The organism is Sphaerisporangium album (genome assembly GCF_003323745.1).
GTDB classification, from domain to species: Bacteria; Actinomycetota; Actinomycetes; order Streptosporangiales; family Streptosporangiaceae; genus Sphaerisporangium; species Sphaerisporangium album.
Genome location: NZ_QOIL01000017.1, coordinates 113,017 through 228,359 on the forward strand (window position 1 = coordinate 113,017; position 115,343 = coordinate 228,359).

Below are 115,343 nucleotides of genomic sequence, written 5' to 3' on the forward strand. Positions count from 1 at the left end.
CTGGCACACCACGCCCGTGACGGTCAGCCTCACGGCCACCGACGAGGGCTCCGGGGTCGACAGGACGGAGTACAAGCTGGACGACGCCGAGTGGGCCGCCTACACCCAGCCCTTCAAGGTCGAGGGCGACGGCGCCCACAAGGTGTCCTACCGCTCGAAGGACAAGGCGGGCAACCAGGAGGAGGCCAAGGACGTCACGCTGAAGCTGGACGCCACCAAGCCCGTGCTGACCGTCGGCGGGCTGAACGCCGACGGGAACTACGGCGACAGCGCCCAGATCACCGTCACCGCCGAGGGCAAGGACACGGGGTCGGGCATCGACACCGTGACCGCCACCGTCGACGGCAGGGAACTGCGGCTCGGCAAGGCTCTCGATCTGACGTCCGTCACGCTCGGCTCGCACGTCGTCAAGGTGACCGCCAAGGACAGGGCCGGCAACACGACCGAGCAGGCCCGGACCCTGACGGTGACCACGTCGTTCGCCGATCTGACGACCCTGCTGGACAGGTTCGCGGTGGAGGGCTCGCTCGGGAGCGGGCTTCGCAACTTCCTGAGGTCGGCGAGCACGAGCGACCAGAAGGGCCACACCGACCAGGCGCTCCATCACCTGGGCAAGTTCAGGGACCGAGCCACCGGCGTGGCCGATCAAGCGGCCCGAAGGGTGCTGGTCCGCGACGCGGACGCCCTGATCGTCCACCTGGGCGGCCAGGCGTCCCCCGAGGGGATCGCCGCCAACGGCGGACGGCTCCTCCCGGACATGGCCAGGTGACCTGCCCGACCTAGCGGGCCGGCGGGCCCGTCACCCGGTCGTCCGGCCGGGCGACGGGCCCGCCGGCGTGATGGCCTGGGCGGCGTTGATCAGGCCGATGTGGCTGAGAGCCTGCGGGAAGTTGCCGATCGGCTCTCCGGTGGCCGAGTCGACCTCCTCGGCGAGCAGGCCGACGTCGTTGGCGTACGAGACGGCGGTCTCGAACACCCGTCTGGCCGCGGGGTGTTCGCCGGTGACGGCCAGGGCGTGCGCGAGCCAGAAGGTGCACAGCAGGAACGTGCCCTCCTGTCCCGCGAGCCCGTCGGCGGCGTGATAGCGGTGTACCAGACCACGCGGGTCGACCAGGCGGGTGCCGATGGCGCGCACGGTGGAGCGCACGCGTGGATCGTCGGGGGCGAGGAATCCGACCAGCGGCATCACCAGCAGCGCGGCGTCCAGGCTCGTGCCACCGAACGTCTGCGTGAAGGCACCGATCCGCTGGTTCCACGCCTGGCTCAGGATCGCGGCGCGGATCTGTTCCCGGACGCGCGTCCACTCGCCGACACGCCCGCTCGCCCTCAGCAGGGGGGCGAGCGCGATGGCCCGGTCCAGCCCGACCCAGCACATCAGTTTGGAATGCGTGAAGTGCCGGCTGGGCCCGCGGACCTCCCAGATGCCCTGGTCCGGCTCCCGCCAGCGACGGGCGGCGGCCTCGGCCACCCCGACCAGCATCGCGCGGGTGAACGGGTCGAACGCGCAGTAGGTCTGGTGGGCGGCGTCGAGCAACTCCCCGTAGACGTCGAGCTGGGCCTGGCGCCAGGCGTCGTTGCCGACCCGCACCGGAGAGCTGCCCCGCCAGCCGCGCAGGTGCGGCAGACGTCGTTCGCTCAGGTCGCGTTCGCCGCCGACGCCGTAGATGATCTGCAGATGGGCGCCGCGATCGAGCTGGGTGGCCGAGGCACGGGCCAGGAAGCCGAAGAAGGCGGTCTCCTCGATCTCGCAGGCGGCGGTGGACAGGGCCTGCAGCGTGAAGCTGGCGTCCCGGATCCAGGTGTAGCGGTAGTCCCAGTTGCGTTCCCCGCCGATGCTCTCGGGCAGGGATGTGGTGACCGCGGCGACGATGGCCCCGGTGGGGGCGTAGGTCATCGCCTTCAGCACTCGGCCGCTGTGCTCGACCAGGTGCCGCCAGGGGCCTTCGTGGTTCACGTGCAGCCGCGACCAGGAGCGCCAGCCCCGGACGGTGTCCTTGACCCTGCGACGCACCTCGCGGGAGGTACGGCACGGCGGATCCGGGTCCCACGCCCAGCCGGCCTGCATGGCGAAGCCGAGGCTCCGCCCCGCGCGCAAGGTGAAGGTGGCGTCCGCGACCGAGCCGCTCACCCGCAACTCCACCGGGCTGGACAGGGTCAGCACGGTCGCGCCGCCGCGCGCGATCAGACCGCCCCCGACCGGCTGCATCAGTGGGTGAACTAGACCGAACTCGGGACGCGGCGCGTAGGCCATGTCCACGGGCACACTGCCCTCGACGCAGGTCACCTGCCGCAGCACCATCCCGGCGGAGGACGCTCCCAGATCGTGCCCACGCTCCCCGGCACCCAGGGCGAGCGCGTCCGTCAGGACCAGGGTGCCCTCACGGGTACGGAAGGTGGTCTCCAGCACCAGAGTGCCGGGGACGTAGCGGCGGGTGACCTCGGCTGGGCCGGCCGGGCCGATCGTCCAGTGGCCGGCATCGTCGTCGAGCAGCCGGGCGAAGATCGCGGGGCTGTCGAAGCGAGGCAGGCACAGCCATTCCACCGAGCCGTCGCGGCTCACCAGGGCCGCCGACCGGCAGTCCGACAACATCGCGTAGTCGCCGAGCGGCCGGCTGCTCACCGGTGCGCCTTGCCGGTCCGGCGGCCGCCGGCGGCGCGCCGCACGGCGTAGACGAGCGCGGACCCGGCGAAGAGCACCAGGGTCACGAGCAGCCACCGGCCGAGGAACGGGGCGGTGCTCAGGGCCGTCGCCTCCCGGTAGTTGTGCTCGGACGCGCGCAGGACGAGGGGGAACCAGATGAGCAGCAGCAGCCCCGACAGCCCCGCCGGTACCCGCAGGTAGTTGACCGACGGCCCCCGTCGCCGATCCGCCACCGGTGGAAGGCGCTGCAGGGCGCGGTCCCCCGCGGAGTAGAGAGGAAGTACGACGAAGTCGTGCAGGATCACGGCTCCGAGGAACCACAACAGGAATCCCAGCAGGATGCCGGCGGCGATGACGCGGGTGAGGGCGTAGGCGGCCACCAGGAAGCAGGCGAGCAACGCGAACAGGTGCCACAGGCCGGCGCCATAGCGTTCTCGCGCCCGCCTGCGCGCCTCGCCGATCCGGCCTCTCATGGCGGGGCCCGGAAGTCGAGCTCGCGCACCCACTTGGTGTTGTGCACGCCGGGGGCGTTGGGCACCATGATCCGGGCGGGGAACCCGTGGTCCAGCGACAGGTCGGCGCCGTTGACCCGCAGCGCCAGCAGGGAGCGGGGATCGGTCGTCTGACCCGCGCTCAGCGACACGTGGCTGAACACGCCGCCCCGCTGCAGCGAGCGGACGTAGACGCCCGCGCCGCCGTCCGCCCCGCTCAAACGTGCCAGATCGGTCAGCCGGACGCCGGTCCACGTCTGTTCGGTCGACCATCCCTCCACGCAGGCGATCGGCAACCGGTAGGTGTACAGCGGCATGGCCAGCAGCTGCTCACGCGACAGCCGCACCTGACGGGCGCCCCGCACCGTCAGCCGCCATTCGGGGCCGGTCTCGGCCGCGACGACGCCCACGCTCGCCGCCGTCTTGTTCACCTGGAAGTCGTTCGGCCCGGGGCCGTAGTACCGCCCGTGCGGGGCGAGCAGCGCGGTACGCCGCCACGGGCCGTCCATCGTCTGCCCGGCCGACAGGCCGAGCACGGTCAGGGAGCCGGCGCCGACGAAGGCCAGCAGGCCCCGGCGTGAGATGGTCGGCGGCGCGGGAGCGGCGGCGACCAGGCCGTCGGGGTCGGGCGGTTCCGGGCGCGTGTCGCGCAGGGACGTGCGCAACTCCCGGCGGAAGCTACGGGATCGCAGGGATGTGACCAGCCGGGGCAGCTTGATCGCGACGTGCACCGCCAGCGCGGCCAGGAAGATCCACGCGCCGTACAGATGCGCCGGGTAGAACGAGAAGGGGAAGACGTAGAAGAGCTGGATGTTGAGGATGCCGGTGACGAACTCGAAGACGGCGCCGCCGACCAGGAGCAGCAGGCTGGCCCGTTCGAGCGTCTGCGCCGGGCTGCCGGTCGGCGGCCAGGCGAACAGCTTGGGGATCACCGACCACAGCTTGGCCAGCAGGACCGGCACCAGCGTCAGGCCCAGAATGACGTGCACACCCTGGGTGACCCGGTAGAGCCAGACCGGGCTGGTCGGCCAGTCGAACAGATAGAACCCGAACAGCCCTTTTTCCGGCGTGATGTCGTTGCCCGGCAGCCGGGGATCATAGGCGGCGTACGAGATCAGGCCCGTGATCGCCACCAGCGGAAGCCCGGCCAGCAGCACCAGCCCGAACACCGAAGTCAGCCACGGCCCACGCAACGGACTACGCCAGAACTCCGGCCGGAACGGGCCCGGCGGACGTTCCTGCCCCCGCAGGTACGCCCACAGCCGCGCGCCCGCCCCGCGTCCAGCAGGTTCACCTGGATGGCGGTGAGGCCCGTCTGACGCAGACGACATGATCCCTCCGAAGCCGGCGCAGGACCGCCGGCCGCTGGCCTATCCGCCTGTTCTCACCGCGAACACCGTTGGCCAAAGTCGAAGCCGGTTCCTTTTTCCGTCATGCTCTGTCCCCGAGGGAATGGCTTTCCCCAAGGGGGAGCCCTCCCATCGGTTCGACCCACGCTTCCGGTCCGCGCTGGAGGCGGGCCGCGCGCCGAGGGAGTTCGAGGACGGCCGGCAACGACGCGAAGGCATCACGCCGGGTGACGGGCCGTGTCGGCGACGCGAGAGGCATGGTCCCTGGTCACCAGGGAGAGGCGACCAGCCCCTGCAACAGCAGGCCGGTGACCACCTGCGCGGCGAGCAGGCGACGCCCCGGCGCGTACGCCGCCGCCACGCCGATCCACACCGCGAAGGGCACCCAGATGCGCTCCACCTCTCCCCGCGTCACCCCGCTGACGTCCAACGCCAGCACCGCCACCAGGGCCGCCGCCACGACGGCGGCGGCGCCGTGGCGGCGTGCCAGGTTCATCACGGCGACCGCCCCCCTGGCCCTGGGGATGCGGCCACGAGGATTCCGGCCGGCCGCGGCGACGGCCGGGCATCGGCTGAGGTGGCGTCCCGCGTGGACGAGGCCCGCCGTGGTGGCCGGGCCGGTGATCAGTGCGAGGACGGCCAGGTTCGCCACCAGGAAGTACAGGTAGGGCCGGGCCGCGCCCGGGTCGGCCGCCCACTCCGCGTGGGTGGCCGCAACCCCGGCGAGCCACGAGAAGCCCGCAGCCGTGAACACGCCCGTCACGGCCGCCGCCCCTGCCAGGGCCGCGAGCACCGCCGGCCGCGGCGGCCGGACCAGCACGGCGACGGTCACGGGGATCAGCAGATAAGGGACCAGCCCGTAGCTCAGATACGGCAGAGCGCCGAGTAGCACCCCCGCCCCGGCCGCGAACCACGTCCTGGCCGTGGTGCTCCGGCCGAGCACCAGGAGCGCGACGCCCCACGCGCCGGCACCGGCGAAGAAGGCGTCCATCGTGGTGGCGATCCAGACCGAGGCCGGGGTGAGGGCGAGGTACGGCAGCGCCCGCCGGGCCGCCTCCTCCCCCGCCAGGCGGCGTACGGTCAGCCCGATCGCCACCGTGGCCGAACAGCCGGCGAGGATCACCAGGATCGCCGCCCACAGCGGCCCGCCCAGACCCACGGCGGCCAGCGCCCAGACCACGAGCACAGGTAGTGGCGGATGCCCCCGCACATGCGTCGGATACTCCGGCAGCCGCTGGGTGAAGGACGCCAGCCAGCCGAGCGGGTCGTCGCCCACCGCGGGCAGCACCGCCAGATACTCCTGGCGGTGCGTGAACGGCGCGGCAAGCCCGTCGGCCGACATCGCCAGCACGATCGTCCAGGCCAGCGCGAAACCGTAGGCGACGAGCGACGCACGCCCGAACCCGCCCCGCCTGACCAACTGCGGCAGGACCCGCACGGCGACGGCCGCGAGAACCGCCGCCGGGATCAGCGTGATCGTCAACACCCGGAAATGGGCGTGGAGCGGCGGCAGATGGTCGATCCGCAGCACGCCCAGCCCGTGCAGCACCGCGCCTAGCGCGACGCAGACGGCGATCAGCGCCCCCCACCAGGCGAGCGCCGCCCGCGTCCAGCGGCCGTCCGCGGCATCGGCCGGGCGGGCCCGCCGGGTGCCGACCGTCCGCCGGCTCGATCCCTCCACTCGGCAACAGTAGGTCTGAACTGGGCTTATTTTGAAGCCGGCGTCACCACTCCGTAAGAACCTCCGGGCGTTCCCTGCCCTAGCGTCGGAGCATGGAGATCGACGTGGTCCTGCCGTGCCTGGACGAGGAGGCCGCCCTTCCCTGGGTGCTGGGACGCATGCCGTCCGGCTATCGGCCCATCGTCGTGGACAACGGGTCGACGGACGACTCGGTGAAGGTCGCCGCCCGGCTCGGGGCGCGGGTGCTCGTGGAACCGCGACGCGGCTTCGGCGCCGCCTGCCATGCCGGGTTGCTGGTCGCGACCTCCGACATCGTCGTCTTCATGGACGCCGACGCCTCCCTTGACCCGCGACAGCTGCCGCGCGTGGTCGAGCCGGTGCGAGCCGGAGACGGCGACCTGGTGCTCGGCCGGCGGATCGCCCGGTCGATGCGCGCCTGGCCGCCCCACGCGCGTGCCGCGAACGCCCTGCTGGCCCACCGGCTGCGCCGGCGCACCGGAGCCGTGGTGCACGACCTCGGCCCCATGCGCGCCGCGCGCCGCGCCGGGCTCATCGCCCTGGGGATGCGTGACCGCAGGTTCGGGTATCCGTTGGAGATGGTGCTGCGCGCCGCCGCGGCAGGTTGGCGGATCTCCGAGGCCGAGGTGGACTACCTGCCGCGCGCGGGCCGCTCCAAGGTCACCGGCACGGTACGCGGCACCGTTCGCGCGATCGGCGACATGCGGCGGGTCATGCGGGAAACGGTGTGACGCGGATCCTGGTCATCGCCAAGGAACCGGTACCCGGCCAGGTCAAGACCCGGCTCTGCCCGCCCTGCACCGAGGTGCAGGCCGCCCGGCTCGCCGCCGCCGCCCTGGAGGACACCTTGCGCACCGTGGCGGCGACCCGCGTACCGCACCCGGTCCTCGCCTTACAAGGGCTGCCGGGCCCCTGGCTGCCACCCGGTTTCACGGTGATCCCGCAACGCGGACGGGGCCTGGACGAGCGGCTCGCGGCGGCCTTCACCGACGCTCACCGCCTGCACGCGGCGCCAATCGTCCTCATCGGCATGGACACCCCTCAGCTCACCCCGCCCCTGCTCGAAGCCGCCGCCGACGCGCTGACCGGGCATGACGCGGTCTACGGCCCCGCCACCGACGGCGGCTTCTGGCTCCTCGGCCTGCGCCGCCCCAACCCCGCGCTGCTTCTCGGAGTGCCCATGTCGCAGGCGGGCACCGGAACGGCCCAGATCCGGCGCCTGCGCCAGGCCGGGCTGAGCACGGCCCTCCTGCCCGAACTGCGTGACGTCGACACCTTCGCCGACGCCTGCCAGGTCGCGGCACAGGCACCCGGCACCCGGTTCGCCGCGACGTTGAAGGCCGTCCGCTCGGGCTGAACGGCTCGGTGCGCAGGCGCCGGACGTCGTCCTCGAAGAAGCCCTCGCGGCATGCGGTCCCGGCTGCGCAGGACCCGCGGGATCGTCCTGTGCTCATGTGTGTTCGTCATGACGACCATGGAAGTGAGACCGGGCGGGACTTCACATGGCCATGACGCGCGGCTCTGTGTCCGATCGTCTACGGGACCATCCGACGGTCACGCCGGGGCGGTTTCCTCGAAGATGTCCAGCTGCCCCTTGGGCGGGGACGGGATCGCCAGGGTGATGTTGCGGTAGCGGACGGCGGCCGGGAGGACGACGACGCCGCCGGGCACCGGGCGTGTCAGGCGCAGGTCGGCGAGCAGGACGAGCGCGGCGTCGAGCAGGCCGTACGGGTCCTGCTGCCAGGCTCCGGTGAACGACGCCGCGCCGAACTTCTCGTACAGGTCCTGGATCAGTTCCTCCAGCCGGTGCCGTTCCAGGAACGCCAGCGGCTCGGGGCGGCGCGGCGGGTCGGGAACGCGTTCGGGGGCCGACCACGCGAGGTCGCGGACGACCCCGGCCTCGGGGAGCGCGGCGTCGATCCGGGCGAGCAGGTCCGCCTGCGCCTCGGACTCGACCGGCGGCTCGACCCACGCCAGGGCGTCCTCCTCCAGGAGGTCGGCGATCCTGGCCAGCAGGAGGCCGGCCGCCCGGTTGACCACCCCGCCCCTGCCGGGGAACGCCTTGTCGGTGAAGCGGCCGCCCGGGTCGGCGAGAAGGACGCCCTCAGCCCGGCGTTCCACGACTAGGCCCGTGAGTCTGGCCAGGTTGTCGGTGACGTCGTCGCGGCGCAGCACGGCGGCGGCCTCGGCGTCCAGGTCGGCGTAGTAGACCACCGGGCGTTCCAGCAGCAGCCTGCGCACCCGGGCCTCGGGCGAGCCGCCGAGGCCGTCGAGCAGGCCCGCGGCGCTGGTCAGGTGCTGCACGGGACGCGGCGGCCTGAACAGGGCCGCGCACACGTCGTGGTCGACGTCGTAGAGGGCGTCGCCGCCCTCGTCGCGGGCCCACGCCTCGGCCGAGCCGTCCGACAGCGTCAGCGCGCCGCGCTCGACCAGCCAGCCCACGACGTCCACCACGGCGCCCTTGTGGCCGGGGACCAGCGGGTCGAAGCCGAGGCCGTCGATGGAGTTGGCGACCGGCGCGAACAGGCGGACCAGGTCGGCCAGGCTGACCTCGACGCGCGACCTCTGGAAGGACCCGAGGATCAGGCAGAGGTAGGCCAGCCGCCTGCGGTCGAACGGCTTGCCCGCCCTGCTGGTGAAGATCTTGCCACGTGAGGGGTCCAGGACGTCCAGGCGGCGGATCAGCCGCACCTGGCGGGTCGTGGCGATGAGCGTGTACCCGAACAGGTCGCGCAGGTCGCGGGTGAGCTGGTCGGCCCAGGGCAGCACCCGCTCCAGCATCCCCGGCCGAGGGTGGACGGCCGTGATGAGGTCGCTGGTGAGCACCAGCCGTACGGCGTCCTGGTAGGAGCCGAGGTCGCCGGCGGCGACGTCCGCGGCCGCGCGCGGCTCAGGCATCGACACCCCCCGCGCGCGTGACCAGGCGCAGGGAGAAGCCGGGCAGGTGCAGGACGCCGTGCGGCGTGCGGACGGCGCTGCCCTTCGGGTCCGGGACCAGCCGCATGACCACGGTGCCCTCGGTGCCCGCCCCGGACCTCAGCCGACCGGAGACGACCGTCCTGGCCTCCAGCGCACGGGTCAGCAGGGCGAGCAGCACCCGGGTCTCGGCCTCGTCCAGCACCCTGTCGTGGGCGCCGCCGTTCGCGAGGCTGTCGGCGGCGGCGCGCTCGGCCGCCCGGGCCGCGACCTGCCGCCGCCGCAGGTCCGCCCGCATCCGGGTGTCGGCCCGGACGGGCTGGGGCAGCCCCGGGCCCGCCTGGCGTCCGGTGCGGAACTGGGTGAGCGCGACCTCGATGCCGGGGGCCTCCCACCACGTGGCGCGCGACGAGATCTGCTCGGCGTCGTCGTGCGCGCCGCCCAGGTGCCGGGCCGAGCCCACGTTGAACGCCGCGGCCATCAGCGCGTGGGCGGCGGCCTCGTCCGGGGTGTTGAACGTCCATTCGGCCAGGTGCCGCAGCTCGGAGACGCGGTTCACGCCGCCGCGCCTGGCCTCGGTGAGCTGCCGCAGCAGGGCGATCACGCCGGAGACCGCCGAGCGGGTGGCCCGGCGCAGGTCGGCGGCGCCGGACTCGGCGTCGGGCGCCGCCGTGAACCACGCGCGCAGCGTCCGCCAGCGGCGGCGCCAGTCCTCGACGCGCTCGGCGCCGCCCAGGAACGGACGGTCGTCCGCGGTGGCCGCCCGGGTCAGCAGCGTGGCGACGCCGGTCGCCTCGACGTCCCGCACGGCCCGGTCGAGGCGGGGCAGGTAGCGGTCGAGCTCGGCCATGAAGTCGCTCATGTGGGTGAGCAGGGCGTTCTTGTAGCGCAGGAACAACTCGGGCGAGGCCTCCGTGGAGGTGACGATCTCGCCGAGGGTCACGTGGAAGTGGGCGGACCGGCGCACCATGTCCTCCATGACCTGGTCCAGCCGGGAGAGGCGCCGATAGACCTGCTCCTCGTCGCCGGCGCGGTTGGCCGAGGCGAGCGACCGCAGGTCGTCCAGGATGTCGGAGAACACCAGCCGGGACAGGTTCGCGTCCTGGACGCGCGCGGCGAGCACGTCCTCGACGGCGAGGAACGCCCGGTAGCCGAGCTCGCTGAACTGGTAGACGGACTGCCGGTTGCGGTAGCGCGCCAGGGACCCCGCCCGCGAGGCGTCCTCCAGCCGGTGGATGATGCGGTCGGCAGCCAGCGAGTCCAGCCGGTCGCGCAGCGAGGCGCCGGGGTCGGGGACGTCGTCGTGGAGCAGCGCCAGCTCGGCGAGGGCCGCCGCCACGTCGTCGGTGTCGACCCGGACCCGGTGGACGGCCCTCAGCCGGTCCATCGCCCGGAGCGCCCACAGGTAGACGACGTAGTCGTCGCGCTGCGTGAAGTTGAACAGCCGGAACCTGTCGCCGACCGCGAGCGCGTCCAGGTCCAGCGCGCGCCGTGCCCGCTCCGTCCGCCCTACCGGCCCTGTCGGCCGTGTCCACCGGCCGTTCGTCGCATCCCCCATGACAGTGGCAAGTATCCCGCAGACGGGGGCCGCGTCCGACCCCGTGCCCGCTTGTGCGCGTGGCGGACGGCCGCGGCAGGGGAGTCGTGCCGCGGCCGTCGCGAACGTCACGTCATGCGCGCGGGCTCACGGGGTCGGGGTCGGGCTTGGGGTCTCACTGCCCGTGGGGGTCGGCGCGGGGGTCGTGGGGACGTCGGTCGGCGTGCCGGTCGGCGTCCCGGTGGGCAGGTCGGTGGGCGGCGGGGTGACCGTGGGGGTCACCGTGGGCGGCACGGTCGGCGTGGCCGTCGGGGTCGGGACGGGCGGGATGGACGGCGTGGGGCACGGCTTGGGCGTGCGCCACTTGGCGGACCCGCCCGGGCGCCACTTCCACTGCTTGGTGTACCACCAGTCCTTGCCGCGCCAGAGGTTGCGGATGGGCCGCGTCAGGTCGTAGACGTACGCGGCGGTGGCCTGCTCGGTGCCGCTCGCGGAGCTCACCGAGACCCAGTCCCCCTGCTGGATCTCGCCGTTGCCCCGGCTGCCGGCGAACGTCCTGGTGGTGTCGTCGATGGCGTAGACCTTCTCGAAGCCGTCCTGGCTGCGAACGGTGATCGAGTCCTCGGCCACGACGGTGGCCTCGCCGGTCTGGGTGAACACGGTGACGAAGACGCAGGCGTCCTTCGTGGCGACGACGAACTCACCGTGCGGCGTGCCGAGGAACGCCCACGGGCCCAGAGGCGGCACCTGCGGGGGCGTGGTGGGCGACGGCGTCGGAACGGGCGGCGCGGTGGGAAGATCTGTCGGGTCGCCCGTGGGGCTCGTGGTCGGTGATCCTGTGGGGCTCGCCGTGTCGGTGGGCGTGGGGGTACCCGGGTCGGTGGCCGTCGGCGTGGCGGGCGGGGGTTCCGGCGTGCCCGCGGAGGCCGCGGCCACGCCCATGCCTCCCGACGCCACGAGGATGGTGGCGGTGGCGAAGATCACCGGCCGCGGAACACGCCAGTGCGGCCCGCCCTGTGCGTTCGACCGTACTTCGTCGGGCTTACCAGGGTTTGTTGGCATCACTACGTCCCTTATCAAAGCTAGTGCTGATCGCTCCTCCCCCATCCACCGTCCGGTATGAGTGGAGCGTCCCTGCGTACCCCTCGATCGCGCACATCGCATCTCCTCCCTTTTCACCCCGAACCGAGGGGACCGCGGGAGCCTGCCCGCTTCATCCGCACCCATGCGGGCACATCCGGCGGCCGGTCCCGGAATCGGCGTCCTTGCCCAGGTAAACCCGTATCCGCCACTTCGAAATAAATTTGTGACCAACCCGCACCGGCCTCCACACCCGGGCCGGGCGCCGCCGGCGTCAACGCCCGCTGTCAGTTACACGCTCGCAAGGTCCCCGTAACGCCGCCAGGCGATCAAGCACGATCTCATTCAGGTCGTTAGAGGACGAACCTCACTATTCACGTGCATCACTCGCGTACGGAATATCTGGGGCATTGCACCTGAAGGGAAAGAAATGCGCTTGCATGCGCAGGCCTGGCGGCGGGGACTCGTCGGAGCCGTCACGGCCGCCGCGATCTCCGCGACCTTCCTGGCGGGACCGGCCTACGCCGACCCCCCGGCATCCCGAAGCGGCGACGGGGAATGGACCGTCCAGAAGGAGGACTCCGGCTTCCGGATCACACTGCGCCTGGACCGGCCACTACCCGTCCGCGACGCCGTCCCGGAGCTCGCCGTCGACGGCAGATCGCTCGGCCCGGCCGAGGAGTCGCCGGACGGGCGGACGCTGACGATCGTCACCTCCGACCCCGGCGCCGCGGCCGCGTCGTCCGTCGACGTGGCCTGGAACGGAGAGGTCCCCACACCGGCCGCGAACCTCAGGAGCGCCGGCCCCGACGCGGCCGGCCCCTCCCCCGAGGCGGCCCGCAAGAAGCCCCCGCACCTCCCCGTCGACCCCGCGGCGCCCGGCCCGTACACGGTCGCGCCGGACGAGTACGACCTCGGGGACACCGGCATCGCGCCGGCGAGCCTGAGCGGCAAGCCGGTCGAGCTCCGCGCCGCCGTCTACCTGCCGGTGGGCGCCAAAGGCCCGCGCCCGCTCGTCGTGTTCCTGCACGGCCGCCACTCCGCGTGCTACAACCCGGTCACCCGGACGACGTCCAACAGCGCCTGGCCCTGCCCCGCCGGGCAGCAGCCCATCGCCAGCTACCGGGGCTACGACGGCCCCGCGAACGTGCTGGCGAGCCATGGCTACGTCGTCGTGTCGATCAGCGCCAACGGCGTCAACGCCGCCGACAACCCCTTCAGCGACGACCGCGGCGCCAAGGCACGCGGAGAGCTCGTCATGAAGCACCTCGACCTGCTCGCCGCGGCCGACCGGGGCGAGGGCGACCCGAAGATGGTGCGGCTCTTCCACAAGCGCCTCGACATGGACGACATCGGCCTGATGGGACACTCCCGGGGCGGCGAGGGCGTCGTCAAGGCGGCGCTGCTCAACGCCGGGCGACACCGGCCGTACGGGGTCAAGGCGGTGCTGCCGCTCGCGCCCACGGACTTCGCCCGCGCGACCCTGCCCGACGTCCCGATGGCCGTGATCCTGCCCTACTGCGACGGGGACGTGAGCAACCAGCAGGGACAGCACTTCTACGACGACTCCCTGTACGCCAACGCCGACGACGCGGCGTTCCGCTCTTCGCTGCTGGTCATGGGCACCGACCACAACTTCTTCAACACCGAGTGGACGCCGGGCGTGGCCACCGCCCCGGCCTCCGACGACTGGTCCAACAACAACGACCCGGTGTGCGGGAACAAGGCGCCGACCCGCCTGAGCGCCGCCGAGCAGTACGCGGTCGGCACCTCCTACATAGCCGGCTTCTTCCGTCTCGTGCAGGGCGGCGAGAAGTCGCTGCTGCCGCTCTTCGACGGCAGCGGCGGCACCACGCCGTCCGCCGGACGCGCCGTCGTCCACGCCGTCGCCCAGGCGCCCGCGCGCGAGCGGCTCGACGTGGCCCCCTTCACGTCGGCGTCGCCGTCCGTCCGGGTCTCCGGCGCGGCCACCGCGGCGGTGTGCGCCGGCATGCTGGACCGCTCGCCGCAGAGCGGGTTGCCGTCCTGCGCGACCGCGCTCACCACGTCGCAGGCCCCGTCCTGGACGCCCGCGACCTACGCCGGCAACGTCGCCGCGACGCCGGTCCTGCGGTTCTCCTGGACCGACACCACCGGCCGGGTGACCGTCCCGGTCCCGAGGTGGGACCAGAACGTCGCCAAGTACGACGCGCTGACCTTCCGCGCGGCGCTGGACGAGAAGGCGACCGGCGACGCCGATCTGACGGTCGGCGTCGTCGACGACAGGGGCAGGACCGCGACGGTCGCGGTCTCGGAGCTGAGCACGGCGCTCACGAAGCTCCCGGGCACCACCTCGCCGCTGCCCAAGACGTGGCTGCGGACCGTCCGCGTCCCGCTCTCGTCCCTGCACGGGGTCGACCTGCGCGACGTCCGCGAGGTCCGCCTCACGGGGGTGAGCCCCACCGGCGCCGTCTACCTCGGCGACCTGGCGTTCTCGTCGGTCGAGGTGGGCGGCACCCGGCTGGACCGGCTGCCGCAGGTCTCGGTGCAGGGCGTCACCGTCCCCGAGGGCGACGGCCCGGGAGCCGCCACGATGACGCTGACGCTCTCGGAGAGGAGCCACGAGCCGGTGACGGTCAACGTCCAGTCGATCACCAACGGTGCCACCCCGGTGATCACGCAACTGGCGCAGCGGATCGTGGTCCCGGCGCGGGCGACGTCCGTCACCTTCCAGGTGCCGCTGGCGGGCAACACGACGCCGGCGACCGCCGCCCAGTCCTATCAGGTGGTCGCCTCGGTGCCGACGAACGCGGTCATCGGCGAGGGCTTCACCCGCCTCGTCGTCACCGACGACGACGCGCTCTGAGAAGACCGCCCACGGCGCGGGCCCGGCGGGTCGGACGGACCTGCCGGGCCCGCGCCGTGGGCGGCCGAAAACTCCGGTCCCAGGCGGCCTCCGGCACGACCCTTCAGGCTATCGTGAGTGGTTTGCGGACGATCGTCGGCAAAGCGAAATATATGATTGTTCGGACAATGTTCATGTACGCGTGGCGCGGAGCGTCACGGCGGCCCAGATGTGCGTCCGAGGTTCCCGATCTTCGAGGGGGAACGCGCAGGTCACGGTGACCCGGGGGTCGCGTCGTTGACGCTTGGAGTGAGTTTTTGCTGCCGAACGCCGGGGCTGTGCCGCCGGATGCCGTCCATCTGCCCGATGACGCCGTCTTCCTGTCCGAGAACGCCGTGTTCCTGTCCGGTGGGGAGACGCCGCCCGCTCGTACGCTCGTGGAGATCCTGGAGGAGACGACCCGGGCGCACCCGGGCGCACCGGCCCTGGACGACGGTCGCGTGGTGCTCTCCTACGCCGGGCTCCGCGACGAGGCCGGCGCCCTGGCCGGGCGGTTGCGCGCCGCCGGGGCGGGTCCGGGCGAGCGGGTGGGCGTACGCGTCCCATCGGGAACCGCCGACCTGTACGTCGCGATCCTCGCGGTGCTCACCGCGGGCGCCGCGTACGTGCCGGTCGACGCCGACGACCCGGACGAGCGTGCCGAGCTGGTCTTCGGCGAGGCGGGTGTCCGATTGGTGGTCGGCGAGGGCCGCGCGCTGACGTTCCGCGGCGAGACGGAGCCCGAGGCCGCGAGCACGCGGACGCCCGGGACCGGGGACGCCGGCCCGGTCGTGCCCGGGGACGCGGGCTCGTCGGCGGCCCGAGGCGGGCGGGCGCCGCGGCCCGGGGACGACGCGTGGGTCATCTTCACGTCCGGGTCCACGGGGAAGCCCAAGGGGGTCGCGGTCAGCCATCGCAGCGCCGCAGCGTTCGTGGACGCCGAGGCCCGGCTGTTCCTCCAGGAGGCTCCGATCGGGACCGGGGACCGGGTGCTCGCGGGGCTTTCCGTCGCGTTCGACGCCTCCTGCGAGGAGATGTGGCTGGCGTGGCGGTACGGCGCGTGCCTGGTCCCTGCGCCGCGCGCGCTGGTGCGCGCGGGCATGGACCTCGGCCCCTGGCTGGTCGAACGCGGCGTCACGATCGTCTCGACCGTCCCGACGCTGGCCGCGTTGTGGCCGGTGGAGACCCTGGACGAGGTCCGGCTGCTCATCTTCGGCGGCGAGGCGTGCCCGCCCGAGCTGGCCGAGCGCCTCAGCGTCCCCGGGCGCGAGGTCTGGAACACCTACGGCCCGACCGAGGCCACCGTCGTCGCCTGCGCCGCGCCGCTGGGCGGGCCGGGCCCGGTGCGCATCGGCCTGCCGCTGCACGGCTGGGACCTCGCGGTGGTGGGCCCGGACGGCGAACCCGTCGCCTCCGGCGGGACGGGCGAGCTGGTCATCGGCGGCGTCGGCCTGGCGCGCTACCTCGACCCGGTCAAGGACGCCGAGAAGTACGCGCCGCTGCCGTCCCTCGGCTGGGAGCGGGCCTACCGCAGCGGCGACCTGGTCGTGGCGGACCCCGAGGGCCTGATCTTCGTCGGACGCGCCGACGACCAGGTCAAGCTGGGCGGGCGGCGCGTCGAGCTGGGAGAGATCGACGCGGCGCTGAGCGCCCTGCCCGGCGTGGTGGGCGCGGCGGCCGCCGTCCGCACCACGGGGGGCGGCCACCAGCTGCTGGTGGGGTACGTCGTGCCGGGCGACCCGGGCGCGTTCGACGCGGCGGCGGCCCGCGAGCGGCTGGCGGGCGCGCTGCCCGCGGCGCTCGTGCCGCGCCTGGCCGTCGTGGACGACCTGCCCACGCGGACCTCGGGGAAGATCGACAGGGCCGCGCTGCCCTGGCCGCTCGCGGCCCTGGACGCGGACGCGTCCGCCGAGCCGTCCGGGGAGCTGAGCGAGACCGAGCGGTGGCTCGCCGAGCGCTGGCACGAGGTCCTCGGGGATCGGGTCACCGGACCGGGGGCCGACTTCTTCACCGCCGGGGGCACCAGCCTGGCCGCGGCCCGCCTGGTCTCCGCGCTGCGCACGCGCCACGCGTCCATCGCGGTCGCCGACCTGTACGACCATCCGACGCTGCGGGGCCTGGCCGCCCGGCTGGAGGAGCTGGAGGCGCGGGCGGGTTCCCGGCGACAGGACGTGGACGACGGCCGCAGGGTGGCGCCGATGCCGCGCCGCGCGTCGCTGACCCAGACGGCCCTGACGCTGCCGCTGCTGACCGTCCGCGCGATGCCGTGGGTGATCGGCGCGGCGGTGGCGGGCAACCTGCTCGGCCTCTCCTGGACGCCGGTCGTCTCCTGGTGGTGGGTGCTCGCCGGGGTCCTGCTGTTCATGACGCCGTTCGGACGCCTCGGCCTGGCGGCGGCGATGGCCAGGCTGCTGCTGCGCGGCCTGCGGCCGGGCGACTACCCGCGCGGCGGGGCCGTCCACCTGCGCATCTGGTTCACCGACAAGCTCACCGAGATGCTCGGCGTCGCGGGCATCTCCTCCGCGCCGTGGATCACCCACTACGCACGGGCGCTCGGCGCGCAGGTCGGCCAGGACGCCGACCTGCACACGCTGCCCCCCGTCACGGGCATGCTGCGCCTCGGCAGGGGCGCCTCGATCGAGCCCGAGGTCGACCTGACCGGCCACTGGCTGGACGGTGACGTGCTGCACGTCGGCGAGATCCGGGTCGGGGCCAGGGCCGGTGTCGGCGCCCGCTCGACGCTGCTGCCGGGGACCAGGATCGGCAAGAACGCCCAGGTCGCCCCCGGTTCGTCGGTGAGCGGGCCCGTCCCGGCCGGCGAGCGCTGGGCGGGCGCGCCCGCGACGCGTCAGGGCAAGGCCGCCCCGCGCGCCGCGCGCCCGCCGCGCCTGCGCCGCTGGAGCGCGATCTACGGCGTCTCGGCGTCGCTGCTCGGCCTGGTGCCCCTGGTCGCGGCGATCCCGGGGCTGGCCGTGCTCGGCGCGGCCGTCCAGGACTCCCCCGCCCTGGGCGCGGCGATCGTGCCGGCCCTGCTGGCCGTGCCGGTCGCGACCGTCGTGTCGATGGCCGCGATGGCGCTGCTCCTGCTGGTGCTCGTCCGGCTGCTCGGCGTCGGCCTGCGCGCGGGCGACCACCCCGTGCACAGCCGCCCGGCCTGGCAGGCGTGGGCGACCGAGCGGCTGATGGCGATGGCGCGGGTGTGGCTGTTCCCGCTGTACGCCAGCCTGTTCACGCCGCTGTGGCTGCGGGCGCTCGGCATGAAGGTGGGACGCCAGACCGAGATTTCGACGGTGCTGGCGCTGCCCAAGATGACCACGGTCGGCGACGGCGCGTTCCTCGCCGACGACACGATGATCGCGCCGTACGAGCTGGCGGGCGGGTGGATGCGCGTCGACCACGTGCGCATCGGCAAGCGGGCGTTCGTCGGCAACTCGGGCATGACCGCGCCGGGGCGCAAGGTGCCCAAGGACGGGCTGGTCGGGGTGCTGTCGGCCGCGCCGAAGAAGGCCAAGGCGGGCTCGTCCTACCTGGGGATGCCCCCGGTGAAGCTGCGCAGGACCGCCCAGCGGGCCGACACGACCCGCACCTACGACCCGCCGCTGCGGCTGCGGGTGGCCCGCGCGCTGGTGGAGCTGTGCCGGGCGGTCCCGGCGATGGCGACGGCCGGGCTCGGCGTGCCGGTCCTCGCGGCGCTGATGTGGCTGGCGGGGACGGCCGGGTTCGCGGTCGCCGCCCTGCTCGGCGGGGTCGTGCTGGCGGGGGCCGGGGTCGTGGCGGGCGGCGTCGCGGTCGGGGCCAAGTGGGCGCTGCTGGGCCGGATCAGCGCGGGCGACCGGCCGCTGTGGAGCTCGTTCGTGTGGCGCAACGAGCTGGCGGACAACTTCGTCGAGGTGCTGGCCGCGCCGTGGTTCGCGACGCCGTGGCTCGGCACCGCGCCGTTCAACGCGTGGCTGCGCGCGCTCGGCGCCCGGATCGGCAGGGGCGTGTGGTGCGAGACGTACTGGCTGCCCGAGATCGACCTGGTCAGCCTGGGCGACGGGACCTCGGTGAACCGGGGCTGCGTGCTTCAGACCCACCTGTTCCACGACCGCGTGATGAGCATCGATACAGTCGAGCTGGCGGAGGGCTCGACGCTGGGCCCGCACGGGGTGGTGCTGCCCGCGGCCACGGTCGGGAGCAACACCACGATCGGCCCCGCGTCCCTGGTGATGCGCGGCGAGTCGCTGCCCGCGCGGACCCGCTGGTACGGCAACCCGGTCGCGGCCTGGCATGGCGCCGCGTGACCGGCATCGAGGGGAGGACAGTGGCAGCGGCCACCCGCTACTTCCCCGAGCGCGGCGATCCGGGCTACCACGTCAGGCACTACGACCTGGCGCTGGAGCACCGCCTCGGGCCGAACCGGCTGAGCGGCACCGCCCGGCTGACCGCGGTCGCGGCCGAGCCGCTGGACCGGGTGGAGCTCGACCTCGGCCCGTTCCAGGTCGGCCAGGTGCTGGTCGACGGCGAGCGCGCCCGGTTCGCCCACCGTGACGAGAAGCTGCGCGTCACGCCGCCGCGCTGGCTGCCGGAGGGCAGGACGTTCACCGTCGAGGTCCGGTACGCGGGCAACCCCCGGCCCGTGCCCAGCCACTGGGGCGGCCTCGGCTGGGACCAGCTCGACGACGGGGTGATCGTCGCGAGCCAGCCGATCGGCGCGTCGTCGTGGTTCCCGTGCAACGACCGGCCCTGCGACAAGGCGAGCTACGACATCGCGGTGACGACGGCCTCGCCGTACACGGTCGTGTGCAACGGCACGCCGGTCTCGACGCGGCGCGGCGGCTCGCGGACGACCTGGGTGTACCGGCAGGAGGAGCCGACGGCCGCCTACCTGGCGAGCGTGCAGATCGGCCGCTACCAGCTCGCGGCCCTGCCCGGCGAGGTGCCGCAGCGCCTGGCCGCGCCCGCCGCGCTGCACTCCCGGGCACGGCACGACCTCGGACGCCAGGAGCAGATGATGCGGGTCTTCCGCGAGCTGTTCGGACCGTTCCCGTTCGCGTCCTACACCGTGGTCGTCACCGAGGACGAGCTGGAGATCCCCGTCGAGGCCCAGGCCATGTCGATCTTCGGGGCCAACCACATGGACGGGCGGCGCGGCAGCGAGCGGCTGGTCGCGCACGAGCTGGCCCACCAGTGGTTCGGCAACAGCCTGACGCTGCGTCACTGGCGCGACATCTGGCTGCACGAGGGCTTCGCGACGTACGCGGAGTGGCTGTGGTCGGAGGCCTCGGGCGGCGAGCCCGCCGAGGCGCACGCGCGGCGCTGGCACGCCCGGCTGGCCGACCGCCCCGGCGGCTTCGTCCTCGCCGACCCCGGGGCGAGGCGGCTGTTCGACGACCGCGTCTACAAGCGCGGCGCGCTCACCCTGCACGCGCTGCGCCGGGTGCTCGGCGGCCCGGCGTTCACCTCGCTGCTGCGCGTCTGGACCGACGCCTACCGCCACGGCGTCGTCACCACCGGCATGTTCACCGAGCTGGCCGGGCACTACACCCCCGAGCCCCTGGACGCGTTCTTCGAGTCCTGGCTCTACACCGAGACGCTGCCCCCGCTCTGAGTCGCGCCGGCGGGCACGAGCCCGCCGGGGGCCCGCGGCGTCAGCGGCCCTCCGGGTCCCCGGCCGGCCGGACCTCCACATAGGAGACGGCGGGCATCGGGAGGTCGAAGACGGCCGTCAGCGTGCCGTCCACGGCCGGGGTCGTCGTGGGCGGGTGCAGTTCCTCCAGGACGTCGCGGCCGCGCAGCTCGGCCCACTGGTCCGGCGACGGCCAGTCGCCGCCGCCCATGGACTCCCACACGTGCCGGATGTCGGACCGTCCCCGCTCGATCCGGTGGTGGGTGACGACGTACGGCCCGTCCGCCAGGCCCTCCAGGGTCAGGGTGACCCGGCGGCGGAGGATCGCGGCGCCGTCCGCCTGGGCCTGGTGGAGGGTGCCGTTCCACACCAGCACCCCGGCCCGGCCGTCGTCGTGGCGGGCGGCCCACGCCTCCACTCCGGCGACGTCGCCCGCGAGGTCGGATCGCAGCTCGTGCTCGCCCAGCCGCTCGGCGAGCGACAGCGCGTGGTAGCGGGGTTTGCGCAGGTTGCCGACCGTGAGCAGGCCGAAGCCGCCGTGGAACAGGCGCGGCGGCCGTCCGAGCTCCTCGAAGTGGTCGGAGGCGACCCAGTGGGACAGCGCCTCGATCCGCCCCGCCGCCGACCTCATGCCGTGCAGAAGGAACGCTGCGCCGAAGGGGCCGTCGCCGACGCCGTGGAAGTGGGTCGGCGTCGGCCCCCACTCGGTCCACCAGATCGGCGTGCCCGCCCTGCCGTGCCGGGCCAGCACGGGCCGCCAGTCCAGCGGCGCGTTGCCGTAGGTGTGGGTGGAGACGAAGTCCAGGGCCGCGCCCGACGCCGTGGTGTGGACGATCAGCTCCTCGACCCAGCCGTTGGCGGCGCTGCCCGGCCCGCCGACCCGCAGGCCGGGGTGCACGCTCTTGACCGCCGCCGCCGTCACGTCGTACAGCCGCAGGTACTCCTGCGGGGTGCCGCTCCAGAACACCTCCAGGTTGGCCTCGTTCCACACCTCGAAGGACCACTCCTCCACCAGCTCCTCCAGCCCGTACCGCTCGGCCAGGTGCTCGGTCAGCGCGCGGACCAGCGCGGCCCAGCGGTCGTAGTCCTTCGGGGGCGAGATGATCGCCTGGTAGCCGAACACGGTCTTGGACGGGTCGGCGGCCAGGTCGCGGGGCATGTAGCCCAGCTCGACGACCGGGCGCAGGCCGATGTCCCTCAGCGTGTCGTACACCCGGTCCACGCCGGTGAAGTCGTGCACGGGCACGCCGTCCACCTCGCGGTAGACCCCGAGGTCGTCGCCGAGGATCGCGTGCGCGCGCACCGCGCGGACGCCGAGCTCGTCGTGGACGGCGCGCAGCGCCTCGGTCAGCTCGGGGCCGATGGGACGCCCGCCGGTCTCGTCCTGGCTGAGCAGGTGGGACAGGTGCTCGGACCCGATCATCGGCCGCCAGGGGCGGGGCAGCGGGCGGGTGACCCGGCCGGTGTCCACCCGGACGGTCACGGCGCGGTCGCCGTCCTGGTGGGCGGCCGCCGCCACGGGCGCGCAGAACTCGCCCACCGTCTCCATCGTGCCGAGGGCGGCGACGACGTAGTGGACGGTCCGCCCGGGTGTGACATCGGTGTCGACGTACCGGGTGGCCGGGACGGCGGGCACGTCCACGTCCGGCTGCTTGGTGGTGACGAACGGCCCCTCGGCGCTCGCCGCCCGGTGGACCAGGTAGCCGATGGCCCCGTCCACGGGCTCCCACTCCAGCGTGACGTGCCCGGCGCCGGCGCTCGCGCGCAGCCCGGACGGCGCGGCGGGGGCGACTCCCGCGGGGACGCCCGTCTCGCCCGAGGTGCGATAGATGCGTTCCCGCCAGTCCCTGAGCGCGGACTCCGTCATAAGTGATCTTCTCCCCGATCGGTGTGGTGTCTCGTCGTGGCGCCGCCGCCGCGGGCGGGCACGGCCCGCGGCGGCGGCGGATCAGCGGGGGCGGCGGCCTCAGCGCAGCCGCGCGTCCCATTCCTCCAGGCCGAGCACGGGCTTCAGCAGCCGCTCCGCCCCGCCGGGCACGTAGTAGCGGCGCAGGGCGTCCCTGGCGAGGGCGTTGCCGAGGGCGCCCATCACCATCCCCTGGTCCAGGGCCAGGTACTCCTTGGCGACCTTGCCGCTGCGCACGGCGACGGCGTCGTAGAAGCCGCCCGGCCCGTAGGCGTCGAAGCCGGCGCGCAGCCTGGCCAGGTTGTCCAGCGCCTTGTCGCCCGCGTAGCGCAGGGCCAGGAAGGACGCGTGCGGCGTCACCACCCCGTCGCCGTAGGCGGCCGGCTCGGGCTTGGCGGGCCGGCAGTCGCCGAAGCCGGGGTCGACGGAGGTGCGCTCCTGGTCGGAGGTGTAGCCGTCGGTGTCCATGCCGAGGCCGTCCACGCCGTACTCGCGGTAGCCGCCGGCCGGGTTGTCGGACGGCGAGAAGCCCCAGTAGCCGTACTTCGCCTCGTTCAGGCCGTGCTCGATCTGCGCGGCGACGTGGACGGGGTGGTTACGGCCCCAGCTCCTGGCCGCCCACGTCTCCTCGGGGACGACCAGGTCCGCCATCAGCGCCTCGAACATGCTGCCGCCCCAGGTCGGCACGAACCGCATGCCGCGGTAGCCGTAGGTGCCCTCGAAGACGTCGACGCCCTGGTAGGTCTTCCAGCTCCCCTGCGGCTTCTGGTCGGCCCAGCCCCAGTCACAGGTGTCGGGGAAGGTGCGCCACAGGCCGAAGTAGTGCTCGGCCGGCACCTGGCCGAGGGCGATCGCGACATAGGTGACCATGCGGGTCTCCGACATCGCGCCGTAGCGGTGGCAGGTGGAGTACACGGTCGTGCCGGTGTGGGCGTAGTCGCTCTCCTGCGAGCAGCCTTCGGGCTTCTCCGTCCAGTACCCGCCGGTCATCAGGCCGGTCCCCACGTCGGCGCGGCCGGCCGGGTCGTAGAAGGCGGTGAAGTCCATGCGCGAGAGCAGGGCCCGCGCGGTCCTGGCCTGCTCGGGGACGGCGTTGGCGGTCATGGTCAGCGCGGTGGCGAGCCAGGCGTTGTCGACGCTGGACACGAACGGGCGCACCGGGTCGCCGGTGTCGGGCCAGGTGCGGACGATCCGCAGGGTCGCCGGGTCGTACCAGTTGTAGTACAGGCCGGTCGCGGTGTCGTGCTCCAGACGGCCGAGCGCCGCGAGCACCTTGGCGACGCGCGCGGTGGCCTCGCGGTGGCCGACCAGGCCGATGTCCCGGGCGGCGAGGGTGCTCCATATATAGGTGGCCAGGTTGGTCGGGGAGGTCACCTTGGCCCGGACCTTCAGGTCGCCGGACACCTTGTCCGACGGCAGCCCGGTGCCGGGGTCGACCATGGCGGTCATGGAGCGCCAGGTGTCGGCGGCGTAGCGCCGCAGCACCGCGGTACGGGCGGCCGGGGTGAGCGGGCCGGGCACGGCGGCGGACGGCGAGGAGTCCGGGCCCGGGGGCGCGGCGGCTCCGGCGGCCGGGATCCCGGCCGTCAGGCCGAGTACGAGCGTGCAGGCGGCGATGGTCTTGCGCATGGACACCTCGGGTTGCTCGGATGCGGGGAGTGCGATCGGACAGTCCGGGCGCTCACGAGAGCTCGGGCGGCCGGAACGGTTCGGGCGCGGCGGGGCGGGTCACTTGAGGCCGGCCGTCGCCACGCCCTGGACGAAGTAGCGCTGGAGGAAGACGAACAGCAGCAGAACGGGGGTGATGACGACGATGACCCCGGCCAGCAGCAGCCCGTAGTGGACGGTCTCCCTGCCCGACAGGCTCGCCAGCGCGACCGGCAGGGTGTACATCTCCTTGCGCTGGGCCACCACGGCGGGCCAGACGAAGGCGTTCCACGAGCCCATGAACGTGATCAGGCCGAGCGTGGCCAGCACCGGCTTGCACAGCGGCAGCACGATGCGGAAGAAGATGCGGAACTCCCCCGAGCCGTCCACCCGCGCCGCGTGCACCAGCTCGTCGGGGATGTCCGCCATGAACTGGCGCATCAGGAACACCCCGAGGGGGGTCACCAGACCGGGAAGGACGATGCCCGCGTAGGTGTCGGCCAGGCCCAGGCTCGCGACCGTGACGAACTGCGGGATCAGCAGCACGATCGCCGGCACCATCATCTGCAGCAGGACCAGCCCGAACACGGCCCGGCCCGCGGCGAAGGGCAGCTTGGTGAGGGCGTAGGCGACCATCGAGCAGAACAGCAGGTTGGACGCCACCACGATCACGGCGACGACGGCGCTGTTGAGCGTGACGGTGACGACGTCCATCCGCTCGAACAGGGCGGCGTAGTTGCCGGTGATCCAGCGCAGCGGCAGGAACGTCGGCGGCTCCTGGCGGATCTCGGCGTCGCTCTTGAACGAGCCGAGCAGCGTCCACACGAAGGGCCCGGCCACGAAGACCAGCCCGATCGCCAGCGCCGCGTACAGCCCCGCGGCGCGCAACCTCCCGGCGTTCCTCACGGTCGCGCTCCTCTCGTCTCGCCGTGTGCGTTTCGTGGTGGCCATGTCGTTCCCGGTCAGGTGCGGGGCCGCAGCCAGCGGAACTGGGCGGCCGAGAACGCGGCGATGACGGTGAACAGGATGGTCGCCGCCGCCGCTCCGTAGCCGTAGTCCCCCGAGCCGAACTTGTTGTAGATCGCCAGCGAGGCCGACAGCGTGGAGTTCAGCGGGCCGCCCTTGGTCATCACCAGCGGCTCCTCCAGGAACTGGGTGAACCCGGCCGCGCTGTAGACGCCGCAGAACAGCAGGGCGGGCCGCAGCATCGGCACCGTGATGCTCCGGAACCGCGCCCACGCGCCCGCGCCGTCCACGTCCGCCGCCTCGTACAGCTCCCGGGGCACGCTCTGCAACGCGGCCAGGAACACCACCATGTCGAAGCCGAAGTTGCGCCACGCGGTCATCACGACCAGCGACCCGAGCGCGGTGCGCTCGTCCAGCAGCCAGGCCGGGCCGTCGACGCCCACCGCCCTGAGCAGGTCGTTGACCAGCCCGGCCTGCGGGTCGAGCAGCAGCCGCCAGGCCACCGCGATGCCGATGATGCTGGTGACGTACGGCAGGTAATAGCCGAGGCGGAAGAACGTGCGCAGCCGGGTGATGCCCGAGTTGAGCAGCATCGCCGCCAGCAGTCCGAGCGCGATCGTCAGCGGCGTGGTCGCGACGACGAAGAACAGCGTGTTGGCCGCGGCGCGGCGCATGACCTCGTCCTGGAACAGGCGCTGGAAGTTGTCCAGGCCGACGAAGTTCACCGCGAACGGGTTACGCGCGTCGGTGCTGCGCATGTCGGTGAACCCCATGACGAGCCCGGCCAGCAGCGGCAGCGCGTACATCAGCCCGAACACCAGCAGGAACGGCGCCGAGAACAGCCACGCCGTGCCCGCCCGGCGCGGCGGGTTGAGCCGCTGCCCCGCCGGGGCGCGGCCGGCCCGGACGGGGGCGCGCGTGCCCTCCGCCGTGCTCCTTCCTGTGCCCTCGGCCGTGCCCGCGGCGGCCGGGCCAGAGGCGAGGCCGGACATCACAGGCCGGTGCCGACCGCGTCGGCCTGCGCCTGGATGGACTTCGCCGCCTCCTCGGGCGTCGACTTACCGAGCGCGACCTTCTCGACCTCCTGGTCGATCACCTTGGCGATCTGGTCCCAGGTCGGGACGGGCGGCGGCGTCCTGGCGTCCTTGAGCTGCTCGCCGAAGACGGCGACCCGCTTGTCGGCCGTCAGCTCGGGCCGCTGCCACGCCGCCTGGACGCTCGGCAGGTCCCTGACGGTGGTGTACCAGCTCGCCTGGGTCTCCGGGTCGCTGAGCCACTGGACGAACTTCCAGGCGGCGTCCCGGTTCCTGGAGTCCTTGAACACCACCAGGTCGCTGCCGCCGACGAAGCTGGTGCCGCCCGCGCTGCCCTTGGGGTAGGGGGCGACGTCGAACTTGCCGGCGAAGCCGGGGCCGCCGTCCTTCTCCATGCCGGCGATCATCCACGGGCCGGAGAAGTACGCGGCGACGTCGCCCTTGAAGAAGCTCGCGGGGAAGGACGCCGGGTCCACCTTGTTGGAGGCCAGCCCCTCCTCGAAGTACGACCGCTGCCAGGCCAGGGCCTTGACCGTCTCGGGGGTGTCGAACGTCCACTTGCCGTCGGGGCCGGTGATGGAGCCGCCCTGCTGCCAGATGAGGGGCAGGATCTCCTGCCAGGAGCCGGTCGTGTAGTTGAGGTTCATGCCCTGGGCGGCGCCGGCCTTCTTCAGGCCCTTCACGAAGCTCTTGGTCTCGTCCCAGGTGGCGGGCGGGGTGAGGCCCGCCTTGGCGGCGATGTCCTTGCGGTAGTACAGGACGCGGGTCTCGACGTACCAGGGGACGCCGTAGGCGGTGCCGTCGACCATCACGGTGTCCCAGGCGCTGGGGAAGAACGCGGCCTTGTCGATGAGGTTGCCCGGGGTCGGGTCCACCGCGCCGGTCTTGGCCAGCTCGCCCATCCAGGTCGAGCCGATCATGCTGACGTCCGGGGTGGAGCGGCCGGCGATCGAGGCGGTGATCTTGTCATGCGCGACGTCCCAGCCGACGGGCGTGACCGTGACCTTGATGCCCGGGTTGGCCGCCTCGAACTTCTTGACGAAGGAGGCGAGCGCCTCGCCCTCCGATCCCATGGCCCAGACCGCGAGGGTTCCGGTCGCCTTGGCGGAGGTGTCGACGTCCTTGGGCTTCTCGGCGGCACCGTCCGAGGCGCGGCCGCAGGCGGTGAGAAGGAGCAGGCCCGCGGTGAGCAGGGCGAGCGAACCGGTGGTGTACGTCTTCAACTCAGCGACCTCCTGGAGGGTGGTGCCCGCAGCTACTGCGGATGATCAGCTCGGTCTGGAGGACGCGGTGGCCGTCCTCCGGCCCCGCCCCGGCGATCAGCGCGTCCAGGGCGCGGGCGGCGCGGGCGCCGAGCTCCCGCATCGGCTGGCGCACGGTGGTGAGCGCGGGCCGGGCGTGGCGGGCGGCCATGATGTCGTCCCAGCCGGTGACGGCCACGTCGTCCGGCACCGACAGGCCGAGCTGCTCGGCCGCCAGGATCGCGCCGAGGGCGACCTCGTCGTCGGAGCAGATGACCGCCTCCGGCCCGCCCGGGGCTCCGAGCAGCCGGAGCGCGGCCTCGTGGCCGCTCTCCACGGTGTACTCGGCCGTCAGGACGGGGGTGACGGCGTCGCCGAGGACCTCGCGCACGCCCTGCCACCGCAGGTCGACGTCGTCGCCCGTGGCGTACGGGGCGCCGAGGAAGGCGAAGCGCCGGTAGCCGTGCCCGAGCAGGTGGGTGGCCAGGGCCTTCGCCGAGGCGGCGTTCTCGCTGCGCAGGGTGACGGCCCCCGGCCTTTCCGCGTGGGAGATGAGCACCAGCGGCAACCCCGAGGCGGCCAGCTCGTCGATCACGTCGTCCGGCACGGTGCTGCCGAAGACCACCAGCCCGTCCACGCGCCCGGCGAGCTCGCGCACCAGGTCGCGGATCGCGTCGCGTCCCTTGGTCGAGAGGATGATCACCGAGCGGCCGAGTTCGGAGGCGACCTCCTCGTACCCGATGAGCACCTCGGTGAAGTACGGCCCGGAGAGGTTGGGGAAGACGATGCCGTTGGCCGCGTGCCTGCCCTCGGCGAGGCTCACCCCGGCCCGGCTCGGCATGAACCGCAGCTCCTCGACGGCCCGCAGGACCTTCTCCCGGGTCGGCCCCGCGACGGGACCGGTGCCGCGCAGGGCCCGCGACACCGTGGCGATCGACACCCCGGCGCGCCGCGCGACCTCGTAGATGGTCACGCCTCCGGCTCCGGAGACCTCCCGGCCGTCCATGATCCTCCTGGATGTAAGCGCTTCCACTCACGAAGAGCGACGACCGCCCTCGGATGGAAGCGCTTACAGTGCCCACGAGTATGCAACCGTGTGACGGCGATGTAAAGAGATCCGCACTTTCCGGCCCAGCGGACGGGGAGCGCGGCAGTGGCCCCGTCCGATCGCCCCGGCCCTGACGCGCCGAGGCGGCCGGGCCGGCGCAGGCAGACGCGGGCGAGGACGGGTGCCCCGGGGGCAGGGGTCAGCGGGTGCGGGTAAGGGACTCGCCGTTGGAGGCGACGAGGGCGAAGTCCTGGCGGGCACGAAGAGCGCGGTGACGGGCACCCTGCCCAGCACCCTGCCCAGCACTGTGCCCAGCACTGTGCCCGGCCACGAGGACGGCACCAAGAGCCACGCTTCCTTGCACGCTCCGGAGACGCCGACCGGCACCAAGAGCTGGATCTCGTCCTGACCGGCTCACGACCCGGGTACTGAATCGCCCTCCGCGTCCGCGTGGTTCGCGTGAACGGCCGCATATTTTCGGCCCTCACGCTCGCCCGTCGTCCGGTCCTTCATTTCGTCCCTCAGGAGACTTCTCGGCGACCACAGGAATGCGATGAAAGATCATATCGAATTCACTGTGCAAGAGGGACGGCGTCCGTTTTATCAGGTTTGTCAATGTCGTGTCGGGTCAGGGGGGATTCATGAGTGAAAACCTTCAACCTGTTCCCGATGACTGGAGTCGGGCGCTCGCCATTGTGGCGCATCCCGACGACATGGAGTTCGGCTGCGCCGGAGCGGTGGCGGCGTGGACCGCGGGCGGCAAGAGCGTCGGCTATCTCCTGCTCACCCGCGGTGAGGCGGGCATCGACGGGATGGCCCCGGCGGAGGCCGTCAAGGTCCGCGAGGAGGAGCAGCGGGCCAGCGCGGAGATCTGCGGCGTCGGCTCGGTGGAGTTCCTCGACTACGCCGACGGCGCCATCGAGCACTCGCCGCGGCTGCGGCGTGACCTCGCGGCGGCGATCCGGCGGCATCGGCCCGAACTGCTGATCACGTTCACCCACCACGACTTCACCTACACCGGCAAGTGGAACTCGCCGGACCACCGCAACACCGGCCGGGCCGCGCTGGACGCGGTCCTGGACGCGGGGAACCGCTGGATCTTCCCCGACCTCCAGGACAAGCCGTGGAACGGCGTGAAGTACGCCGCGATCGCGGGGTCCACCCGGCCGACGCACGCGGTCGACGTCGGCGGATCCCTGGACGTCGCGGTGGCCTCGGTCGAGGCGCACTCGGCCTACCTGGCGGGGCTCGGGCTGCCGCCCGGCGCGGCGCGCGGGCCGCTGGAGGCGTTCGTCACCAGCACGGGCGAGCGGTTCGGCGGCCGGCCGGCGGTCCCGTTCGAGCTGATCCGCTTCTGAGCCGCCGCGAGATCGGCTCTGGAGAACGGCTCGACATGCCGGCACCCCCGTCACGACCCCGCCCGACGAACCCGACGAGACCCGATGAAAAGAGCGCCCCGGAGGTCATCCTCCGGGGCGCTCCGTCGCTCGGCGCCTCAACTCTCGATCCCTTCGACGTCGACGTACTCCGCCAGCCGCTTCTCGTTCACGAGCAGGAAGGGCTCGGACACAGGGAGGACCAGGCCGGCGTCGCGGAACCGCTTGAGGAAGTAGCCCACACGGGACCGGGTCGTCCCGACCATGCCGGACAGCTCCTCCTGGGTGATGCGCTCCTCTATGGCCAGGAGATTGTTCGCGCGCCGCTTGCCCAGCTTCCTGGACAGGCGGAGCAGGACGGCGGCCAGGCGCTGCTCGCTGTCCATCGTCACCATCGTGGTGATGACCTGCTGCTGCTCGGAGAGGCGCCGGGCCAGGTGGTCGATGAAACCGTTGAGCAACCGGGTGTCGGCCATGGCGGCCCGGAAGCCCGTCGCCGGGATCCTCCTGATCCAGGAGGTGCGCATCACGGTCGCGGTCTCCGTGCGCTCGGGGCCGAGCAGGGAGGTCTCACCGAAGATGTCGCCGGCCGTGAAGATCGATAAAAGACACTCCTTGCCGCAGCGGGTGTAGGTCTGCGTCTTGACCTGCCCGCTCTCGATGAGATAGATGTTCGCGTCCCGCTCGCCGCAGTTGTAGATGTGCGTTCTTTTCGGAAATCTGATCGAAGAGGCGCTGAGCGAATCGCGCGCGATGAAAGCCTGGAGCTCGTCCTTGAACTGCGCAACCTCTACTGAAGTCATGCTGGTACCTTCGACCTGGGTTTCCTTTTTGCCAGAGGAACCCATACCCGCCCATCACAGAGAAAACGGGAATAGTCAAAGAAAACTGGAGCAGTCGCTCCGGACGGTCAGGGCAGCGAGTCGATAAAGTCTCCCACCAGGCACATCAAATCCGCGTCGCCCTTGAAGAGCGAAATATGATCTCCGTGCTGCCGGACGTGGAGTGTCGCGTCGGGCAACGTCCGCGCCACGACCTTCGACCCGTCGGGGTGCGCCGTCCGGTCGTCGGTGCTCGTGACGACCAGCACGGGCAGCCGCAGCTCCTCCAGCCACGGCGTCACGTCCGTCTCCATGATGGTGCCGTTGAGCCGGCAGTACCGGAACAGGAGCCCGGCCGTGGCGTACGGGTAGACCACCAGGTGCGCCAGGTCCGGCGGAACGGCCGAGAGCATGGTCTGGCACAGGACGGGATGGATCGCGGCGGCGCGGTCGGGCCCCTCGGCGCCCATCTTCATGAGCGCCGCCAGGTTCTGCTGGTGCGAGGTCTTCTCCGCCGCCGCGACCCCGGCGAAGTCCCCGTGCCAGAGGCTGAGGGACCCCACCCGGGCCGCGGAGCCGCCGGCCGCGTCCCGGTGCGCCGCCGCCAGCCCGATGACCGCGCCGCCGCACAGGCACATCAGGTGCGCCCGTCCCACCCCGAAGTGGTCCATCACGGCGAGCAGGTCACCGGCCTGCGCCTCGACCTCCGCCGGAGGCATCGCCGCGTCCTCGGCCGCGCCGAACAGTCCACGGCTCTCCCACGTGAGCACGTGGTGGTCGCGGGCGAGGAACCGCATCCACCGCTCGGCCAGCCGGGCGGGCATCCCGCACGGAGAGATGATCACGACGGCCGGGGCTCCGCGCGTGCCGGCCGAGTACGCGACCAGCGGGGGGCCGCCGTCGCGGGCCGCGACCTCCTCGCGGACGCAGAGCCCGTCGAAGCCGTGCGCGGTGACGCTGCCGGCCGTCCGGTCGATCTCCTCGGCCGGCAGGTGCGGGTCGAGGTCGTGGCTCCTGAGGGCGAGGTGCTCGCTCAGCACCCGTTCGAAGACCCCCAGCTCGTCACCGTCGTCGGTGAGGCGGAACTCCGGTGCGCCCAGCCGTACGGCCATCCGGTTGAGAAGGGAGGAGATCTCCACCGGACCGGCCACGCGCACCGGATGTTCGAGGACGTCGGCGAGCGGCTGCGCCGACAGCACCGCCTCCGCCAGGCGTCTGAGCCCGGTCGTGCCGGTCGCGCCGGTCATGTCGGTCGTCACAGGGCATCACCGCGTCACGAAGGGATGCCCGGTCGTCGTGGCCGTGGCCATCCGGTTGTGGGGGTTGTCGTTGTGGCCGGCGACCAGGACCGAGCCGTAGCGCTCCAGGCTGACGCGGCCGCCGTACTCCTCGATCTCGTCGGTGCCGGGGTAGACCCGCACCTTGGTCGGCACGTAGCGGGCGGCGAAGCCGAGGCGCATCTCGTCGGTCAGCCCGGCGTGCGGCTTGGAGGCGTGCATGAGCGTGGACCAGAACAGGATGGCCTCGCCGGGGCGCATCACCATCGAGACGGCCTTGGACTCGTCGGGCTTCCAGTCCGGGTCGATCTGCAGCTCGCGGTAGTCGTAGCCGAAGAACCCCCGGCGGACGCCGCCCTTCTCCTGGTTGTTGATCTTGTTCGGGTCGTAGTGCATCCGCTTGGTCTCGTCGTAGAACATCGTCTGGTGCGTGCCCGGGATGAACTGCAGGCAGCCGGTCTCCTCGTTGGCCTCGGTGAACGCGGTCCAGACGGTGATGGTGCCGCCGAACTCCTCGGCCTCGGGCCAGACGATCTGCGGCTGGCCGGAGGCGTTGGCGAAGGTGTCCGCCTGGTGCCAGTCGGTGCCCTCGTCGCCGGGGTACTTGGGGAAGAACTCGGTGCGCCAGCACAGCACGTCGGGGCCGAGCACGCTGCTCACCCGGTCCACGATCGGCGGACGGCTGATGTGGTCGGCGAGGAAAGGCGAGTCCAGGTGCCGGTCGTAGTTGGAGATGTTGGTGTTGCCGGAGGCCGCGGCCTCGTCCTGGTACACGGCGTGGCTGCGGTCCAGCAGCCGCAGCCGCTCGCGCCGCCACATCGCCCGCATCTCGTCGATCTCGTACACCTTGAACGGGCCGAAGTAGCCGCGGGCGTGGAAGCCTTCGAGCTCCTCGGGGGTCATGGCGAATGCGCCCTGCGTGCGGGTGTCCTGCATGATCATCCTTTCTACGCGTTGAGTCCTCGCCCGACGCAGGAGGCCAGGCATTCCACCGAGGCCTCCTCCTCCAGCTCGCGGCCGGTGAGCGCCAGCCCGTAGTACTGGTTCACCTGGGCGATGATGCGGGTCAGTGCCAGTGACGTCGCCCCGAGGTCGAACAGGTCCGCCTTGGGCGGGACGACGTCGCGTTCGAGCACGTCCGCGGCGATGGCCTGCACGACCCGGAGGGGCGGCACGCCGTTGTCGGAATCGGTGGCGGGCCGCTTCGCCTGGTCGACGAGGGCGCCGCGGTCCGCCTTTCCCTGTGGTGTCATGGGTATCTCCGGCACGATGTGGTAGGTGGATGGGCGCGCGTGGGCGGGGAGCTCCCCGGCGGCCCGCGCGGCGAGCCGGGGGATCAGATCGGCCTCCGGCCCGGCGTCCCCGGCGGGCACGACGAACGCCAGCAGGCGGACGTCGCCCTCGCCGTAGTCGCGGGGCGCGACCACGGCGTCGCCCACGGCCGGGTCGCCGAGCAGGCACATCTCGATCTCGCGGGGCTCGACGCGGAAGCCGCGCACCTTGATCTGGTCGTCGGCGCGCCCGATGTAGGCGTACTCGCCGCCGGGCAGGCGCACGGCCAGGTCCCCCGTGCGGTACAGGCGCGTGCCGTCGCCGCGGACGGCGAAGCGCTCGGCGGTGAGCCGGGGACGGCCGAGATAGCCGCGGGCCAGGCCGGCCCCGGAGACGTACAGCTCGGCGGCGACGCCGCCCGGGACGGGACGGCCTTCGGCGTCGAGCAGGTGGAGGCCGAGGTCGGGGATCGGCACGCCGATCGGGCTCCGCTCGGGGCGGCCGAGGTCGTCCTGGAGGATCCGCCGGTAGGTGACGTGGACGGTGGTCTCGGTGATGCCGTACATGTTGACCAGCTCGGGCTTCTCGTCCCCGTAGCGGGCGATCCAGGGCCGCAGCGTCTCGACGTCCAGCCGCTCGCCGCCGAAGACGACGCGGCGCAGCCGGAACGGCGACGGCCCGGGCCTTCGCGCGTCGGCCGCGACCAGGTGGCGGAACGCCGAGGGGGTCTGGCTGAGGACGGTGACGCCCTCAGCGAGCAGCAGCTCGCGGAACTCCTCCGGGGACCGGGCGACCGGCGCGGGCACGACGACCAGCCGGCCGCCGTGCAGCAGGGCGCTCCAGATCTCCCAGACCGAGAAGTCGAAGCTCACCGAGTGGAACAGCGTGACGACGTCGTCCTCGTCGAAGCGGAACCACGGCCGGGTGCGCGTGAAGAGCCGCACGGCGTTGCGGTGCTCGACCAGGACCCCCTTGGGCGAACCGGTCGAGCCCGAGGTGTAGATGACGTACGCGAGGTCGCGGTCGGTGGCCTGCTCGGGAGGGCTCGCGACCTCCTCCCCCGGCGCCGGGTCGTCCCGGTCGATCCACAGGATCCCGGCCGGGCGGCCGTCCAGCGCCTCCGACACCCGGGACACGGCCACGACCGTCGTGACGCCGCTGTCCTTGAGCAGGTGGTCGATGCGTTTGGCCGGGTAGGCGGGATCGATGGGGACGTAGGCTCCCCCGGCCTTCAGGATGCCCAGCAGCCCGACGATCATCTCGACGCCCCGGTCCGCGCACAGCCCCACGAGGACGTCCGGGCCCACTCCCATCGCGCGCAGCCGCAGCGCGAGCCGGTTCGCGCGGTCGTCGAGCTCCCCGTAGGAGACGTCCTCGGCGGGGGCGGAGACGGCGATCCGGCCGGGCGCGGCCCTGGCCCGCTCGGCGAAGATCTGGTGCAGGCATTGTCCGGTCATGTCGCGTACATCCCCCAGTGGTGCGGGGTGAGGGCGACGTCGGCCATGCTGCCGGGGACGAACATGCGCGCCCAGGTGCCGCCGCCGCGCTCGGGGGCGATCCGCTCCTGGAAGTACAGCTCGCGCACGCGCTCGTCCTTCACGTGCAGCGACAGCACCTTGTAGTACGTGGAGAGCGACTTCAGGTGGATGAGCCAGTGGATGCGGTCGGCGGCGCCGAACGCCTCCTCGTAGACGAAGACGGTGGCCTCGCCGGGCAGGTTCTCGTTGATGGACTCGGCGGCCTCGCGGGCGAACGTGCGGCCCTCGGACCTGAAGTCGTAGTCGAGCTGGGCGGTGCGGTGCAGCAGCAGGCCGCAGGTGCCCGAGTGCAGGATCTGCCCGGCGGGCAGCGCCACCTGCTCGCGGGCGCCGGGCAGCCCGGTGATCGGGCCCTCCTGGGTGTACTGCGCGGTGCCGCGCTCCCGCTCGCCGTCGACCTTCGTGCCGTACATGCCCCAGAACTGCGGCATCAGGACGGTCTCGTGCATGCTCCCGTCCACGAAGACCCGGTCCCAGCCGCCGCCGTCCCCGGCCTGCGGCTTCGCGACGGCGCCCCGGTACTCCTCGTCGGAGGTGCCCATGTGGACCATCGCCTCGTAGGCGTCCAGGGAGCTGAGGTGGATGAGCCAGTGCAGCCTGTCCTTGGTGCCGAACGTCTCCTCGTAGACGTACGCGCTGGCGACGCCCACCTGCTTGGCGGTGACGAACTCGGCCATCATGCGGGCGAACTTGCGTCCCTCGGCGTGGAAGCCGTTCCTCACCTGCGCGGTGCGTTCGACGATCACTCCGGCGTTCGCCGAATTGAGCAGATCCGCCGCGGCCACCGAGGTCTGCTGCTCGGCGGGCGGAATTACCGGACTGGGGTTTGTCATCACGGGACTCCGTCTCTTCTCGGCTTGCCGGTCACGCTAGTCAGGGTCCGGACCGCCGCCTGCTCAATACTGAGCAGGCCCCTCACAGCGGGATGTTGGTGTGGCGCCCGCGCGCGGGCAGGGCGTCCAGCAGCGCGCCGGCGATCCTGCGGCGCGTCTCCCCCGGCTCGATCACGGCGTCGACGACGCCGATCTCGACGGCCCTGGCCACGCCGCCCACCTCGCGCTCGTGCTCGGAGATGAGCCGCCGGCGCAGCTCCTCGCGCTGCTCGGCGGGGCCCGAGCTCAGCTTCCTGCGGTGCAGGATGTCCACCGCGGCGGCGGCGCCCATGACGGCGACCTCGGCGGACGGCCAGGCGAAGACCGCCGAGGCGCCGAGCGCGCGGGAGTTCATGGCGACGTACGCGCCGCCGTAGGACTTGCGGGTCACCAGCGTCACCCGGGGCACCACGGCCTCGGCGAACGCGTGCAGCAGCTTGGCCCCGCGCCGGACCACGCCGTCCCATTCCTGCCGGACCCCGGGCAGGTAGCCGGGCACGTCCACGACGACCACCAGCGGGATGCCCAGCGAGTCGCACATGCGGACGAAGCGCGCGGCCTTCTCGGCGCTGGCCGCGTCGAGGCAGCCGCCCTTGCGCAGCGGGTTGTTGGCGAGCACGCCGACGGTCCGGGTGGCCAGGCGGGCCAGCGTCGTGACCATGTTGGGCGCCCACTTGGGGTGCAGCTCCACGCCGGGGCCGTCGGTCAGGCCCGTGACCAGCGGCTTGACGTCGTACGCGCGGCTGGCGCGGCTCGGCAGCAGCCCGCCCAGGTCCACCACCCCGTCCACGCCCTCGACACGGCCCATCTCGATCGCGCCGGGGCTGCCGAGCAGCGCGGTGATCCGGCGCGTCTCGGTGATCGCCTCGGCGTCGTCGGTGGTGACGACGTGCGCGACGCCGCTGCGCCGGCTGTGCGGCTCGGGGCCGCCCAGGCCGGCCATGTCGACGTCCTCGCCGGTCACCTTGCGGACCACGTCCGGGCCGGTGACGAAGATGCGCCCGCCCTCGCTCATCACCACGATGTCGGTGAGCGCGGGCCCGTAGGCGGCGCCCCCGGCGGCCGGGCCGAGCACCAGCGAGATCTGCGGCACCAGGCCGGACGCGCGCACCATGGCGGCGAACACCTGCCCGACCCCGTGCAGCGCGGCGACGCCGTCCCCGAGCCGCGCGCCGCCGGAGTGCCAGATGCCGACGACCGGGATCCTCTCCTTGACGGCGAGGTCGATGGTGTCGACGATGCGCGCGCACCCCTCCGGCCCCATCGCGCCGCCCATCCGCGCGGGGTCGGTGGCGAAGGCGACGGACGGGCACCCGTCGATGAGGCCCCGCGCGCCCGCGACGCCCGAATCGTCGTCGCCGGGCAGCGGGGCGGCGGTGCCGGGGTCGAACAGCGCGCGCAGCCGGGCGCGCGGATCACGGTCGTCCATTGCAGGTCACCAGGTCACGGGCAGCTCGTGCACGCCGTACACGAACATGTCGGAGCGGAACGGCACCTGGTCCACGGGCACGGCGAGCCGCAGCCCGGGGATGCGCCCGAACAGCGTGGACCAGGCGATTTCGAGCTGGACGCGGGCGAGGATCTGTCCCATGCACTGGTGGATCCCGTAGCCGAACGAGAAGTGGTCGTGCCGCGCGCGGTCGAAGTCGAGGGCGTCGGGGCAGGCGAAGACGGCCTCGTCGCGGTTGGCGGAGGCGACCACGACCACGACCCCCTCGCCGGCCCTGATCACCTGCCCGCCCACCTCGACGTCCTCGGTGGCGGCGCGGCGCAGGCCGTAGTCGATGACCGTCTGGTGGCGGATGATCTCCTCGACGGCGGCGGGCAGCCTGGCGGGGTCGGCGCGCAGCTCGGCGAGCCGGTCGGGGTTCTCCAGCAGCGCGGCGGTCCCGGCGCCGATCTGGTTGGCGATGGTCTCGTACCCGGCCACCATGAGCAGCGTGGCGATGCCGACGACCTCGTCCCTGCTCACCCCCGCCTCCTCGCGGCGGGCGCCGAGGCGGCTCAGCACGTCGTCGGCCGGTTCGGCCTCCTTCACGGCCACGAGCTTGTCCAGGTAGGCCTTGAGGTCGTTGCGCACCTGGATGCGGCGTGCGGGATCGACGCCCTGGTCGCCGATGACCTTGGTCGTCTCGTGGAAGTAGTCGCGGTCCTCGTACGGCACACCGAGCAGCTCGGTGATCACCATCGAGGGCAGCGGCAGGGCCAGGGCCTGGACCAGGTCGACGGGCGGGGTGCGCGCGGCCATGTCGCCGACCAGGGTGTCCGCGATGCGCTGGATCGCCGGGCGCAGCGCCTCCACGTGCCGCCGGTTGAGCTCGGGCAGCAGCAGGCGGCGCAGCCGGGTGTGGTCGGGCGGGTCCATGCGGATGAAGGTGCCGGGGCCCGGGGGCGACGAGGTGAGGCGCGCCGGGAACCCGGGAGTGGAGAAGTCGGAGCTGAAGCGCGGGTCGCCGAGGATCGCCCGCGCGTCGGCGTACCGGGTGACCAGCCACACCTCGCTGTCGTCGAAGTCCAGCCTCACGCGGGCCATGGGACGCTCGGCGCGCAGCAGCCGGTACTCCGGCGGCGGGTCGAGCGGGCACGTCCTCGGGATCGGATAGGTGTCGGGAAGCCTCGCGGCGTCGAGGTCGGCAGCGTCCATGCCCCCAGCTTCGGCCGCGGCGCGCGAGGGGTCTGCTCAACACTGAGCACGGACGCGCGGAGGCACGGATGCGGGAACACGCCGATGTGGCGGGACGGCCGCCGGTCGTCCCGCCACATCACCCCGGATCAGGCCGTGACCCTCTCGATCAGACCGTGACTCCGGGCCTTCTCCCGATCCGCGGGGTTCTTCTCCGGAGTCGGGTACTTCTCTGGACGGGCCCGCGGATCAGGCCGTGACCGTCTTGCCCTTCGCGCCGCCCCGCCCGCCGGACGCCTTCCTGGCCATGGACATGTCGCGCAGCGGGACCTCCTTGAGGAAGAAGGTGGCCACCAGGCCGATGCCGACCGCGATGGCGGACGTCAGGAACAGGTCGTGCAGTGCGTCGGCGAGCTGCGCGGGCGGGACCCCTCCGCCGCCGAGGACGCCGGCCTGCCCCGCGACGCCGATCTGGCCGGACAGGATCGAGCCGAGGACGGCCAGCGCGACCGGCCCGGCGAACATCCGCCAGAACTGGATCTGGCTGGTGCCCGCGCCCATCTGGCTCATCGGGATGGCGCTCTGCACGACGGCCGTGGCCATCGGGAACGCGATGCCGATGCCCATGCCGATCAGCACCATGGCGACGATGGGGACCACCTGGCCGGTGTGCGGGCCGACCGAGGAGAGCATCAGCAGCCCCGCCATGATGGCGGCCATGGCGAACACGGCCAGCAGCCGGTAGCGCGGCAGCGCCGTCATCACCTTGCCGGCCACGGGGCCGAAGAGCATCAGGCCGAGGGTCATCGGGATGAGCAGCGTGCCGGAGTGCGTCGCGGACACGCCGAGGACGCCCTGGTAGAGCAGCGGCACGTAGAACGTCGTGCCCATCATGGCGAAGGCGGAGAAGAACGCCACCACGACCATGACCGCGAACTGGTTCGTGCGGAACAGCGGGAACGGGACGAGCGGGTTGCTCGCCCGGCGCGTCTCGACCAGGAAGAACACCACGAGCAGCAGCGCGCCGCCGACGAGCAGGCCCAGCACCTCGGGCGAGGTCCAGGCGTGCCCGTCGCCGGTGAGGGTGAGGCCGATCAGGATCGGCACCACGCCGAGCACCAGCGTGAGGACGCCGCCGAAGTCGATGTCGCGCCAGCTCGCGCCCGTCCGGACGAACGGCACGCCGACGGCCACCGCGAGGATGGCGAGCAGGCCGAGCGGGACGTTGACGTAGAACACCCACCGCCAGCTCCAGGCGTCGGTGATGAACCCGCCGAGCGGCGGCCCGATCACCATGCTCAGCCCGGCGACGCCGAAGAACAGGCCCTGCATCTGGGTGCGGCGCTCGGGGGTGTAGATGTCGGCGAGCAGCGTGAAGATGTTCGCCATCAGGATGCCGCCGAACAGGCCGGCCAGGCCGCGGAAGCCGACGAGCTGCGGCATCGTCTGGGCGATGCCGCAGAGCCAGGAGGCGATCACGAAGCCGCCGAGGCCCACGAGCAGGACCGGCTTGCGGCCGAACATGTCGCCGAGCTTCCCGGCGATCGGCACCACGACGGCGGCGGCGACCGCGTACGAGACCCCGACCCAGGCGTACAGGCCGAGGCCCTGCAGGTCGTCGGCGATGCGCGGCATGGCGGCGCCGACGACCGACACGTCGATCGACGCGAGGGCGAGCGCCAGGATCGCGCCGATCGTCGCGATCAGCTGGACACGCGAGGACACCTCCTGCGGCCCCGGGCGTCCCCCCGTACTCATATCGGACTGGCTCACCGGCCATCGCCTCCTCAAGGATTCCCAGCCCGTTCACCTGCGAGCTGCCTCATTCCTGCGGGCTTGCGCCTTTCACATGCCTTCCCAGCAAACGCCTCGGCGGCGGCGCGGTCTGCTCAACAGTGAGCATCCGCCAGGGGCGCGCGATTCTTAGCCTTGGCGGCATGACGACCCTGCCTGAACTGGTCTCCGGACCGGTCACCGCCCGGGACGACGACCTCGTGGCGCTCACCGTCGACGGCGGCCGCTCGCTGCGGGCCGGCCTGTGGGCACGCGCCTCGCGGGCCGCCGCCGGCCGCCTGCCGGGAAGCCGGATCGCGCTGCTCTACGACGACGCCGACTGGACGGGCTACGCCGTCGCGAGCCTCGCCGTGCACATGGCGGGCGGCACGGTCGTCGGCCTGTCCCCGCGCCTGCCGGGCGAGGAGCTGCGGGCGCGGCTGGAGCGGTGCCACGTCGAGGGCCTGCTGCACGGCCACGCCGTCGTCCCGCCCGCCTTCGCCGGGTGGACCGCCACCCTGGACACTCTGGACGCTCTCGACATGGCCCGAGCGCAGGCCGCGAAGCCCCGGCCGGGCGACCTCGCCGAGATCATCTACACCTCGGGCACCACCGGCGTCCCCAAGCCGGTGGCCGTGACCCACGCCAACCTCACCTTCGGCCACGAGGGACGCGGGCGGCTGTTCACCGGCGTGGACGGCGTCCTGGCGGCCGTGCCCATCGGCACCAACGCCGGGCACAGCGCGATGATGACGGCGATGACCGCGCCCACGACCGTGCACGTGCTGAGCCGCCAGGACCCCGAGACGGTCGCGCGCATGATCGAGAAGCTGCGGGTGTCGATGGCGATCGTCGCCCCCTCGGCGGCGACGTACATGGTGGCCCACGGCCTGCACGAGCGCCACGACCTCACCGCGCTGAAGGTGCTGATGCTCGGCTCTGCCCCGGTGCCGATGGCCACCGTGAGCCGGCTGGCCGAGGCGCTGCCCGGGACGAGGATGCTGCTCGGCTACGGCTCCACCGAGTCGGCGCCCGCCTTCGTGAGCCGCCCCGTCGGCCCGTCCGAACCGCTGGAGGAGCACCTCGGCCGCCCGAGCGGCGGCACCGACCTGGTCATCGCCGGGCCGGACGGCGAGGCGCTGCCGCCCGGCGAGCTGGGCGAGATCCGCATGCGCTCCGACGCGCCCCTGCGGTCCTACTACGGCGACCCGGAGGCGACCGCGCGCGTCTTCCATGACGGCTGGACGTGCATGGGCGACCTCGGCCACCTGGACAAGGAGGGCCGCCTGCACTTCTTCGACCGCGCGTCCGACGTCCTCACCGGCGCGGACGGCGGGCCGGTCTCCTCCACGCGGGTGGAGCACGCGCTGCACTGGCACCCGGAGGTGGTGGAGGCGGCGGCCTTCGCCGGCCCGGACGGCGTGACCGCGGCCGTGGTCCTGCGCTCCCCCGTCCCCGTCGGGGAGCTGGAGCGCGTGGCCGCCGCCCGCCTCGACCCGCGCGAGCGGCCGGCCAGGATCGTCACGACCGGCTCGCTGCCGCGCGGGCCGATCGGCAAGACCCTCAAGCGGGAGCTGCGCCGGACGGCCACCGGCTGAACCGGGCCGGACCGCCATGACTTCTCGCCGGTCAGTCCGAGCCGGTCAGTCCGAGCCGGTCATTTCGAGGAGCTTGGTGACGGTGCGCCAGTTGCGCGCCGTCGCCGTGACCCCGAGCAGCTTCTCCCAGAACAGGTAGGACAGCTTGGTGTTGCGCACCCCGTCCGGGCACCAGACGTAGATCTCGCGCCCGGAGTGCTCGAACACGTCCGGCGCGAAGTCCTGCGGGTCCAGGTCCTTGATCGGCTTGGCCGGGGGCTTGTCCGACAGGAACGTGACCAGGTACAGCGAGGGGTCGGACGCCACGTCGCCCAGCGGGTCGGCCTTGACCATGGCGGCGAGCTCGCCGTGACCACGCACCAGCACGGGCACCTTGACGCCCAGCTCCTTGGCCAGTCCCGCCTCGATGCGCTCGGCCGCCTTGGCGGGCGTCCTGTCGGTGGTGTAGACGACGTTGCCGCTCTGCAGATGGGTCTTGACGTCCTCGAAGCCGAGGCTTTCCATCAGCTCGCGCAACGCGGCCATCCCCACCTTGTTGCGGCCGCCGACGTTGATGCCGCGCAGCAGCGCCACTTGCCGGGTCATGCGCCTCCCCCTCTCCGGACCGGGGCGCCCGCCGTGGCCGCGTGACGGGCCCGGCCGCCGCGGCGGAACTCCTGGATCCGCTCGACGAGATAGGACGCGTCATCCTTTACCCACCAGACCAGGGCCGAACCGTAGGAGTACTGGCACTGCATGCCGAGGACGTACAGGCCCGGCGCGGAGGTGACGCCCCGCTCCTGCACGGGCGTGCCGTCCTCGTCGTGCACGGGCACGCGCACCCACGAGTAGTCGTAGCGGAAGCCGGTGGCCCAGACGACGGCGTCAGGCTGGAAGGCGCGGCCGTCCTCGAAGCGCAGGGTGTCGCCCTCGCAGTCCACCGTGCGGCCGACCAGCTCGACCCCGTACCTGCGCGAGATCTTCTTCAGGCTCGGCCCGACGAGGATGGTCTTCTTGTGCAGGCGGTCGCGCTCGCCGACGAGCGGCTTGGAGATGAGCCCGAACTTGTCGCCCCACCAGTGCAGGCCCTTGCCGAGGAACTTGCGGCCGAAGGCGGGCAGGTGGGAGCCCTGGGACAGCAGCACGCGGTGCGTGCGGGTCAGCTCGGGGGCGATCTGGGCGCCGGAGTTGGCGGCGCCCACCACCACGACGGTCTGGCCGGGGATCTGCGACGGGTTGCGGTACTCGCCGGTGTGGACCTGGTAGACGTCGCCGTTCAGCTTGCGCGCCATCTCCGGGACGCGGGGCAGCCGGTAGGCCCCGGTCGCGATGATGACCTGGTCGGCCTCGTAGACGCCCTTGGAGGTCTCCAGGCGGTAGCCGCCGTCGGTCCGCTCCAGCGAGGTGACCTTGGTGTCGAGCCGGACGGGAAGGTCGAACTCCCGGGCGTAGGAGCGGATGTAGTCGGCCATCTCGTCCTTGCCGGGAAAGTGGTTCTTCCTGCCGGGGAACCGCAGGCCGGGGAGCGCGCAGTACTGGGCGATGGTGAACAGCTCCAGCGAGTCCCAGCGCCGCCGCCAGTCCTCGCCGAGGCGGGGCTCCTCGTCGAGGACGAGGAACGGGATTCCGGCCTTCTTCAGGAAGTAGCCGGCGACGAGTCCGCTCTGCCCGCCTCCGACCACTATCACCTCTGTGCGCTCAGCCATGGTCTAGGACCCCTCTCGTACGTTCGTGGGCCCATCGTCGCCCGCTGACGTCGAGGGATCTGCTCAACTCTGAGCAAACCCCCTCGGGCCTCGGCGGACATGCCGGTACGCGGAGCCGGAAGCCCCGCGTACCTGGAGGAAGCCGGTCGGCCCAGGGGCCGACGGGTCGGCTAGATGGTGTAGTCGAGCGTGAGGTCGACGCCGCCGTCACTCGTCGAGACGAAGCCGCCCTCGCCCTTGATGCCCTGGAGCTCCTCGGTGCCCGACTCCGGGACGACGGTCCAGTCCGCCTTGGCCTGACCGTTCGCGAAGGTACCGTGGACCTCCAGCACGAACGACCCCTTGCGGCCCTTGACGCTGCCGACGACCTGCTGCAGGCCGACGAAGGTGGCGTAGGTCTCGGAGGGGTAGGCCATCAGGTACTCGGCCTTGCCCTCGCCCTCGATGTCCCCACTGAAGGTGTTGGTGACGTGCGCCGCGGTGAGCTTGGCCTGGCCCTTCTTCTCGGAGTACGGCTTCTCGTCCCAGCCGGTGATCTGATAGGTGCCCTTGCTCTTGGTCGTCATTGCCTCTCCTTCCGTTGTCGCAGCCCTACCCGAGGCTTCATGGGGCATGCGGCGGCCGCCTGAGCACGATGCTCGTGTTGAAGCCGCCGAAGCCGAAGCCGTTGGACAGGGCCCAGGTGATGTCCGCGGGCTCCGCGGCTCCGTGGACGAAGCGGCAGCCGTCGTCGATCGGCCGCCGCAGGTTCAGGTTGGGGTGGACGAACCCGTGCCGGATCTGGATCACCGTGGCGACCGCCTCGACCACGCCCGCCGCGCACATGCAGTGCCCGACCAGGCCCTTGGTGGCGTTCACCCACGGCCTGCCGAAGGCCGGGCCGAGGACGCGCCCGAGGGCCCGCACCTCGACCTCGTCCCCCAGCGGCGTGGCGGTGGCGTGGGCGTTGACGTAGTCGATCTCGCCAGGCCGCACGCCGGCCATGGCCATGGCGCCCGCCATCACCTTGGCCTCGCCGTCCTCGTGCGGGTCGGGCAGGCTGTTGCCGTCCAGCTTGAGGTCGTACCCGGCAAGCTCGGCGAGGACGTCCGCGCCCCTCGCCCGCGCGGACTCCTCCCCCTCCAGCACGACGCACGCCGACCCCTGGCCGGGGACGAATCCCTCGTGCCGCACGTCGAACGGGCGGCACCGGGCCAGCTCCGGCTCCGCGTCGCCCGCGCCGGCCACCGCGCCGAGCGTCGCCAGGCCGCGCTTCTCCATCGGCGACAGGTCGGTCGTCGCGCCGACGACCAGGCACACGTCCACCGCGCCCGACTCCACGAGCCGGCTGCCGTTGACGATGCCCACGTTGCCGCTGGCCGAGGCGCCCCCCACGGTGTACCCCTCGCCCTTGACGCCGAGCACCTGGCTCAGCGTGGCGACCCGGTCGGTGTCCATGAAGTGCAGCGCGAACCGGGCCGGCAGGTACTCGGGGTTGTTCTCGTACTTCGGATACAGGTCCTGGACGTAGCCGGAGCTCAGGTTGTGCCCGGCGACGACCAGGCCCAGCCGGTCGGCGGGCGGGGCGCACCGGTGCAGCCCGGCGTCCCCGAACGCCTGCATGGCCGCGACCAGGTCCATCTTCAGCGGCTCCGGCGAGCGGCGAGCGGCGCGCAGCGCGCTCTGCCGGAGTTCCTCCGGCAGCGAGGTCCGCGCGGCGACCGCGTCCTCGAAGCGGAAGTCCTTGACGAGCGCCGCGAGGCGGGGGCCGCCGTCGCCGATGTCGGGCACCGGGCCGATCCCGCACCTCCCCTCGCGCAGCGCCCGAGCGAAGGACGGCACGGTCGCGGCGACGGAGCAGACCACGCCCATGCCCGTGATCACGACCTTCACGCCTGCCTCTTCAGCAGGTCCACCAGGGACGCGATGTCGTGCACGTCGCGGAACTCGGCGATCGGGACGACCAGGCCGAGGTCCTCCATGGTCATCGTGACCACGTCGGCCCGGTCGACGCTGTTGGCGCCGAGGTCGGTCAGCGTGCCGGTCATGGTGACCCGGTCCGGTTCGAGGTCGGGGAGCACCTCCAGCACGTTGCGCTTGACGGTCTCGAATATGACGTCCTCATTCATATGACAACCATTCGTAGGTCCGGTGGTAGTCCTTGGTTCCGGTGTTGACCAGGAGGTCCCGGTCGATCCGCGCCCGGTCGAGGATGCCCTCGTACGCCTCGACGTCGATCCGCCTGTCCTGGTCGGGGACCAGGCAGCGCAGGTTCGCGGGCAGCAGCCCGGCGTACTCCTCGAACGTCAGCGCGCAGCGGCCCGCCAGGTGGTCGGGAATGCGCATCGCGGCGAGCTCCTCGGCCGACCGCCGGTCGACCAGGCCGCTGAAGAACTCCGAGGAGCAGCCGGAGCCGTAGGAGTACAGCCCGACCCTGGCGCGGTCGTCCGGCTGCGGGCCGCCCGCGTCGCCGAGGTGGTCGATCAGGCTGCACAGCGCCAGGTACACCGACCCCGAGCACAGATTGCCCACCGCGCTCGGGTAGGCCAGCGAGGGCAGCACCCGCCGGGTGAAGTCCTCCTCCGCCTCGGCGGGCGCGGTGCCGGTGAACTCGCGCATCAGCTTGCGGTGCGCCGCCTTCACCATGCCCGCGAACGGCGTGTGCATGGCCAGGTAGTCGAAGGTGGTGGCGAAGTCGGCGCCCTCGACCCTGCTCCGGTAGTCCTCGAAGCAGTTGGTCAGGCAGTCGAGGTAGGCGAACAGCGAGCGGTCGGAGTCGGCGATGTCGAAGGACGGCGAGGGACGGGCCGAGTCCAGCGTCTCGTAGCTGTGGTTGCCGAACGCGCCGAGGTCGACGTCGAGCACCCGGGGGTCCTCGCCGACCAGGACCGCGGCGGCGCCCGCACCGGTGGCGGGTTCGGCGTACTGCGCGCGCTCGTCCACCAGTGCCACGTCCGTCGCGATCACCAGCGCCTTGGCCCCCGGCGAGACGCCCGACGCCACGTACGCCACCGCCATCTGGACGGCGGCCGTCGCCGCGTAGCAGGCCTGCTTCACCTCGACCACGCGGCAGCTGCGGGGCAGGCCGAGGTATTCGTGCACGTAGGAGGCGACGGACTTGCTGTAGTCCAGGCCCGACTCGGTCGAGGTGATCAGGATCTCGACGCGGTCCCGCTCGGCCGGGTCGAGCCGGTCGACGATGGGGACGGCCGCGTTCACCGCGTTGGTGACCGGGTCCTCGAACGGCAGGCCGACCGACCGGTTGCGCATCATCAGGTTGCCCATGCGGTCCAGGTCCAGCCCCCGGCCCTCGAACAGGGACCTCACCGGGATCTGGGCCAGCCCGCAGTACACGTTGAGTGCCTCGATGCCGGCGCTCATGACACACGCTCCGCCAGCACGTCGACCAGCGCGTCCACGTTCGGGACGTCGCGGACGTCGGACAACGGCGCCCGCAGGCCGAGCCGGTCGAGCACGCCGAGCAGGATCTCGACGCGGTCGACCGAGTCGGCGCCGAGCTCCCTCAGATGCAGTTCTCCGGATATCCGCGCCGAGGGAAGGATCTCGGCGATCTGCTGGTGCACCACCAGCCTGACGTCTTCACGCACCGTCATGGGCACCTCCTGTCGAGAGCACGTGCAGGGTGCTGACCGCGACCGTCCGGCCGGTGTCCCGGTCCCGGACCACCAGGTTCACGATCTCGTCGCCGGGGTCGCCCGCCTTCTGCCACGAGTCCACCGAGATCCGCAGCACGGAGTCCGCGTCGGCGTTGCCCAGGTAGCACAGCCGCTGGTCGAGCACGACCCGGTCGAGGAACGCGGCGGTGCCCCGGCCGAGCCGCCGCCAGTAGCGCAGCAGCGCCCAGTCGATGATCGAGAAGTAGCTGGCGAAGTAGAGCAGGCCGACGCCGTTCAGGTCCCGCGACGCGTCGATCGGGTAGTCGAGGGTGAACCCGGGACGCGGCACGCGGTCGGCGGGCAGGCCGTCCAGGAAGGTCAGGCGGTTCCTTGCGTGGTCGTAGACCCGGCGCGGCGAGTACGCGTCCGGGAGCCGGGGCAGATGGTCGTGCCGGAAGCCGACCGGCGACGACTTGACCAGGTCCCTGTTGCTGCCGGGGCGGCTCCTGCTGATCCACCGGTTGTAGTTCTCGACGTAGATGCAGCGCGGGTCGTCGTAGGCGTAGAAGCGGTCGGGGTCGACGGGCGCGTCCGGCCCGCCCTCCGGGCGCACCTCGTGCAGGGTCAGGATCGACTCGCTGCCGAAGTCGAACAGCCGGGACGCCACCCGCAGCCGGTCACCGAAGGTGAGCCCGTGGACGTGCATCTGGCGGCTCCCGCGGATGTGGAAGTAGTAGAAGGACAGATAGGTCGGCGAGCCGTCGGCGTTGGTGGCGTCGAAGGCGTTGGTGCCGCACAGGTCGCTGACGGTCTCCCACGTCCAGTCGCCGAGCCGGCCGACGAACAGCGAGTTGTGCCCGCACATGCCGGGCTTCACCAGCACCGACCGGGCGGCCGTGCTCCCGTCGCTCGTCTCGGTCCTGTCGTGCGTGGTCACGCTCATGAGACCCGTCCAAGGAAGTCGGCGACGATGGAGTTGACCGCGCCGGGGCTGGTCAGCCCCGGGAAGTGCCCGGCGTCGGCGATCTCGGCGTACTCCGCGTCCGGGATCGCGCCGTGCAGCAGGTGTGCGGTCTTGCCCGGGATGACGGTGTCGTGCGCGCCCTGGACGATCAGGGTGGGCGCGGCGATCTCGGGCAGCCTGGCGAGCAGGTCGGGACGGTCGGCGAACACGTCCAGGTAGCGCAGGCCGATCTGCGGGTCCATGCTCTCGGACCGCAGGAGCGTGGTCACCAGCGCCTCGCGCTCGTCGCGCAGGCGCTCCGAGCCGCTGCGCTCGATCACGTGGTCGAAGTCCTCCGCCGCGACGACCTCCAGGCGGTTGATCTCGCCGACCCGGTTGCCGATGCGGTGCGAGCCGGCGATCAGGATCAGCGACGCCGTGTCCTTCGGATACCGCAGCGCGAACGACAGCGCGGTGAGCGCGCCGAACGACCAGCCGGCCACGTGCACCGGGAACTCCGCGCCCAGCTCACGGAGCACGTCGTGGCACAGGCGGGCGATGCCGTCCAAGGTGATGTCGGCCGCGGCCGTGGTGCGCCCGACGCCCGGGTGGTGGACGCTCACCAGCCGGTACCGGTCCGCGAGCGCGGCGAACTGCTCCGCGTAGACGCCCGCGCCGATGTTGAAGGGGTGCATGAGCAGCAGCACCGGGCCGGAGCCGGCCGTGAAGACCTCGACGTCCCCGTCCGGGGTGCGCACGAGGCGCTCGGCCACCTCGGGGTTGCGCTCGCGCAGCACCGCGAGGTTCTCGTTCCTGGGCCTGTGCCCCTCGCGGAGCGCCTCCCGCACGTCCTCGGGCACGGTCTCGGCCGGACGGTACTCGGCCTGGGCCGCCGCCGCCCCGCGCAGCTCCCGGTCCGCGACGAGCCTCGGCACGTCCGCAGCCGCGCGCCCGGCCCTGTGCCCAGCCTTGTGCCCGGCCTTGTGCCCGGTCGCCTCCTCACCGGTCACCTCTTGGTACGCCGCCGCCAGGCGAGCCGCCACGTCCTTGGCCTCCGCCACGCCGAACCCGACCGGCACCGCGAGCCGGACGCAGCCCTCGCGGCCGAGGTGCGGTCCGCCCCGGACACCCGTCTCCCGATAGATCCAGGCCAGGCACGACATGAGCGGGTGGTCGTGATCGGCGAGCATCGGCATGCGGCCGACGTCCAGGAGCACGCAGTGGCCGCCGACCGGCGCGACCACCGGCACCCCGGCGTCCGCCAGCCCCCGCCACAGGGTCGCGACGGCCTCCATCCGCATGCGGACCTGCGCCGACACGGCCGCCGTGTCGTCCAGTGCCGCCGCGATCACCTTGCGGTCGTGAAGGCCCGCCGTCCGGCCCAGCGTCGCGATCCGCTCACGCACCGTCGCGGCGACGGCGGCGTCCCGGGTCGCCAGCAGACCGCCGGACGTCACCCCGAAGTCCTTGGACAGGCTGACGGTGGCATGGTCGGCGATCTGGAAGATGTCCTTGACGACGTCCCACTCCGGGCGGCCGTTCTCGTCGGCGACGAACACCGCGTTCTCCACGATCCGCGCCCCGTCGACCACCAGCGGCGCACCGTACCCGGCGGCGACCCGCTTCACCTCGCGCAGGTTCGCCGGGGCGATCGGATACCCTCCGGCGGCGTTGTCGCTGACCTCGACGCAGACGAAGGACACGTCCTTCCGTCCGTCCAGGGCCGTGCGCAGCGCCTCGACGTCGATCTCGCCGGACTCCTCCGTGCCGGGGATCCGGACCGGCTCGAAGCCCGCGTCGGCCAGGCTCAGGTACCAGGTGGGGAACAGCCCGTTGTGCAGCACCGTCCCGCGCCTGCCCGGCCACGCCCCGCACAGCAGCGCCTCCGCCGCACGCCCCGAACCGGTCGGCACGACCAGGGAGAACGGCAGCCAGCCGATCCCGGGCAGCTCGGTGACGTCCGGTGTGGCGGCGGCGCGGTCGGCCAGCTCGCGCGCCCGCCGCCGGATGTAGGGGGAGTCCAGCTCGGCCCAGGAGTCGGTGATCAGGTCGATCTCGACCTGATCGGCGGGGATCCGGACGGGGTTGTACCCATGCGCCGCGAGCACCGCCGCCCGCGCCGCCTGCTCGCCCGTGGTCGAGGCCGCCGGGGACGGAGCCGGGGTCGAAGCCGAAGGGGCGGTGTCGGCGTTGGCATTGGGGTTGATGTCGGCTTTGGTATCGGCGTCGGCGTACGGGTCCGCGCCGGTTCTGGTGCCCGCGCCGGCGTTCGTGTCGACGTGCGGGTCGGCGATCATGAGGATGACGTCGGCGACGGACGTCCGGTCGGGGCCCGCCGACCGGCACAGGTAGATGGGGACGTTCACCGGGCGGAACTTGTTCTTGAACTGGAAGTTGCCCTCGCCGAAGATGCCCACCGAGCGCAGCTCCTCCATCGCCTCCATGACGTCGCCCGCCGCGTTCGGGGCGTCCTCCTCCAACTGGACACCGAAGCTCGCGCCGAAGCTGAACATCGTGACGCCCTCGGCCACGAGGGTCTCGATGATCCGCGTGATCGCGTACTCCAGGCCGCCGAGCGGCATCGTCTTCGGATAGAACTCGGCGTCGAGGAGGTAGGCGTTCTCCGACGGGATCTTGGTGATGATGACGGCGTTCGTGAGCACCTCGTCCCGGTAGGTCAGGAACACCCGATGCCGCCGCGTGTCCAGCGCCCCGCCCTCGATCTCCCGCCGGACGACCGAGACGTACGGATTCACCATCTGCTTGCCGCCGCCCCACTGGTCGACCAGCTCCGCCATCTGGCGGTCCACCTCGGGGTCCTCGCCCGGACGGTGCTCGACCGTACGGCACTCCGCGTTCTTGGAGAACCGTCGCACCATGTACCGCAGCCGCTCCATCCGGCCGCCCTTGAGCGTGAACGCCTTCAGGTCGTCGAGACGCTGCACGGCTCCGAACGGGGTCGCGGTGTACGGCCGCCCGCCGACCTCCCCGACCGGGATCATCGACAGGAAGTTGGGCTTGAGCCCGTTGCGCTCGGCGTAGGCGGCGTACTCCTCGATCAGCTCGGGGAAGTACTCCTCGGAGCCCACGTAACTCCAGGCCAGCAGGTTGCCGTCCTTCTCGGAGAAGTTCAGGTACCCCTTCCGCGCGGACCCGAGGAACGCCAGCGGGGCGATGTCCCGGCCGGCCAGACCGCCCTCCTTGGCGTGCTCCCGCTCGATCCCCGCGACCAGGTCGCGAAGCTCGGGCCACTCGGGCAGCCGCCTCTTCTCGACGACCGACACCCCACCGTCCGCGTACGGGACCGCCCCGGCGTCTCGGGCGCCCTGGGAATGCACGGCCTCGCGCATGTCCCCGGCACCGCGGGGCTCCAGCGGGGTTCGAGCGTCGGCACCGCGACCGTCCCGGCCGCCGCGACCGTTGCGGGCGTCCGCCACGTCCACGGTGGTCGCCGGTGCTTCGGACGGCTCCTGGAGCGCGGCCTCGCCATGCTCGGCGGCGAGATGGGCGGCCAGGTCGTCCACCGTGGGGTGGTCGAACAACAGGGTCTTGCGCAGCGCCCCCACCTGCTTCTCCAGGGCGCTCACCACGCGCAGCATCTCGAACGAGGTCAGCCCGTTGTCGGCGAAACTCCTCTGCGCGTCAAGCTCCCTCCCCACGACCCTGCTCACCAGGTGGGCGAGCCGGTCCTTCGCGGAGCCGGCCGAGGGGCCGGAGAGGCGGCGCGGGATGTCGAGTGGTCGACCGGAGGATCCGCCATCGGCCCCGTCCAAGCCGCGCTTCCCGTCGCGCCACCCTCGCACCGGCCGCTCGTCTATCACGACCTCGGCGGCCGGGACTTCCGCGATGGGGTCAGCCGTGGCCGGGTCCGCCAAGGCTCTTTCCGTCGTGGCCGGGTCCGCCGTGGCCGGGTCCGTCGTGGCTGGTTGCGTCGTGGCCGTTTCCGGCGCATCCGTTTCCGGCGAAGCCGTATCCGTTGGCGTGTGTCCGGCGATCGCGGTCTCGACGGCGGTGCTCAGCCGTTCGACGGTGTCGTACTCGTAGAGCTCCGAGGCCTGCAAGTCGAGGGAGAACGCGGCGTTTATGCCCTTGACCAGCTCCATCCTGAAGATCGAGTCAAGGCCGAGCTCCGCGAACGGCGTGTCCACCGCCACCTGCGCCGGATCGGTGCCCAGGATCCCGGAAAGCCGCTCGCGCAGCATCCGCTCGACTCCCGCCACCGAAGAGACACCATCCGAACCCGGCGCGAAAGCACCGCTCGGACGGACACCGGAGACACCACTCCCAGAAGGCCGGGAGACACCACTCCGAGGTGACTGCGAGACCCCGCTCCCTGGCCGGGAGACCCCACTCCGAGGTGGCTGGGAGACGCCGTTCTGGGGTGACTCGGGGATCCCGATCGGAGGTCGCGGGGAGGTACTGCCGGGGGTCGGTCGAGAGTCCCTGGCCTGAGGTGGCTCGGGGCCCCTGACCGGCGCGGTGGTCGGATTACGGGTCGCGGACATCCGCAGCCGCGACGGCCGTTGCGCACCGCCTCCCCGCTTCGCACTGCCCCCATGCTCGGCACCGCTTCCCTGCTCGGACGCGCGCTCCGCCACCGAGCCGGCGCGGGCCGGACGTAGCCGCGCCTTCGCCCCACGGGTCCGCATCGGCTCGGGCACCGCGTCCGCCGCAGCACCGGGGCGAACCGCGCGGGAACGCGCGGCGGGCCGCTCATCGGTCCGGGCCTGGGACGGGACCTTGAACCAGTGCTCGACCCGCTCGAACGGGAAGCTCGGCAGCGCCAGCCTGCGAGGCCGGGGCTCGGGCCAGAGGTCCCGCCACGGAACGTCGGCACCCGCCGTCCACGCACGAGCAAGATCCGCAGCATGGGCACCTTCCCACCCCGCGCGGGCCGGCTCCGTGGCCCCGGTGTCGGCGCGCCCACGCGCCTTCTTGCGGACGGTGCCCCGGTGGACGTCAGGGGCGTCCGCACCTCCGGTGAGCGCGCGGACGGCCGACTCCAGGTCGTCGGCGGGCACGGCCAGGCGTTCGGCCATCGACTCCCGCCCCACCTGCAACGTGTAGGCCACCCGCGCCAGGTCGATGTCCGGATGCTCCTCCAGGAAGCGGGCGAGCCGGCCCGCGTACTCCTCAAGAGCCTCCGACGTGCGCGCCGACAGCACGAGCAGCCGAGGACCGCCGCCCGCGCGCGAGCCCGGGTTCAGGCCGGTGCCAGAGTCGGCACCGGTACCCGAGTCGGTGCCGGGACGGGTGCCCGATGCGACGTCTCGTACAGGCTCGTACGCTTCGAGGACGACATGGGCGTTCGTCCCGCCGAAGCCGAACGAGCTCACCCCCGCGCGCCTGACCGGAACCCCGGCGGCGTCCGGCACGCCGTCCCACGGCCTGAGCCGGTCGTTGACGAAGAAGGGGGTGCCGTCCAGACGCAGGTACGGGTTGGGACGGTCGAAGTGGATGGTCGGCGGCAGCTCGCCGTGCCGCATGCACAGCAGCACCTTGAGCAGCCCGGCGATGCCCGCCGCCGCCTCCAGGTGGCCGACGTTGGTCTTCACCGAGGCCACGGCCACGTGGGGCAGCTCGGGCGCCGACCGGTCCCACTCGGCGTACAACCGCTCGAAGGCCTTCTTCATCCCCTCGATCTCGATGGGGTCGCCCAGCCGCGTCCCCGTGCCGTGGGCCTCGATGTAGCTCACCGTGCCCGGATCGACCCCCGCCTTCCGGTACGCGTCGGCGAGGACGCGTGCCTGCGCCTCGGGATTGGGCGCGGTGAGCGAAGTGCCCTTGCCACCGTGGTTGACGGCGCTGCCCCTGATCACGCCGAGGATCTGGTCGCCGCCGGCCAGCGCCGCGGCCAGCGGCTTGAGCAGCACCGCCCCGCAGCCCTCGCCCCGCGCGTACCCGTCCGCCCGCTCGTCGAAGGTCTTGCAGGCGCCGTCCTCGCTGAGCATGCCGGACTCGGCGAACGCGACATAGAGACCTGGGCTCAGGGTGAGGTTGACGCCTCCGGCGATCGCGGTGTCGCACTCCCCGGACTCGATCGCCCGGACCGCCCGGTGCAGCGCCACCAGCGAGCTCGAACACGCGGTGTCGATCGCCTCGCTCGGTCCCCGCAGGTCGAGGACGTGCGAGACGCGGTTGGCCAGGATGCAGCTCGCCACGCCGCTCGCGGTGTGCGCCTCCACGGGGACGCCGTGCTCCCTGAGCAGGTCGTCGTAGTCGCACGCGGACACGCCCGCGAACAGGCCGGTCGACGTCCCGGCGAGGTCGGAGGGCCGGTACCCGGCGTCCTCGATGGCCCGCCAGACGGTTTGCAGGAACAGGCGCTGCTGCGGGTCCATCGTCGCGGCCTCTTTGGGCGAGATCCCGAACAGCGCGGCGTCGAAGGAGCGCACGTCGTCCAGGAATCCGGCGCGGACCTCGGCGGTCGCGGGGTCCGCGCGCAGTTCGGCCCGGTCCTCGGGCACCGGGCGGACGAGATCGTCGCCGTCCGCGAGGTGCCGCCAGAACTCTTCCAGGTCCCGCGAGCCGGGCAGCATGCCCGCCATACCGATGACCGCGATCCCGGCCGGGCGGACCGGCCCCGGCTCGGTGGTGTTGTCCGTATACGCGGGCTCGGGCTCGCGGATGTGGGTGCGGTGGGCGGCCTCGACCTCAGCTGGATGGCTTCGTACCAGGTGGTCCGCGAAGGCGGTCAGGTTCGAGGATTCGAACAGGATGGTCGGAAGCAGGTCTATGCCGTACATCCCGTTCACCTTGTCGACCAGCTCCGCCATCGAGATGGAGTCGAAGCCGCTGTCCTGGAGGTCGGCGTCGAGGTCCACGTCGTCCTCGTCCACCAGCAGGAACCCGGCGGCCACCCCGCGCAGGTCGGCCCGGACCCTCTCGTCGAGGTCGACGGGACCGGCGACGGCTTCCCTGCCCGACAGAGGATGGGCGGTCGTGTCGGCGAGCATGCCGACGGTCGGAGCAGTGGTCGTCTCGGTGATCGGGTCGGTGGTCGGAGCAGTGGTCGTCTCGGTGAACCTGCCGACGGTCGTGTCAGTGGACCTGTCGGAGTCGGTGGCGGGGGATCTGCCGTTGGCCGAGCCGGCGACCCTCTGAGTGGTGGTACCTCTGGTCGTGTCCGTGGGCGGGTTGGTCATGTTCCTCTCCGTCCTGTCCTTGGTGCCTTCGACCACGACCAGGCAGGCCTCCGATCCGGCCAGCCCGCGCGCGAACGCGGTGAGCCCGGCCTCCGTCCCCATCGGGACGCTGCCCCAGCGGCGTTCGAACATTCGGCGGGTGACGTCGTCCACCGTCATGCCGCCCTCTTCCCACAGCGGCCAGCAGACGGAGAGCGTCCTGCCCCGCCCGCGCGCCTCCCTCAGCTCGGCGTAGCCGTTGAGGAACGCGTTGGCGTAGGTGTAGTCGACCTGTCCCAGGTTGCCGGTCTCGGCGGCGACCGAGGAGAACAGCGCCAGGAAGTCCAGCGGCTCGTCGCGCAGGGCCTCGTCCAGCAGCACCGTGCCCAGCACCTTGGGCCCGAGGACGGCTTCGGCGTCCGCGCGTTCCTTGCGCACGGCCCGCGCGTCGCGGTGCACGCCGGCCGCGTGGATGACGCCGTTGATCGCGCCGAACCGCCCGTGCGTCTCCTCGACCAGGCGGCGGAGCCCGGCCGCCGACCGGACGTCGGCCTGGACGTACACGGCGGGCAGCGCGTCGATCCTCGCCCGCGTGGCGGCGTCCAGTGTCGAGCGGCCGGTCAGGACCAGGTTCACGGGGCCGTGGGCGGCCAGGAACTCGGCGAAAGCCAGGCCGATCGCACCGGCTCCCCCGGTGATCAGGTACGTGCCGCCGCGCCGCAGCCGCAGCTCGGCCGGGGCGGGGCGGAACGCTTCCAGGGTCTTACGCCACCGGATCCCGTCGCGGTAGCGCAGCTCGGTGACCCGATTCTCGGGGGTGGCCTCACAGTCGGGCACACCAAGCTCGTCCACGACCCGAGCGGCCACCTCCACCGGGTCCACGGTGCCCTGGTAGTCCACGGTGCCCTGGTAGTCCACGGTGCTCGGGTAGTCCACGGTGCTCGGGTAGTCCACGGTGCCCTCGATGTCGGCTGGGCCGCCGCTGCCGCCTACGTGGGCCCCATCCACGGCATCCGCAGTCTTCGTGGCGGGCGTCGCGGTGGGCTTGCCCTGCATGACAACCGCTTCCACCGCGTCAGCCGCACTTGCCTCGTCCGCCGCGACCACCGCGTCCGAGGCCATCACTGTGTCCGAGGCCATCACCGCGTCCGAGGCGACCGCCGCGTCCACCGATGGCACCGCGTCGGCGAGCGCCACGTTCGCGCCGCTGAAGCGGCTGTGCTCCAACGCGAGTGTCCGGAGGACGGCGGCGAGCGCGGTGTGGTGGGGCCGGGACCGGCCGTCGTCCTCGACGTGGGCGACGACAGTTCGCAGCGGCTCTTTCGAGGCCTCCAGGATGGCGGTCGCCATCCAGAGAAGGGGGTAGAAGCTCCGGTCCAGCCCCGCCGTGAGGCCGGCGACGTCCGGGCCGGGGAACGTGTCGGTCAGGACCTGCACGAGTGCTTCGGGAAGCGCGTCGCGTCGCGCCAGTTCCTCGATCAGCCGCTTGGCGTCGCCGGCGTCGGCGAGGTCGAGGACGTAGACGTCGTCGCCGCGCCTCTCGAACGCCCTTCCTGGGGTCGCGAGCACGCAGCGCGTCCCCTCCGCGCCCAGCCTCCGGACCAGTTCCGCGCCGACTCGGTCGTCCTCGCCGAGGATCAGGGCCGTACGCGGCGCCGCACGCCCGTCGCGGCCCCCGTCGCGGTCCCCGAGAGGCGACCGCTCCCAGACGGGCCGAAGGTAGGTGCACCGGACATCGGCATCCTCATCCAGGACGACCGTCACGGCCTCCGAGACCCGCCTCCCTGGCCTGACGGCCGTCGACTCGGCGGCCGTGGAGGGAGCCGCCGTGGAGGGAGCACTCGTGGACGGTGCGGTTGCGGATGGAGCCGTTGCAGATCGAGCGGTTGCGGACTGAATGCTTACGGACGGACCGGTTGCGGGCTCGGCGGGAGGTGGCTCGGGGAGCCAGTAGCGGCGTCGGTCGAAGGGGTATTCCGGCATGGTGACCCGTCGCGGCCTGGGCTGGGGCCACAGCGCTCGCCAGTCGACGGGTACGCCCGCCACCCACAGTCGCCCGAGCTTGGCGAGCTGCCGCCTCTCGGCCAACGCTTCCACGAAGGCCGCTCCGGCGCCGTCGTCGAGCAGGTCGAGGCCGCCGGAGTCCGCTCCGGCCGTGCCCGCCACGACGCCGTCCGCCCGCCCGGTGTCGGAGAAGGCGCGCAGGCTGTGCGCCAGTTCTGAGATGCCGGTCGCGCGTGCCGCGAGTCGTTCGGGCAGCTCCGCCCGTCCCACCTGGCTCGTGTAGGCCAGCGCGCGCAGCGACAGCTCGTCCTGGTCCGGTTTCGCCGCCAGGTCCGCGAGCCGTCCGGCCAGAAGCCGGAGCTGGTCGCGCGTACGGGCCGAGAGCAGGACGAGCTGCTCCTCTCCGGTCGCGTCCTGCACCGCGGATCCGTCCACGGGGGAGGCCGCCGTGCCCCCCTGGGACGCGGCTACGCCGCGCCCTCCGGAAGCGGCCGCAAAGTCCGGCTCGGTGTCGAGCGGCATGTACTCCTCCACAACGATGTGCACGTTCGCGCCGCCCGCGCCGAAGGAGCTCACGCCGGCCCGGCGCGGGAAGGCGCGCGGGACCCCGTCGACCTCGACCACCGGCCGGGGCCAGTCGGCCGGCTCGGTCACCGGGTGGAGCGGGGACCCCGCGAAGTCGATCTTCGGGTTGGGCGTCACGAGGTTGGCGCAGGGAGCGATCCGGCCGTGCCGCATCTGTAGCAGGACCTTGGTCAGCCCGGCGATGCCCGCCGCCCCTTCGAGGTGGCCGATGTTCGCCTTGACCGACCCCACCGCGCACTGGTCGGGGACGTCCCCGGTCGCGCGGAACGCCTTGGTCAGGCTGGCGATCTCGATCGGGTCGCCGAGCGCGGTACCCGTCCCGTGCGCCTCGATGTAGGAGATGGTCCGCGGGTCCACACCGGACCGCCGGACCGCCTCCGCGACCAGGTCGGCCTGCGCGTTCGGGTTCGGCACCGTGTACCCCGAGGTCCTGCCGCCCGCGTTGGCGAAGGCTCCCTTGACGACGCCGTAGATCCGATCGCCGTCGGCCTCGGCCTCCGCCAGCGGCTTGAGCAGGACGGCGCCGACGCCTTCCCCGGGGACGAACCCGTCGGCGGACGCGTCGAACACCTTGCAGGCGTCGCCCGCCGAGAGCATGTTCATCGAGCAGAGCGCGACGTGGTGGGCCGGGTGCAGGATGAGGTTCACCCCGCCCGCGATCGCCAGCGCGCACTCGCCGCGGCGCAGGCTCTCGCAGGCGAGCTGGATCGCGGTCAGCGAGGACGAGCAGGCCGAGTCGACGGCGAAGCTCGGCCCGCGCAGGTCCAGCACGTAGGACACCCGGTTGGCGATCGACCAGTACGCCGAGTGCGCGCCGGCGAACCTGCCCTCGGGCCAGCCCTCGGCCGCGGCCATGCGTCCGTACGAGCCGTACATCGTGCCGACGAAGACGCCCGTGCTCGGCTCTCTGGTGTGCTCGCCCAGGTAGCCGGCGTCCTCCAGCAGCGTCCACGCCGTCTCCAGGAAGAGCCGTTCCTGGGGGTCGATGGCCTCCGCGTCCCTTGGCAGGATGCCGAAGAACGCCGGGTCGAAGAGGTCGACGCCCTCGATGAAGCCGCCCCACCGGCTGTAGGTGCGGTTCTTGCGTCCCCGCTTGGGGTCGAAGAGGCCGTCGAGAGCGAAGCGGTCCTCGGGCACCTCGGTCACGCAGTTCGTCCCCTGGGCCAGGTTGCGCCAGAAGGCGTCGAGGTCGGGCGAGCGCGGATAGCAGCCGGTGACGCCGACGATCGCGATGTCGAGCGAGGCCGGCTCACGCTGTTCCCTCCGGCGCCCTTCCTGACGCTGCCCTTCCTGACGCTGCCCTTCCTCGCGGTTTCCTGCGGCCTGGGGCGCTGTGGGTTGGGATGTGGCCGGGCGGACCTCGTCCCCGGCCGTCTCGGCGTGACGGCCCGTACCGCGCCCGGCGGAACCCTTCCCGTCCCCTGCCGGATCTTCATCGGCGGCCCCGAAGAACGCGCGAAGCCGCTCGCCGTGCTCGTCCACCAGGTACTCGGCCAGTTCGTCGATCGTCAGGTTCTCGAAGAGCAAGGTGGCGGGCAGGGCGCCCAGGTCCTGCTCGAACCGCTGGACGATGTTCTGGCTGACCAGCGAGTCGATCCCGAAGTTGTCGAAGGTCAGGCGCTCGCCGAATTCGGCCGTGGGGTACTTGAGCACCTCGGCGAACACCCGCTTGATGTAGGCGCGCACGGGCGTGCGGAGAGAGCCGGACGAGGGGGCCGCCTGCCGCGCGGCCACGAGGACGCACTGGTCGATGTCCTGAACGGGCGTGCCGGGAATGCCGATCGTGCGGGCCGGGGTGAGACCGGCGGCCCGCAGCGCGTCCTGCCACTGGAGGGCTCCGAGCAGCGGGGAGTGCGGCAGCCTCCGCCCGCCGTCGGCGAACCTCCACCAGCCCGTGGTCAGACCGAAGGTCAGGGTGAGGAAGTCCGCCGCGCGGGTGACCTCGTTGACCAGCAGCACGCCGCCGGGACGCAGCAGCCGTGCCGCGTTGCGCAGGGTCCGCCGAATGTCGGCGGTCGCGTGCAGGACGTTCGTGGCCAGGACGACGTCGTACGCCTCCGCCTGGAGTCCTTGCTCGGCGGGGTCACGCTCGACGTCGAACATGGCGTAGGAGACGAAGGGGTGGCGCTCGCCGAACGCCTGCTCGCCGTGGCGCAGGAAGGCGGGGGAAATATCGGTATAAGTGAACTCCACCGGCACACCCGTCTCCGCGAGCGCGGGCAGGGTGAAGCCCGTGGCGGCTCCCGTACCGGCGCCTACCTCCAGCAGCCGTACGGTACGGCCGTCCTCGTCATGCGCGCGCCGCGCGGCCTGGGCCGCCTCGGCAGCCAGGAGGCGGTTGAAGTGGTCCGAGGCGGACTGGCCCCGGTACACCTGTTCCACCAGGCCCACCTGACCCCCGGGGAACAGCACCTCCATCGGGTCGCGGGCCCCGGAGAGCACGTCGGCGAGCGCGTCCACGCAGGTCGCGAGCAACCGGACATGGGGCTCCATGTCGGGGAAGCGCGCCGTCACGCCGTCCGGCGACGGCCCTGTCCCGGCGTCGTCGCCCAGGACGGTCAGGACGCCGCCGTCGGCACCGCCGCCGCCGTCCAGCCGTATGAGGCCCGAGGCGTCGAGTATGTGCAGCGCCGCGTCGAAGAGCCGCCCCCGCTCGTCACTGACCCGTAGCCCACGTCGCAACCCGGCCACCGACGCCCGTTCGCCCCGAGCGGGAAGGACGTGGCGAAGCGCCCGGAAGAGCAGGGCACGCGCCAGCTCGTCCACCGCGGCGAACGCCGCACGCGCCCGCTGCAACTCCTCGGCGCGGACGGCATGCCCGGCCTTGGGATCCCCTGGCCGCACGCCCATGCGCGCGAGCCCGGAGGAGGTGCCCTTGACGACGACCGCCTGGCGCGGTCCTTCCCGGAGGATCCTCGACAGCGACTCCACGCCCTCACGGGGCTCGATCGAGCCGATGCCGAGCGCGGCGAACCTGTCGGCGTACCCGCCTCGGGCGACCGCGCCGACGCTGCCCCAGAATCCCCAGTTGACCACGCTCACCGGACGGCCCTCCCGGGCCAGGCGCAGGGCGTAGGAATCCTCGAACGTGCTGGCGGCCGCGTAGTTGGCCTGCCCGCCCGCGTCGACGAACGAGGCGGCCGACGAGAAGTAGGCGAGGAAGTCCAGGGGCTGGTCTCGCAGCGCCTCGGCCAAGGCCGCCGTGCCTCTGACCTTCGGGGCGAGCACGGCCGAGAACGCGGCTTCGTCCATGTCCGCGAGGGTCATGTCGCGCAGGACGAGGGCGGCGTGGAACGCCCCGTTCAGGGGGCCGAACCGCTCGACCGCGGCGGCGACCGCCTTCCGGATCGCCTCGGGGTCGGCCACGTCGGCCCGCAGGTGGACGGCCTGCCCGCCGAGGGATTCGAGCTCGTCGATCCGCCGCCCGACCTCCGCCGTGGTCGGCCCCCGCCCGACCAGCGCCAGCCGCGCGCCGACCGTCCGCGCAAGGTACCGCGCGAGCACCTGACCGATGCCCCCGGTCCCGCCGACGATGAGGTAAACCCCGCCATCCCTGAACGGACCCGTACCGAGATCCGTGACCGGGCGGGGGTCGGGAACACCGGTCCTGGACGGTCCCGTGTCCGAAGCGGTAGCCCGGCGCGATTCCCCGGCATCAGCCCCGAACGCGTCCGACGCCGACGCGGCAGCCGGGCGTGGTTCCAGGACGCGGACCAGCCGGCGCTCACGCAGAGCCACCAACGGCTCTGCGCAGTCCTCCGCCCGCAGGCGCCGGGCGAGGTCCTCGGGCTTCGGCGGCGCTGCGCCAACGTCCACGCAACCGACGGTCCAGCGGAGGTACTCCGCGCCGATCGTCCTGGTCAGGCCGATCAGCCCGGCGGCGTGCGGGATGACGGGCTCGTCGTCTTCCACCGGCAGAGCGCCGGCGACCACGACCTTCATCGTCAGCGCGCGCCGACCGTACCCGGCACCGATCAGCCGCTTGACCAGCCGGAACACCGCGAGGGCGCAGGGGTCGTCCTCGGGCGCCGCTTCGGGGTCCCCTGTCCTCGCCAGCACGTACACCGTGTCGAAGGGGGCACCTGTGGTCAGATCCGGAAGGTTCTCCCCCAGCGGTGCGATCCGGCCGTCACCGTGCAGGCCGAGCAGCGCCCGCGCGACCGGCTCGTCGGCGGAGCTGTGGAGGACGAGCACCCGTCCGCCATCCGATGACCGGCGGACACCGTCCCCCGACGGGACGGCGACGACCGTCCGCCCATCACCGGGCGACGGTGGGAGGCCGTCATCCGACAGGGCGGTGGTGACCCTCCCTGGGGGCTTGGCGTCGCGCCAGGCAGGGACGAAGATCATCTGCTGGTGCCGCCTGGCGCGCAGCGTGACGCCGGTGAACGTGACGCAGACCCGTCCCCTCTCGTCGGCCAGCCGGACCGAATACCTGTCCCGGCCGTCACGGCGGGCATGCACGCGGGCGGGGCCGGTCAGCGGCCGGAACACATCGACGGATTCGACGGCGAACGGGATCGCGGGCGCCGAGGGGTCCTCGGGCCGCAGGGCGGCGATCACCTGAAGCGCGCCGTCCAGCAGGCCCGGCTGGAGCGAGCCCGCCGTCCCCCAGACGCGCGGAACCTCGGCAAGGACGGCCAGCGCCTCATCCGCCTGGCACTCCCCCAGCAGACCGGTCTGTGCCTCCCGAACCTGGCCAGCCTGGCGCTCCTCATCCCGACCGGCCTGGCACTCCCCCACCGGACCGGGCTGCGCCTCCCGCACCCGGTCGCCGTGGAGCTCGGGCAGCCGGCCGACGCGGAGTTCCCGCACCACCCGGAAGGCGGGGCCGTAGTGAAGTCCCGCCCGGTCGAAGGCCGCGTAGAGCTCGTCGCCCGACCGCCGCTCGGGGCAGCGCGCGGTGATGGCCGCCAGGTCCATCACCTCGGGCTCCCGGCCTTCGGCGCCACCCGACAGGGTTCCTTGCGCGTACGGGACGGACGTCCCCTGGTCGTCGGCCGCGCCGAGCGTGAACCGCGTCCCGCCGTCGACCTCGGCTACCGAGACCGTTATGGAGCGGGGGGCCGCCACCTCGAAGGGCCGCAGCCAGCGGACCCCGGAGATGTGCAGAGGCAGCGGCAGGTCACAACGCTGCACCGCCATCACGAGAGAGGCGACACCGGGCAGAACCGGCGTGTCCCCGATCCGATGATCGGCCACCATCCAGTCCTCGGGCTCGACCCGCTCCATCGACACGGATTCGGCACCGCGCCGGTCGGCGGCCGCCGGCTGACCGGCGGTCAGCCGCCCCGTCCCCGGGTTCTGGACCCAGTACCGGTCACGGACGAACGGATAGGTCGGCAACGGGACCCGCCGTCCAGGACGATCCCGGTACAGACCGGCCCAGTCGACGTCCTCGCCCGACACATACCGCCGGGCAAGCCCGTCAGCGGGCGAACCGGCGGGCGCGATAGTGTCCGCGCCGCCCTCCGCGCCGCCCTCCGCGCCGCCCTCCGCGCCGCCCTCCGCGCCGCCCTCCGCGCCGCCCTCCGCGCCGCCGTACGCGCTGGTGTCCGCGTCACCGTGCGCGCGGCCGAACGCGCCACCGGACGAGGCCGACATTTCATCGGTCCGACGTGCGCGTGCACCGTCGGACGAGGCCGACACCTCTTCGGCAGCACGGCCGGACACGTCTCCGAAGCTGCGGTGGGACTGAGCGGCCACGCCTTCGGAGACGTGGTCGGGCGAGGTGGCGGCCGACCGGAGCCGGACCTCCAGCTCGGCGAGGTCGCGGGCGGGGACCGCCACCCGGACGGGCAGGTGGGCACGGCCGACCGCGAGCGTGTACGCGACGTCCCGGACGTCGAGTTCCGGATGCGCGGCCAGGTGGCTCGCCAGATCGGTCAGCAGCCGGGACAGCGCCCGCTCATCGCGCCCGGACACCGGCACCACGACCTCGATACCACCCGGCGAACCCGACGCCACCCCAGAACCCGCGGAACCCGCAGACGCCGCGACTGCCGACAGGACCGAGGGACTTGGCAACTCCTGGCCGCCCGGCACCGGCACCTCGCCGCCACCCTCCCGAACCGACCCCACCCCAGAACCCCCGCGCGCCCCGAGACCCGACACGACCGACGGGGTTCGGAACGTCCGGTCGTCCGGTCCGGTGACGGAGGTCGTCGCGTCGTCCGGGAGCTCTGATACGACCACGTGGCAGTTGGTGCCGCTGAAACCGAAGCTGCTGATCGCGGCCGTCCTGCGTCCCGAGGGACCGGGGCGCCAGTCGGAGAGCTCCGTGACGACCCTCAGCGAGGTCTTCGCGAAGTCGATCTTCGGGTTGGCGGTCGTGAAGTTGGGCGACGGCGGCAACTGCCGGTGTTCGAGCGCGAGCAGGACCTTCAGCAGCCCGCCGATCCCGGCCGCCGTCGTCGTGTGACCGATGTTGGCCTTCAGCGAGCCCAGCCCCTGGAAGCGCCCCTCGTCCCGTTCCCCGCCGAAGACCTGGGCCAGCGCCTTGGCCTCGATGGGGTCGCCGAGGGACGTGCCGGTGCCGTGCGCCTCCACGTAGTCGATGTCCCCGGCCGTGACACCCGCCCGCCGGTGCACGGCGGTCAGCAGTTCCGCCTGGGACGCGGCGCTCGGCGCGGTGATGCCGTTCGTCGCGCCGTCCCCGTTGGTGCCGCTCCCACGGATGACGGCGCGCACGTGGTCGCCGTCGGCCAGAGCGCGGTCCAGTCGCTTGAGCACGACCACGCCGACACCCTCGCCCAGCACGATGCCGTCGGCGGACGCGTCGAACGGCGCGCATGTACCAGTCGGCGAGAGCATCCCGGCCCTGCTGCACCAGACGTGCATCTGGGCGGTCGTCATGACGGCCACGCCCCCCGCCAGCGCCGCCTCGCACTCGCCGCGCCGGATGCTCTCGCAGGCCAGGTGCACGGCGACCAGCGAGGACGAACAGGCCGTGTCCACCGCCAGGGTGGGGCCGCCGAAGTTCAGCAGGTAGGCGATCCTCGCCGGAAGCACCGAGGAGGTGTTGCCGAGGAAGGCGTGCCCGCTGTCCACGTCTCCGGCCGCCGCGAGCAGCCGCGCGTAGTCGCCCGCCGCGCAGCCCACGAAGGCGCCCCACGGCCGCCGCTCGCCCGTCCTGCCGGCGTATCCCGCGTCCTCCAGCGCGTGCCAGGCCTCTTCGAGGAACAGGCGCTGCTGCGGGTCCATGGCCTCGGCTTCGAGCGGGGAGATGGTGAAGAACCCCGCGTCGAACGCGTCCACGTCGGAGAGCATCGCCGCCCACTTGCTGTACGTCTTGCCGGGCGCCGTCCGGTTCGGGTCGTACACGGCGGAGACGTCGAACCGATCTCTCGGAACCTCGCGGACGCTGCATCGGCCCGCGGCGAGGTTCTCCCAGAACGTCCCGAGATCCGGCGCATCCGGGAAGCGCCCGGCCATCCCGATGACGGCCACGTCCATCTGCTCGGCACCGCCGCCGGCCACTCCGGTCGCGGACCTGTCGCCCGACGCGCTCGGCATCCCTGTGTCCGGTGGTTCGGGGTCCTGCCGCCGCTCCTCGGGGACGTCCGAGGGCACCGGCGCCGCGTCCGTCTGGGCGGCACGGCCGGCCCCGGCCGCTAGGCACGATGCCGCGGGAGCGGCCGATGAAGTGCCGACCGGTCGCAGCTGGATGCGGAAGGATCCGGATTCATCCGACATAGCCCCTTCGGGCGCCACCGCCGCCGGGGACTGGGCTCGCGGTGCCCCGAGCCGGACCTGCCCGTTCCCATTGGCCGGCACGGTACCGACACCCGACGTCCAGGAACCTGCGGGCGCGGACTCTGCGCTCCCGGCGTCTGTGCTCCCGGGGTCTGAGATCCAAGGCTCTGGACCGCCGGTCACATCCGGGCTGCCGGTGCGCTGCCGCGGCACGGTCGTCTTCGGCGCGGCCTCGGGACGGTGCTCAGGGCTGTGCTCGGGGCGGGGCTCGGGGCGGGGCTCGGGGCGGGGCTCGGGGCGGGGCTCGGGGCTGTGCTCGGGGCTGTGCTCGGGGCTGTGCTCGGGGCTGTGCTCGGGGCTGTGCTCGGGGCTGTGCTCGGGAGCGTTTGCCGGGGGGACGTCTATGGGAGTGTCCTGGTCGGCGGCCGTGGTCAGGACGTGGTCCACCAGTTGCGGGATCGTCGGGTGGTCGTAGACGGCCACCGAGTCAAGATCGAGATCGAAGCGGCGGTTCAGGTCGCGCACGATCTCCACCGTGCCGATCGAGTCCAGCCCCATCGCGCTGAAGCTCTGCGTCTCGTCGATCTCGTCCGGCTCCAGGTAGAGATGCGCGGTGAGCGTCGCCATCACGACCTGCCGCACGTCCGCCGCGTCCAGACGGGACACGGAGCCCGATACGGGGTCCGAAGCGCGAACGGCATCCGAGGCCGGAGGCCGTACGGGAACCCGCGCGAGATCCGAGGCGGGGACGGAGGTGGCCGCGGCCGAGGGCGTTCGGGTGGCGCCGATCGAGGCGGAGGTGGCCGGGGCAGAGCCGGTGAAGGCGGAGGTGGCAGGACGCGAGGTGACCGGGGCAGATCCAGTGAAGGCCGAGGCGGCCGGAACGGAAGTGGCCGGAGCAGCGACGGTCGAGAGAGAGGCGGTGGAGAGAGAAGCGGTCGAGGCGGAGGTCGTGTGGCCGCGGAAGGTCTGCACCTTGGTGAAGTGGTCCTGGACACGGGATGCCGACTCCTGGCCGAGCACGCGTTCGTGCATGGCCACCTCACTGGCGATGACGTCCGTGAGCCTGCCCAGGACGCGTCCGGCCAGCTCCTGCTTCAGTGCGCGCAGCGCGGGCAGCGGGAGATCCGCGATCGAGCGGGCATGCCGGAGGGCGACCTTGAGCACGTCCCGCTGGGGCAGGACGGTGACGTTGACCCCGCGCCGCTCCAGCTCCTCACCGCTCACAGAGCGGCCGGTGAACAGCATCTCGTGCGCCAGGGACCGGCCGAACCGCTCCTCAAGCACGTAGGTCGCACCCATCCCCGGGGTGAATCCGAACTTCATGAAGTTCGCGCTGTAGACGCCCTCGCGGGCCATCAGGACGACGTCCGCGTACAGGCCGTACGCCAGGCCACCGCCCGACGCGTGCCCCTGGATGGCGGCGATCACGGGACGGTCGCACTTCAGCATGCCTTCGTAGAGGAACGGCACGTCGGTGAAGCGGCCCTCGCCCTCGGAGAGGGTCCGCAGGGCGTCAGGGGTGCCTCCCATGCTGAAGACCTTGTCGGCGCCGGTGACGACGACCACCTTCACGTCTTCGCGCGCGGAGATCTGCGCGAAGGCGTCGCGCAGACCACTCACCAGCTCGTCGGTGAACATGTTCGGCCCGGCGTCCATGGTCACCACCGCGACGCCCTCCCGGACGCCGAACCGCAGAGCCTCCCCGTCGGGCCGCCGCGAGTGAGGCGCAGGCTCGCCGTCCGGGGACGACGTCTCCGCCCCGGCGGAGCGCCGAGGCCCGGCCGCCACGACGTCCAGGGACGATGCCTCCGGTCCGGCGGAGCGCCGCGGCCCGGGCTCGACGTTCGGGGACGGCGCCTCGGTCCCGGCGGAGCGCCATCCGCCGACCCAGCAGCGCTCTTCCTGGAAGGGGTACGTGGGCGCCGGCACCCGGTGCGGCTCGTCGCCTGCCCGGCGCGGGTGGCAGTCCTGCCAGGGGACGTGACCGCCCGAGGTCCAGTGCTCGGCGAGTTCCCGCAGCCGGTCCGCCCGGAACAGCCGGACGCACGCGTCGGCGTCGAGGCCGTCGCCGGACGCGTCGGCGTCGGCCGTGCCGGAGTAGCCGTCCGCACCCAGGTCGTCGCCCCGCGCGAACGCGGCGAGCCCGGCCCGCAGTGCGGCCAGGTCCGTGACGACCAGCGCGAGTCGCACGGGGAGGGCGGTCCTGCCGACCTGCGAGGTGTAGGCGAGGTCGGCGAGCGAGACGTCGGCGGCGTTCGTACGTGCCGCCCCCGGCCGTCCGGCCGTAGGCCCGGGGACGTCGGCAGCACGATCAGGACGCCCGGCCGCAGAGCCGGGGAAGTCGGCCGCGCGATCGGGACGCGCGGCAGTGGATGCGGACGCGGACTCCGGCGCGGCGGAGGTGGACTCCAGCGCGGCGAGGTCATCCACCGTGCTGTCGAGCGTCAGGGCGGGGCCGCCGTTCAGCTGGAGCAGTGCGGCGGCGTCCAACCCGAGGTCGCCCAGCGGCTCGCGGGTGTCGACCTGGTCCGCCGGAATGCCCAGCAGCGCGGCGACCCGCTCGGCGGCGCGTGGGTGGGCATCCGGACCCCGGACGTCCTCCAGGAACGAGACGTACGCCTGCGCGTACTCGCGCAGGGCGTGCCGGCTGCGGGCCGAGAGCAGGAAGAGGCACGGTCCGTCGCCCGATGAGGCGGCGGGCTCCCCCGAGAGGACGTGCTCCTCAACCAGGATGTGCGCGTTCGCGCCTCCGGCGCCGAAGGCGCTGACGCCCGCGCGCCGGGGCGTCCCACCGGCGGGGCGGGGCCAGGGGGCGAGTTCGCGCTGGACGTGGAACGGCGTGTCCGCGAAGTCGATGCGCGGGTTCGGCTCGTCGGCGTGCAGGGACGGCACGAGCCGCCGGTGCCTCATCTGCAGCAGCACCTTGGTCAGCCCGGCGATGCCCGCCGCCCCTTCCAGGTGCCCGATGTTGGACTTGACCGAGCCGATCGCGACGCTCCCACCGCCGGACGTGGTGAGCGCCTTGCGCAGGCCCTCGACCTCGATGGGGTCGCCGAGGGACGTGCCGGTGCCGTGGGCCTCGACGTACCCGATGGTGGACGGATCCCAGCCCGACCGCCGTACGGCCGTGCCGATGAGCGCGGCCTGGGACGAGGGGCTGGGCACGGTGGCGCCGCTGGTCCTGCCGGTGTGGTTCACCGCGGACGCGCGGATCACGCCGTAGATGTGGTCGCCGTCCCTCCTGGCCCGGCAGAGCGGCTTGAGAAGGACGGCCCCGACCCCCTCCCCCGGCACGTACCCGCCGGCGTCCTTGCCGAAGGCGCGGCACCGGCCGTCGGCGGACAGGAACCGGCCCTGCGCGAGCTGCAGGTACTTCTGCGGGTGCACGGTGACGTTGACCCCTCCGGCCAGGGCGAGGGTGCACTCGCCGCGCCGCAGGCTCTCGGCGGCCATGTGCGTGGCGGTGAGCGACGAGGAGCAGGAGGTGTCCAGGGCCAGGCTGGGGCCGTCGAAGTCGAACGTGTAGGAGACCCGGTTCGGGATCGCCGCGTGCATGGCCGGCGGCGCGACGCCGCCCTCGCCGCCCTCGACCATCTGGTAGTGGTTCCACATGACCCCGGCGAACACGCCGACGCTCTCGCCGGCCAGGGCGTCGGGCGGGTACCCGGCGTCCTCCAGCGTGTGCCAGCAGGTCTGGAGGAAGAGCCGCTCCTGCGGGTCCATCCGCTCGGCGTCGCGCCGGGAGATCCCGAAGAACGCCCGGTCGAAGCGGTCCACCCCGTCGAGGAAGCCGCCCCACCTGCCGTATGTCCTGCCCTCGCGGCCCGGTTCGGGGTCGTAGTAGGCGTCGTGGTCCCATCGCCCGGCGGGGACCTCAGTGACGCAGTCGCGGCCGGCGACCAGATTGCGCCAGAAGGCGGCGAGGTCGGGCGCCTGCGGGTAGCGTCCGGCGAGGCCGATGATCGCGATCGCGTCGTCACCGGGCTCCGGGCGCTCGTCCGGCTCGCCGTGACGCGCGCCCGCGCGGCCCGGGTCGGAGAGCGGACGGTCGATCGCGTTGGCCGGTCCGGGTGCGGGGAGCACACCGTCGAGGCGGTCCTCGTCCCCGTGCAGGACGACGAAGCCGGTCCCGGAGGCGGCCAGGCCGCGCGTCAGCACGCCCAACCCGTCGGCGGTGGGCAGAGGCGTCATACCCGTGTCGCGCCGTGACCTCTCCAGCGCGTCCGCGCCGATGCGCATGCCGCCTTCGGCCCAGTACGGCCAGCCGATGGCCAGCGTCACGCCCGGACGATCATGGCGCCGCGCCCGCCGCCGCGCGAAACCCTCCAGATAGGCGTTGGCGTACGCGTAGGCGGCCTGCCCGGGGTTGGCCCGGGACGCGGCGAGGGAGGAGAAGACGAGGAAGAAGTCGAGGTCGTCGTCCTTGGTGGCGGCGTCGAGGTTCGCCACTCCGAGCGCCTTGGGCGCCACCACGGCCTCGACGTCGGCGGCCTCCTTCCGGAAGTACAGCCCGTCGCGCTGCACCCCCGCGCAGTGGATCACGCCGTCGATCCGGCCGTACCGCTCGCGTACGGAGGCCAGCGCGCGTTCGACCTCGCCGGCGCGGGCCAGGTCGGCCCGGATGCCCGCGGTCCTGCTGACCACGACCGCGCGGGCACGGTAGTCGTCCTCGAGATGCCGGGCGACGAGCCGGCCGATGCCACCGGAGCCGCCGGCGATCACGTAGACGCCGTCCTCCTTGATCGGGACGGTTCCGTGGCCGAGGTCCTGCCGGACCCAGCGCCGCACCAGGCGTGCTCCTTCCCGGTAGCGGACCTCCGGTTCGGCGGACGCGTCCCGCACGGCGCGCGCCAGGCTTCGGGCGTCCGGCATGGTGTCCAGGCCCACGCTGCGACATCGCACCAGCGGGGTCTCGGCCGAGATGGTCCGGGCGAGCGCGCCGACCGCGTCGTGCGCGGGCTCCGGCTCGACGTCACGCGAGCCGTGGACGAACGTGAGCGTCACGGGCCTGCGCGGCTTCCGGCCGACGATCGCACAGGCCAGCGACCACATCGTCAGGCAGGTGTCCACTCCGTCGTCGCCGAGGGTCCCGAGCACCGCGAAGTGCCGGGGCAGGTCGCCCGTGCGGGACAGGTCGGCGAGCAGCGTCTCGGCCTGGCCGCGGCTGCGCGGATCGAGCCGGTACGCCCGCTCGCCGGTCTTCTCGAACTCCGGGCCGGGCTCGACCCGGACGAGCCCGCCGCCGTACTCCGCCACGTCCCCCAGGGCGCCCGCAGGGGCGATCAGGACCAGCTCCCCAAGTTCGCCGAGTCCCCCGAGCTCGCCAGGCTCCCCAAGTTCGCGGCGTCCCCCAAGTTCGCCCCGTCCCTCAAGCTCCCCAAGCTCGCCGAGTCCCCCAAGTTCGCCCGGTCCCCCAAGTTCGCCGGGCTTCCCCGGTTCCCTGAGGTCTCCGAGGTCCCCGCGGCCGGCCTCGGCCTCCTCCTGCCGCACCCAGACGTCGCGGTAGCACAGGGTCCGCGTACTCGCGGCGGCGGCGTCCGGCCCGGGCGCCTCACCGGACGCCCCCGCGGGGCCGTCTTCGCTTCTCGCGTCCCGGCTCTCGTGCGGTTCCAGCGCCTTGTCCAGGCCCTCGTACGTGGCCGAAAGGTGGGCGGCGAGGCTGTCGATATCGCTGTACTCGAACAGCAGCGTCGGGTAGAGCCCCTGCCCGACCAGGCTTTCCAGTTCCTCGCCGAGCCGGACGAGCGTGACCGAGTCCAGGCCGAGCTCGTAGAAGCCCACTCCGGTGGGCACCTCGCCGGGACGCCGTCCGAGCTGGCCGGCGACCATGGCCCGTAGCCGCCCGACGAGCCCCTTGGAGGCCGCACGGCCCCCGTCCGCGCGCGCGGACAGGGTCTCGGACGTATCAGTCCTCGCCGCCCCAAGCTCGGACATTTGGGACCCCGACGTGCCGGACCCGGACGTCCCAGAGGTGGGCGCGTTGATGTCGAGGAGCTTCTCCATCAGACCGGGGTGCCTGATGCGCTTGCAGGACAGGCCCGTGAACCCGGCGACGAAGCGGCCGCCCTCGTCGTAGAGGCCGTAGTCGTTGGTGATGACGTCGCCGGAAGGGGCGAGCGTCTCAGGGCGCGGGGCGTACACGTGGAAGGCGTCGCCGAGACGCTCGGGCGCGCGGAACTCGCGGACGTAGACAGGGATGAACGGCTCCTCGCCCGAGGCGCGGGTCTGTCCCAGGCCCGCGATGGTGGAGGCGTCCAGCGCGGCCGGATGCAGGTGGAAGCGCTCGTGCCCCGGCTCGGGGGCGGTGAGCCGCAGCTCGGCGAGCAGGTGGCCGCGGCCGTGGTAGAGCCGCCCGGCGCACTTCATGGCGTCGCCGTGCCGGATGTCCTCGGCCCGGGCGCGGGCGTACAGGTCCTCCATCTCGCCGCGCCTCTCCGCGCCGTCCTTCAGCGCGGACACCTCGATCGGCCCGGGCGGCTCCCGATCGGTGAAGGCCAGCGTGCCGGAGAGGTTGCGCCGCCAGGCGGACAGCGGCGTCCCGTCCCTCACCCAGCGGCTCTCGGCCAGCAGCGCGTGCTCGCCGTCGCGCGCCTCGCCGACGACGACGCGCAGCTCACGGTCGGCGTGCTCGCCGGTCGCGACGGCCTCGGTGAAGAGCACCTCGCGGAGGATCGCCCGGCGGTGGTCCCATCCCGCCGCCGCCAGCGTGCGGTACACGAGGTCGAAGAAGACCACGCCGGGCATGACGGACACTCCGTGCACGCGGTGGTCACGCATGATGAACTCGGAGTGCTTGAGCAGGGTGTGACTCTCGATCGCCGCCATATGTTCAGGCACCCCTTTTCGCGCGGTCGCCGTTCATCGTGAGTTCCAGGTCGAGGATCGAGAGAGGTACGCTCGGCCGCCCCGTCCGCTCGGCCGGCGTTCGCGCCTTCCGCGCCGCTTCGGGCTTGTCGTACCAGAGCCGCCTGCGGTCGAAGACGGGCGCCGGCCGGGGCTCACGCGGAGGCGGCGCCCCGTCGCGCATCCGCGGTTCCAGTTCGCTCAGGACGAGGTGGGCGTTGGTGCCGCCCAAGCCGAACGAGCTGACCCCGGCGACGCGCGGGCGCCCGCCGGAGGGCCAGTCGCGCGTCTCGGTGCTGGGATGGAACGGGGAGGCGGCGAAGTCGAACCGGGGGTTGGGCCTCTCGCACGAGAGCGTGGCCGGGATCCGCCCGGACTCCACGGCGAGCGCGGCCTTCAACAGGCCCGCGATGCCCGCGGCGGTCAGCGTGTGCCCGATGTTGGACTTCACGCTGCCGATCGCGCAGACGCCCGTCTCGGCGGTGGTCTCGCGGAACACCTCGGTCAGGGCGCGCAGCTCGATCGGGTCGCCGATCAGCGTGCCGGTACCGTGCGCCTCGATCAGGCCGATGTCCCGCGCGGTGCGGTCCGCGCCCGCCAGGGCCCGGCGTACGACCTCGGCCTGGGCCTTGGGGTTGGGCGTGGTGATCCCCATGGTGTGCCCGTCGTTGTTCACCGCGACGGACTCGATGACGGCGTGCACCCGGTCGCCGTCGGCGAGGGCGGCCGCGAGCGGCTTGAGCAGGACGACGCCGCAGCCCTCGCCGGGGACGAAGCCGTCGGCGCGCTCGTCGAACGTGTGGCACCTGCCCGTCGGGGACAGCGCCTTGGCCGCGCTGAGCTGCAGGTAGTCGTTCTCGTCCAGCAGCACCTCCACGCCGCCCGCGAACGCCATCTCGGCCTCGCCCGCCAGCAGGCTCTGGCAGGCCAGCTTCACGCCGACCAGCGCGGAGGAGCAGGCGCTGTCGACGACGAGGTTGGGGCCGCGCAGGTCGAAGTGGTGGGCCACCCTGGCCGCGATGAAGTTCTGGTCCGCCGCCAGCCCTCCCGGGCGTACGCCGGCGCGGCGTCCGTAGTCCGACATCCTGGCGCCCATGAAGGCGCCGAGGTCGCGTCCGCGCAGGTCCGCCCGGTCGTACCCGGCGTCGGTCACGGTCGTGGCGCAGCACTCCAGGACGAGGCGGATCGCCGGGTCCAGGGCCCTGGCCTCGTCGTCGGTCATGCCGAAGTAGGCGGGGTCGAAGTCCTCGATGCCGTCGACGAACGCTCCCCACTTGCTGATGCTTCGGCCGAGCGCGGGCTCGGGGGCGTAGAGGACGCGGTGATCCCAGCGCGATTCCGGCACCTCGCGCACCGCGCAGGCTCCTGACAGCAGGTTGTCCCAGAAGGTAGAGATGTCGGGGGCGTCGGGCAGACGGCACGCCATGCCGATGATCGCGACCTTCCCGTCGGTACCGGCCGGAGTCCCCGCGCGCCCACGGCCCGCCGTCAGCACCCGAAACCCCGCAGCCGCCCCGGCCTCGTCCCCCGGCCCGCCCTGAGTGCGCGTGACGGGCTCGGGCGCACCGTTGACCTCGCCGCGCCTACTGGTCTCGTCGGCCGTGCCGACCTGACCGAGGCCGACGGGGTCGCCGGCACCGGTGACCTGGTCGCGCCCGGCGTCTCCTTCGGCCACGGTGAGCCCGCCGAGTCCGTCGCTTCCCTGCGCCATGGTCGCCTGGCCAGGCGTTCCGGGCGCGGTCGTCCCGTGGACGCCCAGGTGCTCGCGTAGTTCGTCCAGGGTCGGGTGGTCGAGCAGGGCCGAGGGCTCCAGGCTCCGGCCCAGCCTCTCCTCGATGCGCTGGACCAGCTCGGCCAGCATCACCGACTCCACGCCCATGTCGCCGAACTCCATCGTGGGGTCGAGCGCGTCCAGGGGGATGCCGAGCGTCCGGGAGAACAGCTCCGCCAGCCAGTCCGGGCCCGGCCTCGGCTCCGCGGTCCGAGCACGCCGGGGCGCCGTCCCCGACGCGGCCTGCGACCGGGTCTCGGCCGGAGTCCCGGACAGGGGCCCGGGCGGCTCCCCGGACGGGGCCTGCGATGAGGCCCGTGAGACGGCGAGAAGCTCCTCCGGGTCGGGCATGCCGTCCTCGGGCGGGCAGGGCACGACCGTGGCGCCGAGCGGCAGGGCCAGCACCCGGTCGAGCACCCGTAGGCCCTCGTCGTCCCCGATGGTCGCGATGCCCACGGAGGCGCAGGCGTTGGGCCTGCCCCGTGCCGCGCCGGACTCGCGCCACTGCGGCCAGTCGATGGACCTGAACTCGGAACGCCCGGCGCGTCGCCTGTGCCCGGCGTACAAGTCCAGGAAGGCGTTCGCGGCGGCGTAGTCCGACACCCCGGCCGCCAGCCGGGGGACGGCGGCGCTGATGGAGGAGAACATCACGAAGAAGTCGAGCCTGTCCCGCGCGCAGGCGTCGGCCAGGACCTCCAGGCCGCCGGTCTTGGGAGCCAGCACCGCCTCGATGTCCTCGATGTCCTTGTGCGCGAGCGCCGGGCGGCCCTGGCTGCCCCGCCCGGCGCAGTGGACCACGCCCGCGACGCGCCCCAGGTCGTCGCGCACGGCCGCCAGGAACGCCGTGACGTCCGCGCGGTCCGTCAGCGGGCCCGTGTGCACCATCACCGTCGCACCGGCCCGCTCCAGCGCCCGCACGCCCTCGACCGCCTCCGCCGTCGCGGTGGAGTGACCGTCCCTGCCCCGTCGGCCATTACCGGCCGCGTCCCACTCGTCGCGGGGCGGTAGCGGCCGCTCGCCGAGCAGCGCGAGTTTCCTGGCGCCTCGCGTCACGAGGTGCCGGGCCACCAGCGCGCCCAGGCCCCGGGTTCCGCCGCTGATCACGTAGACGGCGTCGGGGTCCGGCCGTGGCTCGGCGTGGGGAGCGGCGAGCGGGCGCAGCCGAGGACGGTACCGCTTGCCGCCCCGGTGGCAGATCTCGCCGTAGGGGCCGGTCGTGGCCCACTCGGCGAGGACGGCCCCGGCGTCCGGACGGTCGGTGTCGAGGACGGTGGCCGCCACTCCCCCGTACTCGGCCGCGAGCATGCGGACGAACGAGGCCATACGCGCCCCGGCCAGGCTGGGCGGGGGGCCGTCCAGGTCGAGCAGGCCGCGGGTCACGTGGAGCACCCTGAGGTCGGCGCGGCCCCCCAGAGCCCGCTGGAGCAACCGAAGCCGGTCCAGCTCCCCGGACGGGTCGGTGCGCCCGAGATCGCACAGGTCGATCCATCCGACCAGGTCGGCGGGCAGATCGAGGTCCGCCCGGGGCTCAGGCGCCAGGACGGCCCTGTCCCGGCCGAGCGCGCCGGCCACCTCTTCGGCGAGCCCCCGCGATGCCTCGTCGCACAGGCACAGGACGCTCCCGGCGGCGCCGGCACCGCCAAGGCCGATGCCGCCGGCCCAGGTCTCGGGCAGGCCCTCAGCCTCGGCCCAGACCTTCTCATAAAGCGGAACCTCGGCCGGCCGCTCCCCCGGCACCGTCCTCCAGCCCTTCTCAGAGGCCACGGCGGGGGCCTGCGGGGCCGGGGCGGGGACCGGGACCCAGCAGTGCATTCGGGTGAACGGGTAGGTCGGCAGGGCCACGATCCGGGCGGGGCCGCTGCGCCGCCGTTCCCAGTCCACATGCCCACCGGTCACCCAGTGGTGGCCCAGTGCCCGCAGATCGGGCGAGAAGTCCCGCCATGACGCCGGTTCGCGTCCCTCGTCACCCGCGGTGGCCCGGCCGCGCAGGACGCCGGCCTCCTCGCCGCGCGCGAACCGCTCAAGCCGGTCGCACAGCTCGGCGAGGTCGGTGACGACCAGGGCCAGGCGCTCGCGCAGCGGTTCGCGGCCGACCTGGAGCGTGTGGGCGACATCCGCCAGGCGCGGTCCCCGCTGCTCGTCGTAGGTGCGAACGAGGTGCGCGGCGAGCGCGCCGGCGGACAGGTCCGTGCGCGTCTGCCCGGAGGCGATGCGGCGCAGGTCCCGCACGAGGGCGGCCGAGTCGACCGGGTGACGGCCGCGGCGCAGGAACTCGGCCAGCCGGACGCACACCGCGCGCAGCCGATCCTCGTCACGCGCGGACAGAACGACCAGCTCCGGGCCGGCGTGACCCACCGTGGCAGCGACCCCGGCATCGCCGAGGCCTCCGTCCCGCTCCTCGCCTGCCCGGCCGTCTTGGTCACCGCCCACGACCGCGTCCCGTTGGGCCGCGTACTCCTCGATGATCGCGTGGGCCACCGTGCCGCCGGCGCCGAACGAGCTGAGGCCCGCGCGGCGCGGGCCGCCGTCGCGGCCCTCGGGCCAGTCGGACAGTTCGCGCTGGACCCGGAACGGCACCCGCGCCCAGTCGATGTTGGGGTTGAGCTCCTCGGCGTGCAGGGAGGGCACGAGCCTGCGGTGCCGCAGCTGTAGCACGATCTTGGTGAGCCCGGCGATGCCCGCCCCCGCCTCGCCGTGCCCGAAGTTGGACTTGATCGAGCCGATGGGCACGCTGCCCGGCTCCAGCCCGGCGTCCCCGAATGCCCGCGTGAGCGCGTTCGCCTCGATCGGGTCGCCGAGGTCCGTGCCCGGGGCATGGCACTCGACGTAGCCGATGTCGGCGGCCTGGAGTCCCGCGTCCGCCAGGGCCCTGCGCACGACCTCGCCCTCCATGACGGGGCTCGGCACGACCCAGCCGTTCGTCCTGCCCGTGTGCAGGACGGCGGTTCCCCTGATCACGGCGTGGATGCGGTCGCCGTCGGCCCGGGCCCTGGCCAGTGGCTTGAGCAGGACGGCTCCCGCGACCTCCGCCGGGACGAACCCGTCGCCTCCCGCGCCGAAGCTGCGGCAGACTCCGTCCCCGGCCGACATCTTCATCCGCGCCTGCTGGATGAACTTGTTCGGGTGCAGGGACAGGTTGACGCCGCCGACCAGGGCCAGCTCGCACTCGCCCTGGCGCAGCGCCCGGACCGCCAGGTGCAGCGCGGTCAGCGACGAGGAGCACATCGTGTCGATCGACATGCTCGGGCCGGTGAGGTCGAGGTGGTAGGAGACGCGGTTGGCGATGCCGGCGGGCGTGGCGCCGGTGTCCTGCGGCGAGCCGAGCAGGGTGTTCTCGACGCCGAAGTACGGGTACTCGTTGTGCATGACCCCCGCGTAGACGGCGACGTTCGAGCCGTGCCGCGCGCGCAGCCGTGATCTCGGGTATCCGGCGTCCTCAAGGGTCTCCCAGGCCACCTCGAGGAAGATGCGCTCCTGCGGGTCCATCAGCGCGGCGTCGCGCGGGGTGATGCCGAACAGGAACGGGTCGAACTTCTCGACGCCGGCGAGGAAGCCGCCCCGCATGAGGTCGGCGGACCGGTCGTCACGGACCCGCTCCGGCGGTACGCGCGTGGTGGAGTCGCGGCCCGCGGCCAGGTTCTCCCACAGCGCGTCCAGATCGGGCGCGTCCGGATACCGGCCCGCGATGCCGATGACCGCGATGCCGTCGGCCATCGCGTCCGCCATCACGTCCGCGTCCGAGATCACGTCCGCGTCCGAGATCACCTCCGGGTCCGAGATCATCTCCGGGTCCGGCACGACGTTCAGCTCCGCGCCCGGCACCGCTGCGGGGCTCTCCCCGTTCGACGGCCGCGCGGGCGCGCCCGGGGTGTGGCGGTGGGTCGTGACGCGTTTCGCGAGTGCCGTGGCGACGCCGGCGAGGTCGGTGTGCTCGAAGAAGAGGGTGCGGGAGCGTTCGCCGAGGTCCTTCTCCAGGCGCGCGTTGAGCCGGGCCACGATGAACGACGTCAGCCCGTAGTCCTCCAGCGGCACGTGCGGGCTCAGCCGGTCCGCCGGGATCCCGGACGCCTCGGCGTAGATCTCCTTGAGGTATTCCCACAGGTCGCGGCCGTCAGCCCTCTCCGTCGGCTCGGCGAACCCGGCGGAAGGACCGGATCGCTCGTGATCAGCGGGTCCAGCCGGGACGCCGGACCTCGTCCGGGGCCCGGCATGGCCGTGGTCAGAGGTGGCCCAGATCCAGTACGGCTCCCGGATCCAGTACGGCTCCGCGGCGAACGGATACGTCGGCAGGGGCACGCGTGACGCGGGCGTGGGCCAGTAGTCCTCCCAGGTCACCTCCTGGCCAGAAAGCCACGCGGTGGCGGCCTCGGCCTCCGTGCCGGGCCGCTCCCCGGCGTCGGCGCGTGGGGCTTCCACGACGCCGGTGGCGAGCGCCGCGTGACGCTCGCCGGCGAGGTGGGCCCGTAGCCCGTCCCGGAGTCCGTCCAGGTCGGAGCAGGTGACCGCCAGGCGGTGTGCCAGAGACGCCCGGCCCGTCTGGGTGGTGAACGCGAGGTCGGCGAGCGCCGGGCGGGCGTCCGCGTCCAGCTCCAGGTGGTCGAGCAGCCGCCGGGCCGACACGCGCAGCTGCTCGTCCCCGGCCGCCGACAGCAGGACGGCGTGGGAAACCCCGTCGGGACGCGCCGGGACGTACCGCTCATGCCGCGCGGGCGCGCGGACCAGCGCGTGCGCGTGGGTGCCCGTCGCGCCGAAGGAGTTCACCAGAGCGATGCGCGGCTCGTGCTCCCAGACGCCGAGCCGGTCGGCCACCTCGATCGCCGCGCCGTCGAGTTCGACCAGGGGGTTGGGCCGATCGGACATCAGCGTCGGCGCGATGCGCCCGTGCCGCATCTGCAGCAGCACTTTGGTGAGCTGGGACATCCCGGACGCGGCCTCCAGGTGGCCGATGTTCGGCTTGACCGTGCCCACGGCGACCGGTTCCTCCCGATCCCCGAAGACCCGGGTCAGCGCCTCCACCTCGGCCGCGTCGGCGAGACCGGCCCCGGCGGCGGCGCACTCGACGTAGCAGACGTCGCCGGGGTCGACCCCGGCCCGTTCCAGGGTCCGCCGCATCGACTCGGCCATGGCGTCGGCGCTGGGCGCGGTGAACCGGCCGGCGCGACCCGCGTGCGCCGTCCAGGTGGCCTGGACGATCGCGTGGACGACGTCGCGCTCCCGCACGGCGTCGGCGGCGGGGCGCAGCAGCAGCGCGCCGGCGCCCTCGCCGACCGTCCAGCCCGGGTTGTCTGCGTCGTAGGCACGTCCGGCGGGGTTATCGGCGAGAAGGCCGAGCCCGGCGAGGACGCCCGTGTGGTACGGGTCGGCGACCAGGTTGACGCCGCCCACGACGGCCGCGTCGCACTCGCCGCGGCGCAGGCTCGCCGCCGCGAGGTGCAGGGCGGTGAGCGCCGAGGAGCACGAGGTGTCCACCGCGATGCTCGGCCCCGTGAAGCCGAAGAAGTGGGAGACGCGGTTGGCTGTCTCGGAGGAGGTGGCCGAGACGACCGCGTCACCGCCCTCGCGCCAGGCGGCGGCCCCGGCGTGCTGGTAGTCGTGCCACATCGATCCCACGAAGACGCCGACCCGCGGCGCGGCGCGGCGCAGGGACGCGGCCGTGTGGCCGGCGTTCTCCAGGCACTCCCACACGCTGTGCAGCAGGAGCCGGAGCTGCGGGTCCAGGGTCCTGGCCTCCTGCGGCGAGATGTGGAACAGCAGGCTGTCGAACCGGTCGATGTGGTCGAGGTAGCCGCCCGGCACGCCGCCGCGCGCGCCCGGCACGATGGAGGAGACTCCCGAGCTGAGGTTCCGCCAGAAGGCGTCCAGGTCGCCGGCGCCGGGGTAGCGGCCGGCCATGCCGATGACCGCGACGCCGTCCCCGGGTCCGTCGTTGACGGCCGACGCGGCGCGGGCGGCCCGGCCCGCGAACGGCGGCGTCTCGCCCGTCTCGGACGCCTGCGGCGGGTGGTCGGCGGGACCGCCCAGGAACGCCTGGAGGAAGCGGTGGCCGTCGTCCAGCGCGAGCCGGTCGCGGAGCGGTCCGAAGCTCACGTCGCCGATCGGGCACAGGCCGACGCCGCACGCGGCCTGGCCGCTCATCAGGAGCTGGCCGAGGTAGCCCGCCTCCAGGGTGAGGTAGCGCAGGCTCTGCTCGCCGTACAGGGGCTCGATGGCCTTGGTCTGGCCGACGAGGTACAGGCTGAACCCGGCCCGGTCGTACACCGGGCGGTTGTAAACGAAGTGGACGGACCGGTCGAGGTCCGGACGGTCGTTGACGAGCTGGAGGACGTGCTCCCGAGGGTTGTAGTAGTAGACGCCCTCGGCGATCCCGTCCACCGCGCCACGCGTGACGTGCACGTACACCTGGACGGCGTAGGTGTCGCCCGCGGACGGGTAGAGGTGGCGCTCGCGTCCGCCGGCCGAGGTCTCGCGCAGCAGGCCGAGCAGCCTGCAGAACGAGCGGTACGGGATCGGACCGGGGCGGAACTCGCGCGTGCTGGACCGCCAGGCGTAGTGCTCTTCGGCCACGTCCAGCCGGTCCAGGCGGATCAGGCTGGCGTCGGGTTCCATCGGCCGCAGGTTCCACGCCGCTTCCTTGAACCGCGCGCGGTCCTCGGGCGAGAAGAACTCGACCGCCCCGGGCCCGTCGTCCGACGCCGCCTCCGGTCCGCCGGGTTCCGCCGGGCGGGAGGAACGTGCGTGGGCGCGGGGCTCGGGCTGTACGACCGGCTCCGGCGGCGCGGCGCCCTCCGGCGGCCGGACGGGCTCGGCTGCGGGGGTGGGCGACTCGCCGGGGACGGTGCCCGCGACGATCGCCGCGATCGCGTTGACCGTCGGGTCGTCCAGCAGGGACGAGACCGGGACGCGCCGCCCGTGGCTCCTGCGCAGGGCCTTGGAGACCTGGACCATCGTGAACGACGTCGCGCCCTGGTCCCAGAGGTCCTGGCCGGGGTCGACGGCGGGGACGGCGAGCAGCTCGGCGAACAACGCCGAGAGCTCCTCCACCAGCTCGGACGGCGCGGCGGCTTCGGCCGGCTCCGCCGACGCGCCCGCCTCGGCCGCTCCGGCCGTCTCGACGCCCGGCTCCGGTTCGTCCACCGTGACCGAATCGTCGGCGGCTTCCGATCGGCTCGCCGCGACCGGTTCGCCCGCCGGCAAGGGGCCGGTCAGAGGCCAGGGCAGGGCGTCGCGGTCCAGCTTGCCGTTGGGCGTGGCCGGGAAGGTCGGGACGAAGGCGATGTGGTTGGGCACCATGTACGCGGGCAGCGTCTCGGCCGCGTACGCGCGAAGATCGGCGACGGACGGGGGCGGCGCGGTCTCGGCGATCACGTAGCCGACCAGCTTCCGCTCTCCCGACGGGTCGTCGCGGGCCAGCACGACGACGTCCCCCACGCCCGGGTGCGAGCGCAGCCGGTGCTCGATCTCGCCCGGCTCCACCCGGAACCCGCGGATCTTGACCTGGGTGTCGGCCCGGCCGAGGAAGGTGATGGTGCCGTCGGGGAAGTAGGCGGCGCGGTCCCCCGTCCGGTACATGCGTTGTCCCGGCTCCCTCGCGAACGGGTCGGGGACGAACCGCTCGCGGGTCAGCTCGGGCTGGTTGCGGTACCCCAGGCTGAGGCAGTCCCCCGCGATGAACAGGTCGCCTTCGACGCCGACCGGGCAGGGTTCGAGGTCCTCGTCGAGGATGTAGTACCGGCAGTTGTCGATCGGCCTGCCGTACGGGATGCTGCGCCACTCCGGGTCGACCTCGCCGACCTCGAAGTAGTTGGACCACACGGTGGCCTCGGTCGCGCCCCCCAGGCTGACGATCTTGGCGCGGGGGAACAGGCCGCGCACGGCGCCGGGCAGCGGCAGCGGGGTGTAGTCGCCGCTGAGGAAGACCAGGCGCAGGTCTCCGGTGCCCTCGGCGCCGCGCCGGTCCGGGAACAGCGGCGCGAGCTGGTTCAGGGTGGTGGGCGCGGAGTTCCAGAACGTGATCGGCTCGGTGAGCAGGACGTCGAGCAGCATCTCGGGGTCGCGCTGCTGCGCCTCGTCGGCGACGTAGAGCGAGGCGCCGCGGCCGAGGAGGCCGAAGATGTCGAACACCGACAGGTCGAAGCCGAGCGAGGTCACGCACAGCCCGACGTCGGAAGCGTCGAAGCCGAAGGTCCGGTCACACCAGCTGAGCAGGTTGAGCAGCGGCCGATGGGTGACGGCGACGCCCTTGGGCCTGCCCGTGCTGCCCGAGGTGAAGATCACGTACGCGAGGTCGTCGGCGGTGTTCACCGGCTCGGGGTCACCGGGCTCCCCGGCGCCGAGGTCGAGGTCCAGGTCGAGGACGCGCACGTGGTCCGGCACGGCCCAGCCGCCGGTCCCCGAGCAGGTCAGGACGATGTCCGCGCCCGCGTCGTCCAGCATGACGCGGGCACGGCCGTCCGGGAGCGCGGGCTCGACCGGCAGGTACGCGCCGCCCGCCTTGAGGATGCCGAAGACGGCGGCGACCATGTCGGCGCCGCGGCACAGGCGGACGCCGACGACGGTCCCCGGCCCGGCGCCCATCTCCTTGAGCCGCCAGGCGATGGCGTTGGCGCGGCCGTTGAGCTCGCCGTAGGTGGTCGTGCCGGCCCGGGTGCGGACGGCGACCGCGTCCGGCCGCGTCCTGGCCCGCTCCTCGAACAGCAGGTGGACGGGGCGCTGCTCGGGGACCTCTCGGGCGGTGTCGTTCCACTCGTAGAGGATCGTGTCCCGATCGGGCCGCCCGGCCTGCGGGACGGCGTCCCGGTCGGCGAGGCGTCCGGCCTGCGGGAACGTGCCCCCGCGGGCGCGGGGTCCCGCCTGGGGAACCGGGTCGCCGTCGGCGGCTCGCCGGGCGCGCAGGGCCTGCTCGAACGCGTCGAACAGGTCGGCGAGGCCACCGCCGGGGAACCCGGCCTCGACCGCGTCCCAGAAGTAGCCGAGCCGCCCCCCTTCCCTGACGACGATGCAGTCCAGGCCGACGTCCGGGGTGTAGGTCATCCAGGGGCCGGGCTCCACGCCCTCCGGGAGGGGATGGCCGGACAGGTCCAGTGTGCTCGTATAGACGACGGGGAAGCCGTACGCGCGCCGCCGCCGCTCCTTCATGACGATGCCGCGCAGCGCGCCGAGTCCTTCGAGGGTGCCGTGCTCGGCGTCGGCCTCGATCTGACGGCGGTAGGCGTCCTCCGCCTCCGCCGCGTGGTCCGCGTCCGCCGCCTCCGCCGCGTCCTTGGGACGGCCGGGCGTGGTGACCCAGCTCAGCGCGGTGAACTCGCCAGGTCGGCGGGGCTCGGACTCCGGGGTCCAGCGGACCACGGCGACGGTGAACGGGTCGGTGAAGCGCGAGGACAGGGCTGCGGTCAGCGCGGCGAGGACGGCCTCGTCGGAGATCTCGGCCCCCTCGCTCTCCTCGATGCTCCCGCTCAGCCGGATCCGGGGCATGGGCGGTGAGCTCAGCGGGGGGCCGGGCGGCATGCCGTCGAACCGCTCCGCCCAGTAGCCGTCGTCGCGGACGGGAGCGGGGACGTGCTGCCCGGCCGGCGCCGGTTCCCGGATATGGGCGCCGGGGTCGGTGTAGAGGCGGAACAGCTCACGCAGGACGACGTGAATGCTCCGGCCGTCGAGCACGGTGAGGTCGATCGCCACGTGAACCATGCCGTCAAAGCCGCCGAAGCGGTCAAGGCGGTCGCGGCCGCCGCCGTAACCGTCCCGGCCGCCGCTGTACCCGTCCCGGCCGCCGCTGTGCGCGTCGCGGCCGTCGGCTCGGCCCGTGCGGGACACCCGCAGGTCCCACTGCGGCCAGCGGCCCAGCGGGTAGGCGTTCGCGGCCATCTCGTCGGGGGCGACGGCGTCCACGACGGGGATCGTCCAGGTCTCCGGCGCCCTCGGTCTGGTCCGCAGCCGGCCGTCGTGGGTCACCTCCGAGCGCAGCGCGTCGTAGGCGGCGACCAGGCGCGTCCAGGCGGCCGAGAGCCGGTCCACGTCCAGGTCGCGGACGTGGAAGCTGTGGTAGACCTGACAGCCGTCATAGGCGCACGAGCCGTTGGCGCGGGCGACGTAGTACGCCTTCTGCAGTTCGTTCAGCGGCCCCTCCACGGCGTCCCCGTCGGCGGCGAGGACGCGCAGTGAGTTGACGAAGGCCGCGAAGACGACATCCAGCACGCCGGGCGCGAACCGGTCCGGCGTCACGTCCCAGCGGAACCGCAGGTCCCCCCCGTGCTCCCACATCTGGTGGTCGAGCGCCACGCCCGACGTGCGGCTCAGCGCGTACGTGACCGGGGGCACGGCGTCGTCGGGCCGGGCGTCCAGCAGGCTCGTGAACACCACGGGCAGGGGCGCGCTCACCGCCGGCACCTCGGCGCGCAACTCGCGCGTGACCGCGACGCCGGGCACCGACGCGTGCCCGAGGTCACTCCACAGCCGGTGGTGGACCGCGCGCACGGCCTCGTCCAGGGGCTCGCCGAGCGTGGTCTCCGCGGGGAACACGGCCGTCGAGGTGAACGGGCCCACCACCTCGTCGACCTCACGGGGCAGCCAGGCGCGGGCGGTCGTCGTGAGCGCGAGCGAGAACGGCTCGCCGTCCGCGCGGGCGAGCGCCTCGGCGAAGAGGGTGAGCACCAGGGAGGTCGGGGACACCCCGAGATCGGCGGCGACGCGCCGCAGGGAACCCCATTCGTCGGGCGACAACGCGCCGGTCATGGCCACGCGCCTCAGGCCCTCCGGGCGTCCGGCTCCGGTCACGGCCGCGCGCCCCAGGCCGTCCGAACGCACCGGCGCGGCCGTGTGCCGCAGACCGTCCGAACGCGCGGACGTGGCCGTGTGCCGCGAGTCGTCCGGCGGTCCGGACGAGGCCGTGCCCGGTGAGCCGTCCGGCCGTTCGGAGGCGATGCGCGGGCCTGGCGGCATGCCGTCGAGGCGCCGCCTCCAGTAGTCCAGGTCCGCGCTGTACCCGGCGCTGCCCCGGTAGGTGTCCAGCGCGGTCACGCAGTCCCGGAGCGAGACGGGGGCGCCGGTGAGCTCGTGGGAGGGGTCGCGGTAGCAGCGCCACCAGTCCCGCAGGATGACGTCCAGCCCGCGCCCGTCGGTCACGCTCGCGTCGATGCCGAAGTGGACGGTGCCCGGGAGGGTCACCTCGACCGAGAACGGCGGCCACACACCGGCCTCGTAGACGTGCCGGGTGAGGCGGTCGCGAACGCCCTCGGCAGAACCGTCGAGGACATCCTCGGGCGAAGCGTCGCGGACGTCCTCGGGCGAACCCTCATGGACGTCCTCGGGCGAGCCGTCGTGGACGGGCAGTGTCCAGTCGGGGGTGTGTTCGAGCACGCGCTGGGTGCCGTCCTCGCCGATGACCAGGCGCAGCGCGTCATGGTGGTCCACGACCCGACGCCAGGCGGCTTCGAGGCGCGCGGGGTCGAGCCCCTCGACCCGGAACTCCCGGTACACGTGGCAGCCGACGGGGTCCTCGGTGAGGTCGCCGTCCTGGCCCATGAGGTACGCCTGCTGGAGGGGGGTGAGCGGGAACGGCTCGAAACGATCGCCGGGACGCGCGGTCACGACGGGCCCGGCCGGCTCGCCCTCGCGCGGGGTGCGCCGTCCTGCCGTCTCCCGGCCACCTGGCGCGGGCGGCGGCGGGCCCTCGGCGCCCAGTTCCCCGGCTATGCGCGCGGCGAGCTGGGCCGGGGTGGCGCACTCGCCGAGCCGTTCGACGGGAAGATCCAGCGAGAACTCGCGCTGGATCTCGAACCACACCCGCACCGCGGAGATCGAGTCCAGCCCGTGGTCCCGAAGGACCGAGTCCGGGCTCAGCTTCGCGTCGCCGGGCAGCACGTCATCGAGCAACCGGACGACCGTCTCAAGGACACTCACGTTCGACTCCATGGCCCTCCTCCCGCTTCCCGACGCTACGGACGCGGCCCGGTGCCGCCTGCTCAAGACTGAGCAGTCGCCCCGATCGGGCCCGGTTAGCTTCGGGGCCATGGCGAAGGCGTGGATCGCGGGAGAAGGCCCGAGGGCGGACGCGGAGGTCAGGCTGTTCTGCTTCGCGCACGCGGGGGGCGGGGCGGCGCTGTTCCGCAGGTGGGACGAGCATCTGGCGCCGTCGGTGGACGTCTGCCCGGTCGTCCTGCCCGGGCGCGAGAGCCGTCTTCGCGAGGCGGCGTACGACAGCATGGACCGGCTCGTCGGCCCGCTGTCCGACGCGCTGCGGCCGTACACCGACCGGCCCTACGCCCTGTTCGGGCACAGCATGGGCGCCGCCGTGGCCTGGGAGGTCGCGCGCAGGCTCGCCCGCGACCCCGCCGGCGTCCGCCTCGGCGGTTCCGCGCGGGAGCCGGTCGTCCTGTTCGTGTCCGGGCGGCGGGCCCCGCACCTGCCCACGAGCCGCCGCCGCTTCTGTGACCTGTCCGAGGACGCTCTGCTGGCCGAGCTCGGCAAGCTGAACGGCACCCCCGCCGAGGTCATGGACCAGCGCAACCTGCTGGACGTCTTCCTGCCGACCCTGCGCGCGGACTTCACGCTCAATGAGCGGTACGCGCCGCTGCCCGGCCCGCGGCTCACCTGCCCGGTCTCGGCCCTGCTCGGCGACGCCGACCCCGAAGTGGACCCGGACGAGATCGCCGCCTGGCGCGACGCCACGGACGGCGGCTTCACCCAGCGGGTCTTCGCCGGCGACCACTTCTACCTCAAGGGCCCCCGTCCGGAGGTCCTGGACGCCCTCCAGGAGGATCTCGACCGCGCCCTGCTGTCGCCATTCGTCCGCTGAACACGCTCTCTCGCCGGGCCCTGTATACAGTTTCACGGCGGCCGTGAGCGCGCGGGCGCGTCGTTCCCCCTGGTGGCTCACCGTTTACGGTCGCCGATAGTGCGGGGCCGTCATCTGCGCGCATGCGCGAAACAGGCAAGTATCTTGCCATCTAGACATGGAGCTTCCATAGTCGTCAAGGATGGCTGTCACCCCCCATCAGGCAGCCGCATCCATCGGAGGTCTCCATGACCGCACCGCAGTACCTTCGGGGTCGCCTGCCCCGAGTGCTCCTCACGACCGGCGCCGCCACGGCCCTCGCCGCCGCGCTCGTCGTGGCCCAGCTCGGTGGCGCGATCGGCCCCGCCTCGGCCGCCGTCGGCACGCCGATCACCGGCATCGGCGGCAAGTGCGTCGACGTCGCGGGCGCGAGCAGCGCCAACGGCACCCGCGTCCAGCTGTGGACGTGCAACGGAAGCACCGCCCAGCAGTGGACCGTCGGGACGGACGGGACGATCCGCGCGCTCGGCAAGTGCCTCGACGTGGCCGCCGCGTCCACCGCGAACGGCGCCAAGGTGCAGATCTACGACTGCAACGGCACGGGCGCCCAGCGCTGGACCGTGACCGGGACGCAAATCGTCAACGCGGGCTCCGGCAAGTGCCTGGACGCGACGAACGGCAGCAGCGCCGACGGTACCCCGCTGCAGATCTGGGCGTGCTCGGGCGGCCCTAACCAGCAGTGGTCCATCGCCGTGTCCCCCACGCCGACCCCGACCCCGACGCCGACCGGCACCACCTCCCCGGTGCCACCCCGTCCGGGCGTCGGGCCGTGCGTGCCGGGCACGACGTACGGCAACCCGCTGCCGTCCCCCACGGTCACGGCGGCGAAGATCCGGGACGGCTTCAACTTCCTGGAAGGCCCGGTCTGGGACGCCACGACGCAGACGCTGCTGGTGTCGAACATGTACGACGGGACCGGCCCCCAGGGCGTCCAGCCGGCGGACATCCTGCGGTACACCGCGCCGAACACCTTCGACATGTTCATCGCGGGCGCGGGCAGCAACGGCCTGGCCCTCAGCCGGGACGGCGGCTCGATCCTGGCCGCGACGCACGACCAGCGCAGCGTCTCGTCCGTCCGCCTGCCGGACAAGGTACGCGGCGTGGTGGCGGCGAACTACCAGGGCAAGGCGTTCAACTCGCCCAACGACCTGACCGTGGGCGCCGACGGAACCGTCTACTTCACCGACCCCAACTTCCAGCGCGCCAACCGGCCCGACCAGATGTCCGGCCGCACGAGCGTCTTCCGGGTGAAGAACGGCGTGGTGTCGCTGATCGACGACACGATCAGCCAGCCGAACGGCATCGTGCTCTCCCCCGACGGCAGGACGCTCTACGTCGGCGGCAACGGAACCGGCAAGGTCTACAAGTGGCCGGTCAACGCGGACGGCAGCACCGGGGCGCGCAGCGACTTCGCCTCGCTGAACGGGTCGGACGGCGCGACGATCGACTGCGCGGGCAACCTCTACCAGGTCTCCTACAACGACGGGAAGGTGCACGTCTTCTCGCCGGCGGGCGTGGAGCTCGGCACGATCTCGGCCGGGACGAACAGCACCAACGCGGCGTTCGGCGGCCCCGACGGCAGGACTCTGTTCATCACCTCAGGGACGGCCTCGCGCGGCGGCAACACCGGCAACTTCGGGCTGTACAGCGTGCGCCTGAACGTGCCGGGATGGCCGTACTGACCCTCACCGGGCACCCGTCCGGCGCAGGCGGGCGTCGAGCACGCCCGCCGCGCCGGACATCAGCCGTTCGGCGATGACGTCGACGTGCCGGTCGCGCCAGTCGGCGAGGCCGATCGTGGCGGCGTACCGGTTGAAGGAGCCCATCGCCGGGCCGCAGTGGATCTGGTAGTCGACCCGCCGGCCGGGCACGCCCTCCAGGGCCAGCCTGATGGAGTGGACGAAGTACCAGCGGAAGACCAGCGCCATCTTCCGCCGGGGGTCGTCCTGCGCCCTGGACAGCTCGGCCGGTCTGCGGGCGGCCAGGTACGCGCGGGTCTCGTCCCAGACCTCCTCGAAGGACCTGCGGAAGTACCTGTCCTGGATCGTCCGCCGGGTGTCCGGGTCCAGCTCGTCCAGAGAGCCGTGCCGCCGGTAGAGCTGGTACAGCTTGTTGGCGCGCGCGGGGAACAGCGTGCCCTTCCTGGCGACCTGCACCCGCGCGCCCAGCTCGAACATGTCGCCCGCCGGGGCGTACGCGGTGTCCTGGACGTCGAGCCCGGCCAGCATGTCCTTGACCTCGCAGGACGTGCCCGCCTCGGGCGAGCACTGGTTCACCGAGCCGGTGACGACGAAGTCGGCGCCGAGGACGAACGCCGCGGCCGCCGCCTCGGGGCTGCCGATGCCTCCAGAGGCGCCGACGCGGATCGGCCGGGCGTACCCGTGGCGGGCCGTCTCGGTGTCGCGCAGCTCGACCATGGCGGGCATCAGCGCGTAGGGAGACCGGCCGTCGGTGTGGCCCGCCGAGTCGGCCTCGACGCAGACGTCCTCGGCGACCGGCAGGGACGAGGCCGCGTCCGCCTCGGCGGGGGTGAGGTCACCGCGCTCGACGAGGCGGCGCAGCACGGACTCGGGCGGCGGGGCCATGAACGCCGCCGCGACCTCGGGCCGTGAGACCTTGGCGAGCACGCGCCGCACGGCCACCGGCCGCCCGGACGCGTCGCGGTGGGCGCCGGTGAAGCGGTAGCGGACGAGGGGGGCCGTGACGTGGGGATACGCGGCCGCCTCGACGTAGCGGACGTCGTGGCGGAGGTAGAGCTCGACGGTGTCGCGTTCGAGGCCGTCCTCGTCGAAGCCGTAGAGCAGGTTCATGCCGAAGGGGGCGTCGGGGCCGAGCCCGCGTCTGATCGTGTGGATCGCGTCCTCGATCTCGGGCAGCGTGAGGCCGCCGGTGCCGAAGAAGCCCATCAGGCCCGCCTTGCCCATCCTGATCACCAGGTCGGTGGAGGCGATGCCCTTGAACATCGACCCGGCGAGGTAGGCGTAGCGCAGGCCGTAGTCCTCGCGGAAGGCGCGCGAGCCGAGGGACGCGGGGTCGCCCGCCCGCTCGGACGCGCCGCCGGCCCCACGGAGGGACGCGCCCGGCGCCGCGCCCCTGGACCTGCCTTCCCCGGACGCGCCCTCCCCGGACGTCCCCCGGCCCGGCGCGCCCGCGTCCGCCATGCGTGCAGCCGGCATGCGCGTGTCCGGTGTCCGCGTGTCCTCCTCGGGCGCCGCGACAGGGTACCTGCGCGTCACGTCCCACAGTTTGGTGAGCACGTCGCCCGGCCCGATCTCCTCCAGTTCGTCCACGCCCCGCGCGAGCAGGTACCGCATGCCGTCCAGCCAGCGCACCGGGCCGTCGATCTGCCGGCGCAGCGCCTCGGCCATCGCCCCGGCGACGTGCGGACGCCCGGTGACGTTGGCGATGACCGGAACCTCCGGCTCCGCGAACCGGACCTCCTCCAGCGCGCCCGCGAAGGCGTCGGCGGCGTCCCTCATGTACCTGGAGTGGAAGGCGGTCCGGACGTTCAGCGGCACGCATTTGCCGCCGATCTCCTGGACGGCCCCGGCCGCCGACGCCAGGGCGTCCTTCGGCCCGGCGATGACCACCTGCTCGGGCGAGTTGTCGTTGGCGACGTCCACTCCGGTGCCGTCCAGCAGTTCTTCGAGCCGTTCCCGGGGGACGCCCAGCACGGCGGTCATCGTGCCGCCGGTCGCCTCGCCCATCAGCTCGCCGCGCCGCCTGACCAGCCGCAGGCCGGTCTCGAAGTCGAAGCAGCCCGCGGCGAACAGCGCCGCGTACTCCCCCAGGCTGTGCCCGGCCAGGTAGTCCGGCCCGCCGCCCTCCTCGCGCCGGGCGAGGTAGCTCAGCGCGTCCACGGTGTACAGCGCGGGCTGGACGTACCGGGTGTCGCGCAGGCGCCGGGTGTCGTCGCAGAGTTCCCTGATCGAGTACCCGAGGATCTCGTCCGCCCGCGCGCACAGGGCGGGGTAGCGGTCCAGCACGCCTCCCATGCCCCGGCGATGAGAACCCTGCCCCGGAAACACCCACACGACGGACATCGGCCGCAATCCTTTCTAACGCTCCCAGGGGAACCGCTTCTCCGCCGCGTAGTCGGTGAGCCGCCGCCGCACCTCGGGCGCGGACATCAGGCGGCCGAACTCCTTGACCGCCGTCGCCTCCACCTCGTCGGACAGGATCCACATCTCGCGGAAGTAGGACTTCATGTCCCGGATGATCGATTCGTCCAGCTTGGTGAGCCGGTACGCCAGCCGGTTGACCAGCGCACGGGGGTCGTCGGCGACCGCGTCGACCAGGTGGAACCGCTCGGCCTCGACGGCGGGCACCGGCTGGGTGCTGAAGGTCATCGTGTACGCCTTCTGGAAGCCGGCCCGCCGGATCAGGAACGGCAGCACGCAGCACGGCAGCAGCCCCCACAGGGCCTCGGGCAGGCTGAACGCGCTGCGCTCGCTCGCGTACACGAAGTCGCTCGCGGCGGCCAGCCCGACCCCGCCACCGGCCGCCCGCCCGTCGACCTGCGCGACGACCGCGCGCGGGGTCGTGGTGAACCGTCTGAGCAGGCCGAAGAAGGCGGCGCCGCCGTCGGAGGCGTCCTGCCCGGCGGCGCCCTCCAGGTTCAGGCCGGTGCAGAAGACGCCGTCGCCTCCCTCCAGGATCAGGATGCGGCAGTCAGGCTCGCCCTCGGCCTCGTCCAGGGCGTCGTGGATCTCCGCGATGGACCCGGCGTCCAGGGTGTCGCGGATCTTCAGCCGCAGGATGACGGACATCGTCGTCAGCTCCATCTGTATTCGCGGTGGAAGTCCGCGATCCGGTCCAGGACGAGCAGGCCGCGGCCCTCGAACCGGTCCTCGAACAGAGCCCCGTACGGCTTGGTGTCGAACACCGCGTCGCGCACGCCGAAGATCCGGTCCGCGCTGAGGTCGGTGATCACGTCCAGGTCCTCGACGGTGATTTCCTGGCGTTCGGCCAGCGCCCGGCCGATGTCGCCGGTGGGCCGGGCTCCGGCGGGGACGACGCCGCTGTAGAACTCCGAGGCGCAGCCGGAGCCGTACGAGAACAGGCCGATGCGCCGCGGCTCGGCGAACTCCCCGTGGTCCAGCAGGGAGCACAGCGCGAGGTACAGGGCCGCGGAGAAGGTGTTGCCCACCCGCATCCCGTACGCGAGCGACGGGACGACCCGGGCGGAGAAGTCGGCCTCGATGTCACGCGCGCCGAGGCCCTTCTGCTTGCGCAGCAGCATGCGGTGGGCGCCCTTCACCATGCCGGCGAACGGCGTGTGCATGGCCAGGTAGGCGAAGGTGTCCACGAGGTCGGCCCCGGCCACCCGCCGCTGGTACGCGGCGAAGCTCTCCTCGGCGCACCGCATGTACGCCAGCAGGGACAGGTCCGGGTCGACGGAGTCCAGGTCGTGGCGGGGGCGCAGCGTGTCCATCACCTCGAAGGTGTGGTAGCCGTTCGCCCCGAGGTCGAGTTCCAGCACGTTCGCGTCGTGGCTCACCAGCATGGCGACCGCCCCGGCGCCCTCGGACGGCTCCCAGTAGGACGCCTTGGCCGTGGCGCTGGCCGCGTCGGTGGCGACGGCCAGCGCCTTCACGCCGGGCACCGGGCTCGACCCGACCATGCCGGCGGCGGTCTGCAGGGCGGCCGTGCCGCCGTAGCAGGCGTGCTTGACCTCGAACGAGCGGCAGGACGGGCTGAGGCCGAGGTGATGGTGGACGTAAGTGCTGATCGGCTTGCCGAAGTCGAGCCCGGACTCGGTGCCGACGACGAGCGCCTCGATCCGGCCGCGCTCCTCGGGCGTCAGCGCGTCGACGAGAGGCTTGGCCGCGTTCACCGCGTTGGTGACCGGGTCCTCGCACGGCAGGTTGACCGACCGCTGCTCCATCATCAGGTTCGCGAACCGGCTCAGGTCCAGGCCGCGCGCCCGGAACATGCCGCGCACGTCCAGGAACGCCCGGCCGGCGTAGGCGCCGACCGCCTCGATTCCCAGCGCCATCGGCTAGGGCCTGTCGGCGAAGTGGGGCACCATCACGACGTCGTTGATGCTGGTGGGGACGAACAGCCGGTCCCAGCGGCCGCCGCCCTTGGCCGCGGGCACCCGCTCGGGGTCGTAGACCTCCTTGTGCATGCCCTCGCTGCGGTCGACCTCTTGGACGACCCGGTAGTCCTCCAGGTCGCGCAGGTGGATGAGGCAGTGGATGCGGTCCTGCTGCCCCCAGGTCTGCTCGTAGACGAACGCGGTCGCCTGGCCGGGGAGGGCGTCGTTGACGTACGTCGACCAGTCGTAGAGGAACCGGCGGCCCTCCTCGCGGAACTCGTACCTCACGTCGCCGGTGCGCAGGACGATGGCGCCCGCGTTGGCCGAGTTGAGCTGCCGCCCGGGCGGCTGGGTCGTCTGGTGCGTGGCGGGCGGGACGAACGACTCGCGCCGCTCGCGCGGGTCGGTGGGGTGCTCGTCGTGGCCGACGTTGGCGAAGCCGTGCTGCGGGCACATGATCGTCTCCCGCAGGCTGCCGTAGACGAACATCTTCTCCCAGTTGCCGCCGCCCTTCTTGGGCAGCCGGTCCCGGAGCGAGATGTCCTGGAACGCCGCGTCGTGGTCGACCATTTCCAGCAATCTGCTGTACAGCTCCGGCGACTTCATGTGCACGAACCAGTGCACCCGGTCGCGGACGCCGAACACCTCCTCGTACAGGAAGGTCGTGGCGACGTCGACCTGCGCGCGGTTCATGTAGTTCACCAGCTCGACGCTGAAGTCACGGCCCTCGGCCGCCATCTCGTACTCGAGCTGCCCGGTCCGGTGGATGACGATCCCGGCGTTGCCCGAGTGCAGCAGGCGCTCGGGCGGCAGGGTCGTCTGGTACTGCGCCGACCTCGGCGACCAGGCATCCGTGTCCGTCATGACATCCCTTCCGCTGAGTCGGATTCCGTACTCGAATGTCGCGCACGCGCCCCGGCCCGTCCGCTCAATGTTGAGCAGGCCCGCCGTTTCCGTGGAGCGCGGCCGCGTCACTCGACGGGGACCCCGGGCGCGTCGCTCAATCTTGAGCAGACCGTCCGCGCCCCGATGGGCGTCAATCGCTGGTGTGCCCGACCTTCATCCCGTCGCGCCGCTGGGCGCCCACGAGCTGCTGCTGTTCCTCCTCCAGGTGGGGCTGCTGCTCCTGCTCGCCACGCTGCTGGGCCGCCTCGCGGCCCGGCTGGGCATGCCCGCGATCGTCGGCGAGCTGTCCGTCGGCGTCCTGCTGGGCCCCTCGCTGCTCGCGCACCTCGCCCCCGGCCTGTCGGAGTGGCTGCTGCCCTCGCGGCCGGCGCAGTTCCACCTGCTGGACGCGACCGCTCAGATAGGCGTGCTGCTCCTGGTGGGGCTGACGGGCGTGCAGCTCGACTTCGGCCTGGTGCGCCGCCGCGGTTCCACGGCGGCGAAGGTCAGCGTCGCCGGGTTCGCCGTCCCGCTGGCGCTCGGCGTCGCGACGGGCTACCTGCTGCCCGCCTCGCTGCTCGGCGAGGGCACCGACCCCACGGTCTTCGCGCTCTTCCTGGGGGTCGCCACGTGCGTCAGCGCGATCCCGGTGATCGCCAAGACGCTGCGGGACATGAACCTGCTCCACCGGGACGTGGGCCAGCTGTGCCTGACCGCCGGGACGGTGGACGACGCGTTCGGCTGGTTCATGCTGTCGATCGTCTCCGCCATGGCCACGACGGGCGTGCGCGCCGGGCAGATCGCCCTGTCCCTGCTCTCGCTCGCCGGGGTCGTCGTCTTCGCGCTCTTCGCCGGCCGGCCGCTGGCCCGCGGCGTCCTGCGGGCCGCCTCGCGCTCCCCCGGGCACGGCCCGGCGATCACCGCGGTCGTGGTCATGGTGCTGCTGTCGGCGGCGGCGACGCAGGCGCTCGGGCTGGAGGCGGTGCTCGGCGCGTTCGTGTGCGGCATCGTCATCGGCCGGTCCGGCCACGCGACCTCGGAGTGGATGGCTCCGCTGCATTCAACGGTGATCGGCGTGCTGGCCCCGCTGTTCTTCGCGACCGCGGGCCTGCGGATGGACCTCACGCTCCTCGCGGACCCGGCCGTCCTCGCCGCCTCGGGCGTGGTGCTGGGCGTGGCGATCGCGGGCAAGTTCGCCGGGGCCTACCTGGGCGCCCGGCTGAGCCGTCTCAGCGGATGGGAGGCGCTCGCCCTCGGCGCCGGGATGAACGCCCGCGGGGTGATCGAGGTCATCGTGGCCATGGTGGGCCTGCGGCTCGGCGTGATCACGACGGAGATGTACACGATCGTGATCGTGGTCGCCATCGTCACGTCCCTGATGGCCCCGCCGATCCTCCGCCTGGCCATGGCCCGGGTCCGGCCCACCAAGGAGGAGCACCTCCGCCGCGCCTTCCAGGACCGCCTGGTCAACGCGGACCAGAAGGTCTGACCGGCGCTCGCGCGTCGCGTCCCCCGCTGCGGCCGAAGGCCGTGACAACGACCGCGCAAACCGTTTTCACCTGCGCGCAACCACTTGCGGAGACTCCCGGTCGAGGAATTCCCGCGACTAAGTCGTTACATTTCACGGAACCGGCGAAATATTGCAGACATCTGTCTGTCATTTTAAGGTATCGGTACCCCCCGGACACCACCGGTCTGTGTACCCGGCCGCCAAGTGTCCGGCTCTTCGCATGAAGGGTCAGCGATGAACAAGCCCGGCAGGCTGAAGGCCTGGACGATCGCCACGGTCGTGGCACTGACAGCGGGAGGAGTGGCCTGGCTCCCGGCCACCCCCGCCTCGGCCGCCACGCGCGCCGACTCCCCGTTCGACTTCCCCGGGCGCGGCGCCACCGTGCCCTTCGCCGAGATCGAAGCCGAAGACGCCGTCACCTCCGGCCAGGTGATCGGCCCCGACCGGATCTACACCCACCTGCCCTCCGAGGCCTCGGGCCGCCGGGCGGTGACGCTCGACGCCGCCGGCGAGTACGTGGAGTTCACGCTCCCCCGGCCGGCCAACGCCATGTCGCTGCGCTACAGCGTGCCGGACAACGGCGCCGGCACCGGGCAGAACACCACCGCCGACCTGCGGGTCAACGGCGCCCACCTGAAGGACCTGCCCCTGACGTCCAAGTACGTCTGGTTCTACGGCGGGTACCCCTTCAACAACACCCCCGGCAACAACCCCCACCACTTCTACGACGAAACGCGGACCATGTTCGGGTCCACGCTGGCCCAGGGCGCCAAGGTCCGCATCCAGTTCACCGGCGGCATCCCGATCACCGTGGACCTGGCCGACTTCGAGGTGGTCCCGAACCCGATCGCCCGGCCCGCCGGGTCGCTGTCGGTCGACGACTACGGCGCCGTCCGCAACGGCGCCACCGACTCCACCGCGGCGTTCCAGGCTGCGGTCAACGCGGGCAAGGCCCAGAACAAGGTGGTCTGGATCCCCGAGGGCACCTACACCCTGTGGGACCACGTCGTCGTGGACGGCGTGACCCTCGCCGGCGCGGGCCCCTGGTACAGCGTGCTCACCGGCCGCCACCCCACCGACCGCAAGCGCGCGGCCGGCGTCTACGGCAAGTACGTCTCCGGGGGCGGCTACACCGGCGAGATCCGGCCCCACGAGGCGGGCGGCCCGAGTCGCAACGTCACGCTGAAGGACTTCGCCATCATCGGCGAGATCGCCGAGCGCGTGGACGAGGACCAGGTCAACGCCATCGGCGGCGCGATGAGCGACTCGGTCGTCGACAACGTGTGGATGCAGCACACGAAGGTCGGGGCGTGGATGGACGGCCCGATGAACAACTTCGTCATCAAGAACAGCCGCATCCTCGACCAGACCGCCGACGGCGTGAACTTCCACACCGGCGTCACGAACTCGCAGGTCACCAACACCTTCGTCCGCAACACCGGGGACGACGGCCTGGCGATGTGGCCCGACCGGGTGGCGAACGTCAACAACTCGTTCGACCACAACACGGTGATCCTGCCGATCCTGGCCAACAACATCGTCACCTACGGCGGCCGGGACATCAAGATCACCGACAACGTGGCCAGCGACACCATCACCAACGGCGGCGGCATCCACATCGCCAACCGGTACCCGGGCGTCAACTCCGGGTCGGGCACGGCGGTCGCCGGCACGCACACCGTCGCGCGCAACACCCTGCTGCGGGCCGGCAACTCCGACTACAACTGGAACTTCGGCGTCGGCGCGATCTGGTTCGACGGGCTCAACGAGCCGATCAACGCGACGATCAACGTCTCCGACACCGACATCCTGGACAGCTCGTACGCGGCCATCCACTTCATCGAGGGCACGACCAGGACCGTCAACTTCACCAACGTGAACGTCGACGGCACCGGCACGTACATGATCCAGGCGCAGGCGGGCGCGACGACGTCGTTCACGGGCGTCCGGGCGAACCACATCGGCGCGGGGGTCTCGATCCACAACTGCGTCGGGACGAGCTTCAGCCCGACGGTCGGCGCGGGCAACACCGGCTGGAGCACGAGCTCCACGGTCTGCACCGGCCAGTGGCCCGCGCCGAACTACATCTACCCGGGCGGCGGCGGCAGCACCGGGGGCCTGTCCGGCACCCCGGGCCTGCTGTCCTTCGCGGCGCGGCAGGTCGGCACGACGAGCCCGGCGCAGACCGTGACCGTCACCAACGGCGGCACCGCGGCGGCCCCGATCAGCGGGGTGAGCGTCACCGGAGACTACGCGCAGACCAGCACCTGCGGCACGTCGCTCGCCGCCGGCGCGTCCTGCACGGTCAACGTCACCTTCCGCCCGACGGCGACGGGCACCCGCACCGGCACGCTCACGGTCGCGAGCAGCGCCCCGGGCGGCCCGGTCACCGTCGACCTCACCGGCGCGGGCACCAACGGTGTGACCCTGAGCGCGTCCCCGGCGAGCCTGTCCTTCGCGGCGCGCGACACCGGCACGACCAGCCCGGCGCAGGCCGTCACCGTCACCAACACCGGCAGCGCGGCGGCGACCCTGAGCGGGGTCACCGTCACCGGAGACTACGCGCAGACCAGCACCTGCGGCGCCTCGCTGGCCGCCGGAGCGTCCTGCACGGTCAACGTCACCTTCACCCCGACCGCCTCGGGCAGCCGTCCCGGGACGCTCAACGTGGCGAGCAACGACGTCAACAGCCCGCTTTCTGTGGGCCTGTCCGGCAGCGGCATCAGCTCGACCACCAACCTGGCGCTCGGCGCGGCCATGACGGCGAGCAGTTCCAACGGCGGCTTCCCGCCGGGCAACGCCAACGACGACAACACCGCGACCTACTGGGAGTCGACCAGCAACGCCTTCCCGCAGTGGCTCCAGGCCGACCTGCGCTCCGCGCAGAACATCGGCTCCATCACGCTGAAGCTGCCGCCGCCCGCCGCGTGGGCCACCAGGACACAGACACTGTCGGTCCAGGGGGGCAACGACGGCACGACGTGGACCACGCTCAAGCCGTCGGCGGCCTACACGTTCGACCCGGCGACGGGCAACACGGTCACGATCCCGCTGACCAGCACCAGCACGCGGTACGTCCGGCTCAACTTCACCGCCAACACCGGCTGGCCCGCGGCGCAGGTCGCCGAGTTCCAGATCTTCCCGGGCGGCGGGTCCCCGCCGCCGGCGGTGTCGCTGTCGGCGTCCCCGGGCAGCCTGTCGTTCGCCTCACGGGCGGTGGGCAGCACCAGCCCGGCGCAGGCCGTCACGGTGACCAACACCGGCACCGGCACGGCGAACCTGGGCGCGATCGCCACCACCGGTGACTTCGCGCAGACCAAGACCTGCGGCGCCACCCTGGCCGCCGGCGCGTCCTGCACGGTCAGCGTCACCTTCACCCCGACCGCGACGGGCGCCCGCACGGGCACGCTGAGCATCGCCAGCAACGCGCCCGGCAGCCCGCTGACCGTGGCGCTCAGCGGCACCGGCGGCACCGTCCCGGTCACCAACCTCGCCCAGGGCCGGCCGACCACCGAGACCAGCCACGTGCAGACGTACGGCTCGGGCAACACGGTGGACGGCAACGCCGACACCTACTGGGAGTCGGCCAACAACGCCTTCCCGCAGTCGGTCACCGTCGACCTCGGGTCCGCCGTCAGCGTCGGCCGCGTCGTCCTCAAGCTGCCCCCGGCGGCCGCCTGGGCCACGCGCACCCAGACGATCACCGTCCTCGGCAGTACCGACGGGACGAACTTCACCAACGTCGTCAACTCGGCGACGTACACCTTCAACCCCGCGACCGGGAACACCGCGACGATCACCTTCCCGGCCACAACCCGGCGCCACCTGCGCCTGACCTTCACCGCCAACAGCGGCTGGCCCGCCGGCCAGCTCTCGGAATTCGAGGTTTACAGCTCCTGACCGCTCCAGGGCTCCGGAGGAGGCGTGGGTCGCCTCCTCCGGAGCTCTGTCATGTCGTGATCGTTTTGTGTCTATACATCCCTGTCTCGAACGTGTTAAAACCCGATTAATTAATCTCCTAGACATAAAAAATCTAGACCTGGCACGTTCCCATCCGACACCTAGACACCCGACAGCACGACGGAGGCGGTGGCACCCCTCCGGCCCCGCATCACCCCCCGGCAACAGCGCGGCGGCGCGCGCCTTGCCTGACTGGACCATGAGGTCAGGAACGACATGCAGATGCATATCGGAATTCACCTGCGCAGAGGCATGCGAGGTGTGGCATGAAACGAGTGCTCACCTCCCTGGTTCTGCTCCTCTCCACGCTCGTCATCCCTTCACAGCTCCTGCTCCCCTCCCCGGCGTCGGCCACGGCCAGCACGGCCGCCGCCGAACCGCCGTTCTCCGCGCTGGTCTTCTCCAAGACCGCCGGGTTCCGGCACGACTCCATCCCGGCGGGCATCGCCGCGATCAAGAAGCTCGGCCAGGACCACGGGTTCACGGTGGACGCCACCGAGGACTCCGCCGCCTTCACCGAGCAGAACCTGGCCAAGTACCAGGTGGTGGTGTTCCTGTCCACCACGGGCGACGTCCTGGACGCCGCCCAGCAGACCGCCTTCGAGCACTACATCGAGGGCGGCGGCGGCTACGCCGGCATCCACGCGGCCTCTGACACCGAGTACGACTGGGCCTGGTACGGCAAGCTGGTCGGCGCGTACTTCAAGCAGCACCCCGCGCCCCAGCAGGCCGTCGTCAAGGTCGAGGACCCCGCGCACCCCTCCACCACCGGCCTTCCCTCGCGCTGGTCCCGCTTCGACGAGTGGTACGACTTCCGCGCCAACCCGCGTGGCAACGTTCACGTCCTGACCTCCCTGGACGAGAAGAGCTACAGCGGCGGCACGATGGGCGTCGACCACCCCAACAGCTGGTGCCAGAACTACGATGGCGGCCGCTCCTGGTACACCGCGCTGGGCCACACCAACGAGTCCTACGCCGAGCCGAACTTCCTGAAGATGCTGCTCGGCGGCCTGCAGACCGCCGCCGGCGTCGTGCCGGCCGACTGCTCGGCCAGCCTGGACACGGCGTTCGCCAAGGTCACCCTTGACGACAACACGTCCAACCCGATGATGCTGGACATCGCCCCCGACGGCACCGTCTTCTACATCGACCGGCTCGGCGACGTGAAGGCCGTCAAGCCGGCGGGCGGCGTGGTGACCTCCGGACACCTCAACGTCTTCACCGCCAACGAGAGCGGCCTGCTCGGCCTGGCGCTGGACCCGGGCTTCGCGACCAACCGCTGGGCGTACCTGTACTACTCCCCGCAGTCGAAGGTCGTGGACCGGCTGTCGCGCTTCACGATCCGCGAGGACCTGACGCTCGACCTCACCAGCGAGAAGGTCGTGCTGGAGGTGCCCGTCCAGCGGGCGGAGTGCTGCCACCACGGCGGCGGCATGGTGTTCGACAAGGCGACCGGCGACCTGTGGCTGGCCAACGGCGACAACACCAACCCGTTCGCCTCCGACGGCTACACGCCGATCGACGAGCGCGCGGGCCGGTCGGCGTGGGACGCCCAGGGCACCTCGGCCAACTCCAACGACCTGCGCGGCAAGGTGCTGCGCATCCACCCCGAGCCGGACGGCACCTACACCGTCCCCGCGGGCAACATGTTCCCGCCGGGCACGCCGAAGACCCGCCCGGAGATCTACGGGATGGGCTTCCGCAACCCGTTCAGGATCGGCATCGACCCGAAGACGCACAAGCTCCTGGTCGCCAACTACGGCCCGGACGCGGGACAGCCGAGCGCGACGCGCGGCCCGGAGAACACCGTCGAGTGGGACATCCTCAACAGCCCGGGGTTCTACGGCTGGCCGTACTGCGTCGGCAACAACAAGGCCTACATCGACTTCGACTTCGCCACGAACACCTCCAAGCAGGCGTTCGACTGCGCGGCGCCGAAGAACGATTCGCCCAACAACACCGGCCTCAACGACCTGCCCAAGGCGCTGCCGGCCACCGTCTACTACCACTACGCCGCCGACCCCGCCTTCCCCGAACTGGGTGGCGGCGGCGCGCCCATGGCCGGACCGGCCTACCGGTTCGACCCGGCGCTGAAGTCGGACAACAAGTGGCCCGCCTACTGGGACGGCAAGGCCGTCTTCGGTGAGTGGAACCAGAACAACCTGTACTCCTTCCAGCTCAGCGAGGACGGCTCGCAGCTCGTCGACATCAACACGATGCTCGGCAAGATGAGCTTCAAGAAGCCGATGGACATGAAGTTCGGCCCCGACGGCGCGCTCTACCTCATCGAGTGGGGCTCGGGCTTCGGCGGCGACAACACCGACTCCGGCGTCTACCGGATCGACTACGTCCAGGGCAGCCGGTCGCCGGTCGCCCAGGCCAAGGCCGACAAGACCTCCGGCCCGGCGCCGCTGACCGTGAAGTTCTCCAGCGCGGGCTCGGCCGACCCCGACGGGCAGGCGATCACCTTCGCCTGGGACTTCGACGGCGACGGCCAGACCGACTCCACCGACGCCAACCCGACCTTCACCTACAACACGGCCGGCAACTTCACCGCCGTGCTGACCGTGAAGGACGAGGACGGCAAGACGGCCACCGCCAACGTGCCGATCGTGGTCGGCAACACGGCGCCGACGGTCAAGATCAACCTTCCGCCGGACGGCGGCCTGTTCGAGTTCGGCGACCAGGTGAAGTTCACCGTCACGGTCACCGACCCCGAGGACGGCACGGTGGACTGCGCGGCCGTGAAGATCCAGGCCATCCTGGGCCACGACACGCACGGCCACCCGCTCGACCAGTACACCGGCTGCTCGGGCGTCGTCCAGACGACCCTGTCCGGCGGGCACAGCGAGGGCGACAACGTCTTCTACGTGCTGGAGGCGTCCTACACCGACAAGGGCGGCGCCGGTTCCTCGAACCCGCTGACCGGCCGGGCGCAGGCGCTGCTGCAGCCCAAGCACAAGCAGGCCGAGTTCTTCACCACGACCGGCCGCGCGCCGGGCGGCATCGGCACCGGCGACCCCGGCGTCAAGGTGGAGACCACCTCCGACACGCAGGGCGGCTTCAACAACATCGGCTTCATCGAGGACGGCGACTACTGGAGCCACGACCCGGTGAACCTGTCGGGGATCGAGAAGCTGAGCTTCCGCGCGTCCTCCGGCTCCACCGGCGGCACGATCGAGATCCGCGCGGGCGCCGTGGACGGCACCCTGGTCGGCAAGGCCGACGTCGCCAACACCGGCGGCTGGCAGACCTTCCAGGACTTCCCGGTCACGCTGACCAACCCGCCGACCACCAGCGGCCCGCTGTACTTCGTCGTCCGCAATCTGGCGGGCGGCACCAACACCGGCGGCCTGCTGAACGTCAACTGGACCGACTTCGTCGGCAAGGGCGTCACCGACAACCAGCGGCCGGCGGTCACCCTCACGGCGACCCCCGACAGGGGCCCGGCTCCGCTGACGGTCAGCCTGCACGCCGAGGCCAGTGACCCCGACGGGAACACCCCGCTGACCTACAAGTGGAACCTCGGCGTGGCCGGCGCGCCGGCGCCCACGACCCCGGACGCCCGCTACACCTACCAGACGCCCGGGACGTACGACGCGTCGGTCACCGTGACGGACGCCAAGGGCGCCGCCCGCACCGAGCACATCCCGATCATCGTGGACACCCCGGGGACGACCTGCCTGACCGGCAAGTCGGACGGCTTCGACGGCGTCGCGCTCGACCGCTCGCGGTGGAGCGTGCTGCGGGAGAACCAGGACCTGCGGGTGGCCGGCGGGGCGCTGCACATCCCCACCTCGCTCACCGAGATCTACGGCACCAACAACAGCAACCCGGTGCCCAACCTGGTGCTGCAGCCCATGCCCAGCGGGGCGTGGCAGGCCACGACCAAGGTGACGATCGACGCCAGGGACGCCTACCAGCAGGCGGGCCTGATCCTGTACGGCGACGATGACAACTACGCCAAGATGGTCATCTCCGCGCGTACCGCCAATAACCCGGCCAACCGCGTCTTCCAGTTCGTCCGGGAGGAAGCGGGCCAGCCGAACGAGGTGGCCGCGTCCAACACCGCCAACCTCGGCGCGGACTACCCGACCACCGTCTACATCCGGCTGGCCAGCAACGGCACCACCCTCACGGCGGCCTACTCGCCCGACGGGGTGACCTGGACGACGATGCCGCAGACCGACAAGGCGATCGCCGGCATCACCAACCCGCGCATCGGCCTCACGTCGTTCGCCAGCACCGGCAACAGGCCGGTCGTCGACGCCGCCTTCGACTGGTTCCAGCTCCTGCCGGACGCCACCGCGGGCCCGTCCACGCCGGACGACGAGTTCACCGGCGACTCGCTGGACGCGTGCCGCTGGAACACCGTCATCCGCCCGGACGCCTCGGCGACCCGGGTGACCGGTGGCAACCTGGAGATCGACACGAGCAAGGGTGACATCTACGGCACCGACAACTCGGGGCCGAAGAACTTCATCCTCCAGACCCCGCCCTCCGGGGACTGGTCCGTGGAGACCAAGGTCGACGCGTCGGCCTTCAACGAGGCCTACCAGCAGGCCGGGTTGATCGCCTACACCGGCGACGGCGACTACGTGAAGCTCGACTACCTCACCGACGGCCCGACGTCGCGCAGGATCGAGCTGCGCAGCGAGATCGGCGACTCGGTGCAGAACCCGCAGCCGCAGCTCGGCGACCTCACCCAGGGCGTGTGGTGGCTGCGACTGACCAAGACCGGCACGACGTACCGCGGTTTCGCCTCCTCCAACGGCACCACCTGGACGGAGATCGGCACCGGGGTGGCCAACACGGCGATCGGCAACGCCAAGGTGGGCCTGTTCTCCTTCGGGGTGAACGCGGCCGCGTCCAAGACGGCGAAGTTCGACTTCTTCCACGCCTCGTGGGGGCGGCCGGCCGACACCACGCCGCCGACGGTCTCGGCGACCACCACCCCGGCCAAGCCCGACGGCGGAAACGGCTGGTTCGTCTCCCCCGTCACGGTCGCGGTGACCGCGTCCGACAGCGGCTCGGGCCTGGCCTCCACCGAGTTCAGCGTGGACGGGGGCCCGTGGGCGCCCTACACCGACCCGGTGACGGTCGCGTCCGACGGCGTCCACACCGTCGCCTACCGTGCCGCCGACAAGGCGGGCAACACCGCCGACGGCACGATCGAGGTGAAGAAGGACACCACGGCGCCGCTGACCACGGCGCAGTTCGCCCCGGGCAACGACGACGGCTGGCACGGATCCACCGTGCCGGTGACGCTGACCGCGTCCGACGGCGCCTCGGGTCTCGCCGGCGTCGAGTACTCGCTCGACGGCGGCGCGTGGAAGTCGTACACCGAGCCGGTGAACATCACCGGCGACGGCAGCCACGAGCTGCGCTACCGGGCCAAGGACAAGGCCGGGAACGTCGAGACCGAGAAGGCCGCGGCGGTCAAGATCGACGGCACCAAGCCGACGGTCCTGGTGTCCGGCATCTCCGACTCCGTGATCTACGGGGACAGCCAGGACCTGCGCATCACCTGGCAGGCCGTGGACAGCACCTCCGGGGTCAAGACGGTCACCGGCACGCTGGACGCCGCTCCATACGCCTCGGGCCGGCTGCAGGCGCTGTACGAGCTCAAGCTCGGCACGCACGCGCTGGCGGTCACCGCGACCGACAACGCGGGCAACGTCACCAAGGAGCAGGTGACCTTCGGGATCACCACCTCGACGCGGGACATCGGCCTGCTGATCGACCGCTTCGTGGCGACGAGCCGGCTCAGCCAGAAGAACGGCAACACGCTCCAGTCCGAGCTCACCAAGGTCAAGAAGACCGAGGCGAAGGGCAACGACGGCAAGACCGTCAAGGAGCTGCAGAAGTTCAGGACCCTGGTCAACGACGGCAAGACCGTCCCCGACCAGGAAATCCGCACCGTCCTCACCCGCGACATCGACGCCGTGATCGCACGGCTCTCGTGATCGCCTGAGGACCTGACAAGGTAACCACTCCCAACGGAACGCGGACCCTCCTCCCCGGGTCCGCGTTCCGCCTTTTCCGGGAGGTTCACACCGCGGACGTGCCCCTCACGTGGGCCATGGCGGCGAGGTCGGCGGCCCTGGTGGGCTCGGCGGTGTCGTGAGCGGGTGTCTCAGGTGAGCTGGACAAGCACCGACCCGGCGATGAGCAGCGCCAGGCCTCCGAGGCGCGGCGCGGTGAGCGGGCGCTTGGGCAGGCGGAACAGGCCGGAGTTGTCGATGGCCGCCGACGCCACCTGCTGACCGGTCACGGTGAGCGCGACGGTCGTGGCGGCGCCGATCTCGGGGATCAGCATGAAGGTCGCGGTCACGTACGCGGCGGCGCAGGCGCCTCCGAGCCAGCCCCACCACGGCATGGCGCCGAGCGGCTGGAACTTCGGCTGCGGGGTACGGCGGAAGGCGAGCAGGAGCAGCAGGACCACGACGATGGTCAGGGTGGCGACGATGAAGCTGATCGTGGCCACGGTCACCGGCGCCTGCAGGTCCTTGCGCAGCTGGGCGTTGACCGCGCCCTGGATCGGCAGCACCGCGCCGGCGACGAGGCCGAGCAGGATCCAGCCGCCCTGGAAGGCGCCGGACTGCTTGGCGGCGACGGCGGGCGCGGTGGCCGTCGCGACGGAGCCTCCGCCGGATCCCGTGGCGGGCGGCGGGGGCGGCACGGCCGGTTGGGCGGCGCGCTGGCTGCGGATGATGACCGTGATGCCGACCAGGACGGCGACGGCGCCGAGCACGATGCCGAGGCTGATCGGCTTCTTGGCCAGGCCGAGCAGGCCGAGCAGGTCCAGCCCGAGGGAGGCGAACATCTGGCCGGTGACGAACAGCCCGACCGCGGCCAGCGCGCCGAGCCGGGGGAAGAGCAGGATTCCGCTGGTGATGTACAGCGGGCTGGCGAGCCCGCCGAGCAGGTGCCAGAACGGCACGTCGGGCACCAGGCGGATCGCGCCGATCGTCCCCACGGCGACGGCCAGGACCGCCAGGAGCACCGTGGCGACGCTCAGCTGCACTGAGGAGGCGCCGTACGGCGTGCCGACGGCCTTGTTGAGCTGAAGGTTCACCGACGTCTGCACTGCCAGTAAACAGCCGATCAGCAGCGCCGACGCGAGGAGGAGGGCATGCATGAGAGGTCCCAACGACAGATGTGGACAGTCCGTCCGTTTTAGCGAGCTCAGAGTACGTCAGAACTGGACGACATGTCCACATAACGTTGTGGGGCCTACGATGGACCCATGAGCGACAGGCTTACCGGCGCCGACGAGACCCCGGTGAACAGCCAGATCCCGACACATCCGGCCATGTTGGTCGGCATTTCGAGCCGCGACCTTCCCCTGCTCCAGCCCACGGCCACCGAGGAGACCCGGCAGCCGGTGCGCGAGCGCTCCGACGCCGCGCGCAACCGGGCCCGCGTCCTCGCCGCGGCCGAACGCCTGTTCGCCACGATGGACGCCCGGCAGGTCACCATGGAGGAGATCGCGCGCGCCGCAGGCGTGGGCCGGGCCACCTTGTACCGCCGCTACCCCGACCCCGCGTCCATCGCCATCGCCCTGCTCGACGAGCACGAACGCCGCCTCCAGGAGCACATCCTGCGCGGCGACCCGCCCCTCGGCCCCGGCGCCTCACCCACCGAGCGCCTCGCCGCCTTCTACGAGGCGTCGGTCGACCTGCTGGAGGGCCACCTCCACCTGGCCCTCGGCGCCGAGGTCGGCAAGGCCAGGTTCGCCACCGGCGCCTACGGCTTCTGGCGCGCGCACGTGCGCGTGCTCCTGGTCCAGGCGGGTGTCCCCGACCCCGACGCCGCGGCGGACGCCGTCCTCTCCCCCCTGGCGCCCGAGCTTTACTCCTTCCAGCGCCACACCCTCGGCCTGCCGAAGGAGCGCATCACCGAGTCCCTGGTCTGGCTGGCCCGCCGCCTCACCGACTGACGTCTTCTCCCAGGCGCCGCTGCTCGGCCTCGACGATCGCGCGGGCCAGGGACTGCTCGGAGACGTCGATCGCCTCCGCCGTGGTCTCGGCCAGCTCGCTGCGGCGGGCGTAGGCGTCGAAGATCTCGGTCTTGGCGTCCAGCAGTTCCAGCATGCGCTCGTCCACGCTGTTCACCAACAGCAGCCGGTGCACCTGCACCGTGCGGACCTGGCCCATTCGGTGGGCGCGGGCGACGGCCTGGGTCTCCATGGTCGGCTTGACCTGCGGTTCGCAGATGATCACCACCGACGCGGCCTGAAGGTTCAGGCCGACGCCCCCGGCCTCGATCTGGGCGAGCAGCACCGCGTGGCCCGGCGCGGACGTGAACGCGTCCACCGTCCGCTGGCGGCGGGCCGCGGTCACATCGCCGGTGATCGGCCCATGGACCTCCGGCCCGAGGACGTCGCCGACCGCGGTCAGGACGTTCCGGAAGTACGAGAAGACGACGACCTTGAGACCGTTGCCCGCGGCCTCCTTCACGATCTCCGTCAGCCGGTTGAGTTTGGCCGACTGGCTCGGCACCGCGTACGCCGCGCGCCGCATCGCCATGAAGTTCCCGGCGGCCACCGCCTGCCGGTAGGCCGTGAGGTCCGCTCTGCCGAGCTCCTCCCATTCGTCCACGTGGACCACCTCGGGGAGCTCGTCCAGCACGTCCGCCTGGTTGCGGCGCAGGTAGACCGGCGCGACCGCCTTGCGGAACGCGGCGGCCCCCGCCACGCCGTCGTGGACGCGGATCGCGGGGAGCAGGTCGGGCCGCAGGTGGCCCACGAGGGCGCGGAACTCCCCGGCGCGGTTCTCCATCGGCGTGCCGGACAGGAACAGGACGCGCTCGACGCGCTCGCACCAGCGGGCCACCGCCTGGGTCCGCTTGGCGGCCGGGTTCTTGACGTAGTGCGCCTCGTCCACCACGAGCATGCCCACCGCGAGCTCGCCGGGGACCGCGAGGTGGCCGAGCATGGCGAAGGTGGTCACCGCGACGCCGCCCTCACGGATCCACCGCGCCGTCGCGGCGGCGCGGTCGCGCCCGTGCAGAGGGTAGGCGTGCAGCGTGCTGCGGCGTTCCACCTCCCTCAGCCAGTTGATCAGGACGCTGGCCGGGCACGCGACCAGGAAGTGCGTGGCCCCCTCGGCCCTGAGGTGCGCCATGGCGGCGATGGCCGTGATCGTCTTGCCCAGGCCCATCTCGTCGCCGACGATCACCCTGCGCTGGACCAGCGCGAACCGCGCCCCGAAGGACTGGTAGCCCCGCAGTGACACCCGCCGGTGGGTGTCGTCCAGTTCCTGCGCCCGGACCCGCGACGCGAGGTCGTCGGGCAGGAACCCCTCGGCGGCGTGCCGGTCGGGGCCGGTGCCCGCGATCTCGGCGAGCAGGCCGTGGTAGGTCGCCGACTGCAGCTCGTAGTCGCTCCACGCCTCGATGTCGCTCGCCACGGGACGCAGCAGGTCCACCGACGCCTGCGCCATGAGCAGCGAGGCGCCCGCCACCCCCGCAGCGCCCACCGAGCCCACCGCACCCGCCTGGCCCACCGCGCCCGCCTGGTTCGCCTCGGCGAGGAGCCGTTCCAGCTCGTGGACGGCCTGCCGGGCGCGGGCGCGGCCCTTCGCGCCCGCCAGCAGCATCCGCAGGCCGCTCCCGGCCGGACCCGCCGCCGACAGCGCCGGCGCGAGCCGTTTCTCGGCGTCGCCCGCCAGGCCGAGCGCGCGCGGCAGGTCGGGCCCCGCGTTCACGAGCCGCTTCAGCGCCTTCAGCAGGTCGGTGGCGGCGGCGTCCTTGCGTCCTACGTCGATCCGGACGGCGACCGCTTCGGCGACGGCGCGCTCGATCTGCTGGGCGGCCGCGTGGATCTGCCGCGCCGACCGCGCGCCGATGCCGGGCAGGAGCTGCAACGCGTACGGCGTCGTCTCCAGGACGTCCAGCACCGTGGTGTACCCGGCCTCTTCGACGGCCCCCAGCCGCAGGCGCCCCTCCGTCACGTCCTTGACGCGCGCGACCGGGATCGCCGCCAGCTCCCGTCGCGCGGCCTCACCACGGACGACCGTGAGCGCCCGCTCGACGTCCGCCCGAGCGCGCCCGTGGTCGGCGAGCAGGGTGCGCGCGGTCTCGCGAAGCCTGCGCGCCTTCAGGAGGACGGCCCGCGCCTCCCGGGCGCTCGGATGCCCGTCCTCGCGCCCGATGCCGTTCACGTTCCGCCTTCCCCGCGGCCTCGAACGCGCGTGGCGCCGTCACCCGGACACCGGAGTCACATCCGCGGAATGCCGGAATTCTAGCCAGCCGTCAAGCGGCTCCTCCCCGCTCTCGCGGAACAGGCTTCCCACCGGCGTGGCCAAAGCGGCGCGACCTCGCCGACCGCTTCGGCTTATGGCGTGACAGTGAACGGAAGCTGAATTGTGCACGCGTCGTCGATGCCTCGGCCCGCCTTGTCGTGATAGCTCACATAATTCGGTGGGGAACGCCGGTTCACGGCGAATACGGGGCGAGCTTTCGAGGAATCAGATGAAGCGTTGGATCGGCGTCGGGCTGGCGCTGCTCCTCGGCGCCGCCGTGGTGGCGGCGATCGTGGTGGGCAACCGTGGCGGCGGCACGGAGACGCGGGAGCCCACCGTGGTGCGGGGCGTGATCGGATCGGAGAAGAAGCCCTTCTTCGACGATCAGCGGGTGCGGGCGGTCTTCACCCGGCACGGCCTCCGGGTGGAGGTCGACACCGCCGGCTCGCGCCAGATCGTGGACTCGGTCGATCTGAAGAAGTACGGCTTCGCGTTCCCCTCCAGCGCACCGGCCGCGGAGAAGATCAAGCGTGACCAGGGCGCCACCCGCACGTTCGCGCCGTTCTCCTCCCCCATGGCGATCGCCACCTTCGAGCCGATCGTGGGCGTGCTCACCAAGGCGGGCGTCGTGCGGGACTCCGGCCAGGGCTATCAGGTGCTCGACGTCCGGAAATATCTGGATCTGGTCGGGAAAGGCACCCGGTGGGACAAGCTCCCCGGCAACACCGCCTATCCGGCGCGCAAGCGGGTCCTGCTCACCACCACCGACATCCGCGCCTCGAACTCCGCGGCGATGTACCTCGCGATCGCCGGCTACGTGGCCAACGGCGACGACGTGGTCACCTCGAACGCGCAGGTCTCCAAGGTGGCGGAAACCGTCGCTCCCCTCTTTCTCGACCAGGGCTACTCGGAGACCTCCACCGAGGCGCCGTTCGAGGACTACCTGTCCCTCGGAATCGGCAAGACGCCCATGGTCATGGTCTACGAGGCGCAGTACGCCTCGCGCCTGTTCGCCGGCGACGGCTCGATCCGCCCGGACATGCGACTGCTCTATCCCTCGCCCACGGTCCTCAGCAAGCACACCCTCGTGCCGTTCAGCGCGCAGGGCACCGAGGTCGGCCGTCTGCTGGAGGAGGATCCGGAACTCGGACGCCTGGCCGCCCTGTACGGCTTCCGCACCGCACACGCCAGGGCGTTCGACGACCTGGTGGCGAAGGCCAAGGCCCCCTTGCCGACCGACCTCATCGACGTGGTCGAACCGCCCGACCACGATCGGCTGGAGGGCATGATCACCGTGATCGAGCGACTCTACCGGTCGGGCGCGGCGCCCTCCCCCACGCCCTGACCTCGCATTCGCCCGCTTGGAAGAGAGAGAACACCGTGAGCGACCTCGTGCTCAGCCCGCCGGAACCCGTGGCCAAGGTGCCCACGGAGAAGGCGGCCACCATGCTGCCCGTCGAAGAGGGACGAAGCGCCGAACTCGCCGAGAAGGCCAGGGGCTTCGCCGAGGAACTCGGCGGCCTGGACCCGCGGTCGCCGCAGTTCACCCGCAAGGTGCACGACATCACCTCGATGGGAGACACGGAGATCCGGGCGTCCTCCCAGGTCGCCAACCGCATGCTCAAGCGTCCGGTGGCCGCGCTGGCGTCTGCCAAGGGCGAGGGCAAGGACGCCCAGGTGGCGGTGGCGGGGCAGCTTGTCGCGCTGCGCCGGACGATCGTCGACCTCGACCCCAAGCAGGCGTCCAACCCTGGCAGGAAGCTGCTGGGACTGATCCCGTTCGGCGACAAGCTGCGCGACTATTTCGCGAAGTACCAGTCGGCGCAGAAGCACATCGACGACATCATCCGGGCCCTGAAGTCCGGGCAGGACGAGCTGCTCAAGGACAATGCGGCCATCGAGGGCGAGAAGGCCAACCTGTGGGAGTCGATGCAGCGCCTGCAGGAGTACGCCCTGCTCGCCGCCGCCCTCGACTCCGCTGTCGAAGAGAAGATCATGCAGGTCGAGACGGCCGACCCCGAGAAGGCCACCGCCCTGCGCTCGGACGCGTTGTTCGGCATCCGGCAGAAGCACCAGGACCTGCTGACGCAGCTCGCGGTGTCCGCCCAGGGGTACCTCGCGCTGGACCTGATCCGCAAGAACAACCTCGAACTGATCAAGGGCGTGGACCGGGCGACCACGACGACGATCGCCGCGCTGCGCACGGCCGTGACCGTGGCTCAGGCGCTGGCGAACCAGAAGCTCGTGCTCGACCAGATCACGGCACTCAACGCCACGACCTCGGACCTGATCGTGGCGACCAGCGAGATGCTGCGCACGCAGGCGGCCGACATCCAGACCCAGGCGGCCTCGACCACGGTGAACATGGACGCGCTGCGCAAGGCGTTCGACAACATTTACACCACCATGGACATGATCGACACCTTCAAGGCACAGGCCGTGCAGAACATGGCGATCACCGTGGACAACCTGACCGTCGAACTCGACCACGCGCGCACGTACCTGGATCGCTCCCAGCGCGGCGGCGAACAGGCGCTCCCCCGATGAGACGGCGAGCGCCGGCCGTACGAGCGGGCATACCGCCGGTCGCGCGGGTCCTCGGCGTGCTGACCCTGCTGGTGGCGTCGGCCGCGTGCGGAGGGGCGGACACCCCCGCTCCCGTGGACGGCCCCGAGGTGCTCCGCGTCCTCGCCGGAAGCGAGGTCAAGGACCTCGAACCGCTGCTGAAGCGAGCGCAGGACGCCGTCGGCGTGCGGGTCACGCTGTCGTACGCCGGGACGCTCGACGGGGCGGACCAGGTGGCGAGGGGCGGCGCCGACGGCAGGTACGACGCGACGTGGTTCTCCTCCAACCGGTACCTGTCGCTGATCGACGGGGCGACCGCGCGTCTGTCGACCCAGACGAAGGTCATGGTCTCGCCGGTGTTGCTCGGGCTGAAGGCGTCCAAGGCCCGCGAACTCGGCTGGGACGGCAGGCCGGTCACCTGGAACGACATCGCCGCCGCCGCACGGGCCCGCAAGTTCACCTTCGGCATGACCAGCCCCGCGGCATCCAACTCCGGTTTCTCGGCGCTGGTCGGTGTGACCGCCGCCCTCTCCGATGCCGGGGAGGCCGTGGACAAGGCCCAGATCGACGCGGCGACGCCCAAGCTGAAGGAGTTCTTCTCGGCGCAGACGCTCACCGCCGGCTCCTCCGGATGGCTCGCGGACGCGTACGCCAAGCAGGGCGCCGTGGACGGGCTCGTGAACTACGAGTCCGTGCTGCTGGGCCTCAACGCCTCCGGCAGGCTCAAGGAACCGCTCACTCTCGTCTACCCCACCGACGGGGTCGTGACGGCCGACTACCCGCTCACCCTCCTGAGCTCCGCGACGCCGGACAAGAAGGAGCTCTACGGCAAGCTGGCGGCGTGGCTGCGCAGGCCGGAGATCCAGCGGGAGATCATGACCACGACGTTCCGGCGGCCGATCGTCCCCGAGGTCAGGCCGGACCGGCGTTTCGGATCCGCGTCGCTGGTGGAACTGCCGTTCCCGAACCGGCGGAGCGCCGCCGACGAGCTGATCGGCGTGTACCTCAACCAGGTGCGCAGGCCGTCGCGGACGCTGTTCGTCCTGGACACCTCCGGATCGATGAAGGGCGACCGGATCGACGCGCTCAAGCAGGCGCTGACCGCCCTGTCCGGCGCCGACACCACCGTGAGCGGGACCTTCTCGCGCTTCCGGAACCGCGAAACGGTCACGATGATCCCCTTCAACACGGCCCCCGGCACGCCGCAGAGCTTCACGCTGCCCGAACGCGACCCCGAGCCGACACTGCGGCAGATCCGCGCGTACGGCGAGGCGCTGCGGGCCGGCGGCGGCACGGCGATCTTCGACAGCCTGCGGGCCGCCTACGCGCGCGCCGAGTCGTCGGCGGCTTCGGGGGACTTCACCTCGATCGTGCTGATGACGGACGGCGACAACACCGACGGCGGCTCCTACGACGACTTCGCCTCCTACTACGGTTCGCTGCCGGTGAAGTTCCCGGCGTTCGTCGTGCTCTTCGGCGACAGCGACGTCAACGAGATGAAGCGGGTCGCCCAGCTCACCGGGGGTGCCACCTTCGACGCGCGGTCGGGATCGCTGGCCGCGGCCTTCAAGGAGATCCGTGGCTACCAGTAGTCCGGGCAGGAGGATCCTCGCCTACGCCGGGTCGACGAAGAACATCGCCGGGTGCGCCCTGGCGCTGGCCGGAGTGGTCCTGGTCTTCTTCGGCGTCGCCGGCGCGTTCTGGCCCGTCGTGGTCGCCGGACTGTACGGCGTCGGGGCGCTGCTGGCCCCGGCGGACCGGGTGAGGCTCACGATCTCGCACGCGGAGGTGGAGAGCCGGCGACTCCTCGCCGACCTGGAGACGCTGCTGGCCAAGGTCGGCGGGAACCGGTTCCCCGATGACGTGATGGCCAGGGTCGGCGCGCTGGCCGAGGTGCTGCGCGACATCCTGCGCCGGGCGGACGCGCTCACCTCCTCACCCGACCATCTGCACATCGTGTCGCAGACGATCAGGGACTACCTGCCGTCCAGCCTGGAGGCCTACGCGAACCTGCCCCGCTCGTACGCGCTGACGCGGCGCGGCGAGCGGCAGCGCAGCGCCCACGAGGAGCTGCTCGCCCAGCTCGGCCTGCTGGACACCCAGCTCCGCAAGGTGGCCGATTCGGTGTACCGGGGCGACGAGCAGGCCCTGCGCGACCAGGGGAGGTTCCTCCAGGACCGGTTCGGCGGCTCCGGCCTCGATCTCTGACCGCCCGGAAGCCGCCGGGATCCCGCGGTCAGCCGGTCTGGACGGCGCGGGGCGGGCGCTGGGCGGGCATGCCCCCTTCATTCGGACCGAGCACCGGAGACGCGCACGCGCTTCACCGCGAGGTGCGTCCGCCGCACACCTCGACCCGGGCCTCGCGGTGGGGCGTGGCGGGCGCCGCCGGGCGGGGGCGCAGGCGGGCGCGGAGCCGTTCGGCGACGGGCTGGCCGAGCAGGATGCCCGCCATGACGAGGACCAGCCCCGCGGCCTGCCGGAGCGTGAGGACCTCGGCGGCGAGCAGGGTTCCGAGCAGCACCCCCGTGGCCGGGTTGAGCAGGCCGATCAGCCCGACCGTCCCGGCGCGCAGGTACTTCAGGCCCGCGAACCAGGCCGCGAACGCGGCGGCGGTGGCCACGACCGCGACGTAGGCGAACCCCGCGACCGCCGCCCAGTCCACCGCGGGCGGCGCGCCCTCGACGAGCACCGCGAACGGCGCGAGAACGAGCCCTCCGGCCACGAGCTGCCAGGACGTGGACGCGAGCACGCTCGTGTCGCTCCCCCACCTCTTGGTAAGCACGAACCCGAGCGAGGACATCAGCATCGCCGTGACCGACGCCACCACTCCCCACCAGTCCACGGCGGAGACCCCGCTGAACAGCATCAGGCACACCCCCGTGACGCCCAGCACCGCTCCGGCCGAGGCGAGCAGGCGCGGACGTTCGCCGAGCAGCGCCCAGGCGATGAGCATCATCACCACGGGGGACGACGCCATGATCGTCGAGGCCACGCTCGTCGGCAGGAGCTGCGCCGCCGTGTAGATCAGGGCGAAGAACGCCCCCATGTTCAGCGCGCCGAGCACCAGCGAGCGCCACCACCACGGCCCCCGGGGCAGCCGCCGGCACACCGCCAGGAGCAGCAGCCCGGCGGGCAGCGCGCGCAGCAGCGCGCCCCACAGAGGGTGCCCGGCCGGCAGGTACTCGTGGATGACGTAGTAGTTCGTCCCCCACGCCACCGGCGCGATCGCCGTGACCAGCGTCCACCTCAAGTTATCTTCCACGGAAGTTACTGTAGCTTCCACGGAAGTCATCGCCAATAGCTTCCCGGGAAGTTATAGTGACGGCATGACGGGCATGGACCACGTGGCACGCATCCAGGCCGAATGGGCCGCCGAGCGCCCCGACGTGGACGTCACCCCCCAGGGCGTCATCGGGCGCCTGCACCGCCTCGCCGCGCACCTGACCTGCGAGCTCGTCGCCGTCTACCGCGAACACGGCCTCGACGAGGGCGAGTTCGACGTGCTCGCGGCGCTGCGGCGCGCGGGCGAGCCCTTCGAGCGCGCCCCCGGCGAGCTCGCCCGCCACACCATGGTCACCACCGGCGCGATGACCAAGCGCATCGACCGGCTCGAACGCGCCGGCCTCGTCACGCGGCGCCGCTCCGGCGACGACGGGCGCGGCCGCGTCGTCGCGCTCACCCCGGCCGGCCGCGCGCTCATCGACGAGGCGTTCACCGCGCACATGCGCAACGAGCACCGCCTCCTCGACGCCCTCCCCGCCGACCAGGCCGCGCACCTCGAAGCCATCCTGAGGACCTGGCTGGCCCGCTTCGAATCCTGAGCCGCCGGGCCCGTCCGCGTTTCCTCAGCGGAGCGCCCCGCACGGCAACGGCTCCGGCGCG

58 protein-coding genes (1 of these 58 running past the window's edge) are annotated in these 115,343 nt (G+C 72.4%); 20 read left to right on the forward strand and 38 right to left on the reverse strand.

Annotation, left to right across the window (positions count from 1 at the left end; genetic code table 11):
• On the forward strand, positions 1-769 hold the 3' end of the coding sequence (locus DQ384_RS43165) for a ThuA domain-containing protein (protein WP_181871453.1). The gene continues 4,523 nt to the left of window position 1, outside the view; 769 of the gene's 5,292 nt are visible here — the last part of the coding sequence; the start codon falls outside the window, past its left edge; its stop codon occupies positions 767-769.
• Between the two features lie 30 nt (positions 770-799).
• Here DQ384_RS43165 and DQ384_RS27625 read toward each other — a convergent pair whose 3' ends face one another.
• The 4 genes from DQ384_RS27625 to DQ384_RS27640 form a co-directional block, all read right to left on the reverse strand.
• Positions 800-2,620: a glycoside hydrolase family 15 protein gene (locus DQ384_RS27625; protein ID WP_114031807.1), complete on the reverse strand. Its 1,821-nt coding sequence runs from the start codon at positions 2,618-2,620 to the stop codon at positions 800-802.
• Entirely contained in the window at positions 2,617-3,114 is a 498-nt protein-coding gene (locus DQ384_RS27630) for a hypothetical protein (RefSeq protein WP_114031808.1), read from the reverse strand. Before DQ384_RS27630 ends, DQ384_RS27625 begins: the two co-directional genes overlap by 4 nt.
• A complete protein-coding gene (locus DQ384_RS27635) occupies positions 3,111-4,325 on the reverse strand; it encodes a molybdopterin-dependent oxidoreductase (RefSeq protein ID WP_245966825.1) in 1,215 nt (404 codons plus the stop codon). Before DQ384_RS27635 ends, DQ384_RS27630 begins: the two co-directional genes overlap by 4 nt.
• A gap of 424 nt (positions 4,326-4,749) precedes the next feature.
• A complete protein-coding gene (locus DQ384_RS27640) occupies positions 4,750-6,162 on the reverse strand; it encodes a hypothetical protein (RefSeq protein ID WP_114031810.1) in 1,413 nt (470 codons plus the stop codon).
• A 92-nt stretch (positions 6,163-6,254) separates the two neighbouring features.
• Between DQ384_RS27640 and DQ384_RS27645 the strand changes: the two genes are divergently transcribed.
• Positions 6,255-6,911 carry a glycosyltransferase family 2 protein gene (locus tag DQ384_RS27645; protein WP_114031811.1) on the forward strand — a complete coding sequence of 219 codons (657 nt, stop codon included), beginning with the start codon at positions 6,255-6,257 and terminating at the stop codon, positions 6,909-6,911.
• Positions 6,908-7,537, forward strand: coding sequence for a TIGR04282 family arsenosugar biosynthesis glycosyltransferase (locus DQ384_RS27650; RefSeq protein WP_114031812.1), 630 nt, complete (start codon positions 6,908-6,910; stop codon positions 7,535-7,537). The genes DQ384_RS27645 and DQ384_RS27650 overlap by 4 nt, the downstream gene beginning before the upstream one ends.
• A gap of 197 nt (positions 7,538-7,734) precedes the next feature.
• On the opposite strand, the gene DQ384_RS27655 is transcribed toward DQ384_RS27650, so the two are convergent.
• The 3 genes from DQ384_RS27655 to DQ384_RS27665 form a co-directional block, all read right to left on the reverse strand.
• The gene (locus tag DQ384_RS27655; protein ID WP_114031813.1) at positions 7,735-9,078 is read right to left on the reverse strand and encodes a DUF2398 family protein; all 1,344 of its coding nucleotides are present in this window, start codon (positions 9,076-9,078) and stop codon (positions 7,735-7,737) included.
• Positions 9,071-10,654, reverse strand: a complete 1,584-nt coding sequence (locus DQ384_RS27660; protein WP_114031814.1) for a TIGR02677 family protein — start codon at positions 10,652-10,654, stop codon at positions 9,071-9,073. Before DQ384_RS27660 ends, DQ384_RS27655 begins: the two co-directional genes overlap by 8 nt.
• Positions 10,655-10,780: 126 nt before the next feature.
• Positions 10,781-11,695 carry a hypothetical protein gene (locus tag DQ384_RS27665; protein ID WP_147268920.1) on the reverse strand — a complete coding sequence of 305 codons (915 nt, stop codon included), beginning with the start codon at positions 11,693-11,695 and terminating at the stop codon, positions 10,781-10,783.
• Between the two features lie 448 nt (positions 11,696-12,143).
• Between DQ384_RS27665 and DQ384_RS27670 the strand changes: the two genes are divergently transcribed.
• From DQ384_RS27670 to DQ384_RS27680, 3 genes are all read left to right on the forward strand, one after another.
• Entirely contained in the window at positions 12,144-14,558 is a 2,415-nt protein-coding gene (locus DQ384_RS27670) for a poly(ethylene terephthalate) hydrolase family protein (protein WP_114031816.1), read from the forward strand.
• A 296-nt stretch (positions 14,559-14,854) separates the two neighbouring features.
• Positions 14,855-18,859 carry a Pls/PosA family non-ribosomal peptide synthetase gene (locus DQ384_RS27675; RefSeq protein ID WP_245966826.1) on the forward strand — a complete coding sequence of 1,335 codons (4,005 nt, stop codon included), beginning with the start codon at positions 14,855-14,857 and terminating at the stop codon, positions 18,857-18,859.
• A gap of 20 nt (positions 18,860-18,879) precedes the next feature.
• Positions 18,880-20,166, forward strand: a complete 1,287-nt coding sequence (locus DQ384_RS27680; RefSeq protein WP_220183161.1) for a M1 family metallopeptidase — start codon at positions 18,880-18,882, stop codon at positions 20,164-20,166.
• A gap of 40 nt (positions 20,167-20,206) precedes the next feature.
• Here DQ384_RS27680 and DQ384_RS27685 read toward each other — a convergent pair whose 3' ends face one another.
• The 6 genes from DQ384_RS27685 to DQ384_RS27710 form a co-directional block, all read right to left on the reverse strand.
• Entirely contained in the window at positions 20,207-22,051 is a 1,845-nt protein-coding gene (locus DQ384_RS27685) for a GH39 family glycosyl hydrolase (RefSeq protein ID WP_114031818.1), read from the reverse strand.
• A 99-nt stretch (positions 22,052-22,150) separates the two neighbouring features.
• A complete protein-coding gene (locus DQ384_RS27690; RefSeq protein ID WP_114031819.1) occupies positions 22,151-23,719 on the reverse strand; it encodes a glucoamylase family protein in 1,569 nt (522 codons plus the stop codon).
• A 99-nt stretch (positions 23,720-23,818) separates the two neighbouring features.
• The gene (locus DQ384_RS27695; protein WP_220183162.1) at positions 23,819-24,643 is read right to left on the reverse strand and encodes a carbohydrate ABC transporter permease; all 825 of its coding nucleotides are present in this window, start codon (positions 24,641-24,643) and stop codon (positions 23,819-23,821) included.
• A gap of 56 nt (positions 24,644-24,699) precedes the next feature.
• Positions 24,700-25,695, reverse strand: a complete 996-nt coding sequence (locus DQ384_RS27700; protein ID WP_114031821.1) for a carbohydrate ABC transporter permease — start codon at positions 25,693-25,695, stop codon at positions 24,700-24,702.
• Positions 25,695-26,960 carry an extracellular solute-binding protein gene (locus DQ384_RS27705; protein ID WP_114031822.1) on the reverse strand — a complete coding sequence of 422 codons (1,266 nt, stop codon included), beginning with the start codon at positions 26,958-26,960 and terminating at the stop codon, positions 25,695-25,697. Before DQ384_RS27705 ends, DQ384_RS27700 begins: the two co-directional genes overlap by 1 nt.
• A gap of 1 nt (position 26,961) precedes the next feature.
• Positions 26,962-27,984, reverse strand: a complete 1,023-nt coding sequence (locus DQ384_RS27710) for a LacI family DNA-binding transcriptional regulator (protein ID WP_220183163.1) — start codon at positions 27,982-27,984, stop codon at positions 26,962-26,964.
• Between the two features lie 313 nt (positions 27,985-28,297).
• Between DQ384_RS27710 and DQ384_RS41580 the strand changes: the two genes are divergently transcribed.
• Positions 28,298-28,435: a hypothetical protein gene (locus tag DQ384_RS41580; protein ID WP_181871454.1), complete on the forward strand. Its 138-nt coding sequence runs from the start codon at positions 28,298-28,300 to the stop codon at positions 28,433-28,435.
• A gap of 232 nt (positions 28,436-28,667) precedes the next feature.
• Positions 28,668-29,384, forward strand: coding sequence for a PIG-L deacetylase family protein (locus DQ384_RS27715; RefSeq protein WP_114031823.1), 717 nt, complete (start codon positions 28,668-28,670; stop codon positions 29,382-29,384).
• A 137-nt stretch (positions 29,385-29,521) separates the two neighbouring features.
• On the opposite strand, the gene DQ384_RS27720 is transcribed toward DQ384_RS27715, so the two are convergent.
• From DQ384_RS27720 to DQ384_RS27755, 8 genes are all read right to left on the reverse strand, one after another.
• Positions 29,522-30,205 (reverse strand): Crp/Fnr family transcriptional regulator, encoded by a 684-nt coding sequence (locus DQ384_RS27720; protein WP_114031824.1) that lies wholly within the window; start codon positions 30,203-30,205, stop codon positions 29,522-29,524.
• A gap of 107 nt (positions 30,206-30,312) precedes the next feature.
• Positions 30,313-31,482 (reverse strand): alpha/beta fold hydrolase, encoded by a 1,170-nt coding sequence (locus tag DQ384_RS27725; protein WP_114031825.1) that lies wholly within the window; start codon positions 31,480-31,482, stop codon positions 30,313-30,315.
• 6 nt (positions 31,483-31,488) lie between these two features.
• Positions 31,489-32,436, reverse strand: coding sequence for a chlorinating enzyme (locus DQ384_RS27730; RefSeq protein WP_114031883.1), 948 nt, complete (start codon positions 32,434-32,436; stop codon positions 31,489-31,491).
• 11 nt (positions 32,437-32,447) lie between these two features.
• Positions 32,448-34,229: an amino acid adenylation domain-containing protein gene (locus DQ384_RS27735; protein ID WP_114031826.1), complete on the reverse strand. Its 1,782-nt coding sequence runs from the start codon at positions 34,227-34,229 to the stop codon at positions 32,448-32,450.
• The gene (locus tag DQ384_RS27740; protein WP_220183164.1) at positions 34,226-35,143 is read right to left on the reverse strand and encodes a DUF6039 family protein; all 918 of its coding nucleotides are present in this window, start codon (positions 35,141-35,143) and stop codon (positions 34,226-34,228) included. The genes DQ384_RS27735 and DQ384_RS27740 overlap by 4 nt, the downstream gene beginning before the upstream one ends.
• An 82-nt stretch (positions 35,144-35,225) precedes the next feature.
• Entirely contained in the window at positions 35,226-36,611 is a 1,386-nt protein-coding gene (locus tag DQ384_RS27745; protein ID WP_114031828.1) for an acyl-CoA carboxylase subunit beta, read from the reverse strand.
• Positions 36,612-36,617: 6 nt separating this feature from the next.
• Positions 36,618-37,826, reverse strand: coding sequence for a cytochrome P450 (locus DQ384_RS27750; protein ID WP_114031829.1), 1,209 nt, complete (start codon positions 37,824-37,826; stop codon positions 36,618-36,620).
• 228 nt (positions 37,827-38,054) lie between these two features.
• Entirely contained in the window at positions 38,055-39,578 is a 1,524-nt protein-coding gene (locus DQ384_RS27755; RefSeq protein WP_147268921.1) for an MFS transporter, read from the reverse strand.
• A 164-nt stretch (positions 39,579-39,742) separates the two neighbouring features.
• On the opposite strand from DQ384_RS27755, the gene DQ384_RS27760 reads away from it, so the two are divergent.
• Positions 39,743-41,176, forward strand: a complete 1,434-nt coding sequence (locus DQ384_RS27760) for a class I adenylate-forming enzyme family protein (RefSeq protein ID WP_114031831.1) — start codon at positions 39,743-39,745, stop codon at positions 41,174-41,176.
• Positions 41,177-41,221: 45 nt separating this feature from the next.
• Here DQ384_RS27760 and DQ384_RS27765 read toward each other — a convergent pair whose 3' ends face one another.
• The 10 genes from DQ384_RS27765 to DQ384_RS42375 form a co-directional block, all read right to left on the reverse strand.
• Positions 41,222-41,761, reverse strand: a complete 540-nt coding sequence (locus DQ384_RS27765; RefSeq protein ID WP_114031832.1) for a DUF1697 domain-containing protein — start codon at positions 41,759-41,761, stop codon at positions 41,222-41,224.
• The gene (locus DQ384_RS27770; RefSeq protein ID WP_114031833.1) at positions 41,758-42,861 is read right to left on the reverse strand and encodes a flavin-containing monooxygenase; all 1,104 of its coding nucleotides are present in this window, start codon (positions 42,859-42,861) and stop codon (positions 41,758-41,760) included. Before DQ384_RS27770 ends, DQ384_RS27765 begins: the two co-directional genes overlap by 4 nt.
• A 170-nt stretch (positions 42,862-43,031) precedes the next feature.
• The gene (locus tag DQ384_RS27775) at positions 43,032-43,427 is read right to left on the reverse strand and encodes a DUF3224 domain-containing protein (protein WP_181871455.1); all 396 of its coding nucleotides are present in this window, start codon (positions 43,425-43,427) and stop codon (positions 43,032-43,034) included.
• A gap of 37 nt (positions 43,428-43,464) precedes the next feature.
• Positions 43,465-44,733, reverse strand: coding sequence for a beta-ketoacyl synthase N-terminal-like domain-containing protein (locus DQ384_RS27780; RefSeq protein ID WP_220183165.1), 1,269 nt, complete (start codon positions 44,731-44,733; stop codon positions 43,465-43,467).
• Complete coding sequence (locus tag DQ384_RS27785) at positions 44,730-44,969, reverse strand: phosphopantetheine-binding protein (RefSeq protein WP_114031835.1); 240 nt, start codon at positions 44,967-44,969, stop codon at positions 44,730-44,732. The genes DQ384_RS27780 and DQ384_RS27785 overlap by 4 nt, the downstream gene beginning before the upstream one ends.
• Entirely contained in the window at positions 44,962-46,221 is a 1,260-nt protein-coding gene (locus DQ384_RS27790) for a hydroxymethylglutaryl-CoA synthase family protein (protein ID WP_114031836.1), read from the reverse strand. Before DQ384_RS27790 ends, DQ384_RS27785 begins: the two co-directional genes overlap by 8 nt.
• Positions 46,218-46,454: a phosphopantetheine-binding protein gene (locus DQ384_RS27795; RefSeq protein ID WP_114031837.1), complete on the reverse strand. Its 237-nt coding sequence runs from the start codon at positions 46,452-46,454 to the stop codon at positions 46,218-46,220. Before DQ384_RS27795 ends, DQ384_RS27790 begins: the two co-directional genes overlap by 4 nt.
• Entirely contained in the window at positions 46,441-47,400 is a 960-nt protein-coding gene (locus DQ384_RS27800) for an LnmK family bifunctional acyltransferase/decarboxylase (protein ID WP_114031838.1), read from the reverse strand. Before DQ384_RS27800 ends, DQ384_RS27795 begins: the two co-directional genes overlap by 14 nt.
• Positions 47,397-71,636 carry an SDR family NAD(P)-dependent oxidoreductase gene (locus tag DQ384_RS42370; RefSeq protein WP_220183166.1) on the reverse strand — a complete coding sequence of 8,080 codons (24,240 nt, stop codon included), beginning with the start codon at positions 71,634-71,636 and terminating at the stop codon, positions 47,397-47,399. Before DQ384_RS42370 ends, DQ384_RS27800 begins: the two co-directional genes overlap by 4 nt.
• A gap of 4 nt (positions 71,637-71,640) precedes the next feature.
• Positions 71,641-85,320, reverse strand: a complete 13,680-nt coding sequence (locus DQ384_RS42375; RefSeq protein ID WP_220183167.1) for an amino acid adenylation domain-containing protein — start codon at positions 85,318-85,320, stop codon at positions 71,641-71,643.
• A 109-nt stretch (positions 85,321-85,429) separates the two neighbouring features.
• Between DQ384_RS42375 and DQ384_RS27910 the strand changes: the two genes are divergently transcribed.
• Positions 85,430-86,215 carry a thioesterase II family protein gene (locus tag DQ384_RS27910; protein WP_114031839.1) on the forward strand — a complete coding sequence of 262 codons (786 nt, stop codon included), beginning with the start codon at positions 85,430-85,432 and terminating at the stop codon, positions 86,213-86,215.
• A gap of 227 nt (positions 86,216-86,442) precedes the next feature.
• Positions 86,443-87,936: a lectin gene (locus DQ384_RS27915; protein ID WP_220183168.1), complete on the forward strand. Its 1,494-nt coding sequence runs from the start codon at positions 86,443-86,445 to the stop codon at positions 87,934-87,936.
• Between the two features lie 3 nt (positions 87,937-87,939).
• On the opposite strand, the gene fabD is transcribed toward DQ384_RS27915, so the two are convergent.
• From fabD to DQ384_RS27935, 4 genes are read right to left on the reverse strand one after another with little or no spacing between them, the layout of a single operon-like run.
• Entirely contained in the window at positions 87,940-90,297 is a 2,358-nt protein-coding gene (gene fabD, locus DQ384_RS27920; protein ID WP_114031840.1) for an ACP S-malonyltransferase, read from the reverse strand.
• A 15-nt stretch (positions 90,298-90,312) separates the two neighbouring features.
• The gene (locus DQ384_RS27925; protein ID WP_181871456.1) at positions 90,313-91,023 is read right to left on the reverse strand and encodes an enoyl-CoA hydratase-related protein; all 711 of its coding nucleotides are present in this window, start codon (positions 91,021-91,023) and stop codon (positions 90,313-90,315) included.
• Positions 91,024-91,028: 5 nt separating this feature from the next.
• Positions 91,029-92,252, reverse strand: coding sequence for a hydroxymethylglutaryl-CoA synthase family protein (locus DQ384_RS27930; protein WP_114031842.1), 1,224 nt, complete (start codon positions 92,250-92,252; stop codon positions 91,029-91,031).
• Positions 92,253-92,255: 3 nt separating this feature from the next.
• Positions 92,256-93,158: a DUF6039 family protein gene (locus tag DQ384_RS27935; protein ID WP_114031843.1), complete on the reverse strand. Its 903-nt coding sequence runs from the start codon at positions 93,156-93,158 to the stop codon at positions 92,256-92,258.
• 184 nt (positions 93,159-93,342) lie between these two features.
• Between DQ384_RS27935 and DQ384_RS27940 the strand changes: the two genes are divergently transcribed.
• The 3 genes from DQ384_RS27940 to DQ384_RS27950 all read left to right on the forward strand — a co-directional run bounded on the left by DQ384_RS27940 (position 93,343) and on the right by DQ384_RS27950 (position 104,615).
• On the forward strand, positions 93,343-94,668 hold the full coding sequence (locus DQ384_RS27940) for a cation:proton antiporter (RefSeq protein ID WP_245966828.1): 1,326 nt from the start codon (positions 93,343-93,345) through the stop codon (positions 94,666-94,668).
• A gap of 255 nt (positions 94,669-94,923) precedes the next feature.
• Complete coding sequence (locus DQ384_RS27945; protein WP_114031845.1) at positions 94,924-98,589, forward strand: choice-of-anchor D domain-containing protein; 3,666 nt, start codon at positions 94,924-94,926, stop codon at positions 98,587-98,589.
• A 326-nt stretch (positions 98,590-98,915) separates the two neighbouring features.
• A complete protein-coding gene (locus tag DQ384_RS27950; protein WP_114031846.1) occupies positions 98,916-104,615 on the forward strand; it encodes a ThuA domain-containing protein in 5,700 nt (1,899 codons plus the stop codon).
• A gap of 170 nt (positions 104,616-104,785) precedes the next feature.
• Here DQ384_RS27950 and DQ384_RS27955 read toward each other — a convergent pair whose 3' ends face one another.
• Complete coding sequence (locus DQ384_RS27955; RefSeq protein ID WP_114031847.1) at positions 104,786-105,790, reverse strand: DMT family transporter; 1,005 nt, start codon at positions 105,788-105,790, stop codon at positions 104,786-104,788.
• A gap of 108 nt (positions 105,791-105,898) precedes the next feature.
• Between DQ384_RS27955 and DQ384_RS27960 the strand changes: the two genes are divergently transcribed.
• A complete protein-coding gene (locus DQ384_RS27960) occupies positions 105,899-106,591 on the forward strand; it encodes a TetR/AcrR family transcriptional regulator (RefSeq protein ID WP_245966829.1) in 693 nt (230 codons plus the stop codon).
• Here the strand turns inward: DQ384_RS27960 and DQ384_RS27965 are convergent.
• Complete coding sequence (locus DQ384_RS27965; protein ID WP_114031848.1) at positions 106,581-108,815, reverse strand: DEAD/DEAH box helicase; 2,235 nt, start codon at positions 108,813-108,815, stop codon at positions 106,581-106,583. The genes DQ384_RS27960 and DQ384_RS27965 overlap by 11 nt on opposite strands.
• A 310-nt stretch (positions 108,816-109,125) precedes the next feature.
• Here DQ384_RS27965 and DQ384_RS27970 point away from each other — a divergent pair, with 310 nt between their 5' ends.
• Genes DQ384_RS27970 through DQ384_RS27985 form a run of 4 tightly spaced genes read left to right on the forward strand, consistent with a single transcriptional unit; the run spans position 109,126 to position 113,669 of the window.
• The gene (locus tag DQ384_RS27970; RefSeq protein ID WP_114031849.1) at positions 109,126-110,241 is read left to right on the forward strand and encodes a hypothetical protein; all 1,116 of its coding nucleotides are present in this window, start codon (positions 109,126-109,128) and stop codon (positions 110,239-110,241) included.
• Positions 110,242-110,276: 35 nt separating this feature from the next.
• A complete protein-coding gene (locus DQ384_RS27975; RefSeq protein ID WP_245966830.1) occupies positions 110,277-111,443 on the forward strand; it encodes a toxic anion resistance protein in 1,167 nt (388 codons plus the stop codon).
• Positions 111,440-113,053 carry a VWA domain-containing protein gene (locus tag DQ384_RS27980; RefSeq protein WP_114031850.1) on the forward strand — a complete coding sequence of 538 codons (1,614 nt, stop codon included), beginning with the start codon at positions 111,440-111,442 and terminating at the stop codon, positions 113,051-113,053. The genes DQ384_RS27975 and DQ384_RS27980 overlap by 4 nt, the downstream gene beginning before the upstream one ends.
• Complete coding sequence (locus DQ384_RS27985) at positions 113,040-113,669, forward strand: hypothetical protein (RefSeq protein WP_114031851.1); 630 nt, start codon at positions 113,040-113,042, stop codon at positions 113,667-113,669. The genes DQ384_RS27980 and DQ384_RS27985 overlap by 14 nt, the downstream gene beginning before the upstream one ends.
• Before the next feature lie 112 nt (positions 113,670-113,781).
• Here the strand turns inward: DQ384_RS27985 and DQ384_RS27990 are convergent, their stop codons facing one another.
• A complete protein-coding gene (locus DQ384_RS27990) occupies positions 113,782-114,723 on the reverse strand; it encodes a DMT family transporter (RefSeq protein ID WP_114031852.1) in 942 nt (313 codons plus the stop codon).
• Between the two features lie 64 nt (positions 114,724-114,787).
• On the opposite strand from DQ384_RS27990, the gene DQ384_RS27995 reads away from it, so the two are divergent.
• Complete coding sequence (locus DQ384_RS27995) at positions 114,788-115,282, forward strand: MarR family winged helix-turn-helix transcriptional regulator (protein ID WP_114031853.1); 495 nt, start codon at positions 114,788-114,790, stop codon at positions 115,280-115,282.
• The last annotated feature ends 61 nt before the right edge of the window (positions 115,283-115,343 follow it).

Coding starts and splice junctions, on each gene's coding strand:
- DQ384_RS27630 (WP_114031808.1), bottom strand. CDS start 3,114: ATGAGAGGCCGGATCGGCGAGGCGCGCAGGCGGGCGCGAGAACGCTAT.
- DQ384_RS27645 (WP_114031811.1), top strand. CDS start 6,255: ATGGAGATCGACGTGGTCCTGCCGTGCCTGGACGAGGAGGCCGCCCTT.
- DQ384_RS27655 (WP_114031813.1), bottom strand. CDS start 9,078: ATGCCTGAGCCGCGCGCGGCCGCGGACGTCGCCGCCGGCGACCTCGGC.
- DQ384_RS27660 (WP_114031814.1), bottom strand. CDS start 10,654: ATGGGGGATGCGACGAACGGCCGGTGGACACGGCCGACAGGGCCGGTA.
- DQ384_RS27665 (WP_147268920.1), bottom strand. CDS start 11,695: ATGCCAACAAACCCTGGTAAGCCCGACGAAGTACGGTCGAACGCACAG.
- DQ384_RS27670 (WP_114031816.1), top strand. CDS start 12,144: ATGCGCTTGCATGCGCAGGCCTGGCGGCGGGGACTCGTCGGAGCCGTC.
- DQ384_RS27685 (WP_114031818.1), bottom strand. CDS start 22,051: ATGACGGAGTCCGCGCTCAGGGACTGGCGGGAACGCATCTATCGCACC.
- DQ384_RS27690 (WP_114031819.1), bottom strand. CDS start 23,719: ATGCGCAAGACCATCGCCGCCTGCACGCTCGTACTCGGCCTGACGGCC.
- DQ384_RS27700 (WP_114031821.1), bottom strand. CDS start 25,695: ATGTCCGGCCTCGCCTCTGGCCCGGCCGCCGCGGGCACGGCCGAGGGC.
- DQ384_RS27710 (WP_220183163.1), bottom strand. CDS start 27,984: ATGGACGGCCGGGAGGTCTCCGGAGCCGGAGGCGTGACCATCTACGAG.
- DQ384_RS27715 (WP_114031823.1), top strand. CDS start 28,668: ATGAGTGAAAACCTTCAACCTGTTCCCGATGACTGGAGTCGGGCGCTC.
- DQ384_RS27720 (WP_114031824.1), bottom strand. CDS start 30,205: ATGACTTCAGTAGAGGTTGCGCAGTTCAAGGACGAGCTCCAGGCTTTC.
- DQ384_RS27730 (WP_114031883.1), bottom strand. CDS start 32,436: ATGCAGGACACCCGCACGCAGGGCGCATTCGCCATGACCCCCGAGGAG.
- DQ384_RS27735 (WP_114031826.1), bottom strand. CDS start 34,229: ATGACCGGACAATGCCTGCACCAGATCTTCGCCGAGCGGGCCAGGGCC.
- DQ384_RS27740 (WP_220183164.1), bottom strand. CDS start 35,143: ATGACAAACCCCAGTCCGGTAATTCCGCCCGCCGAGCAGCAGACCTCG.
- DQ384_RS27745 (WP_114031828.1), bottom strand. CDS start 36,611: ATGGACGACCGTGATCCGCGCGCCCGGCTGCGCGCGCTGTTCGACCCC.
- DQ384_RS27750 (WP_114031829.1), bottom strand. CDS start 37,826: ATGGACGCTGCCGACCTCGACGCCGCGAGGCTTCCCGACACCTATCCG.
- DQ384_RS27760 (WP_114031831.1), top strand. CDS start 39,743: ATGACGACCCTGCCTGAACTGGTCTCCGGACCGGTCACCGCCCGGGAC.
- DQ384_RS27765 (WP_114031832.1), bottom strand. CDS start 41,761: ATGACCCGGCAAGTGGCGCTGCTGCGCGGCATCAACGTCGGCGGCCGC.
- DQ384_RS27770 (WP_114031833.1), bottom strand. CDS start 42,861: ATGGCTGAGCGCACAGAGGTGATAGTGGTCGGAGGCGGGCAGAGCGGA.
- DQ384_RS27775 (WP_181871455.1), bottom strand. CDS start 43,427: ATGACGACCAAGAGCAAGGGCACCTATCAGATCACCGGCTGGGACGAG.
- DQ384_RS27785 (WP_114031835.1), bottom strand. CDS start 44,969: ATGAATGAGGACGTCATATTCGAGACCGTCAAGCGCAACGTGCTGGAG.
- DQ384_RS27790 (WP_114031836.1), bottom strand. CDS start 46,221: ATGAGCGCCGGCATCGAGGCACTCAACGTGTACTGCGGGCTGGCCCAG.
- DQ384_RS27795 (WP_114031837.1), bottom strand. CDS start 46,454: ATGACGGTGCGTGAAGACGTCAGGCTGGTGGTGCACCAGCAGATCGCC.
- DQ384_RS27800 (WP_114031838.1), bottom strand. CDS start 47,400: ATGAGCGTGACCACGCACGACAGGACCGAGACGAGCGACGGGAGCACG.
- DQ384_RS42370 (WP_220183166.1), bottom strand. CDS start 71,636: ATGGCGGCGATCGAGAGTCACACCCTGCTCAAGCACTCCGAGTTCATC.
- DQ384_RS27910 (WP_114031839.1), top strand. CDS start 85,430: ATGGCGAAGGCGTGGATCGCGGGAGAAGGCCCGAGGGCGGACGCGGAG.
- DQ384_RS27915 (WP_220183168.1), top strand. CDS start 86,443: ATGACCGCACCGCAGTACCTTCGGGGTCGCCTGCCCCGAGTGCTCCTC.
- fabD (WP_114031840.1), bottom strand. CDS start 90,297: ATGTCCGTCGTGTGGGTGTTTCCGGGGCAGGGTTCTCATCGCCGGGGC.
- DQ384_RS27925 (WP_181871456.1), bottom strand. CDS start 91,023: ATGTCCGTCATCCTGCGGCTGAAGATCCGCGACACCCTGGACGCCGGG.
- DQ384_RS27930 (WP_114031842.1), bottom strand. CDS start 92,252: ATGGCGCTGGGAATCGAGGCGGTCGGCGCCTACGCCGGCCGGGCGTTC.
- DQ384_RS27935 (WP_114031843.1), bottom strand. CDS start 93,158: ATGACGGACACGGATGCCTGGTCGCCGAGGTCGGCGCAGTACCAGACG.
- DQ384_RS27945 (WP_114031845.1), top strand. CDS start 94,924: ATGAACAAGCCCGGCAGGCTGAAGGCCTGGACGATCGCCACGGTCGTG.
- DQ384_RS27950 (WP_114031846.1), top strand. CDS start 98,916: ATGAAACGAGTGCTCACCTCCCTGGTTCTGCTCCTCTCCACGCTCGTC.
- DQ384_RS27955 (WP_114031847.1), bottom strand. CDS start 105,790: ATGCATGCCCTCCTCCTCGCGTCGGCGCTGCTGATCGGCTGTTTACTG.
- DQ384_RS27960 (WP_245966829.1), top strand. CDS start 105,899: ATGAGCGACAGGCTTACCGGCGCCGACGAGACCCCGGTGAACAGCCAG.
- DQ384_RS27970 (WP_114031849.1), top strand. CDS start 109,126: ATGAAGCGTTGGATCGGCGTCGGGCTGGCGCTGCTCCTCGGCGCCGCC.
- DQ384_RS27980 (WP_114031850.1), top strand. CDS start 111,440: ATGAGACGGCGAGCGCCGGCCGTACGAGCGGGCATACCGCCGGTCGCG.
- DQ384_RS27995 (WP_114031853.1), top strand. CDS start 114,788: ATGACGGGCATGGACCACGTGGCACGCATCCAGGCCGAATGGGCCGCC.